This window comes from Glycomyces artemisiae, assembly GCF_003002955.1.
GTDB classification, from domain to species: Bacteria; Actinomycetota; Actinomycetes; order Mycobacteriales; family Micromonosporaceae; genus Glycomyces; species Glycomyces artemisiae.
The window spans coordinates 675,959-788,531 of the sequence record NZ_PVTJ01000001.1 but is presented as its reverse complement, the minus strand read 5'-3'; the positions used below and the strand labels follow the sequence as shown (position 1 = coordinate 788,531).

The following is a 112,573-nucleotide window of genomic DNA, read 5'->3' as shown; positions in this document are numbered from 1 at the left end:
ATGACGCGGCCGTCGTGGACGGCGACGAAGGGGAGGCTCCAGCGGTCGGGGTCGAGGCCGGCGAGGAGGCGGAGGTTCCACAGGAGGGCGGTGCGGGCGCGCTCGCGGGGTTCGGCTTCGGTCCAGGCGTTCTCGAAGGGCTGGAAGGAGGGTCGTGGACGCCTTCGGCGGCGCGGTCGGCGAGGTCGGCGAGGTCGTCGAGGTCGGGCAGGCGCAGTTCGAGGCGTTCTGTGCGCAGGCGGATGTTGAAGACGGGCAGGTGGTCGGCGAGCATGCCTGTGATTGTGCCCCGCGGGTGCGACGGCGCGGGGCCTTACACTTTCGGGGAGGCGTCGGAGGATGGGAGCACGCTATGAACATGGGCCAGTCGGGGATGCTGTTCGTCTTCGGGATGTCCCTGCTCGTGACGGCGATCATCATCACGGGGATCGCGTTCGCGGCGTCTGCGGCGAAGTCGCGGGCGGCGGAGGAGCGGGCGGACCAGTACCGGGACCTCGCGGAGAAGGCGAGCGTGGACGCGACGGAGGTCCGGGCGGCGCTGATCGAGGTGAAGGGGCGGCTGGCGGCGGTGGAGCGGCTGCTGAAGGACCGGGACCGGGCCGAGCGCGAATTATTCTTGCGAATCGCGGTCAGTGCGCGCGTTATGGGGCACGCTCTGACGCATGGACACCGCGAAGACCGACCGTTCCAGCGCGCCGCTTTCCGAAGAGGAGCTGGCGCTCGTCGACGCCTACTGGCGGGCCGCGAACTATCTGACGGTGGGGCAGATCTACCTGCTCGACAATCCGCTGCTGCGCGAGCCGCTCAAGCCTGAGCACGTCAAGCCGCGGCTGCTGGGCCACTGGGGCACGAGCCCGGGGCTGAGCCTGATCTACGCGCATCTGAACCGGTGCATCAAGGCGCGGGGCCTGGACATGATCTACGTGTGCGGGCCGGGGCACGGGGGTCCGGCGATGGTGGCGAACACGTGGCTGGAGGGGACGTACCCGGAGCTGTACCCGTCGGTGAACCACTCCGAGGAGGGGATGCGGCGGCTGTTCCGGCAGTTCTCGTTCCCGGGCGGGATCCCGTCGCATGTGGCGGCGGAGGTGCCGGGCTCGATCCACGAGGGCGGGGAGCTGGGGTACGCGCTGTCGCACGCGTACGGGGCGGCGTTCGACAACCCGGGGCTGACGGTGGCGTGCGTGGTGGGCGACGGCGAGGCGGAGACGGGGCCGCTGGCGGGGTCGTGGTTCTCGAACGTGTTCCTGAATCCGGTGTCGGACGGAACGGTGCTGCCGATCCTGCATCTGAACGGGTACAAGATCGCGAACCAGACGGTGTTCGCGCGGATCTCCGACGAGGACCGTGCGAGCTTCTTCCGGGGCGCGGGGTACGAGCCGTTCCTGGTGGACGGGGACGATCCGGCGGACGTGCACCAGCAGTTGGCGGGGACGCTCGACGCGTGCTTCGACCGGATCGCGGAGATCCGCGCGGACGCGAGGTCACAGGCGAACGGCACGCCGGTGCGACCGCGGTGGCCGATGATCGTACTGCGCACACCGAAGGGCTGGACGGGTCCGTCCGAGGTGGACGGCGTGCCGGTCGAGGGGACGTGGCGGGCGCACCAGGTGCCGCTGTCGGCGGTGCGCACGAATGCGGATCACCTTGCGATGCTTGAGGAGTGGATGCGCTCGTACCGGCCGGAGGACCTGTTCGACGCGACGGGCGCGCCGGTGCCGGAGCTGCTGGGGCTGCCGCCGGAGGGCGAGGCGCGGATGAGCGCGAACCCGCACGCGAACGGGGGCCTGGTGCTGCGGGACCTGGTGCTGCCGGACTACCGGGACTACGGGGTCGCGATCGAGGGGCACGGGCGCACCGTCGCGGAGGCGACGCGGGTGCTGGGGGCGTGGCTGCGCGACGTCATGTCGGGGAATCCGGACCGGTTCCGGCTGTTCGGGCCCGACGAGGTCGAGTCGAACCGGCTCGGCGCGGTGTTCGAGACGACGGACCGGCAGTGGCAGGCGGAGATCCTGCCGACCGACGAGCACCAGGCGCCGCACGGGCGGGTCATGGAGGCGCTGTCGGAGCACCTGTGCGAGGGCTGGCTGGAGGGGTACCTCCTCACGGGTCGGCACGGCCTGTTCACGAGCTACGAGGCGTTCATCCACATCGTCGACTCGATGTTCAACCAGCATGCGAAATGGCTGGACTCCTCCGGGGACATCCCGTGGCGGCGGCCGATCGCGTCGCTGAACTACCTCTTGTCGAGCCACGTGTGGCGCCAGGACCACAACGGGTTCTCGCACCAGGACCCGGGGTTCATCGACCACGTGATGAACAAGAAGGCCGACATCGTGCGGGTGTACTTGCCGCCGGACGCGAACACACTGCTGTCCACGATGGACCACTGCCTCCGCAGCCGACAGTACGTGAACGTGGTGGTCGCCGGGAAGCAGCCCGCGCTCCAGTACACGAGCATGGAGGAGGCGGTGCGCCACTGCGAACGGGGCCTCGGCATCTGGGAGTGGGCGTCGACCGATGCGGGGCGCGAGCCCGACGTGGTCCTCGCATGCGCCGGGGACGTGCCGACCCTGGAGGTGCTGGCCGCCGCCGACCTGCTCCGAGTCCACCTGCCGGACTTGAAGGTCCGGGTGGTGAACGTGGTCGACCTGATGCGGCTCCAGCCGGACACGGAGCACCCGCACGGCCTGGGCGACCGCCAGTTCGACACGATCTTCACCGCCGACCGGCCGGTGCTGTTCGCGTTCCACGGCTACCCGATGCTCATCCACCGGCTCACGTACCGGCGCACCAACCACGACAACATCCACGTGCGCGGGTACAAGGAGGAGGGCACGACGACCACGCCGTTCGACATGGTCATGCTCAACGACCTCGACCGGTTCCGGCTCGTCATGGACGTGATCGACCGGGTCCCGGGCCTGGGCCCGAACGCGGCGGGCCTGCGGCAGCGGATGGTCGACGCGCGGCACGCCGCCCGCGAGTACACGCGCGAGCACGGCGAGGACCTTCCCGAGGTCGCACAGTGGAGCTGGCCTGGATAGCTTGGCGCGCAACGCGAGTGACGCGAGTCGCGGATGCGACCGCTTGACGCGTCGCGAACACGCTTCGTTAACCTGTTAGGGGAGGCTAACTACCGCTCACCCCTTGGAGGTCCTCACGTGGCGAAGGTCAGGCCCGGACGCGTCGTGGTCGACTACGGCGAGGACCTCGTGGTCTTCACCGGCGGCATGCGGATCAACCGCCTGTGGAAGGTCGGCCGGTGGCTGCCGGTCCTCATCGCGCTCCGGAAGATCCTGCGGGAGCTGGCGTCCGACCCCGAGCTGGGGCTCCTCGACTCGCGGTTCGCGCTCAGCGGCCGGGTCGTCATGGTCGTCCAGTACTGGCGCAGCGGCGACCACCTGGAGGAGTACGCGCACTCGCAGGAGCGCCTGCACCGCGGCTTCTGGAAGTGGTTCAACCGCAACGTGAAGGACAACGGCGACGTCGGCCTGTGGCACGAGCTGTACCAGGTCCCCGCGGGGGCCTACGAGACCTCCTACTTCAACATGCCGCCGTTCGGGCTAGCGCGCGCTACCAAGGAGAAGGCGGCGGCGCGCACCGACCCGGACGACCACGACCACGACCACTAGAGGCCGAACGCGGTGAAGTCCTTCTCCAGGGTCTCAGTGGCCCACTTCTTCTGGTTCGCCTCCTGCTCGGCGTCGAACCCGCGGACTTTGCACTCGGCGACCAGGATGAGCATGATGTACGTGCGGTAGAGCGCGAGCCGCCGCTCCTCCCCCGCGGTCATCGGGCGGCCCAGGAAGCCCTCGACGGCCGAGGGGAACTCCTCCTCCGGGACCATCTGGAGCGACACGAGCTCGGCGACCGGGTCGCCGTAGAACGCGCGCTCGCCGTCGATGAACGCCTCGAACTCCCAGTCGTCCCCGCCCCGGCGCACGAAGATGTTGCCGTCCCACAGGTCGAAGTGGACGAGCGCGGGCCGGGTCACCTCGTCGAGGAGTCCGCGCTCGCCTTCGAGGAACGCGCGGATGGCGGCGACGGGGCGCGGGAGCGCCGTGCCCTGCTCCTCGATGTCGTCGAGGACGTCGTTCACCATCGCGAGGAAGGACTCCGACCAGGTGCTGCTCATGGTGCGCCCGCTCGCGCGGGGGTAGCCGAAGTGCTCGCCGGTGACGCTGGCGAAGCGGGCGGCCTGGGCGCCGATCTCCTTGCGCAGGGCCAAGAGTCGATCGGTGGGGATGTCGCCGCGGACCTTGTAGAGCGGTACGCCGTCGAGGCGGTCGATGACGAGGATTCCGGCGTCGGGGTCGGCGTGCCACAGGCGCGGCATGGGCGCGCCCGCGGCCAGGCCGCGCTCGAAGCACTCGATCTCGGTCGCCATGAGGTCGACCTCGTAGCGCAGCAGCTTCAGGCCCTTGTCGGGCGCGACCTTGACCACGAGGCGGCGGCCGTCGGCCAGGTCGAGGGCGTGGGCGGCGTTGAAGAAGCCGTCCTTGAACTCCTCGTGCGCGGTGAACGCCAAGTCGGCGCCGAGCGCGCCGCGGACGAGGGCTTCGGCGTCGGCGCGGTCGAGGCGGGGGCGGATGGCGACTTCAGACATGGCGCCATTCTCGCCGCGCCGCCGCGCCTGCGCAACACCGTTCCCACGGCGCCGAACGGCCCCGGAGCACCGCGCTCCGGGGCCGTCGGGCCGTCTGCGGTCAGCCCGCTTTGAGGGCCGCGAGGCGCGCTTCGATGTCGGCGTCGTCGCTCACGCTGTCGAGGGCCTCGAACTGGCTGTCGAGCGAGGACATCGCGAGCTCCTGGTGGCCGCGGACCTTGGCCTCCTCCCGGCGGACCTTGTCCTCGAAGCGGCTCACCTCGCTGAGCGGGTCCATGACGTCGATGCTGCCGATGGCCTCGTTGACCTTCTGCTGCGCCTCGGCGGTCTTGGCGCGGGCCGAGAGGCTGGTCCGCTTGGCCTGGAGCTCGTTGAGTTTGTCCTTCATCTGGCCCAGGCCGGTCTTGAGCTTGTCCACGACCTCCTGCTGGCTCTTGATGATCGGCGCCTCTTCGGACATCTCCTTCTCGACGGCGATCTGCTTGCCGAGGGCGACCTTCGCGAGGTTGTCGAACTTGTCGGCCTCGGCCGCGTTCCCGTCCGCGCGCAGCTGGTCGGCCTTCTGGCTGGCGTTCTTGGCCTTCGCGCCCCACTCGTCGGCGGCCTTCTGGTCGGCCGCGTAGTCGTCCTCCATCAAGCGCAGGTTCCCGATGGTCTCGGCGATGGCGTTCTCGGCGTCCACGATGCTGTTCTTGTAGTCGCGCTCGATCTGGGCGAGCATCTTGGCGGGGTCCTCGGCGTTGTCGATGGCGTCGTTGATGTTCGCCTTGACGAGCTGCGAGATCCTCCCGAAGATCGACTGCTTCTTCGACATGTCCACTCCTTGTTCACAGTGCTTGCGGAAGACGGGCCAGCGGCCCGGAAGTCAGAACCGGCCGCCACCCCCTCGCCTCCCGCGGGTGCCCGACCCGCCGAACGACCCGGGCCCGCGGCGGTGGCCGCCGCCTCCCCCGCCGAAACCGCCCCCGCTGAAGCCGCCTCCGCCGAAGCCGCCGCCGCGCCCGCCGCCACCGCCGAGGATCTGGCCCAGGAGGATGCCGCCGAGCATCGCGCCCGCGTTGCCTCCCATCGGGTTCGACCCCTTGTTCGGGTTCGACGGCGCCAGGTAGCCCTCGACGTCCTGCCGTGCGAGCTGCGCGGCGGCGTTCGCGAGCTGGTCGGCGCGCTGCGCCAGCGCGAGGGCCTGCACCGGGTCGGTGTCGGCGAGCGCGCGGGCCTGGGCGAGCTGCTGCTTCGCCTCGTTGAGGCGGGTGCGGGCCTCGGGGCCGACGGCGCCGCGGTTGGTCGTCACGTAGTCCTCGACGGCCGCGGCGGTGCTCTGCGCGCTCAGGAGCATCTGCTGGAGCTGCGCGCGGGCCTTCTGCGCGTTCTGCACGGCCCCTTGGAGGGCGCGGACCTCGTTCTCCAGGTCGAGGGAGGCCTGCTCGACGCGGCCGGTGGCGGCGAGCGGGTCGACCGGGCCGGTCTGGGCCTTGACCTCGGCGATGACGGCCTTGAGGTTCGCGGCCTTCGCGGCGACGGCTTGGCCCCCTTCGGTGCCGGCGAGGCGCTCGGCGTCGGCGGCGTCCTGCTCGGCTTCGGCGAGGACGCCGGGGAGCTGGGACGCGGCGGTGTCGAGCTCGGTGCCGCGGCGGACCACGGCCTGGGCCATCTGCTCGGCCTGGCCCACGGCCTCCTCTGCGGCGCGGACGAGGACGGCGGCCTTCCCGCCGTCGTCGGCGGCGACCGCGGCTTCGGCGTCGGCGAGCTGCTCCTGCGCGAAGCGGAGCCGGTCGGCGGCGTTGTCGGGGAACTCGCGGACGGTGGCGGCGGCGGTCGCGGGGTACGCGGTCCCCATGGCGGCCAGCGCGGTCCGGGCCGCGTCGAGGTCGATGCGCGCGGCGCGCTCCTTGAGGGCGGCGATGGCTTCGGGGGCGCGGCGGCCGAGGTCGCGGAGGGCGTCGAAGTCCCCGGCGACGGCGTCGAGGTCGCCGTTGGCCTTGGTGAGGCGGTCGATGATGTCGGCGAGCATGCGGCGGCGCTCGTCCTCGGTCTCGGGCTTGTCGTCGTCGAGGAGCTGGCGGATGCGGAACGACTCGGAGAGCTGCTCCTTGGCGCCGGCGAGGGTCTGGGTGAAGCCGCCGGTGGCCTCGTCGCCGAATTCGGCGACGGCGAAGCCGAGCTCCTGCTCGCTGGTGCGGATGGCGTCGTCGGTCTCGACGAGGAGCCGGTTGGCCTCGCTGTTGAGGTCTTCGGTGGTGCGCTGGTCGACGGGCTTGCCGCCCTTGGAGGCGGCGGGTGCGCCTTTGCGGCGGCGGCGCGTCCAGACGACGGCGGCGATGACGATCGCGGCGACGACGAGGAGGCACAGGACGATGCCGAGGACGTTGGCGCCGGAAGCGGAGCCGGCGCTGGAGACGTCGTCGCCGTCAGCGGCGGCCTGGTATCCGGCGGCGGCGTCGACGGCGGCCCGGGCCCAGTCCTCGTCCTGGAGGGCGGGGGCGATGAGGCTGGAGGCGACCTCGTTGAGCTGTGCATCGGAGAGGGGGAACGCCGAGTCGACGGACCAGGTGTAGCGGCGGTCGCCGGTGGCGACGGCGAGGAGGATGTCGTCGGAGCCGAGCCCGGAGTCGACGGCGGTGGTGTCGGCCCAGGTCTGCGGGGAGTACGAGTCGAAGCTGTCGATGTAGGCGACGTACATGCCGATGCCGGTGGAGGACTTCAGGCCGTCGATGGCGTCCTCGACGTCGGCGGTGCGGTCGCCGAGGGCGTCGACCTGGTCGGTGATCGCGCCGGAGAGGACGATCGGCGGGGTGGCCTGCGCGGCGGCGGCGGGTCCGAGGAGTGCGGCGGCGGCCAGCGCCGCCGCGGTCAGGGCCGCGGCGGCGCGGCTTCCCGTGCCGGTTCGAGTCATCGCGGACCGCACCCCCGTTCGGTCGGAAACGACGTCAGTCTAGGAGCGCGTCGTCGCAGGTCGGGCGCTTTTTGAAGAACTCCTCGGGTCCAGGAGGGACGCCGCGGGTCCCGTGACGCCGGTCACGGCTGAAATATTCGGCGGGGCGCGGGCGTCGTATAGACCGTTAGCACTCAACACCCGAGAGTGCTAATGACGAGACCTGAGGAGACCACCATGATCGTTCGCTACCAGCACCCTTACGCGGCGTTCCGTCAGTTCGACCGCGAGTTCGAGCGCCTCGTGCGCCTCGGCTTCGGCCGCGGCGCCGTGCAGTACTCCCTGCGCGCCGACGTCTACACCGAGGGCGAGGACCTGGTCGTCCGCGCCGCGGTCCCGGGCGTCAGCGCCGAGGACGTCACGGTCGAGCTCGAAGGCCGCCGCCTGTCGATCACGGCCGAGCGCAAGGCCCGCGAGTCCGCCGAGGGCGACCGGTACCTGGTGCGCGGCCTGTCGGCCGGCTCGTTCCGCCGCGAGTTCACGCTCCCGGAGGGCACCACGGCCGAGCAGCTGACCGCCGGCGTCGCCGACGGCATCCTGACGGTGCGCGTCGCCGGTGCGGTCAAGCCCGCCCCGACGGCTCAGCGCATCCCCGTCGCGGGCGCGCCGGTCGAGATCGAGGCCGAGGCGACGGACGCCGAGACCGAGACCGAGTAAATACAGCGAGACCGCGGAAGGCCCCGGAGCGATCCGGGGCCTTCCGCGTGCCCGGGTCAGCGCAGGCGGTGCCCGATGAGGGCGAGGTTCTGGATGGTCGCCAGGCCGCACTGGGCGGCGTCGTTGGTGGAGAGCGTGCGCGCCTCGTCCACTGGGGCGAGGACCTCCGGCGGGAGGATCCGCACGGTGCGGAACGCGTCCTCCCCCATGAACTCGCCGCCCGCGAAGTAGGCGCGCCAGGCCCGGTCGGCGAGCTCGTCGTCGCCGAGCCGGTGCGCCGCGTACGCGGTGAGGCGCGAGTGGGCCTGCTCCAGGTGGACGCCCGCGGGGGCGGTGCCGAGCTCGGCGCGCTGGGCCTCGGGGTCGGCGAGGTAGAGGCGGCAGTACTGGAGCCAGGCGTCCTTGAACCCGGGGGCGTCGACCAGCCCGGCGTCGATGAGGGACACCAGTTCGCTGCACACCTCGACCAGGCCGAACACGGCGGAGAGGTGCGAGAGGGCGACGCGGTCGCGCGCGGTGTCGAAGCGGCCCTTGTCGAGGTCGTACAGGGCCTCGCCGGTGAAGAAGCCCTTCGGGAGCGATCCGATGTCGCGCATCGTGCCGACGAGGCGGTCGCGGGACCGCTCGTTCCCGGTGATCTCCCAGTCCGCCAGCCAGGTCGCCGCGAGCGCGCTCCAGTCGGTGCCGAGGCCGACCGCGAGCGCGCCGCGCTCGGGCCGGTAGGTCGCGGCGTCGGCGCGCACTTTGCGGGTCGGGTCGAGGGCGAGGAACGTCGCGTCGGAGTCGCGCTGCTCCAGCATGCGGTCGCGGGTGTGCTCGTCGCCGGTGAGCAGGTAGTGGACGCGGCGGTACGCGGGCGTCGAGATGCGGACCTGCTTGGCGCTGCACCCCCAGTGCTGCACGTTGTGCCGCGTCCCGAGGCCCCGCCAGGGGCCGGCGTGGTAGACGTCGACGTCGCCGGTGTGGCGGGTCATGCGCTCGGCGAGGCGGAAGACGTCGGCGCGGCCGGTGCGCAGGAACGAGGTCCACAGCCACAGGTCCGGGGAGAGCTCGGAGTTGTCCCAGGCGTAGCCGCCGACGTCGTAGCGCCAGGTGTGGCGGTCGGCGTCGTAGGCGTGCATGACGTCGCCGAAGTTCCAGAACCCGTACCAGGACCGCTGATCGACCTGTCCGATGTAGAAGTCCAGGAGGAAGTCGAGCCGGTCTTCGAGGGCGGCGCGCTTCGGGTCGGCGCGGTCGGGCAGGTCCCAGTCGCCGAGGAACCCTTGGAGGGCTTCGGGCGCGGCCGCGAGCTGGGGGCGCAGGGCTGTGCCGCGGGCGAGGCGGGCGAGTTCGGCGACGGGCGGCGTGGCGGCGTACGGGGTCACGGTGAGCTCGTGGGTGCGGGCGATGCCGTGGGCGGTGCCGAAGCCGGGCTCGTAGTCCTCGTAGGTGATCTCAAGCGCGTCGAGCTGGTCGGCGTAGGTGTCCTGGCCGAGGCCGTCGTGGTAGAAGCGCAGGTCCATGGGCTCGGCGTCGGGCGACCAGAGCCAGAGGGTCAGCGTCGCGGCGTCCGTGTCCGCGGCGCGGACGTCGAGGCCGGTGGGGTGGGACTGCCAGAACCCGGTGAGGCCCAGGGCGAGTCCGCCCGCGGTGTCGCCGACGTAGGCGAGCCCGTCGGCGCGGGTGCCCTGGGCGGCGTCGATCCAGGGCCGGTCGGCGGCGGTGCGCTTGCGGATCGTGTAGCCGTTCGCGTTCGGCTGGCGCAGCGTGTAGTCGGCCCAGGCGGGGATCCAGCGCGACAGGGGTTCCACGTCGCGGTCCCAGGAGGACGGGTCCGGGACGGGGCGGCCGTCGAGCTGGGCGGCGCGGACCTCGGCGCCGGGGTCGCGGCGCAGGCCGGTGAGGCCGCGCACGGCCTCGCGCAGGAAGCCGCCGCCGGCGCCCGCGAGGCGCACGTGGCGGTCGTGGAGGTCCGCGCGCAGCGGCACGGTGAACCGCAGGCCGAGCGAGGAGAGGAAGTCCCGCTCGGGGTCGCCGTCCCAGGTGAAGGAGTGGACGATCCGGAACGTCGCGGCCCCGGCGGCGAACACGAGCCGCACGGTGAACGGGAGCCATGCGCGGCCCGAGTCCTCGCGATGGACGCCGGTGACGCGGACGACGGCGCGCAGCGGCCCGTCCTGCTCCACTTCGCAGGCGGTGACGTGCCCGGTGGCGTGCGCGCGGCCGGGGACGTCGGGTTCGGGGCGGTCCTGGCGGCTGGAGACGAGGCGGCCCGAGGCGGCGACCTCGGCGTCGCCGATGCGGATCGAGCGGACCAGGTCGGTGCCGGTGCGGGACAAGGTGATGCGGGCGGCGCCCGTGTCGACCGCGACGGCGTCGGCGGTCTCCGCGACGTGGACCCGCACGGCCGGTGCGGGGCCGGGGCCGCGCACGACCCGGTAGCCGTCCGCGGGCTCGCCCGCGCCGAGCGCGATCCCGGCCCATTTGACGCTGCCGTCGGGCCAGGCGGCGAGCCGCCACGTCTGGGCGGGCACCGGGGTCCCGGTGTCGTCCACTACGGACAGTTCAGCGGGGTCGGCGACGGCGCCGGGGGCGAGCGGGACGCCGCAGGTGACGCCCGCGAGCGCGAGGTCGGGCGCGGCGTCGTCGAGCCAGCGCAGGGGCACATCCACAGTGGTCACAGGGCGGTCACCTCAAGGTCGCGGTAGTGGGAGACGAGCGGGGCCATCTGGCGGAAGCCGATGCGGCCCGCGCCGAGCGGTTCGGGGTCGCGGAACGTGAAGAGCGTCAGGCCGTCGATCGCGAAGGTCACCTCCGGGCCGCGCTTGGCGACGCGGACGCGGTAGTGGCCGTCGGCGTCCTCGGGGCCGGGCAGCGGGTCGGCGCCTTGGGCGACGAGGCGGAAGCCGGGGCTCTTGCGGAGGTTGCAGGTGCGGAAGCGGCGCTCGGCCGGCCACTTGCGGCGCAGGTAGGACACGTGCAGGGCGGAGACGTCGCCCGAGTGGTACTGCGGGTAGTAGCCGGTGCGCGGCGCGAGCGCCGGATCGAACAGGTCGCGGCCGCCGGTGCCGGCCGCGGCGAAGAACAGCATCGCGAGTCCTTCGCCCGCAAGGGGTCTGAAGTCCCATTCGATCGCGATGTCGGCGGGGAAGACCTCGGGGCACCAGAGCGTGAAGTGGGCGTGGTCGCCGCGCCCGGCCGCGGCCAGGGCCGCCTCGTCGGCGGTGCTGGAGAGGACCAGGCCGCCGTCGGCGTGCGCGGTCCCGGCGGGGCCCTCGGCGGTCCAGCCGTCGAGGTCGGCCGCCTCGGCGAGCGGGTTGCGGTAGGTCACGGCCGGACCAGCCACTTCCCCAGCGGCTCCTGGTCGTCGCCGACGCCGTCGAGGGCGTGCAGGTGCTCGGCGACGAAGCGGGCGACCGCGGCGGCTCCGGCGGTCGTGTAGTGGGTGTTGTCGCCCCGGAGCTGCTCGTCGACTTCGACGCGCAGGTCGGCGGCCGCGCCGTGGACGAACAGCGCGGCCGACTCGTCCTCGCCGAGCCAGGTGTAGAGCCAGCGCGTGAACGCCGTCAGGTCGACGACCGGCACGTCGAGCTCCTTGCCGAGGGCGCGCACCGCGGCGGGGTACGGGCCGTGCGAGTGGCGCAGGGCCCCTTCGTGGAACATGCGGCGCTCGACGCTGGTGGCGAGGACCGGGCGGGCCCCGGCGGCGCGGGTCTCGGCGACGAAGGCGGCGAGGCGGTCGCGGTAGCCGCCGTCGGCGGCCAGGGTCTCGGGCTCCTTCTGGTCGTTGTGCCCGAACTGGATCACGACGGTGTCGCCGGGTTCGAGTGCGGCGGCGAGCGCGTCCCAGCGCCCCTCCTCGCGGAAGGACTCGGTGGTCGCGCCGCCTTTGGCGTGGTTCTGCACCGGTTCGGCGGTGAACCGCTGGAGCTCGTCGCCCCAGCCCAGGAGCGGCAGGTCGGGGCGCCCGGAGGCGGCGCCGCCGTCGGTGGGGGCGACGGTGGAGTCGCCGGCGAGGTGGATCGTCATCAGCCCTTCACACTTCCTATGAGCATGCCTTTGGCGAAGTGCTTCTGGAGGAACGGGTACGCCAGGAGCACCGGGATGGTCGCGATGATCACCACCGCGAACTTGATCCCCTGGGCGGGGGGCGGCACGTCGGTCGCCATCTCGTCGGCCGAGAGCGAGGCCGCGGCGGTGACCTGCCGCAGGATCATCTGGAGCGTCCACTTGCTCGTGTCGCTCAGGTACAGCAGGGGCGAGAGGTAGTCGTTCCAGATGCCGACGGCGTAGAACAGCGCGAACGTCGCCAGGACCGGCTTCGACAGCGGGAGGATCACGTGCCACAGCACCTGGAGCTCGTTGGCGCCGTCGATCTTCGCGGACTCTTCGAGCTCGCGCGGGAGCTGCTGGAAGAAGTTCTTGATGATGATGAGGCTGAACGGGTTGATCGCCAGCGGCAGGATGAGCGCCCAGTAGGTGTCGAGCAGGCCGAGGTCCTTGACGACCAGGAACGTCGGGATCATCCCGGCGCTGAAGACCATCGTGAACACGACCAGGGCGAGGACGGTGCGGCGCCCGGGGAGGTCGGGCTTGGCGAGCGGGTACGCCATGAGCGCGGTCAGGCCGAGCTGGACGAGCGTGCCGACGAAGGTGACGGCCACGGTGGTCGCGAAGGCGCGCACGAACACGTCGGAGGACAGGATCGACGCGTACGAGGCGGTCGTGAACTCGTTCGGCCACAGGAAGAACGGCCGGGTGGTGATCTCCAGCTCGGTGGCGAGCGACCCGGCGAGCACGTACAGGAACGGCAGGATCGCGAGCAGGCCGACGCCGGTGAGCATCGCGACGTTGAGGACGTCGAAGGCGCGGCCGGCCCGGGTGTTGAACCGCTTGTGCGTCGTGGACATCAGAAGATCCCCTGCTGGTTGAAGCGCTTGGCGAGCCAGTTGGTGCCGAAGATGAGCACCAGCCCGACGATGGCCTTGAACAGGCCCACGGCCGTGGAGTAGCTGTAGGCGCCCTGCTCGATGCCCGCGAAGTAGACGTACGTGTCGAACACGTCGGCCACGGTCCGGTTGAGCGAGTTCGACATCAGGTAGATCTGCTCGAAGCCGGTGTTGAGGATCTGGCCGGTGTGCAGGATCAGCAGGACCGTGATCGTGGGGAGGATCGAGGGGATCGTGATGTGGCGGACGCGCTGCCAGCGGCCCGCGCCGTCGATGATCGCGGCCTCGTACTGCTCCTGGTCGACGCCCGCGAGCGCGGCGAGGAAGATGATCGTGCCCCAGCCGGTGTCCTTCCAGACCATCTGCATGAGCACGAGCGGCCGGAACCAGTCGGGGTCGGCGAGCATGTTCGCGTCGGTCCCGAACAGGCCCGCGAAGAACGTCCACAGGGGTCCGGTGTCGATCGCGAACAGCAGCGCGGTGATCGACACGACGACGGTCCACGACAGGAAGTGCGGGATGTAGACGAGGGTCTGCACGGTGCGCTTGAGGATCTGGAGCCGCAGCTCGTTGAGCAGCAGCGCCAGCACGATCGTGAGCGGGAACGCGATGAGCAGGCTGAGCGCGGCGATGACGAGGGTGTTGACGAGCAGCCGCGGGAAGTCGGGGTTCGACAGGAACGCCTGGAAGTGGGCGAAGCCGACCCATTCGCTGCCGTCGATGCCGAGGAACGGGATGTAGTTCTTGAACGCGATCCGCGCCCCGTACATGGGCCAGAACCGGAACAGGGCGAAGTACACGAGTCCGGGGAGCATGAGCAGGAACAGCCAGCGGTAGCGCACGGCGTCCCGGCGCAGGCGCCGCAGGCGGCCGGGCCCGCGCGCGAGGGGTGGTTCGCGGTCGGCCGCGAGGGCGGTCGTCATCGCAGTCTCCTTGGGGGTTCGGTGCGCGGGGCCGGGCGGGCCCGGCCCCGCGCGGGCGGTCAGTTCAGGTCGGCGTACAGGTCGTTGATCTCCTGCACGACGTCGTCGCCGCCGCTGGAGCGCCAGGTGTCGAGGGCCGCCTGGAGTCCGGCGTCGTCGATCTGGCCCGCGATGTACTGGATGCGGGCGTCGGCGATGATCGTGTCGAGCTGGGCGCCGCTGGTGGTGTAGGTCGGCGAGACGAACCCGGCGGCCGGGTTGAACACGGCGTTCGCGAGGTCCTCGGCCTGGAGGTCGAGCCGCTGCTGGTACAGGGCCTTGTCGTACTCGGTCTCCTCCTGGATCGGGTAGGCGTTGTAGCCCGCGACGTTCATGCCGAGCTGCGCCCACGCCCCGGTGACCTGGTCGGTGAAGTCCTGCTTCGCGGGGTCGAACACGGCCTCGCCGTCGACGACGGTGTAGTTGTCCCCCTCGATGCCGTGGTTCATGAGGTTCTGCGCCTCGGTGGTGTTGAGCTCGTTGAGGGCCGTCAGGACCTGCTTGAGCTGGTCCTCGGTCTGGACGCCCGCGCGGGGGACGGCGAGGAAGCCGGAGTACCCGGAGGTGGGCAGCGCGTAGGTCCCGTTGGGCCCGTCGAGCTGGCCGACGAGCGCGACGTACTGGTCGTAGTGCTCGGGGTCCTGCTCCTTGAACAGGCCGGCGAGCTGGGTGGCGCGGGACTGGACGTCGATGATGATGCCGCCCTCGCCGTTCAGGAACGGCTCGTTCCAGGTGGCGGGGTCCATCGTGGCGTAGTCCGCGTTGACGTAGCCGTTCGCGACGAGGTCGCGCTCGTACTGGAGGGCCTGGAGCCACTCGTCGGTGGTGAAGGCGGGGACGAGCTCGCCGCCCTCCTCGCGCCACAGGTTGCCCGAGCCGTACCAGGTCTCGATGGCGTCGTAGGGGCTGCCGTTGCCGATGCCGCCCCAGGCGGGGTTGATGATCCCGTAGGTGTCATCCTCGCCGTCGCCGTCCGGGTCGTCCTCGGTGAAGGCGCGGGCGACCTCGTAGAGGTCGGCGGTGGTCTGCGGCTGGGCGAGCCCGAGGTTGTCGAGCCAGTCCTGGCGGAGGATGACGCTGGTGCGGATGACGTCGCGGGCGCGGTAGACGCCGTAGACCTTCCCGTTGACGCTCGCGGCCTCCTGCACCTGCGGGTTCTCGGTGACGAGGTTGGGGTAGTCGCCGGAGGCGAGGTACTCGGTGAGGTCCCAGAACCCGCCGGCCTCGGCGGTCTGGACGAAGGACTGGTCCTTGCCCTGGATGACCATGACGTCGGGGATGTCGTCGCCCGCGAGGACGGTGTTGGTCTTGCTGCCGTAGTCGGTGTTGGGCACCCACTGGACGCTCAGGTCGAGGCCGGCGAGGTCGCTGAGCGCCTTGTCGACCGGGTCGTCCTCCTCGGGCGGGACCGCGGAGAAGAACGGCGCCATGATGTCGAGCGACTCCAGCGGTTCAGCGTTGTCGCCGCCGTCCGAGCACGCGCCGAGCGCGAGGCTCCCGACGGCGAGCAGCGCCACCGGTATGCGCTTTCTTTTCAACATGGGGGTTGTCCTTTCGGAAAGGGGATTCTCGATTGCCGTCCCGCCGGCGGCGGGCGGATCGTCAGGCCGCGCCCGGCAGGCTCCGGTCGTTCGCGGCGAAGAAGGAGAGGCACAGCGCGGTGCACAGGTGGATCCACACGCCGACCGACAGCACCGGCCCGAGCCCGGGGACCAGTGCGGTGACCGCGCCGACGAGCGCGGTCGTGGCGGCGAGGAGGAGCGGCGCGCCGGGGAAGCGGAGCAGGAACTCCCAGGCCAGGCGCAGGCACCGGCCGCGGCGCAGCTCGTAGTGGGCGTCCATCGCGATCGCGAGGAGCAGGTGCGCGACGGCAAGGGCGAGGGCGGCGACGAGCGCGGCCCGCAGCCAGGGGGACTCGGCGGCGGCGAGGTTCCAGCCGAGGGCGGCGAGCACGAGCGCCGACGGGGCCGCGAGGAGGTTCGCGTGGACGAACCGGCGCCGCCACCGGGAGGCGAAGGCGCGCAACAGGTGCTGGGAGTCGCCGCGCAGGCGGGTGCGGCTGCACGCGGCCGCCGCGGCGAGCGCGGGGGCCCAGCCGAGGACGATGCCGCCCGCCAGGGTGAAGGCGATCACCAGGAGGTTCAGGGCGCCGACGTAGGCGATCGCGTCGAGCCGCCCGTACCAGCGCTCGGTCCGCGACCCGCCGGCCGCCGCCGGACCGCGAGGGGTGTCCAGTGTCGTCATGCGCGTACTCCACATCTCCGTCGATGCGTCCGGGCGAGGGGCCCGGCGAGGGGTGCCGCGCCAGGGAGGCGCGGCCGTCACACGTTATTGAAAGGATTCAAACGTGATTGACACAATAGTTAACGATCAACTCCACGTCAACACTGCGCCGGTACCGCCATCAAAGCCCTGAAACGGACCACTGTGGAGGCGTCCCGCCGCGTCGTCCTTGAATCGGTTCAACCGCGGGCCGCAGAGGGTATGCGGGCGCGGGCGGGAGGCATGGCCTCCCGCCCGCGTTCGGGTCCGGTCAAGGTCGGGTGAACCGCTTCGTGACGTCGTCGACGGCCGGGCGGACGACGAGCCACAGGCCGGCGGCGAATGCCCAGCCGACGAGAAGGAGCACCGCCTCGGAGCCGGCGACGACGACGGCCGCCGCGACGACGAGGAGCGCGAGGATGCCGAGCGAGGACTTCCAGGACAGGAAGAACTCGGCGGCGGCCACGCGCAGCACGTCGCGGAAGCGGAACGAGAAGAACGACGTCACCGTCAGCAGGTGGCCCGACCACACCGCGAGCGCGACGAGCAGGACCGCGCCGACCGGGCGCAGGACCGCCCCGCCGGGCACGGTCCCCGCGAAGAGGACGTTCACGGCGAGCACGGTCGCCGCCGCGAGCACCGGGACCCACCACGCGAGGGTGTCGCGCAGGTTGAGCCGCAGGCCCCGCAGGAGCGGCCGGGCCGGGGTCAGGTCCGGTTCCGCGGCCCAGGCCCGCTGCGCGTACAGGGCCGCCGAGAGGGCGGGCGCGGCGGGCAGGAGCGCGGCGGCGAACAGGACCGCGTTCCCGGCCTCGGGCGCGAGAAGCGTCCACAGCGCCACGGTGGGAAGCCCCGCGACCGCGAGGAACACGGCGAGGACGAGGTAGCGGTAGACCGCGGCGGTGGCCCGGGAGAGGGTCCCGGGGCCGACCTCGTCGGCGTCAGTGCGGATCATTCAGCGTTCACTCCTTTTTGGGGAGAGGCGAGCGCAGCGAGCCGGTGGGCGGGGCGACGGGTGCGGGCCATCACCCCTTCACCGACCCCAGCATGACGCCCGTGACGAAGAACCGCTGCACGAACGGGTAGATGCACAGGATCGGGATGACGGTGAGGATCATCGTCACCGCCTGGATGTTGGAGGACACCAGGGCGGTCGTGGTCCCGGCGGCCGCGGCCCCCTCGGACGCGGTCGTGGAGGCGCCCGCGATGAGGTTGCGCAGGAACAGGGTCACGGGGAACAGCTCGGTCTTGTCGAGGTACAGGAACGCGGCGAACCAGTCGTTCCAGAACGCGACCGAGTAGAACAGGATCATCGTGGCGATGACGGCCTTCGACAGCGGCAGCACGATGCGCCCGAAGATCCCGTACCAGCCGAGGCCGTCGATCTGCGCGGCCTCTTCGAGCTCCTTGGGGAGGCTCTCGAAGAAGGACTTCATGACCAGCAGGTTGAAGACCGAGATCGCGCCCGGCAGGACGATGGCCCACATGGTGTTCTTCATGCCCAGCGAGGAGATGAGCACGTAGTTGGGGACCAGGCCGCCGTTGAAGAACATCGTGAACACGGCGATGCCGATGAGGACCTTGCGGCCCTTCAGGTGCGGCTTCGAGAGCACGAACGCGTAGGTCGTGGTGAGGACCATCGCGATCGCGGTGCCGGTGACGGTGTACAGCACGGTGTTGCCGTAGTTGCGCCAGAACGTCTCGTTCTGCATGACGGCGGCGTACGTGTCGGTGTTGAAGCCGACGGGCCAGAACGACACCTGGCCGGCGTTGATCGCGCCGGGCGAGGAGAACGACTGGGCGAGCACGGTGATGAACGGGTAGAGCATCAGCGCGCACAGCAGGATCAGGAACACGGTGTTGAAGGCGCCGAAGACGCGCGTCCCGCGGGTCTCGCGGCCGCGGCTGGGCCCCCGGAGGACCCGCTCGGGGTCGATTCTCGTCGTCACCACAGGCTCGTCCCCACCATCCGCCGCGAGATCAGGTTCGCGGAGAGCACCATCACGAGGCCGATCAGGGCCTGGAACAGGCCGATCGCCGCCGCATAACTGAGATTGTTCGACACCAGGCCGACCCGGTACAGGTACGTCGAGATGACGTCGGCCGTCTGGTAGGTCAGCGGGTTGTACAGGAGCAGGACCTTCTCGAAGCCGACGTTGAGGAACGTGCCGATGTTGAGGATCAGCAGCGTGATCATCGTCGGGCGGATGCCCGGGAGGGTCACGTGCCAGGTCTGGCGCCACCGGCCCGCGCCGTCGATGCGCGCGGCCTCGTACAGCGAGTCGTCGACGGAGGTGAGGGCCGCGAGGTAGAGGATCGTGCCCCAGCCGACGGTCTGCCACACCTCCGACCCGACGTAGACGGCGCGGAACCACTCGGGCCGCTGGAGGAACGGGATGCCCTCGCCGCCGAACGCGCCGATGATCTGGTTGACGGTGCCCTGGAGCGACAGCAGCTGCATGAGCATGCCGACGACGATGACCACCGACAGGAAGTGCGGCAGGTAGGAGATCGACTGGACGATCTTCTTGAAGTGCCGCTTCCGGACCTCGTTGAGCAGCAGCGCCAGGATGATCGGCAGCGGGAAGCAGACCACCAGGGTCAGGCCGCCGAGGATCGCGGTGTTCGTGAAGACGTGCCAGAACGAGGGGTCGTTGATGAACATCTCGATGTAGCGGAACCCGACCCACTCGTCGCCGAAGATGCTGCCGCCGGGGCGGAACCTCCGGAACGCGATGACGTTGCCGACCATGGGGCCGTACTTGAAGATCGCGAAGAAGATCAGGGGCAGGAGCGCGAGGCTGTAGAGCTGCCAGTCGCGGCGGAAGGCCTCGCGCCAGGTCTGGCGGCGCTTGCGGCGCCGCGGCGGCGGGGGCGCGGCGGGCGCTGCGGCCGGCCGCTCGGTGCTGGTGAGGGTCATGCGTGCACCTCCGATCGGCGCCGGGGCCAGGGGCCCCGGCGGGCGGATCAGGAGTTCTCCTCCTCGAAGCGGGTCCGGGCCCCGTTGACGAGGTCGACGTACTGCTGGAGGCCCTGCGCTTCGAGCTCGGCGACGTAGTCGTCCCATTCGGCGATGTCGCGCTCGCCCATGATGAAGCGCAGCGTGTTGGTGTCCACGGTGTCCTTCAGCGGGGTGGCGAGGAGCGAGGCCTGCTCCAGCTCCATCTCGTCGAGGGGCGCGGGCGGGTTGGGGTCGCGCGGGGTGCGCGTGGAGAGCACGGAGTCGATGTACTCGACGAACGTGGGCGTGTTGTAGGACTCCTTGAGGGAGCGGGCCTCGGTCGAGTCGGCGAACACCGAGTTCGACCAGCCGAGGTCCGCCTGGATGTCCGTGGGCGCGCCCGGGTTGATGTTGTACGCGTCGAGGGAGAACTCCGGCTTGAGGGTGATCTTGCCGTCGGCGTCCTTCGTGTAGGTCTCGTCGAGGACGCCCCAGCGGATGAGCTCGCGCGCCTCGGGGTTGTAGTAGAGCCAGTCGAGGAACTGGAGGGTCGCGAGGAAGTACTCGGACTCCGCGGCCTCGGCGTTGAGCATGAAGCCGTTCCAGAAGTTCCGCGGCTCGACGACCTGCCCGGCGGGGCCGCCGGGCGGGGCGATCTGGAGGACCTCGTAGTTGCCCTCGCCGACCGTCTCGTTCAGGGCCTGCGCGAACTCGATCGCGGTGCCGCTCGAACCCGACGCGGCGAACACGAGCTCGTTGGCGAACTTCTCGGCGACGCTGCCGCCGCCGGAGCCGTCGTTCGCGGCGGTGAGCGAGTCGGTGTCGAGCAGGCCGTCGGCGACGAGGCCGCGGAAGTACTCGACCATCTGCTTGTAGCCCTCGGAGACCGCCGTGTACTGGAGGCCGCCGTTGCCGTCGTCCATCATGCCGTCGCCGAAGCCCCAGCCGGCCTGCGCGCCGAAGGCGTGCGCGGCGTAGTTGAGCATCGACGCGGCCTCGAAGCCGTCGGCGAGCGGGTACGAGTCGGGGTAGGCGGCCTTGATCTTGACGAGCGCCTCGCGCATCTCGTCCCAGGTCTCGGGGATGCCCCCGGCGACGGACTCGAAGACGTCCTTGCGGATCACGAGCGTGAACACCGGGACCGAGACCTCCTGGAGGCCCGGCAGCATGTAGTACTTGCCGTCGGCCTGCTTGAGGTTGTCGATCATGCCGCCGAGGTCCCACTCCTCCACGTACTTCTGGAAGTTCGGCATGTGCTCGACGTAGTCGCTCATCGGCACGATCGCACCGGAGGACACGAACGAGTCCTCCTCGCCGGTGTACACGAGCGGGATGATCGAAGGGGCGTCGCCCGCACTGAGCAGCAGGCTGCGCTTCTCGACCGCGTCGCTGAAGGGGATGGTGGTCAGCTCGAACTTGACGTTGGTGCGCTTCTCGATCTCGTCGAAGAAGGTCCAGGTATCGGTCACCGGCAGGTCCGGCCACTCGGTCCACAGCAGCGACAGGGTGAACGGCTCGGTCGCTTTGAACTGCGTGTCCGCCTTGAAGTCGTCCATCGCGCCCTTGGACTGGGCGTCGAGGTCCACTTCGGCGTCGCCGTCGTCGCTGCACGCCGCGAGCGCCATCGCACCCGTGGCGGCCACCGAGAACCCGATGAGTCCGCGGCGGGTCGCCTTGAAGGGCGTTCGCCCGTACACGTCCGACATGTGTCTCCTCCTTGAGAACGGCCCGGTTTCCGACCGAATGCGCACGATCACACGACCGCCTCGACCGAAACTTTCGGAGCCTTTACCGATAATTTCCAGAGCTTAATTCCGACGGGCAGTGATGTCAATAAATCTCCGCGCCCGGCCGCAAGCGCGTGCCCGGGCAACGGCCCCAAAACGGGCTTCCAGAGGACGAAAGAGAATGGGGGTATGCGGAATTGATGCAGAAGCGGGAGGGTAAGGAAAAAGCCCGGTCGCCCGGGCTTCGTTCCTCGATGTTCATTCGATGGAGGTGGGTACGGGATTCGAACCCGTGTGCACGGCTTTGCAGGCCGTTACCTAACCGCTCGGACAACCCACCCTGGTGTGGAAAAGACCCAGGCCTTGCGAACCTGGGCCTTTCACTTCGGTGGACGATACTGGGATTGAACCAGTGACCTCTCCCGTGTCAGGGGAGTGCTCTCCCGCTGAGCTAATCGTCCGGGACAGCGCTCTTTCGAGCTCCGAGCGGACGACCGGGATCGAACCGGCGACCTACACCTTGGCAAGGTGTCGCGCTACCAACTGCGCTACGTCCGCATGTCTTCCAGGAGTTTGTTTCCGTTCCCCCGGCGACGGGATAGAACTTTACCCAACCCGTCCGGAAGCGTCCACCGGGGGGTCGGGGCTTGCGGCTCTCCCCGGTGTTGTCGCAGCGCTCTGGCAGAATCCTCCCGTGGCTCAAGCTATCGATCAACGCATCGCCGAAGAACTCTCGGTCGGCGCCCACCAAGTCCGCTCGGCCGTCGCGCTCCTCGACGACGGCTCCACCGTCCCGTTCATCGCCCGGTACCGCAAGGAGGCCACCGGGGGCCTCTCCGACGAGCAGCTCCGCTCCCTCGAAGAGCGCCTGGGGTACCTGCGGGAGCTGGAGGCCCGGCGCAAAGCGGTGCTCGAATCGATCGGCGAGCAGGGCAAGCTCACCGAGGCGCTGGCCGCGCAGATCGACGTCGCCGACACGAAGGCGCGGCTCGAAGACCTCTACGCGCCCTTCAAGGTCAAGCGCCGCACCAAGGCCCAGATCGCCCGCGAGGCCGGGCTGGAGCCGCTCGCCGACCTCCTGCTGAGTGATCCCTCACAGGACCCCGAGGCCGCCGCCGCGGCGTTCCTCAACCCGGAGAAGGAGGTCGCCGACGCGGCCGCCGCGCTCGCCGGGGCCCGCGCGATCCTCACCGAGCGGTTCTCCGAGGACGCCGACCTCATCGGCGACCTGCGTGAACGCATGTGGCGCAAGGGACGCGTGGTCGCGAAGGTCCGCGACGGGGCCGAGGAGAAGGGCGCGAAGTTCTCCGACTACTTCGACTTCGCCGAGACGTTCACCACGCTCCCCTCGCACCGGGTGCTCGCGCTGTTCCGCGGCGAGAAGGAGGAGGCGCTCTCGCTCGCGCTGGAGCCGGGCGAGGCCGAGGCCGACGGGGCCGACTGCGAGGCCGTGATCGCCGCGAAGTTCGGGATCAGGGACGAAGGGCGGCCCGCGGACGCGTGGCTCGCCAAGACCGTCTCGTGGGCCTGGCGCACCCGCATCCTCGTCAAGCTCGGCGTGGACCTGCGGATGCGGCTGTGGCAGCAGGCCGAGGACGAGGCCGTGAAGGTCTTCGCCGCGAACCTCAAGGACCTGCTCCTCGCCGCCCCGGCCGGGCCGAAGGCCGTCATGGGCCTGGACCCGGGCTACCGCACCGGCGTCAAGGTCGCCGTGGTCGACGCCACCGGGAAGGTCCTCGACACCACCGCGATCTACCCGCACCAGCCGCAGAACCGCTGGGACGACTCCCTGGCCGTGCTCGGCGCGCTCGTCAAGAAGCACGGCGTGCAGCTCATCGCCATCGGCAACGGCACCGCCTCCCGCGAGACCGACCGGCTCGCCGCCGACCTCGTGAAGGCGTTCGCGGGGACCGCGGACATCGCGAAGATCGTCGTCTCCGAGGCGGGCGCGTCGATCTACTCGGCGTCCGCGTACGCCACCAAGGAGCTCCCGGGCATGGACGTGTCGCTGCGCGGCGCCGTCTCGATCGCCCGCCGGCTCCAGGACCCGCTCGCCGAGCTCGTCAAGATCGAGCCCAAGCACATCGGCGTCGGCCAGTACCAGCACGACCTCACCGAGTCGAAGCTCACGCGCTCGCTCGAAGCGGTCGTCGAGGACGCCGTGAACGCCGTCGGCGTGGACCTGAATACCGCGTCGGTGCCGCTGCTGTCGCAGGTGTCGGGGCTGAGCGAGTCCGTGGCCGCGAACATCGTGGCCTACCGCGACGAGCACGGCCGCTTCGCCGACCGCAAGGGCCTGCTGAACGTGCCCCGCTTGGGCCCCAAGGCGTTCGAGCAGGCCGCCGGGTTCCTGCGGGTGCCGGGCGGGGACAACCCGCTCGACGTGTCCGCGGTCCACCCCGAGGCGTACCCGGTCGTGGAGCGGATCATCGCGGCCACCGGGGTCTCGGTCGCCGGGATCGTCGGCGACGCGAAGACGCTCCGCAAGCTCAAGCCCGGGGACTTCGCCGACGACCGCTTCGGCGTGCCCACGGTGACCGACATCCTCGCGGAGCTGGAGAAGCCCGGCCGCGACCCGCGGCCCGAGTTCAAGGCCGCCGCGTTCAAGGAGGGCGTCGAGAAGGTCGCCGACCTCAAGCCGGGGATGCTCCTCGAAGGGGCCGTCACGAACGTCGCCGCGTTCGGCGCGTTCGTCGACATCGGCGTCCACCAGGACGGCCTCGTGCACATCTCGGCGCTCGCGAACCGCTACGTCGAGGACCCGCGCGAGATCGTCAAGCCCGGCGACGTCGTCAAGGTCAAGGTCCTGTCCGTGGACCTCCAGCGCCAGCGCATCTCGCTGACGATGCGCCTGGAGGACGAGCCCGAGGCGGGCGGCGGCCAGGACCGGCGGCGTCAGGGCGGGGACAGGAACGCCAAGGGCGGCAAGGGCGGCGGACGCCAGCAGCCGCGCCAGGGCGGGGGCCGCCAGGCCGCGCCCGAGAGCGCGATGGCCGAGGCGCTGCGCCGCGCGGGGCTGGCGAAGTGACGCGCGGGAGCGCCCGGCCCGGGCCGGGCGCTCCCCTACAGTTGTTGTTGTGAAACGACCTGCGACCCTGTTCCGGCCCGGCGACCTCGTTGCGGGGGCCGTGAACGCGGTCGTGGTCCTGACCTGGTCGTTCGTGCAGTGGGAGCTGCGCATCACCGACACGCAGGGCCTGAACGAGGGCCTGGCGTGGGCGATGATGGGCGTCTCGATCGTGGCGCTGTTCTTCCGGACCCCGTACCCGCTCGCGGTCACGCTCGTCACGTGGGCGGCGACGCTGGTCTACTACCCGGCGTCCTCGACGGACGGGCCGATGCTCTCGGCGTTCGTGGTCGCGCTGTACACGCTCGCGGCCCTCGGCAGGCTCGTTGCGGCGTCGGTGATCGCGGCGAGCACGTTCGTGATCGTCGTGGTCTCGGAGGTCCTCGCGGACTTCGCGCACATGACCGCCAGCGAGACGTTCATGCTCTCGGGCTGGATCATCGCGGTCCCCGCGATCGGCGCGGTCGTGGCGCACCACCGCCGGTACCGGGCCGAGACGCTCGTAGCGCTGGAGGAGACGCAGCGCCGTTCCGTCGCCGAGGAGCGCATCAGGATCGCGCGGGACCTGCACGACGCCGTCGGGCACCACCTGTCGCTCATCAACGTGCAGACCACCGCGGCGCTGCGGAAACTGCGCAAGGACCCCTCGTACGCGACCGGGGAGGTCCTGGAGGTCGTGGCCGAGACCAGCCGGATGTCGCTGCGGGAGCTGCGGGCCATGGTCGGGGTGCTGCGGGAGGCCGGGGAGGCCGCGCCGACCGGGCCCGGCCCGAGCATCGCGCAGCTGCCGGCGCTCGCGGAGGCGGCGCGGGCGTCCGGCCTGGAGGTGGACCTGCGCGTCGACGGGGGCAAGGAGGTGCCGGTGGCCGTGGACGCCGCCGCGTACCGGGTGGTGCAGGAGTCGCTGACGAACGTGCTGCGGCACGCGCGCGCGACCCGCGTGCAGGTGAACGTGGTGATCGGGACGTCGACGCTGGCGCTCGCGGTCGTCGACGACGGCGTCGGGGATGCCAAGGGCGCGAACAAGGCCGGGAACGGTCTGGCGGGGATGCGCGAGCGCGCGGAGGGCCTCGGCGGTACCTTCGACGCGGGGCCGCGCGAGGACGGCGGCTTCGCCGTGGAGGCCGCGTGGCCGTTGGAGGTGCCGAAGTGATCCGGGTGATGCTCGTCGACGACCAGCGGCTGGTGCGCGCCGGGTTCGCGTCGATCCTCGGCGACGAGGAGGACGTGGAGCTGGTCGGCGAGGCCGGCGACGGCGCGGAGGCCCTGGAGCTGGTGCGCTCCAAGCGTCCCGACGTGGTGCTCATGGACATCCGGATGCCGCGCATGGACGGCCTGGAGGCGACCGAGCGGATCGGGCGGGACCCGAAGCTCGACGGCGTCAAGGTCGTGATCCTGACGACGTTCGACGAGGACGACTACGTGTACCGGGCGCTGCGCGCGGGCGCGAGCGGGTTCCTCGTCAAGGACACCGATCCGGATGAGCTGATCCACGCGATCCGGGTGGTCGCGGCGGGCGAGGCGCTCATCTCCCCGAAGGTGACGCGGCGGCTCATCGCCGAGTTCGCGGGCCGCGTCGCGCGGCCCGAGCCGAGCTCGAAGCTCGGCGCGCTCACCGAGCGGGAGACCGAGGTGCTCAAGCTGGTGGCGACGGGCATGAGCAACGACGAGATCGCCAGGACCCTGTTCCTGTCCCCCGCGACGGCGAAGACGCACGTCAGCCGCATCATGTCGAAGCTGTCGGCGCGCGACCGGGCGCAGCTGGTGGTGACCGCGTACGAGGCCGGGCTCGTCCGTCCCACGTGGACCGACGGGCAGTGATGCTACCGGGGTGGTACGGGCCCGGGAGGGCCTGATCCCGCGGAGGTAGCGCGAATGCCGCTGCCGGGACGATGCGACCGGGCCCCTGCGGCGGCGATAGTCGCGGCATGGAACAAGACCTCGCCCGCCCGCGCTCGCGCATGGCCCGCCTGTCCGACTGGACGCAGCGCCGGCCGCTCACCGCACTCCTCGTCTGGGTCCTCGTGTTCGCCGCGTCGATCGGCGCCGCCGCCGTCGTCGGATCGGCGTTCGACGACGACTTCTCGATGCCCGGCACCGAGTCCCAGGAGCTCTCGGACCTGCTCGCCGACCGCGCCCCCGACGCGGACCCGGTGACCGTGCAGGTCGTGTTCGCCGCCGATGCCGTTGCGGCCGAGCAGGACCGCGTGGACGCGCTGCTCGCCGACCTCGCCGCGATGCCCGGCGTCGGGGCGGTCACCGACCCGTACACCGAGCCCGGCGCGATCAGCGCCGACGGGACCGTCGGGTACGCGACCGCCGCGTTCGACGGGACTACCGAGGAGGCCGCGGCGCTGCTGCCGGTGGCCGAGGACGCCGCCGGGGACGGCCTCGACGTCGCGCTCGGCGGCGACCCGATCCGCGAGGCCGAGGAGGGCGGCGGCGGGGCCGCCGAAGGCATCGGCATCCTCGCGGCCCTGGTGATCCTCGTGCTCATGTTCGGGTCGTTCCTGGCCGCGAGCCTGCCGCTCATCACCGCCGTGTTCGCCGTGGGCACCACGTTCTGCCTGGCGCAGCTCGTGTCCCACGTGACGACGCTGCCGACGTACCTGACGCCCATCCTGTTCCTGGTCGGGCTCGGCGTCGGCATCGACTACGCGCTCCTGATCTTCGCCCGGTTCCGCTCCGAACTCCTCGGCGGCGCGGCCAGGCGCGACGCCGCCGCCACCGCCCTCGACACCGCGGGCCGGTCCGTGCTGTTCGCCGGGTCGGTCGTGATCGTGGCCCTCATCGGCCTGTACGCGCTGGGACTCGGTGCGCTCCAGTCGGTCTCGATCGCCGTCGCGCTCGTGGTGCTGGTGACCATGCTCGCGTCGGTGACGCTGCTGCCCGCGCTGCTCGCCATGTTCGGCAAGCGGATCGAGAAGCGGGTGAGGAAGCACGCGGCGAAGGCCAAGGGCGTGCCCGGGCGGCGCTGGAACGCGTGGTCGCGGCTCGTCGAGAAGCAGGCGTGGCTCGCGATCGTCCTCGTCACCGTCGGCCTCGTCGCGCTGTCCGCGCCCCTCGCGGGCATCCGGCTGGGCTTCGCCGACGCGGGCACCGAGTCCGAGGAGCTCCAGAGCCGCCGGGCGTACGACATGCTCGCCGACGGGTTCGGGAAGGGCTTCAACGGGCCGCTCCTGGTCGTCACCGACGGGACCGAGGCCGAAGCGGCCGCGGCCTACGACGCGGTCGGCGCGCTGGACGGCGTGGAGTACGCGACCCCGGCGTTCCCCATCGGCGAGGACCTGTGGATGTCCACGGTGTTCGGCACCGGCGGGCCCAGCGACGAGGCCACCGTGGACCTCGTCCACGAGCTGCGCGACGACCTCGACGGCGTCGCGGGCGACCAGTACGTCGGCGGCGCCACCGCCGCGGCGATCGACTTCAGCGACATCATCGAGCAGCGGGCGCCGCTGTTCCTGATCCTCGTCGTCGGCCTGTCGATGCTCCTGCTCATGGTCGTGTTCCGGTCGGTCCTCATCCCGATCAAGGCCGCGATCCTCAACCTGCTCACCATCGGCGCGAGCCTCGGGCTCGTCACCTGGATGTTCCAGGGCGGGGCCCTCGGCGCCGAGCCGGGCCCGATCGAGGCGTTCGTGCCCGTCATGTCCTTTGCGATTATTTTCGGGCTCTCGATGGACTACGAGGTGTTCCTCATGTCCCGCATGCGCGAGGAATGGGTCCGCGGCGGCGACGCCCGCGAGGCGGTCCGCAAGGGCCTCGCCTCCACCGGCGGCGTCGTGACCGCGGCGGCCGCGATCATGATCGCCGTGTTCGGGGCGTTCGTGTTCAGCGAGTCGCGGCTGCTCCAGCAGTTCGGCGTCGGCATGGCCGCGGCGATCTTCCTCGACGCGTTCGTCATCCGCGTGCTCCTCGTGCCCGCGATCATGAAGGTCCTCGGCCGGTCCGCGTGGTGGATGCCGAAGTGGCTCGACCGGGCCCTGCCGCACGTCACCGTCGAACCCGAGCGCGAGCCCGCGAAGGAGCCCGCCCGAGCGTAGGAACAGGGAACCCAGGGCCCCGGCGCGCTGCGCCGGGGCCCGTTTTCATGCCGTTTCCACACGTTCGGGCCCCGCCGGGGCTAGCGTGGCAGGTACAAGCGTTACCGCAGGTGGAACGGGGTGGACACGATGCTCGAACTGCTCGCCAAGAACTGGGCGTGGGTCCTGGTGCGCGGCATCTTCACGATCGTGTTCGGCGCGCTCGCGGTCTTCTGGCCCGGCATCACGCTCCTCGCGCTCGTGATCCTGTTCGGCGCGTACGCCGTGGTCGACGGCATCACCGCGATCGTCATGGGCCTGCGGCGGCACACCGGCCGCGGCTTCCTCATCTTCATGGGCGTCCTCGGCGTCGTCGCCGGCGTCATCGCCCTCGTGTGGCCGGGCATCTCCGCGCTCGCGCTGCTGTACGTGATCGCGTTCTGGGCCATCGTCACCGGCATCGGCTCGCTCGTCAACGGCTTCGGCCTCGGCCGCGACGCGGGCGGGCGCTGGCTGTTCATCCTCTCCGGCCTCGCCGGGATCGTCCTGGGCATCCTGCTGCTCGCCAAGCCCGGCGAAGGCGCCATCGCGCTCGTGGTGACGATCGGGTTCTTCGCGATCGTCTGGGGCCTGCTCACCGTCATCACCAGCGTCAGGCTGCGGCGGCTCTCCAAGGAGATCTGACCGGAACGGAAAGCGGCCCGCGCCGAGGCGCGGGCCGCTTCGTGGTCTCCGGTCCTACTCGGCCCAGGCGCGCCAGGACGCGATCTGGTCGCGGACCTGCGCGAGCTGGTCGGCGACGGCCTTCGGGCCGGTCGAGCCGGGCGTGGTGCGGCCCGCGAGGGCGCCGTCCACGTCGAGCACGGCCTTCACCGACGGGTCGAGGTGCGCGGAGATGGACGCGAAGTCCTCGTCCGCGATCTCGTGCAGCTCGATGCCGCGGGCCTCGCAGTGGGCCACGCAGGCGCCCGCGATCTCGTGCGCCGAGCGGAACGGGATGCCCTTGCGCACCAGCCAGTCCGCGATCTCGGTGGCGAGGCTGAACCCCTTCGGCGCCGAGGCGCGCGGGACCTCGACGTTGAACGTCATGGTCTCGACCATGCCGGTCACCGCGGGCAGCAGGAGCGCCAGGTTGTCCAGGGAGTCGAAGACCGGCTCCTTGTCCTCCTGAAGGTCCTTGTTGTACGTGAACGGCAGGCCCTTGAGCGTCACGAGCAGCGCGGTCAGGTTGCCGACGAGGCGCCCCGACTTGCCGCGGGCCAGCTCGGCCACGTCCGGGTTCTTCTTCTGCGGCATGATCGACGACCCCGTGGAGAACGCGTCGTCGAGCGTCACCCAGCCGAACTCCTGGCTCGACCAGAGGATGACCTCCTCCCCCAGGCGGGAGAGGTGGACGCCGATCATCGAGCAGACGAACAGCAGCTCGGCCGCGAAGTCGCGGTCGGACACGCCGTCCATGGAATTCGCGACGGGCGCGTCGAAGCCGAGCTCCTCGGCCACGGCCACCGGGTCGAGCGGCAGCGAGGAGCCCGAGAGCGCGCCCGCGCCCAGCGGGGACACCGCGGCCCGCTTGTCCCAGTCCCGCAGGCGGTCCAGGTCCCGCAGGAGGCCCTGCGCGTGCGCGAGGAGCTGGTGCCCGAGGGTCACCGGCTGCGCGTGCTGGAGGTGCGTCATGCCCGGCGCGGGCGCGTCCACGAGGGCCGCGGCCTGCCCGGCCAGCGCGTCCACCAGCGCCGTGACGTCCGCGGCCAACCCCCGGGCGTGGTCGCGGCAGTACAGGCGCAGGTCGGTGGCGATCTGGTCGTTGCGGCTGCGTCCGGCGCGGAGCTTGCCGCCGAGGTCGCCGAGGCGCTCCACGAGGCCGCGTTCGAGCGCGGTGTGGACGTCCTCGTCGGCGATGGTCCCGGTGAAGGTCCCGTTCGCGACGTCCTCGCCGAGTGAGTCCAGTGCGGACAGCATCTGCGTCAGCTCGTCGGCGGTGAGGAGCCCGGCGCGGTTGAGCACGCGCGCATGGGCTTTGGAGGCTTTGAGGTCGTACGGTGCGAGCCGCCAGTCGAAGCCGATCGAGGCGTTGAGCGCTTCGAGGGCCGCGGCGGGGCCGCCGGTGAAGCGGCCTCCCCACAGTTTCGCCATTACTCGGCCTCGGCCTTGATCCGCTCGTTCCGGGCGGCGGCGAGCTTGGCCGGGAGGCTCCACAGCTCGACGAAGCCGCGCGCGTTGGACTGGTCGAAGGCGTCGCCCTCGTCGTAGGTGGCGAGGTCGAAGTCGTAGAGGCTGGTCTCGGAGCGGCGGCCGGTGACGGTGGCCTTGCCGGCGTGGAGGGTCAGCCGGACCTCGCCGGTGACGTAGGTCTGCACGTCGTTGACGAAGGTCTCCAGGCTCTGCTTGAGCGGGGAGAACCAGAGGCCGTCGTAGACGAGCTCGCCCCAGCGCTGGTCGACGGTCCGCTTGAACCGGGCCTGCTCGCGCTCGATGGTGACGTTTTCGAGCTCCATGTGGGCGGCGATCAGGGTGATGCCGGCCGGGGACTCGTAGACCTCGCGGGACTTGATGCCGACGAGCCGGTCCTCGACCATGTCGATCCGGCCGATGCCCTGCGCGCCGGCGCGCTGGTTGAGCTCGCTGATGAGCTCGAACGCGGACTTCTCGACGCCGTCGAGGGCGACGGGCTTGCCGGCGACGAAGGTGATGACGACCTCGTCGGGCTCGCGCTCCTCGGCGGGGTTCTGGGTGTAGTCGTAGATGTCCTCGATGGGGCCGTTCCAGATGTCCTCCAGGAAGCCGGTCTCGACGGCGCGGCCCCACAGGTTCTGGTCGATCGAGTACGGGGACTTCTTGGTCACGTCGATGGGGAGGTGCTTCTCCTCGGCGAACGCGATGGCCTTGTCCCGGGTCCAGGCGAAGTCGCGGGCGGGCGCGACGACCTTGAGGTGCGGGGCGAGGGCGGCGAGGCCGGCCTCGAAGCGGACCTGGTCGTTGCCCTTGCCGGTGCAGCCGTGGGAGACGATCGTGGCGCCGTGCTTCTCGGCGGCGGCCACGAGGTGCTTCACGATGAGCGGCCGGGAGAGCGCGGAGACGAGCGGGTAGCGGTCCATGTAGAGGGCGTTGGCGGCCACGGCGGGGAAGCAGTAGTCGGCGGCGAACTCCTCGCGCGCGTCGACGATCTCGGCGGCGATGGCGCCGCAGCCGAGGGCCCGCTGCTTGATGACCTCCATGTCCTCGCCGTTCTGGCCGACGTCGATGGCCACGGCGATCACTTCGGCGTCGAGCTGCTCGGCCAGGTACGGGATCGCGACGGACGTGTCGAGGCCGCCGGAGTAGGCGAGCACTACCTTCTCGGTCATTTCTGGTTCTCCTTTATTTCCTCAGTGGTGGCGTGGTAGGGGTCTGGCGCTTTGCCGGCCCAGGTAAGAAACTGGTCCGCGATCTGGGTCCCGAGGACCCCGTCGCGGGCGATGACGGCGATCGTGTCGTCTCCGGCGATGGTGCCGATGACGTCGGCGAGGCCGGAGCGGTCGATCGCGGAGGCGAGGTACTGGGCGGCGCCGGGCGGGACGCGCAGGACGGCCATGTTCGCGGAGTGGTCGGCGCCGACGAGCAGTTCGCGCAGGAGGCGCTGGAGCCGGTCGGGGGCCGCCTCGGCGTCGCGGAGGGGCCGTTCGCCTTCCGCGAAGATCGAGTAGACCGCGGACCCGCCGTCGGTGCCGCGGACCTTGACGGCGCCGAGTTCTTCGAGGTCGCGCGAGAGCGTGGCCTGGGTGGCGTCGATCCCGTCGGCGGCGAGGAGCGCGGCGAGTTCGGTCTGGGAGCGGACGGCGCCGTTCGAGATGTGCTCGACGATGCGGGCCTGGCGTGCGGCCTTGGTGGTCGGTTGATTCATCAGCGTTCACTCCGGTTCGGGGAAGCGAGCGAAGCGAGCGGAGGGCGGGGCGACGGGTGCGGGCTCACGAGGACTCCTTGAGAATCCAGGCGAGCAGGGCCTTCTGGGCGTGGAGCCGGTTCTCGGCCTGGTCGAACACGCGCGAGTGGGGGCCGTCGATCACGTCGTCGGTGATCTCCTGGCCGCGGTGGGCCGGGAGGCAGTGGAGGACGATCGCGTCGGCGGCGGCGTGGGCGAGGAGGTCGGCGTTGAGCTGGTAGTGGTTGAGGTCGGCGAAGCGCTTCGCGCTGTCGTCCATGCCCATGGAGATCCACGCGTCGGTGGAGACGACGTCGGCGCCGGAGACGGCTTCGACGGGGTCGGCGGTGACGGTGACCGATCCGCCGGTGGTCGCGTTGATCTGCGCGGCGCGCTCCAGGACCTCGTCGGCGGGCTGGTAGCCCGCGGGGGCGCCGATGCGCACGTGCATGCCCGCCATGGAGGAGGCGATGACGGTGGAGTTGCCCATGTTGAACGCGGCGTCGCCGACGTAGGCGATGCTCGTGCCCTTGAGGGGCTTGTGCTCGGCGATGGTCTGGAGGTCGGCGAGGAGCTGGCAGGGGTGCCAGCCGTCGGTGAGCGCGTTGACGACGGGCACCGTGGCGTGCTCGGCGAGCTCGGCGATCCGGTCGTCGCCGAAGGTGCGGATGACGATCGCGGAGACGTACCGGGAGAGGACCCGGGCGGTGTCGGCGATGGTCTCGCCGCGGCCGAGCTGGGTGGACTGGGCGTCGAGGACCACGGAGTGGCCGCCGAGTTCGGCGATGCCGACGTCGAAGGACAGCCGGGTCCGGGTGGAGGGCTTCTCGAAGACGACCGCGACGGACTTGGGGCCCTTGAGGGCCGGGTAGGCGTAGCGGTCGGCCTTGAGCTTCGCGGCCAGGTCGAGGACCTCGGCCTGCTGGGCGGGGGTCAGGTCGTCGTCTTTGAGGAAGTGCTTGAGGGTCACGGTCGTCCTCCGGGTGCGGGACAGACGGCGTCGAGGGCCGCGATGAGCTTGTCGCAGAACAGGTCGATCTCGTTCTGGGAGATCGTCAGCGGGGGCGCGATCCGGATCGTGTCGGGCCGGGGCGCGTTGGCGAGGACGCCGAGGCCGATGAGGTGCTTCACGACGTCGGCGGCGACGGGCTCGGCGAGGGCGATGCCGCGCCACAGGGCCTGGCCGCGGACCTCGGTGACCCGGGGGTCGGCGAGGAGCCGCGCTTCGAGGTGCGCGCCGAGGGCGAGCACGTTGTCGAAGAGGTGGTCGCGCTCGATCGTGTCGATGACGGCGAGGGACGCCGCGCACGCGATCGGGTTGCCGCCGAACGTGGAGCCGTGCGTCCCGGGGGTCAGGAGCGCCGCGGTGGCCTCGGTCGCGAGGACCGCGCCGATCGGCACGCCGCCGCCGAGGCCCTTCGCGAGGGTCACGACATCGGGGACGATCCCTTCGGCGTGGTGGGCGAACCAGGCGCCGGTGCGCCCGAACCCGGACTGGATCTCGTCGAGCACGAGGAGCGCGTTGTTCGCAGCGGTGAGTTCCCGTGCGGCCTTGAGGTATCCGGCCGGGGCGGGGACCACGCCGGTCTCGCCCTGGGTGGGTTCGAGGAACACGGCGGCGACGGTGTCGTCGAGGGCGGCCTTGAGCGCGTCGGCGTCGCCGTAGGGCACGAACACGACCTCGCGCGGGAACGGCCCGAACGGCTCGCGGATCGCGGCCTTCCCGGTGATCGAGAGCGCGCCGAGGCTGCGGCCGTGGAAGCCGTGCTCGGTGGCGACGATCTTGGCCTTCCCGGTGGCGTTGCCGTGGAGGATCGCGAGCTTGAGCGCGGCCTCGTTGGCCTCGGTCCCGGAGTTGCACAGGAACACCCGGCCGGGGTTGCCCCACAGTTCGAGGAGCTTCTCGGCGAGCTCGACCTCCTTCTCGTGCAGGAAGAGGTTCGAGGTGTGCGCGAGCCGCGCGGCCTGGCCGCCGATCGCCTCGACGAGCGCGGGGTGGTTGTGCCCCAGGCTGGAGACGGCGATGCCGCCGATCATGTCGAGGTAGGCGTTGCCGTCCACGTCGATCACGGTGGAGCCTGAGCCCTCGCGGATCGCGACGGGCGGCAGGCCGTAGTTGCCCATGAGCGCCTTGGCGTACCGGGCCTTGATCTGCTCCGAATAGGTCATGCCGTCTCCTGGACCATGGTGCCGACGCCGTCGGTCGTGAAGATCTCCAGCAGGGTCGAGTGCGGGACCCGGCCGTCGATCACGTGCGCCTGCGGGACGCCGCCCTTGACGGCGCGCAGGCACGCCTCCATCTTCGGGACCATGCCCGCCTGGAGCGAGGGGAGGATGTCCGCGAGATGGTCGGTGGAGATCTGCCGCAGCAGCGAGTCCTTGTCCGGCCAGTTCTCGTAGAGCCCCTCGACGTCGGTGAGGACGATGAGCTTCTGCGCGCCGAGCGCCTCCGCGAGCGCCGCGGCGGCGGTGTCGGCGTTCAGGTTGTAGAGGATGCCGTCGTGGTCGAGCGCCACCGTGGAGACCACGGGGATGCGCCCGGCGGCGATGAGGTCGTCGATCGCGGCGGTGTTGACCGACGCGACGTCGCCGACCCGGCCGACGTCGACCCGCTCGCCCTCGACCTCGGCCCAGCGGCGCTTCGCGGTGAACAGCTGCGCGTCCTCGCCGGACATGCCGACCGCGAACGGCCCGTGGTTGTTGATGAGGCCCACCAGTTCCCGGCCGACCTGGCCGACCAGGACCATCCGGACCACGTCGGCGGCCTCGGGGGTGGTGACCCGCAGGCCGCCCTTGAACTCGGAGGCGATGTCGAGTTTCTTCAGCATCGCGGAGATCTGCGGGCCGCCGCCGTGGACGACGACCGGCTTGATGCCGACGTAGTGGAGGAACACCATGTCCGCGGCGAACGCGGCCTGGAGCTCCGGGTTGATCATGGCGTTGCCGCCGTACTTGACGACCACGATCGAGCCGGTGAACCGCTGGAGCCACGGTAGCGCCTCAATGAGGGTCTCCGCTTTGCCAAGGGCCGCTTGCAGATGCGGTGCGAGGTCACTGATATCGGTCATGTGCTGTACGCCGAGTTCTCGTGGACGTAGTCGTGGGACAGGTCGTTGGTCCAGATCGTGGCCGAGGCGGCGCCGTGGTGGAGGTCGATGTCGATCTTCACGTCGCGGCCCTTGAGGTCCACGAGGTCGCGCGGCTCCCCGGCGGCGCCGGCCTTGCAGATCCACACGCCGTTGACGGCCACGTCGACCGCGTCGGCGTCGAACGGCGCCTTCGCGGTGCCGACGGCGGCGAGGATGCGGCCCCAGTTCGGGTCCGAGCCGAACAGCGCGGTCTTGACGAGGCTGTCGCGGGCCACGATCCGGGCCACCTCGACCGCGTCGTCCTCGGTCGCCGCGCCCGAGACGGTGATCGCGACGTCCTTCGTGGAGCCCTCGGCGTCCGAGAGCAGCTGGTGCGCGAGGTCCTTGCACAGCTCGGTGAGCGCCGAGATGAACTCGTCGGCGGCGGCCTCGACGCCGGAGGCGCCCGAGGCGAGCAGGAGCACGGTGTCGTTGGTGGACATCGACCCGTCGGAGTCGAGCCGGTCGAACGAGTACCGGCAGGCGGTGCCGAGCGCGGCGTCCGCGAGCGGGTGGTCCACGACGGCGTCGGTGGTGAGCACGACGAGCATCGTCGCCAGGCCCGGCGCGAGCATCCCCGCACCCTTGGCGATCCCGCCGAGGCTCCAGCCCGCGGGGCTCGCGACGACGGCGTTCTTCGCGACGGTGTCGGTGGTCATGATCGCCGTCGCGGCCGCGGGACCGCCGTCGGCGGCGAGGGCCTTCGCGGCGGCCTCGACGCCCGGCAGGAGCTTGTCCATGGGGAGCCGCTCGCCGATGAGCCCGGTCGAGCACACCGCCACTTCGACTGCGCCGCAGCCGAGGACCTCGGCGGTCTTCTCGGCGGTGGCGTGCGTGTCCTGGAAGCCCTCGGGGCCGGTGCAGGCGTTCGCGCCGCCGGAGTTGAGGATCACGGCCTTGAGCGCGCCGGTGGTGAGCACCTGCTGCGACCACTTGACCGGGGCGGCCTTGACGCGGTTCCCGGTGAACCGGCCCGCGGCGACCTGGAGCGGGCCCTCGTTGACGACCAGCGCCATGTCGGGCTTCCCGGAGGGCTTGAGGCCCGCCGTGACGCCGGACGCCTTGAAGCCCTTGGGAGTCGTGATGGTCACGGCGCCACTCCGTTCACGGTGAGCCCGGCGGCCTCGTCGAGGCCGAGCATGAGGTTCGCGCACTGCACGACCTGCGCGGCCGCGCCCTTGCCGAGGTTGTCGATCGCGGCGGTCACGATGATCCGCCCGGAGTCCTTGTCGGTGCCGCCCTGGAGCAGGACCGCGTTGGTGCCGTAGACGGCCGCCGTCGACGGCCACTGGCCCTCGCGCAGGACCCGCACGAAGTGCTCCCCCGCGTAGGCCTTGTTCAGGGCGTCCCGCACGTCCGCCGCCGAGACCTCGGCGAGGGGCTTGGCGGTGACGGTGGAGAGGATGCCGCGGGGCATCGGGGCGAGCAGCGGGGTCATCGAGACCGACGCCGCGCCGGTGGCCTGCTTGATCTCGGGCACGTGCTGGTGCGCGCCGACCTTGTAGGGGCTGATCGAGCCCATGACCTCGGAGGCGAGGAGGTTCTTCTTCGGGGCGTTCCCGGCGCCGGAGGTGCCGGAGGCGGCCACGACCACGACGTCCTCGGGCGAGGCGATCCCGGCGTCCAGGAGCGGCCGGAGCGCGAGCACCGTGGCGACGGCGTAGCAGCCGGTCGCGGCGACCCGGTCGGCGGCGGCGATCTGCTCGCGCTGGCCGGGCAGCTCGGGGAGGCCGTAGGTCCAGGCCCCGGCGTGGGGGCCGGAGTAGTAGGCGTCCCAGGCCGCGGCGTCTTCGAGCCGGTGGTCGGCGCCGAGGTCGACGATCTTCTGGGAGGCGGGCAGCTGCGCGGCGAGCGCGGCGGACTGGCCGTGCGGGAGGGTCATGACGACGAGGTCCGCGTCGGCGAAGGCCTCCGGGGTCGTCGGGGTGAAGCGTCGGTCGCCGTACGCGGACAGGTGGGGGTGGACTGCGGTGATGTACTCACCGGCGTTGCTGTGCGCGCCCGCGGCGGCGACGTCGAGCTGCGGGTGGTCGGCCAGCAGCCGGAGCACCTCGCCTCCCGCGTAGCCGCTGGCTCCCGCCACGGCGACCTTGAACGTCACTGGAAACCTCCGTCTTGAATGACTATGCAGAGAACTGTATCAGCATTCAGACGAGGCGCGAAAGGGATATTCCGCTGAGTGGGATGTGACTATCGCCCCTGTTCGCGGGCAAAGATCGCGGCTTGGACGCGGTTGGTCAGACCCAGTTTGGCGAGCACGCGCGTGACGTGCGACTTCACCGTCGCCTCGGCCATGCCCAGCTCCGCGGCGATCTCCGCGTTCGACATGCCCTCGCCGATGAGGCCCAGGACCTCGGTCTCGCGGCGCGTCAGCGCGTCCAGGCCCGCCGCGTCGGCCTCGATCGGAGCGTACGCGGGCCTGGAGCGCGCGAACTCGGCGATAAGGCCGCGGGTGACGGCGGGCGAGATGAGCCCGTCCCCGCGCGCGATCGTGCGCACGGCCTCCACGAGCGTCGCCGCGTCGGCGTCCTTGAGCAGGAACCCGCTCGCGCCCGCCCGGAGCGCGTCGAAGACGTTCGCGTCGTCGCCGTAGGAGGTGAGGACCAGGACGTCGGCGGTGCCGCGCAGCTCCGCGGCCGCCGCGATCCCGTCCTTGCGGGGCATCCGGATGTCCATGACCACCACGTCGGGCCGCAGCTCCTTCGCCAGCGCGACCGCCTCGACCCCGTCGGCGGCCTCGCCGACCACCTCGATGCCCTCGTCGCCGTCGCCGCCCGCGCTCTCCAGGAGCATCCGCAGCCCGGCGCGCACGGCCGCGTGGTCGTCGGCCAGCAGGACCCTAGTCATGTTCCGTCACTCCTGTCGGGATCTCGGCGCGGACGGCCCAGCGGTCGCCGTCCGGCCCGGCATGGACTTTCCCGCCCAGGAGGCGGACGCGCTCGGTCATGCCGACCAGGCCCGATCCGGCTCCGGGCACCGCCTCCTCGTTGCCGCCCAAGGCGTTCACGACGGTGACGACGAGCGTCCCGGGCGTGTACTCGATCGCGGCGACGGCGTCGCGGCCGTGTTTGAGGGCGTTGGTGAGGGACTCCTGGACGACCCGGTACGCGGTCAGCTCGACCTCGCCGGGCAGATCCCGCGGCTCGCCCTCGGTGCGGAAGTCGACCTTGAGGCCGACGGCGCGCATGCGCTCGGCGAGTTCGGGGATCTGGTCGATCCGGTAGGCGGCCAGCTCCTCGCCTTCGTCCCCGGCACGGAGGATGCCGATGATGCGGCGCAGCTCGGCGAGGCCGTCGACGCTGGAGGCGCGGATCGCGGCGATGGAGGTGCGCACGGCGTCGGAGTCGAGGTCGCGGCGGGCCTGGAGGGCGGTGGACTGGAGGGCGATCGCGGAGAGGTAGTTCGCGACGGTGTCGTGGAGCTCGCGGGCCATGACGGTGCGTTCGCGCAGCACGGCCTCGCGGCGGCGCACGTCGGCGAGGCGGGCCATCTGCTCGGCGCGCTCGCGTTCGAGGAGGGCGCGGTCGTGGGCCTGGCGGACGATGATGCCGGTCGCGATCGGGGACAGCAGGACCACGGCGAGGATCGCGAGCGTGGTGAGGACCCCGGTGGTGCCGCCGCCTTCGAGGAGGACGAGCCCGCCGAGGCCGAGGACCCCGACGACGACGGCCGGGGTGAGGACGCGGACGCCGCGGCGCGGCCCGTAGCGCGCGTAGGCGTAGAGGTTGTCGGTGTAGACGCAGATCGTGGCGAAGGTGACGCCGATGGCGATCTCGGTGCCGAAGCCGACGGTGCCGAGGGCGAGGCACAGGCCCGGCGAGGCGCGGCGCACGACGACGCCGAGGCAGGTGAGGCCGAAGGGGATGAAGCGCACCCACAGCGGCAGGTCGACCATGTACGGCTCGAAGACGCCGAGTCCGATGAAGAGCGATCCGAGGACGAAGATGACCCCGGCGGCGATGAGGTCGCCTCTGCGGATGCGCCGGAGGAGGCCGGGCGGACTGGTCATGCCCCCATCCCATCACGTCCCGGGGCGCGCGGCCTCGGTCCGGGAGGGGAGGCGGGCTCCGACTTTGGTCGCACCCAACGCACCCCATCTGTCCCGGAGGGTCCATCATGTTCGGGTGACCCAGGTGAATCCTCCCCAGTTCCGCCCCGAGTGGGAACGGTACAGCGGGGTGCTCCGCACCCTCGTGATGGCCAACGCGTTCGTCGCCCTCGTGCTCGAACTGGCCCTGTTCGTCTTCGTCGCCTGGTGGGCGCTCGACCTCGACCACGCGCTGTGGACGCGGCTGCTCATCGCGGTCGCGGCGGTCGGCGCGCTCGTGGCCCTGTGGGGTGCGTTCGCGGCGCCGAAGGCGCGCGTGCCGCTGCCGGTGGCCGGGACCGTGGCCGTGAAGGCGGTGGCGTTCGGCGCGGGGGCGTGGGCCCTGTGGGGGCTCGGGCTGCCCGCGGCGGCGATCGCGTTCGCGGTGCTCGCCGCCGCGAACACCGCGGCCGTGACGTATTTCAGGCGACCCCGAGGAGCGTGAGGACCACGCTGTAGTCGTCCCAGCTGGGGTCGCTGGTCGGCAGCTCGTCGAGCTCGCTGAAGAGCGCCCCGAACGTGGTGACCCAGAAGACCACGTAGAGGATCCAGAACACGATCGAGGCGACGCCGATCCAGCCGAGGACGATCCCGGTGGTGGCGAAGCCCTCGCCGCTCTCGCCGCGCTCGGCGATCTGGCGCTTGGCGATGGTGCCGAAGATGAGTCCGAGGATGCCGATGGGGTTGCAGACCCCGACGATGCCGACGACGAGCGCGGCGATCGCCATGCCGTTCATGGGCGGCTGCGGGGCCGGGTACCCGTAGGGCGGCGGGTATCCGTACGGGGGGTAGGGCGGCGGCGGGTAGGGCTGGCCGGGCGGCGGCTGCTGCGGTTGCTGGGCCTGCGGGTCGTACATGGGGTCGGGCGTGGACATCAGGGCACCTCTGCTATCGCGTGTTTCCCGTTTCCCACCGAGCGTAAGGCACCGGATCCATCGGCGTCGGTCCCGACGGGCGCGTCGAGGGCCTCGCGCTGGGCGCGTTCGCGGTCGAGCAGGGGCGTGAGGGCGAACCACGCGAGGGCGGTGACAGACCAGCCGAGGGCGGCGCCCGCGATGGTGTCGGTGAGCCAGTGGGCGTGCTGCCAGGTGCGGGCGCCCATCATGAGGACCGTCAGGAACACGGCGACCGGCCACCAGGTCCGGAGGTGGCGGGCGGGGATCCAGACGACGGCGACGATGACGACGAAGGCGGCCATGCGCGCGGCGTGCCCGGAGGGGAAGGCCCAGGAGCCGGTGTCGATCATGACGTCGAGGGGCCGGGGCCGGTCGCCGACGCGTTTGACGAGGTCGACCGCAATGGCGGACGCGGCGACGGCGGCGCACGCGAACACGGCCGAGCGCCAGCGCTTCGTGAGGAGCAGGGCGACGACGGCGATGGCGAGGAGCGCGAGGCCCGGTGCGGCGCCGAGGCGGTTGAGGAGCTGCGCGAGCTGCCAGCGGACGCCGTCGGCGGGGCCGCCGACGAGGGCGTTCCAGTGGTCGTCGAGGCCCTGCCACGGCGGTGTTCCGGCGAGGCGGATCCATATCGCGTCGCCGAGGACTCCGAGCGGGACGAGGACGGCCAGGGCGAGCGCGAGGCGCGACTTCGGGAAGCCGTTGGGAGTCATGGGCTGCATGGTAGCCGAGGCCTTGTGGAGCGTCCGGGGCGTCCGCTCAGCAGAAGGGCCAGCTGTTGCACTCGCTGGTGGTCTCCTCGGGTTCGTCCGAAGTGGTCGGTTCGGGCTCGGGTTCGGAGGAGGTGGTGGGGTCGGGCTCGGGCTCCTCGCTGGTCTCCTCGGCCTCGCTGGAGGACTCGGCCTCGCTGGGGCTCTGGGAAGCGGCGCATCCGGCGTCGTCGGGGTGGGCCTGGCAGTACTCGCCGTCCGGGTCCATGGATCCGTCGTCCTCGATGCCGTCGGTGAGGTCCTCGCCCTCGCCGGAGGCGCCGGGGAGCCGCTCGGCCTCGTAGCCCCTGGTCTCGATGGCGGTGTCGATGACGTTGCGCCACAATGGCAGTCCGCCGTCGGCGGCCGCTGATCCGTTGGCCCAGGCGGCGACGCTGAGCTGGGGTATGGCGCCGACGAACCAGGACTGGGTGGTGGTGCCGTGGAAGTCGGCGCCGATGCCGAAGAAGTCGCGGTCCTCCATGGCGTCGGCCTCGCCGAGGCCGATGAACTGGAGGTCCTGGGCGGTGGTCTCGGCGATCGCCTGGTTGGTGCGGATGTCCTGGTCGGCGCGGATCTCGCCGTCGCCGGAGTCGAGGACGGCGTCCACGAGGTGGGTCTCGGCGTACTTGCCGCCCGCGGCGATGGTCGCGTAGACGCCGGCCATGTCGACCACGGGCACGGGGTAGGAGCCGAGCCCGGCGGGGTCGAGGCCGTCGTAGTCGCCGGAGGCGAGGTCGCGGAGGGTCCCGTCGGCGTCGGCGATCGCGGTGAGGCCCATGCCGTTCGCGGTCTCCAGGACCTTCGCGGCGCCGTACTCGCCAGCCATGGTGTCCATGGCGCCGTCGCGCTGCTCCTGCACGGCTTCGGCGAGGGTGACGTCCACGTCGTCGTCGCTCCACCAGGACTCGATGGACGCGCCGGATTCGAGCGCGGTTGCGGCGGTGATCATGTCGAACACGGAGGAGGAGGGGTGCGGGGCGGCGGAGCCGACGAGGTCGGCGCCGTTCTCCGCTTCGGCGCCGTAGTAGCAGAGCACGGCGCCGGTGCCGGGTTCGACGGCGACGACGCCCGCTTCGCCGGGGGTCTCCTCGGCGGCGTCCTGGAGGGCCTTGTCGAGGGTGAGGACGACGCGGTAGCCGTCGGGGTTGGCGTCCTCGTCGTAGAGCCGGTCGGCGGTGATGCCGTAGCGCGCTTCGAGTTCGGTGTGGATGCGCTCCACGAGGGACGGGTGCGAGTCGGCGAAGTCGGCGGGGAGGGCGCGGCCGTCGTTGTACAGGAGCGCGGCGTCCTCGGCGGTCTCGCCCGCGCCGCCGCCGGGGAGGTTGCCGAGGACGATCGAGGCGCCGACGGCGACGACGAGCGCGGCGGCGCCGCCGACGGCGAGGTGCAGTTTCGTGAACTGCATGTCGCGCAACCGGTCCGGGAGGGGGAGGGACCAGGCGGCGCGGCGCGCCCCGCTGTACGCGAGGCCCGCCCGGTGGCTCCCCGGGGGTCCGCCTTCAGAGCCGGACCGCCTCAGGCGCCTGCCGATGCGAGAGGGGTTCCCGTTATTCACACCACGTACCTTAAAAGGCGCGGACCATGCGACATGCCGCGGCTCCGGCCTTACTCCGAAATCCCGCCGTACCGGGACACGCAGTAAGGGCCCGGTGCCACCGAGGTGACACCGGGCCCTGAGACCGATCGGCGCTACTCGCGCAGCCCGGCGCCGAAGCGTTCCGCGGCGACCGCGACGGCGGCGTCGCGCACGGCCACGCCCTCCTCGTTCGTGAGGGTCCGGTCGTTCGCGCGCAGCTCCAGCTTGAACGCGAGGGACTTGCGGCCCTCGCCGAGCTTCGCGTCCCGGTACACGTCGAACAGGCGCAGCGAGTCGAGCAGCTCCCCCGCGCCTTCGCGCAGCGCGGACTCGACCTGCCCGGCGGGCACCGACTCGGCCACGACCACGGCGACGTCGATGAGCGTCGCCGGGAAGTGCGAGACCACCGGCGCGGGCGCGAGGCCCGGCAGCGGCAGCGCGGTCAGGTCCAGCTCCATCGCGGCGGTGCGGCGCGGCAGCCCGAGGCGCTCGCACACCTCCGGGTGCAGCTCCCCCGCGTGGCCGACGACGGCGCCGTCCACGCGCAGCTCGGCGCAGCGGCCCGGGTGCCACGGCGCGGCCTGCCCTTGGGCCGCTTCGAGTTTCACGCCCGCGGCGGCGGCCACCAGCTCGGCGGCCTCGACCGCGTCGGCCCAGTCCACGGCCCGGCCCGGCGCGTCCACTCCGGCGGGCACGGCCTGCCCGCACATGACGGCGGCGACGTGGCGCGGCTGCACCGGCAGGCGCCGGATCGCGGCCGCGATGGCCTCGTCGTCGGGGCGCTTGGAGACGGGCAGGACGACCGGGTCGAGCTCGGTCCAGCCCTCGGCGGGCTGGAAGACCAGGCCCTCCTCGAAGACCGCGAGGTCCTTCGCGCCGCGCGCCAGGTTGACGCGCACGGCGTTCACGAGGCTCGCGAGGACGGTGGTGCGCAGCAGCGGCGCGGCGTCGTCGAGCGGGTTGAGCACGGCGACGGCCTGGCGCTGCGGGTCCTTCTCGTCCAGGCCCAGCTCGTCGGCGCGGTCGCGTGAGACGAACGGGAACGTGTAGGTCTCGACGAACCCGCCGTCGGCCAGCGCGCGGGCCACGCGGCGGCGGCGCCGCTGCGCGGCCGTCAGGCCGGTCCCGGCGATGGCGCGGGGCGTCGCCGACGGCACGTGCGCGTAGCCGTGCAGCCGCACGACCTCCTCGACCAGGTCGACGGGGTCGGTGATGTCGGTGCGCCACGGCGCGGGCACGACGCTGAGCACGTCGCCCTCGCCGTCCACAGTGCATCCAGCGGCTTCGAGCATCGCGACCACGGTGGCGCGGTCGTAGTCGACGCCGACGGTCTTCGACGGCAGGGCCACGGGAAGCTCGATCGCGGGGATCGGCGTCCGGCGGTCGATGTCGGCGACCTCCTCCACGTGGGTCCCGCCGCCGTACTCGACGAGCAGGTCCGCGGCGCGCTGCGCGGCGATCATGCTCAGGGCCGCGTCGGCGCCGCGCTCGTACCGCTTCGACGCCTCGGAGGTGAGCTTGTGCCGCCGCGAGGTGCGGGCGATCGACACCGGGTCCCAGTGCGCCGCTTCGATGAGCACGTTCCGGGTGCCGGGGACGACCTCGGAGGTGAGGCCGCCCATGACGCCGGCCAGCGAGAGCGGGCCGGTCGCGTCGCAGATGACCATGTCCTCGGGGTCGAGCCTGCGCTCGACGTCGTCGAGGGTCTTCAGCGTCTCGCCGGGCTGGGCGCGGCGCACGACCAGGACGTCTTCGAGCGCGTCGCGGTCGAAGGCGTGCAGCGGGTGCCCGAGTTCGAGCATGAGGTAGTTCGTGACGTCGACGGCGAGGCCGAGCGGGCGCATGCCCGCCTGGGTCAGGCGCCGGGCCATCCACTCGGGGGACTCGGCGTTCGCGTCCACGTCGCGCACCTCGCGCAGCGTGAACCGCGTGCAGCCGTCGGTCTCCACGCGCACCGGGTACGGCGGGTGCTCGGTGGCCTTGGGCTCCACGGCCTTCGACGCTGGATCGGTGAAGGCGACGCCGAGGCGGTGCGCGACCTCGCGGGCGATGCCGCGCACCGAGAAGCAGTACCCCATGTCCGGGGTGATCGCCAGCTCGAAGACGACGTCGTCGAGGCCCACGACCGGGCGGGCGTCCTCGCCCACCGCGGTCTGCTCAAGCGTGCTTTCAGGGAGGACGATGATGCCCTCGTGGTCGTCGGAGACGCCGAGTTCGCGCGCGGAGCAGATCATGCCGTCCGAGAGGCGGCCGTAGGTCTTGCGGGAGGCGATCTTGAAGCCGCCGGGCAGCTCGGCGCCGGGCAGCGCCACGACGACGAGGTCGCCTTCGGCGAAGTTCCTCGCACCGCAGATGATCGAGCGCGGCTCGGCCTCGCCGACCTCCACCTGGCAGTGGCGGATCGGCTTCTTGAACTCGGTGAGCTCCTCGATCGAGGCGACGCGGCCGACCACGAGCGGGCCGGTGACGCGCCCGCGCAGGTCGTCCACCTCCTCGACTTCGAGGCCGGACTCGACCAGCGCGGCGTCGAGCGCCTCGGTGGACAGGTCCGCGGGCAGGGCGGCGTACTCGGCGAGCCAGGAAACGGGAATCCTCATCGTCTACTCCTCCACTCGCAGGCCGGCCGGGAACCGGACGTCGCCGTCGATGATGTCGCGCAGGTCGGTGATGCCGTGGCGCAGCATGAGCGCCCGCTCGACCCCCATGCCGAACGCGAAGCCCGAGTACACGTCGGGGTCGATGCCGCAGGCGCGCAGCACGCGCGGGTTGACCATGCCGCAGCCGCCCCACTCGATCCAGCGGGCGCCGTCCTTGTGGGCGGCGAACCAGACATCGACTTCGGCGCTGGGCTCGGTGAACGGGAAGTACGAGGGCCGCAGGCGGGTCTTCGCGTCGGGTCCGAACACGGACTTCGCGAAGTGGTCGAGGGTGCCCTTGAGGTCGGCCATGGTGATGCCCTTGTCGACCACGAGGCCCTCGGTCTGGTGGAACACCGGCGAGTGCGTCGCGTCCACTTCGTCGGTGCGGTACACGCGGCCGGGCGCGACCGTGTAGATCGGCGGCTCCTGCGTGAGCATCGTGTGGATCTGCACGGTGGAGGTGTGCGTGCGCAGCACCATGTTCGACCCGTACCCGCCGTCGCCGTCGGCGATGTGGAACGTGTCCATCATGGTGCGGGCCGGGTGGTCGGGGTGGATGTTCAGCGCGTCGAAGTTGAACCACTCCAGTTCGACCTCGGGGCCTTCGCCGATCGCGTACCCCATGGCGGCGAACAGGTCCGCGATCCGGTCCATCTGGACGTTGATCGGGTGGCGGGCGCCCTGGCGGCGCCGCGGCGTGCGGGCCGTGACGTCCACGGTCTCCTCGCTGAGGATCCGGGCCGCCTCGGCGGCCTTCAGGATCTCCTCGCGGGCCTCGTAGACGGCGGTGATCTCGGTGCGGGCGGCGTTGACGTTCCGGCCGGCCTCGCCGCGCTCGGGGCCGGGGATCGAACCGATCGCCCTGCGGGCCAGCGACACCGGGGCCTTGTCGCCGAGGACGGCGGACTTGGCGGCGGCGAGCGCCTCAAGGTTTCCGGCCGCTTCGATCGCGGCGGCGGCGTCTTTCACGGCCCTCGCGAGGGCCTCGGGCTGGAGCAGGCCAGCCTCGTTCTCAGTGCTCATTCGTCTCTCTCCTGGCGGGACCATCAGCAGTCTAGAAAAGACGCGCGGCGCGGCCGCAGCCCGCTGGGGAGGAGTGGTCGGCTAGCCGCCCAGCCCGCACCCGGCGGGCTGGATAAATTCGCGGCGACCGTAAGACATGAGTCCATGCTACTTCCTGCGCTGGGCGGCCGCACTCGCGTACAGGCACACCCCTGCGGCGACGGCGAGGTTGAGGCTCTCGGCCCTCCCCCAGATGGGGACGCCGACGCGGCGGTGGGCCAGCGCGGCGGTGCCGTCGTCGAGGCCGTGGGCCTCGGAGCCGAACAGCCACACGGTGGGCGCGTCCAGGTCCCCGGCCGCGTCGAGCGCGTACAGGTCGTCCCCGTCGGCGGCGGCCGCGAGGATCTGGGCGTGGACGAACACGTCGAGGAGGTCGGCGGTGTCGGCGGCGCGCACCACGGGCAGGTGGAAGAGGCTCCCGGCGGAGGAGCGCACGCACTTGCCGTTGTACGGGTCGACGGAGTCGGTGCCGAAGACGACGCAGTCGGCCCCGGCGGCGTCGGCCGCGCGGAGCACGGTCCCGGCGTTCCCGGGGTCGGTGATGCCGTGGAGGACCGCGATGAGCTTCGGGTCTTCGGGAAGCCGCTGGTCCAAGAACCGGCACACGGCCACGAGGCCCTGCGGTGTGACGGTCTCGGCGAGGGCGGCGAGGCCCTCGTCGGTGCAGGGGTGGACGTGCGCGCCCGCGGCGACCGCGGCATCGATCAGGTCCGTGTGGCGGGTGTCGGCGTCGAGGTCGTAGAACAGGTCGGTGACGACGCCCGCGTCGACGGCCTCGCGCACGGCCTGGGGGCCTTCGGCGAGGAACCGCTCGGCCTTGTCGCGGCCGCGGCGGCGCTGGAGCTTGCGGGCGTTGACGACCCGGGACGAGCGCGCGGTGAGCACGCCCGTCCCGGGTTCATCTGCGCTCATTTGAACGACGCCGGCATTTACGCTTCGACCGGGGCGTTGACGTCCTCGGGGAGGGCGGCCTTGGCGACCTCGACCAGGGCGGTGAACGCCGCCGGGTCGGAGACGGCCAGCTCGGCGAGGATCTTGCGGTCCACCTCGACCTCGGCGAGGGACAGGCCCTGCATGAAGCGGTTGTAGGTGATGCCGTTCGCGCGGGCCGCGGCGTTGATGCGGGTGATCCACAGCTTGCGGAACTCGCGCTTGCGGGCCTTGCGGTCGCGGTACGAGTAGGTGTACGAGTGGAGCAGCTGCTCCTTGGCCTTGCGGTACAGGCGCGAGCGCTGCCCGCGGTAGCCCTTGGCCTCTTCGAGTACGACGCGGCGCTTCTTCTTGGCGTTCACCGAACGCTTGACGCGTGCCACAGTAGGTCTCCTTGCGGTTAAAAGCGGTTGGAAGGCAATCGGGAGGGGCTACATGCCCAGCAGCTTCTTGACCTGCTTGGTGTCGGCCGGGGAGACCGACTGGTCGCCCGAAGCCTTGCGCTTGAAGCGGCCGCTCTTGGCCAGCATCAGGTGGTTCTTGCCGGCGCTGCGGCGCATCAGCTTGCCCGACCCGGTCACCTTGAACCGCTTCTTGGCACCGCTGTGGGACTTCATCTTCGGCATCTGCTTCTCCTTAGTTCAACCGGAGCGGGTCGGGCGCGTCGCCGCGCCCGGCTCCTCCGTTCGCCCGGGTCTAGGACTCGGGCGTCTCGTCGGGCTTCGGGGCCTCGGCCGGGGCGTCGGCCTGGGCCGGCTCGGCCTGCTCCGCGGGGGCCTGCTCGGCCTCGCCGCGGTCGCGGCCCTTGCGTCCGCCGCCCTTGATCTCGCCCTTCGGGCGGATCGGGGCGACGACCATGATCATGTTGCGGCCGTCCTGCTTCGCGGCGGACTCGATGACCGCGAGGTCGGAGATCTCCTCCGCCAGCTTGTCCAGCAGGCGGCGTCCCAGCTCCGGTCGCGACTGCTCGCGGCCGCGGAACATGATGGTGATCTTGACCTTGTCCCCGGCCGTGAGGAAGCGCACGATGTGACCCTTTTTGGTCTCGTAGTCGTGCTTGTCGATCTTCGGCCGGAGCTTCATCTCCTTGATGACCGTCTGCTGCTGGTTGCGGCGCGAGGCACGGGCCTTCTGAGCGGACTCGTACTTGTACTTGCCGTAGTCCATGAGCTTGCAGACCGGCGGACGGGCGGTGGGTGCGACTTCGACCAGGTCCAGGTCGACGTCCGCGGCCAGTTGCAGGGCCTTGTCGATCGACACGATGCCGACCTGCTCACCCTGCGGGCCGACCAGACGCACTTCCTTGGTCCGGATCTGGTCGTTCACGCGCAAATCGCTGATGGGGCCTCCTTGGTTGCGATTCTCGCCGACGCGTTCGCGCCGGCGCCCCTGTGGCTTTCGGGTCGTCACCGGTGCGGGTGCACCGGCGGCTCGTCGCGCAAGCGTGACCCAGCGGCCTCGGGCATGAGGTCCCAACAAAGAAAGACCCCAGCGTATGCCGGGGTCCACTCCAAAGCACGGCGAACTCGATCGCCGTCTTGTGACCCGGTCGCCAGTCGGCCCCGAAGGGCCCGGCTGCGGGTGGGAGCTGGACTCCGCTTGCTAGCACTGCACGCGGCCCGACAGGGCAGCGCAGTGCGATCGACAAGCCATCGTAGCACCTAGCTGCGGGACTGCTCCAAGAGCGCTCGCAGGTGTTTGATCGCCGCCACAGCCCGCTCCTTGTCGGTGACCTGGACGGCCATGATCGACATCTCGTCGTCGTCGGCGAGTTCCACGGTCGCCCAGGTCATCTTGTCGCTGAAGTTGATGGCCGTGACGACCTGCCAGGGGAAGTAGCGCTTCTGGGCGACGTTGGTCACCTCGATGCCCTTCTCGTCGGCGCGCACGCGCAGCCGCAGGAAGCTCAGGGCGATCCCGGCGCCGATGACGCCGAGGCCGATCATCGCGGCCTGGTCGGCGACCGTGACGGTGCCGCCCTCGACGGTGGTCGTCCCGAGGGAGAAGGAGAGGGCGGTGAAGCCGAAGCAGGCCACGGCCGCGCCGATCCAAGCCCCGATGCGGGACTTGCGCGGTCGGTATTCGAGCGGGCCGGTGGTGGTCATTGGCTGCTCCTGTACGGCGGTCACGCTGCTCCTCTATTGTCCCTCGCCCGGCCCCTCAGGGGAGCTGGTCGATCTCCAGGCTCGCATCGAATGCAAGCAGGGTCTTCGGCTCCCCGGTGACGATGGGCCACCCGGGGCGGTTCAGGCCACACCAGGCGACGTGCCCGGCGGCGATGTTCCCGTGCTGGCGCGAGCGCGAGAGCATGAGCCCCACGTCGCGGGCGGACTTCTGGTCCAGGTCCATGACCACGGTGACGGGCAGGCCGAGCAGGACCAGGAGGGCGTCGCGGTCGCGGCGGCGGGCCTGCGACCAGGCCTCGGCGAGCGCGCCGGAGGGGATCGCGAGGACGACGTTCTGCTCCAGGGCGGTGAAGACCACGGCCTGCGGGTAGGGCATGGAGGTGGCGAATCCGACGATGGCCGAGACGTCCAGGATGCGGCCGCCGATCATGGGCGCGCCTCCCCGTCGTCCTTCTCCTCGACCCCGAGGACCTCGCGGGCCCAGGCGAGGTGCTCGGCGCTGGGGCCCTGGCCCTTGCGCTCGAAGAGGTCTTGGAGTTCGGAGAGGGAGCGGTCGCGTTCGAGGCGCTCGGCGACGGCCGCGCCGACGTACTCGTCGACCGACTCCGCCCGGCCGACCGCGACGAGGCGGCGGATCTGCTCCAGCTGGCCCTCGGGGAGGGTGACGCTCGGTCGCGACGGCGCCCCCTTGCCGGAAGGTGGGTTGAGCGACGAATTGGCGCGATCGGTCACGATTCTCAGGGTAGCGGTGCCAGTGCGGAGGGCACGAGCGGCCGGGACCGTCATGGGGCGCTCACGAACGCGGTACCGTCATCCCCAAGCGCCCCTAGTCGCGCGACAAGTGTCGATGGAAAGGAACGGCGATGGCCGAGACGAAGTCCGGGGAGCGACCCCACGACCCGAAGTTCCCCGAGAAGTTCCTGGAGTTCATGCGCTCCGGGTGGGGGCCGCTGGACCTGGACGCCGCCCCGCTGCCGCAGGCGGCGTACACGGCGCGGCGCCGCGAGGCGCTCTCGGCGGCCTTCCCCGGCGAGGTGCTGATCGTGCCCACCGGCGAGGAGCAGCGGCGCTCGAACGACACGTTCTACCCGTTCCGCGCGGGCTCGGACTTCGTGTGGCTCACCGGCGACCAGGACCCCGAGGGCGTGCTCGTGCTGCACCCGAGCGGCGGCGGCCACGAGGCGGTCCTGTACCGGCGGCCCCGCAAGGGCACCGACTCCGACGAGTTCTTCCGCTCCGCGAAGTACGGCGAGCTGTGGATCGGCCGCAAGCACTCCCTTGAGGAGACCGAGACGCGGCTCGGCCTGCCGTGCAAGGACGTCGAGGGCCTCGACGAGGCGCTCAAGGGCGCGGAGCGCTCGCGCGTGCGCGTGCTGCGCGGCTTCGACGCCGCGCTGGACGCCCGGTTCCCGGCCGAGGAGGCCGAGGGCCTGACCCGCGACGGCGAGCTGGCCGCGGTCCTGTCGGAGCTGCGGCTGCGCAAGGACTCCTGGGAGCTGGAGCAGCTCCAGGACGCCGTCGACATCACCGTGCGCGGCTTCGAGGACGTCGCCCGGATCATCCCGGCGACCGGCTCGGTCTCCGAGCGGCTCATCGAGGGCGTGTTCCGCTCGCGGGCCCGCCTGGAGGGCAACGGGCTCGGCTACGACTCGATCGTCGGCGCCGGGTCGCACGCCACGACGCTCCACTGGATCACCAACGACGGCGCCACGAAGACCGGCGAGCTGCTCCTGATGGACATGGGTGTGGAGAACCACCACCTCTACACCGCCGACGTCACCCGCACGATCCCCGTCGACGGGCGGTTCACGCCGCTCCAGAAGCAGGTCTACGACATCGTGCACGCCTCGCAGCAGGCCGGCATGGACGTCATCAAGCCGGGCACCGAGTTCCAGGAGATCCACCAGACGTGCATGCGGGTCCTCGCCGAGGGCCTGAGCGACCTGGGCATCCTGCCGGGCACCGTCGACGAGGCGCTCGACAAGGACTCCCTCATCTACCGGCGCTGGACGCTCCACGGCTTCGGGCACATGCTCGGCCTCGACGTGCACGACTGCGCGGCCTCGCGGCCCGAGCACTACTACAAGGGCGCGGTCCAGGAGGACTTCGTGCTCACCGTCGAGCCGGGGCTGTACTTCCAGGCCAACGACGAGCTGGTCCCCGAGGAGCTGCGCGGCGTGGGCATCCGCATCGAGGACGACGTGCGGGTCACCGCCGACGGCTGCGAGAACCTCTCGGCCGGGCTCCCGCGGACCTCCGACGAGGTCGAGACGTGGCTCGCCGAGCAGCGCGAGGCCGGGCCGCGGATCGCGGGCGCGCACTGATAGAACCGCTGGTCGCTCCGGGCACCGCAGGGCCGGTGACGGCCCCGGAGGCCCGGAGCGTATAGTCCGATTTCAGGCTTATATCCACCGCACCGGGCCGGCGGCGGGGGCATCACCGCACACAACCGCTCCCGCCGTCGGCCTTCACCGTTCCCGTTTGCGGCCCCCCTCTTGGCGATCCATGCCACTCGATGCGTCTTAGGCCCGGCTGAGCACCGCCCGGCCGCACGCGGGTGCTACAGTTGGAACCGTTAAATAAGACGGACGTACTGTTTAAGAGTCGGCGGTCTGACCGACCGCGGTCCCCGACCTCCCGGGTTGCGGCAGACTGAGACCGACCTTCAGTTCAGACTCGACGAGGAGCTCTCATGGTGAGTACGGACTCCTTCGGCGCCCGCGACACGCTGCGGGTCGGCGAACACGACTACGACATCTACCGCATCGACAAGGTGGAGGGGCACCAGCGGCTCCCGTACAGCCTCAAGGTCCTCCTTGAGAACCTGCTGCGCAACGAGGACGGCGCGGACATCACCGCCGACCACATCCGCGCCCTCGGCTCCTGGGACCCGAACGCCAAGCCCAGCACCGAGATCCAGTTCACGCCCGCGCGCGTCATCATGCAGGACTTCACCGGCGTCCCCTGCGTCGTCGACCTCGCCACCATGCGCGAGGCCGTGCGCGACCTCGGCGGCGACCCGGCCAAGATCAACCCGCTCGCGCCCGCCGAGATGGTCATCGACCACTCCGTGATCGTCGACTTCTTCGGCCACCCGGACTCCTTCCAGCGCAACGTCGAGCGCGAGTACGAGCGCAACCGCGAGCGCTACCAGTTCCTGCGCTGGGGCCAGACCGCCTTCGACGAGTTCAAGGTCGTCCCGCCCGGCACCGGCATCGTCCACCAGGTCAACATCGAGCACCTCGCGCGCGTCGTCATGACCCGCGACGGCCTCGCGTACCCCGACACCTGCGTCGGCACCGACTCCCACACCACCATGGAGAACGGCATCGGCGTCCTCGGCTGGGGCGTCGGCGGCATCGAGGCGGAGGCCGCGATGCTCGGCCAGCCGATCTCCATGCTCATCCCCCGCGTCGTCGGCTTCAAGCTCTCCGGCGACCTCCCGCCCGGGACCACCGCCACGGACCTCGTCCTCACCATCACCGAGATGCTCCGCGACCACGGCGTCGTCGGCAAGTTCGTCGAGTTCTACGGCGAAGGGGTCGCCTCGGTGCCCGTCGCCGACCGCTCCACGCTCGGCAACATGGCCCCCGAGTTCGGGTCCACCTGCGGCATCTTCCCGATCGACGAGCGCACCGTCGACTACCTGCGCCTGACCGGCCGCTCCGAGGAGCAGATCGCCCTCGTCGAGGCGTACGCCAAGGCCCAGGGCATGTGGCACGACCCGAAGCAGGAGGCCGAGTACTCCGAGTACCTCGAACTCGACCTCTCCACCGTGGTCCCCTCCATCGCCGGGCCCAAGCGCCCGCAGGACCGCATCCCGCTCGACAACGCCGGGCACCAGTGGCGCCGCGACGTCGCCAACTACGTGGCCGACGAGCCGGGCATCGAGTCCTTCCCGGGCTCCGACGCGCCCGCGCAGGCCCCCAACGGCTCGCGCCCGCACAACCCGCAGACCGTCAAGACCGAGGCCGGCGAGTTCCAGCTCGACCACGGCGCCGTCGTGATCGCCGCGATCACCTCGTGCACCAACACCTCGAACCCGTACGTCATGGTCGGCGCGGGCCTGCTCGCCAAGAACGCCGTCGAGGCCGGGCTCCTGTCCAAGCCGTGGGTGAAGACCTCGCTCGCGCCCGGGTCCCAGGTCGTCACCAGGTACCTCCAGCGCGCCGGGCTCTCCCCGTACCTCGACAAGCTCGGGTTCAACCTGGTCGGCTACGGCTGCACCACCTGCATCGGCAACTCCGGCCCGCTCCCCGAGGAGACCTCGGCCGCGGTCCAGGCCGGTGACCTCGCCGTCGCCGCCGTCCTCTCGGGCAACCGCAACTTCGAGGGCCGGATCAACCCGGACGTCAAGATGAACTACCTCGCCAGTCCGCCGCTGGTCGTGGCGTACGCGCTCGCCGGGACGATGGACATCAACCTGACCTCCGACCCGATCGGCAAGGGCAAGGACGGGCAGGACGTGTACCTGCGCGACATCTGGCCCGCCCCCGAGGACGTGCGCGAGGTCGTCGACGGCCACATCGGCCGCGACATGTTCCTCACCGAGTACGCGTCCGTGTTCGACGGCGACGAGACCTGGCAGTCCCTGCCGATCCCGACCGGCAACACGTTCGAGTGGGACGAGGCGTCGACGTACGTGCGCAAGGCCCCGTACTTCGAGAACATGCCCGCCACGCCGGAGGCCGTCGAGGACATCCACGGCGCCCGCATCATGGCGAAGCTCGGGGACTCGGTCACCACCGACCACATCTCCCCCGCCGGGTCCATCAAGGCCGACTCGCCCGCGGGCGAGTACCTCAAGTCTCAGGGCGTGGGCCCCAAGGACTTCAACTCCTACGGCTCGCGCCGCGGGAACCACGAGGTCATGGTCCGCGGCACGTTCGCGAACATCCGCCTGCGCAACCAGCTCGCCCCGGGCACCGAGGGCGGCTGGACCCGCGACTTCACGCAGGCCGGCGGCCCCGTCGCCACGATCTACGACGCGTGCCAGAACTACGCCGCCGAGGGCACCCCGCTGGTCGTCCTCGCCGGCAAGGAGTACGGCACCGGCTCCAGCCGCGACTGGGCCGCGAAGGGCACCCGCCTCCTCGGCGTCAAGGCCGTCATCGCCGAGTCCTACGAGCGCATCCACCGCTCGAACCTCATCGGCATGGGCGTCCTGCCGCTCCAGTACCCGGAGGGCGAGTCCCACCAGAGCCTCGGCCTCACCGGCGAGGAGACGATCGCGATCACCGGCGTCACCGCCGTCAACACGGGCATCCCGGACACGGTCACCGTGACCGCCACCAGCCCCGACGGCGCCGTCAAGACCTTCGAGGCCGTCGTCCGCCTCGACACCCCCGGCGAAGCCGAGTACTACCGCAACGGAGGCATCCTCCAGTACGTCCTCCGCGGCCTGCTCGCGAAGTAGCACAACCGAAGCAAAGGGGGCGGGCCCGACCGGGCCCGCCCCTTCTCCGTGTCGAAACCCAGTCGACTGGGGTGCGACCGGGATTCCCCGGCGGGCGTTGACGGCGGGGGTTCGGCGCTGGCAGGCTCATTGCATGAGTGCGGCTTATGAACTGGCGCAGGTGAACATCGGGCGGATGCGCGCGCCTTTGGACTCGCCGGTGATGAAGGACTTCATGGACGGTCTGGCCGAGGTGAACGCGGCGGCCGACGCGCACGAGGGGTTCGTGTGGCGGCTGGCCGACGGGGAGGGCGAGGGGGCGACCGCGTTCCGGTTCTGGGGCGACGAGTGGCTCATCGTGAACATGTCGGTGTGGGAGGACCCCGAGACGTTCCGCGCGTACGTGTACGGCGCGGTCCACCGCCCGTACCTCCAGCGGCGCCGCGAGTGGTTCGAGCACCTCAAGGAGGCGATCACCGCGCTGTGGTGGGTGCCGGCGGGCGAACGGCCCACCGTCCAGGACGCCGAGAAGCGGCTCACGATGCTCCGCGAGAAGGGACCGACCGCCGATGCGTTCACGATGAAAGCACTGTTCCCGAAGCCGGAGGCGTAGGGGACCGGAAGCACCGTCCCGCGCCGCAGTGAGCGCCCTCACCGGGCGGAATCCCGCGCCTCGCTGAGGCGTTTTGGCTGGTGTGATGCGGGAAGTGGACGTCGTCGTGATCGGGGCCGGGCAGGCCGGATTGTCGGCCGCGTACTTTCTGCGGCGGCACTTCGAGCCCGGGACCGGGTTCGCGGTGCTCGACCATGCGCCGCACGCGGGCGGGGCGTGGCAGTTCCGGTGGCCGACGCTCACGTTCAAGACCGTGAACGGGGTGTACCAGCTCCCGGGCATGCCGGTGCCCGAGCCCGACGAGTCGACGCCCGTGGCCGGGGTCATCTCCGAGTACTTCGCCGCGTACGAGCGCGAGTTCGACCTGCGCGTCGAGCGGCCCGTGTCGGTCCGGTCGGTGCGCTCGCTCCCCGACAAGCGCCTGGAAGTCGCCACCGACCGCGGCGCGTGGATCGCGAAGGCGCTCATCAACGCCACGGGGACGTGGGAGCGGCCGTTCTGGCCGCGCTACACCGGCCAGGAGACCTTCCAAGGGAGACAGCTCCACACGGCGCAGTACCGCGGCCCGGAGGAGTTCGCGGGCGAGCGGGTCGTGGTCGTCGGCGGCGGGATCTCCGCGATGCAGCACCTGATGGAGATCCACCCGGTCGCGGCCGCCACCACGTGGGTGACGCGGCGCGAGCCGCAGTGGCGCAGCGGCGACTTCAACCCCGACCGGGGCCGCGAGGCCGTGGCGATGGTCGACGAACGGGTGCGCAAAGGGCTGCGGCCGCAGTCGGTCATCAGCGTCACCGGCGTGCCGCTCACGCCCGAGATCAGGGCCGCTCGCGAAGCCGGGATCCTCGAAAGGAATCCGATGTTCGACCGGATCGAGCCCGGCGGCGTCGCATGGGACGACGGGCGCTTCGTGCCCGCCGACGTCATCCTGTGGGCCACCGGCTTCCGGGCCGCGCTCGACCATCTCGCGCCGCTGAAGCTGCGCGGGCCGGGCGGCGGGATCGTCATGGACGGCACCAGGGTCGCGGCCGATCCGCGCATCCACCTCGCGGGCTACGGCCCGTCGGCGAGCACGATCGGCGCGAACCGCGCCGGGCGCTCGGCCGTGCGGGAGATCCGCGAGTACCTCGACCGCAGCACCTAAAACCAGCATAAGCGGCCGATCGTGAACACCGCCTGAACCGGCCAGTGGTCGGAGGGGGCGAGCCCGTCCCCGGTCCGGGTGTTGACGCCCGCTCTGCGGACGGTCAGCTCCTGCCGCTTCGGACCGGATTTGACCATGATCCAGTCGATGCGGCGGCCGTTCTCGGCGGGCGTGGTGCGCCAGCTGTTGAACGTGCCCCAGTCCGGCGTGAGCCGCGTCGCGGCGGTGTCCCAGGCGTCGGCCAGATCGCGGGCCAGGACCGCGTGGGCCTCGGAGTCGGGGCGGCAGTTGAAGTCCCCGGCGAGGACCGCCGGGCCCTGGAAGCCGCGCAGGAGGTCGCGGCACATCGCGGCGCCCTTGCGGCGGGCCCGCTCGGAGCGGTGGTCGAGGTGGACGTTCGCGACGTGGAAGTCCTTGCCGGTGGCCTTGTCCTCGAAGCGGACCCAGGTGAGCATGCGGATCGCGCCGGTCCCCCACGCGCGCGAGCCGATCCGGTCGGGGTGGCGCGAGAGCCACAGGTGGTCGTACGCGACGGGCACGACCCGCGATGCGTCCCAGAGGATCGCGGTGGACCCGGACCGGGAGCCCCCGGCGCACCCGAGGTGGACCCAGTCGTAGCCGTCGAGGTCCTCGCGCAGCTCGCGGAGCTGGTAGAACTGGCCCTCCTGCGTGCACAGCACGGTGGGCCGCTCGTCGCGGACCACCTGCGCCACGAACGGGCGGCGCTTCCACCACGAGTGCGGGGCGCGGCCCGAGGCGGTCTTCAGGTTGTAGGTCATCACCTGGAGCTCGGGGGCCGCGACCGGGCCGACGAGCGGGACGCCGGCGAGCGCGGGCGGCTGGTCCGGCGGGGCGGCGTTCCGAACGGTGTCCATGGTCGCGACCATAGCGCCGGACCCGCCGCCCCGCTGGAGCTTCACGGTTACGGGAGTTCCACGAGCGCCTGGGCGGGCCAGTGGTCGGACGGGGTGAGGCCGTCCTTCGCGTAGGTGTTCACCGCGGCCTTGAGGATGCGGACGCCGGGGGTGGCGAGGATCCAGTCGATGCGGCGCTCGGTCTCGCTGGGGACGGGGTTCCACCCGTTCCAGGTGCCCCACACCGGCGTGACCTGCTCCTCGGCGGCGAGCATGGTGTCGACCAGGCCGCCGTCGGTGAGGATCGTGTAGGTCGGGGTGTCGGGGACCTGGTTGAAGTCGCCCGCGGCGACCACGGGGAAGCCCTGCTCGACCCACGGCGCGATGACGTCGAGGTTCATCTGGGCGCCCTTCTGGCGGGCGTCCTCGGACTGGTGGTCGAAGTGGTTGTTGACCACGTAGAACTCCTTGCCCGTGCGCAGGTCCAGGAACCGGACCCACGTGAGCATGCGGACCACGTTGTTGCCCCATCCTTTGGAGCCGATGAGCAGCGGGGTGTCGGAGAGCCACTGGTGGTCGTACTCGACGACCTTGAGCCGCTTGGTGTTCCAGTACACCGCGGTGGCCTCCGACCGGGAGCCGCCGAGGCGGCCGAGGTGGATCCAGTCGTAGTGGCCGCCGAGGTCCTCGCGCACGTCCTGGAGCTGGGGGTAGATCCCCTCCTGCGTGAACAGGACCGAGGGCTGCTCTCGCTTGAGGACGGTCTTCACGAGGGGGCGGCGCTCGTCCCACGTGTGGGGCGAGGCGTCGCCGCCCTCGTAGCGGAGGTTGAAGGTGAGCAGGTGGAGCTGGTCGCGGCGCGGCTCGCCGATGACGGGGCCGCCGGAGGCCTCTTCCGCTTGCGCGGAACTGGAGAAGGCTCCGGTGGCGACCGCCGTCGCACCGAGGGCGAGGCCCGCGCCGAGCACGCCGCGTCGACTGAGGACGTTTGTCATTGAACCTCTATATCTCAGGATGAATCAGGGTGGAATGCAAGTTCACGACAAATGCCACTTGAGTGCAACCCCAACGGGGTGAACGCGCGTTGAACTCGTGTCGGACGGCCCCCGAAGACCACAAGAGACGGCGGCGGACTCGCGTCCGCCGCCGTCCTGGTTTCCTCGGTTACAGCTTCCCGGCGTGCGCCTCCAGGTACGCCGCGATGGCCGCGGGGTCGTCGGCCCCGGCCCAGCCGATGTAGCCGTCAGGGCGGACGACGCGGGCCGTGCCGTCGGGCTCGGCGGTGGCGCGGGCGACGGCGCTGTCTTCAAGCGCACTGTCGAGGACGACGAACCGCCTGGCGCGCAGCGCCTCGTAGAGCCGCGTGCCGTCGGCGAGGTCGACGTCCCGGGCGCGGTCGCCGGTGAGGCGGTGCTCGCCGTGGGCGTGCGGGTAGTGGACGTCGATGCCGCTGATGAGGCCGGTGACCTTGTGCTGCACCGGGTCCAGCTTGAGGGCGGTGCCGAGGACGGCGCCGCGCACGGCCCCGACGACGCGGGACTTGTTGGCGGCCACGCGGATGATGCGGCCGCTGGCGCGCAGCACGGCCTCGCCGACGGGGTGGCGCTCGGCCGCGTACGTGTCGAGCAGCGCCGGGTCGGCGCCGCGCAGGACCGCGGCGAGCTTCCACGACAGGTTCGCGGCGTCCTGGATGCCGGTGTTCATGCCCATGCCCCCGGCGGGCGAGTGGCAGTGGGCGGCGTCGCCCGCGAGGAACACGTTCCCGGCGCGGTAGGCGGTGGCCTGGCGTTCGTCGGAGTGGAACCGCGAGGACCAGTTCGGCTCGTGCATGCCGAAGTCGGTGCCGAACGCGAGCCTGAGCGCGGTGCGGATCTCGTCGGAGGACACGGGCGCGTCGTCGTCCTGCTGGTCGGCGGCGTTCCAGCCGATGACGCGCCACAGGCCGTCGCCGAAGTCGGCGATGAAGCAGAACGCGCCGTTCGCGCCGCTGACGGCGGGGCTCTCGGCGGGCGGCTCGTCGAGTTCGACGTCGGCGAGCATCATCGAGCGGAGCACGGCCTCGCCGGGGTAGTCGATGCCGACGGCCTGCCGGACCGCGGAGCGGACGCCGTCGGTGCCGACGACGTACGTCGCGGTGAAGTCGCCCTTGTCGGTGCGGACGGTGGCGCTCCCGTCGGCCTGGTCGATGCCGATGACCTTGTGGTCGAAGCGGAAGTCGACGCCCGCCGCGGCGGCGCGCTCGCGCAGGACGCGCTCCACGTTGTACTGCGAGGTCATGAGCACGTACGGGAAGCGGGAGTCGAGGCCGCTGAGCTTGACCTTGGCGCGGCCGAAGAGGAACAGCTCGCCGAGGCGGCGGCCGCCGAGCGCGAAGAGGTCGTCGGCGAGGCCGCGGGAGTCGAGGACTTCGAGCGTGCGGGCGTGGACGGCGAAGGCGCGGGACAGGTTCGAGATCTCGGCGCCGCGCTTTTCGAGGACGGTGACCTTGACGCCCGCTTCGGCGAGGTCGCCCGCGAGGAGGAGCCCGGTGGGGCCCGCACCGACGACGATGACTTCGGCCTGCTGCTGCTGCTCGTTCATGGCGGTCTCCTAGGGGTGAGCCGTGTTCGGAAATTCATCACTTGATGAATTCAATGTATGTTGAATTCTGCCGGAAGGGAAGGCCCTGAGCCGCAATGTGACGCAGGAGATGGTCCGGTGCAACGGATTCAGAGCCCGGAGACGCAGTTAGGGCCGCGAGAGGTGAGAGACTCGCGGCCCTAGTTCGAACTGCCAAGGATAGGTTAGCATAACCTAACTATCCCCTCAAGGGGTCGTCACCAGCGCAGGATCGCCCCGACGCCTCCGGCCTCTTTCCCCAGGTCGACGCCTTCGCCGAGGATCGACACGCGGGCGTCGGACGCCAGCGCCATCTCGATCATCGCCTCGCCGAGCTGCGCTTCGGCGACAGCCGTGGCGACCTCCGGTTCCCCGGGCGCGACGGCGTCGGCGAGGACGGCGCCTTCGGGGATGCGGCGGGCGCTCCAGACGGAGTCGCGCTCGATGAGCAGCCGGTCGACGCGGCCGCCTTGCAGCGCGTCGAGCACTTCCTCTGATCCGATGGCGGCCTTGGGGACCGCTTCGGCGAAGGCGGCGGCGAGCCGCAGGTCCCGGGCGTGCCGGGCGGCGGCGATCTCGGGCGCGACGGCCTGCTGGATCATCGCGGGCGACTTCTGGCTCAGGATGAGCTTGGACGGCACGACCTCGGCTTTGACGCCGTTGCGGAGGTGCTTCGAGGCGGCCTCGACGAGTTCGGGCTCGCCTGCGAGGACCAGGAGCTCCCAGCCGAACTCGGTCACGTGCTCCTCCAGTGTGGAGTGCGCGGCGGCGAGGAACTTCTGGAGGTGCTCGGCGACGCGGTAGTCGAAGAGGTCCTGCTGGTTGGAGGAGACGAAGCCGTCGCGGCCGCCGTAGGCGCTCTGGACGGCGGCGGGCCCCTTCATGACGCGCCATTCGTCGGTGTCGAGCTCGAAGGCGAGGCCGGAGACCTCCTCGCACTGGCCGAAGCGGCTGTCGAGGATGCGCATGCCCTTGCCGTCCACGACGACGACGCCGACGGGGGCGCCTTCGGCCCAGGCGCCGAACATGGGCGCGATGTGGGAGCGGGGCGCGAGGGCGACGCGGTCGGTCAGGGGCGTCTGCATGGCGACGCTGTAGGTCTCGCCGGTGCCGAGCGCGACGAAGAGCGCCCGCCCGATCCCGGGGGAGCCGGGGCGGACGAGCGCTTCGATGTCGATCTTGAGGTCCTCGACGCGGCGGCCCAGGAGCGGGGCCGTGCCGTTGCCGACGGCCTCGCGGAGCTGCTTGAGGCCCTGGTCGAGCCGGGTCTTCCAGGGCGGGGTCGAGCCTTCCTGCCGGGGGTCGGCGTTGACGTAGAGCGAGAGCACGCCGGCGTCGTCCCGCAGGTTCACCAGCTTGAGCTGCGTCTCGCGATCCATGGGCATGGCTACCGCCTCCTCGTAGTCGGAATTCGCCTCAGGATATGCCCGGGCGCGCCGAATCGTGAAGGTTTCGCCAGTTAGGTCCCGTTAGTTCGCGGGCTGCCGCTCGTCCCAGGCCTTTTCGAGGATCTCGGCGAAGAGGGCGGTCGGCTGCGCGCCGGAGACGCCGTACTTCTCGTCGATCACGAAGAACGGGACGCCGGTGGCGCCGAGCGCGGCGGCCTCGGCCTCGTCGGCGCGCACGGCCTCGCGGTAGCGCTCGGGGTCGTCGAGGACGGCGACGACGTCGGCCTCGTCGAGCCCGGCGGCGACGGCCACTTCGATGACCCTGTCGCGCTGGAAGATCGAGGCCTCGTCGGCGAAGTTCGCGGTGTAGAAGGCCTTCCAGACCTCGGCCTCAAGCCCCTTCTCGGAGGCGAGGTGGAGGAGGCGGTGGAGGTCGAAGGTGTTGCCGTGGTCGCGGCCTTCGGTGCGGTACTCCAGGCCCTCCAGGTTCGCCAGGTCGCCGAGCTTGTACTCGTTCGCCTGGGCCTGGGCGGGGCTGATGCCGTATTTCTTCGCGATCATCGGGACGACCGCGTCGACCTCGCCGGGCTCGCGGTTCGGGTCGAGCTCGAAGGAGCGGTGGCGCACCTCGACGGCGACCTTCCCTTCGAGGCCCGCCACGGCCTTGTCGAACCGGGCCTTGCCGACGTAGCACCAGGGGCAGGCGATGTCGGACCAGATGTCTACACGTACTGTTTCCACCCTGGCAGCAACACTTGAAGCTTCCACTGAATTCCGCCTGTGCGGCACCTCTCCCCGCGACCGCGCTTCGACCCGCACTCGCGCCCAAGCCCCCGTTCAGGTACCCTTTCTCAGGCTCGGCGCGCCCCCATCGCGCCCCAGGGTGCTTAGCTCAGCGGTAGAGCACCTCCCTTACAAGGAGGTGGTCACAGGTTCGATCCCTGTAGCACCCACAAACGGACATATGGAACAAGAAGGACTTTCACGTTGAAGGTCCTTCTTTTCTTGTCCTGATTGGCAGGAGGGGCGCATCCTGACACGGTGGGCCTCAAAGGTGACGTACGGCTAAACCTTCGTCCGACTCCGGGGATCGAACGGGTGGGGCAGTGATGACTCGCATACTCCTTGGGGCCGTGGCGATCAGGGAGCCAGGACGATACGCAGCTGGTCGCGAATCTCTTGGAGGAGGTCCTCGATGCTCCGGTCGGCGTTGATGGTGGGGGCCATGGCGATGAACATGATCGCGGAGATGATGTGCGCGAGTGCGGCGGCGGTGGTGGGGTCGGTGGCCTGGTCGCGCCCGAGGACGGCGGCGATGGCGGCTTCGGTCTCGACGGTGAGGTCGAGGGCGTCGCGGTGGTGGGGTTCGGCGGGGTCGCCGAAGACCATCTCGCGCAGGTAGGTGCGGCCGTTGTCGACTTGTTTGCGGTTGCAGACCACGACCGGGCGGATGATCGCCATGACCGCGTCGAGGATCTCGGGGGTGTCCTCGGCGGCGTTCCTGCCTTCGATGAGGGCTTCGGCGTAGGTGGAGTTCTGCACGAGCAGGAGCAGTTCGCCCTTGTTCTTGGCGTAGAGGAACAGGGTGCCGGTCCCGATGTCGGCCGCTTCGGCGATCTGCTGGGTGGTGACCTCGTCGACGCCGTGCTCGGCGAAGAGTTCGCGGGCGGCGGCGGTGATGCGGTCGAGCTTCTCCTGCTTGTTCCGCTCACGTCGCCCGACCTTGTGGGGGGCGGCTGGCATATCGCATCCTCCGGGAATAGAATCTGACTTCAATCAATTATGACTATGGTCAATGTTGCGTGGGCTCGGTTGCGTCGTGGTTCATTCTTCCACGCGGCCGCGGCCCGCTCGGTGCCGTCGCTTCGGGGGCGGTGCCGCGTTGACCGCCTGCGCCGGCCGGTGCGGGTTTCCGACTGTTGAAGGAGCCAGACCATGACCGCACTTGATGGTGCCGTCGTTCTCGTCACCGGGGCGAACGGCGGGATCGGCACCCACTTCGTCCGCGCCGCGCTCGAGCGCGGCGCCGCCAAGGTGTACGCCACCGCCCGCCACCCCAGGGCGTGGGAGGACGAGCGGATCGTGCCGCTCGCGCTCGATGTCACCGACCCCGAGTCCATCCGGGCGGCCGCCGCGGCCGCGGGTGATGTGTCGGTGCTGATCAACAACGCCGCCGTCTCGGTCTCCAGCGCAGGCATCCTCACCCACACCGACGAGGAGATCCGGGCGAACGTGGAGACGAACTTCCTGGGCCCGCTGTTCCTGGCCCGCGCGTTCGCGCCGGTCCTGGAGGCGAAGGAGCAGGCGGCGATCATCGACCTCCATTCGGCGTTGAGCTGGTATGCCGTCGGTGGTATCTACAGCGCCACCAAGGCGGCGCTGTGGTCGGCGACGAACTCGCTGCGCCTGGAACTGGCGCCCCGCGGCGTCCACGTCGTCGGGGTGCACGTGGGGTATGTCGACACGGCGATGGCCGCGCACGTCACCGAGGCGAAGACCGATCCGGCGGACCTGGTCCGCACCGTCTACGACGCCTTGGAAGCGGGCGAGTACGAGGTGCTTGCCGATGCGACGTCGGTGGAGCTCAAGGCCGGGCTCAGCGCCCCGCTCGAAGAGGTCTACCCCGAGCTGCCCATCCAGGGCCGCTGACCGGCGCGGGGCGGTGGCAGGCGAACCGGGTTCGCTGCTGCCGCCCCGATCGGACCGGGGGCCACGGCCGAGGCGGCCGGTCACTCCTCGAATCGGGGCAGGGCGGTGCCGTCCTTGACGAACGTGAGCGCCTGCTCCACTTCGTAGGCGTGGACCGCCGAGGCGAACGCGGGAAGCCGGGAGGACACCTCCCCGACGGCGGCTCCGGCGAAGAACCCGCGCATCGTGTCGTCATCGGCGAAGCCGACCAGGAGCGAGGCGTGGAACTGCCGGTCTGCCGGGTTGTCGTGGGCGACGTTCGGCGTGTTCCACAGGCCGCGTCTCCAGGGCATGAACACCTGCGTCCGCAGCTCGGTCAACCCACTGTTCTCCGCGAGGGCGGGGACGAGCCGGTCGTGGAGGACCTTGCGGAAGGCGCCGGTGCCGACGCCTTCGCGCTTCCTGACGTAGACCAGGGCCCGGGCCCCCGTCCGCTCGCCGGCCCCGAGGTCGTACCAGTGCGTCGAGTACGGCGGCCCCGCGTAGAGGATGGTGCGGCGGAACAGGTTGACCTCGTCGAGGTAGGCGAGCTTGGTCTGCTTGCGGCCCCGCAGTGGTGAGAGCACCGTCTGCATGGTGACCTCGGCGATCCCGTCGATCCTGCGGTCTGCGGGGATGGCGGTCTCGACGCCCTCGACGGCCGGCCACAGGCCGGGGTTGGTCTCGGCCAGGTGGATCTGGCGGTATTCCTCGAATCCCGGTGTGGCGGAGATGATCTGGGAGTGCGGGCCCTTCCATCGGTCCATGCCCTGCCGTCTGGGCTGGTCCTCGCGCACCCACAGCAGAATCGAGGAGGTGAACGGTTTCCTGGTGAAGGCCAGTGGCGTGGACATCGCCGACTCCTTTCGGCCGCCTCGTGCGGCGCTCATCGGTTCAGGAACGCGGCGGCGACCGGCGCGAACTGCTCGTGGTACTGGAAGACCCCGCCGTGCCCGGAGTCGGGGTAGATGATCAGCTCGGAGCCGGGAATGCGGCGGTGCAGGTCCTCGGACAGGACCGAGGGGACCATGCGGTCGTGGTCGCCGTTGGCGATCAAGGTCGGCTGCGTGAGCCGCGACAGGTCGTGGGGCGTGCCGCGGCCCCACTTCTTGATGGCCCCCAGCTGCGTCTGGAAGCCCTTCACCTTCATCGGCGCGTCCTGAACTTCGGTGTGCGCGCCGGTCGTGCGCGCGACGTACGCCTTTGCCGCGCGTTTGCCTGCCGCGTTGCGGTTGAAGAACAGGAACTCCCGCGGGTCCGAGCGCGTCACGGTTGCCTTGAGGATGTCGAGGTAGGTCAGGCCGGCGACCTTGTCGATGTCCTTGCCGCCCTTCGGCCCCGTCCCGGTGAGGACGAGCCTGCGGACCAGGTCCGGGTGCGCGGCGATGAGCGCCTGGGCGACGAACCCGCCCAGGGAGAAGGAGAAGACGTCGACCTGGTCGAAGCCGAGCGCTTTGATGAATGCGTAGGCGTCCTCGGCCATCGCCTCGACCGAGTCGGGCACCTCGCCGGTGGTGGCGCCGACGCCCCGCTGGTCGAAGGCGATGACGTGGCGGTCGGCAGCGATCGCGTCGACGATCCGCGGGTCCCAGTAGTCGAGGGTCGCGGCGAGGTGGACGAAGAAGACCACCGGGATGCCGCCCTTGGGCCCCAGCTCGCGGTAGGCGAAGGTGACCCCGTTCGCGGTGACGGTGCGCGTCGGCGCTTCCAGGTACGACGTGACTGGTTTGTCTTGCGTGTTCATGATGACTCCCTGTATGTGAATGATCGTAGTGATGGTCGAATGGCGCGGTCAGGCTTTGACGGCGACGGCCTTGCCCCGGATACCGCCCTGCTCGAGTGCCCCGAGGGCCTCGGGGATCTGGTCGAACGGGACGGTCTTGCCGACGATCGGGCGCAGCGCGCCCGAGTCGATGAGCGCGCCGATCTCGCGGAGCTGGTCGCCGCTGGCGCGCATGAACAGGAACTCGTAGGTCACGCCGAGCTTGCGGGCCTGGCGGCGGACACCGGCACTCAGCGCGGTCGTCGCCAACCGCAGCGCCGTCCCAGCGCCGATCTCGCGGGCGAAAGCCGCATCCGGGGGCCCGGCGATCCCGATCGCCTTCCCGCCGGGGCGCAGTACGCGCAGGGACTTCTCGAGGTTCTCCCCGCCCAGGCTGTCCACCACCAGGTCGACCCCGCCGAGGAGCTGCTCGAAGTCCTGGGTGCGGTAGTCGATGACGGTGTCGGCGCCGAGCTCGCGCACGAAGTCGGCGTTCGAGCCGCTCGCCGTGGTGGCGACCGTCGCGCCGAGGTGCTTGGCGAGCTGGATCGCGATCGACCCGACCCCGCCGGCCCCGGCGTGGATGAGGACCCGCTGCCCGGCCTGGAGGTTGCCTCTCTCGACCAGCGCCTGCCAGGCCGTCAGCGCGACCAGCGGCAGCGAGGCGGCTTCAGCCATGCTGATCGACGCGGGCTTGAGCGCCAGGTCGGCCTCGGCGACGGCGATCCGCTCGGCGAAGGTGCCGATGCGGTGATCCGCGGGCCGGGCGAACACCTCGTCACCGATCTTGAACCCGCGCACGCCCGCTCCGGCCGCAACGACGGTCCCGGCGAGGTCGTGGCCGAGGACGAACGGCGGCCGGTACGGCAGGATCTGCCGGAACTGGCCCCTGCGGACCTTCTCGTCCAGCAGGTTCAGGCCAGCGGCCTCCACCTGCACGAGCACGTCCCGCTCACCCACAACCGGCTCGGCCACCTCCGCGAGCTCCAGCGGCTCCTTGTACTTGCCGACCACGAACGCCTTCATGACGAACTACTCCTTCCCCGGGCCTCGCCCACATCCTCAATCTGAGTTAGCTCAATAATGACTCTACTCAGTAATTTTGTCAAGCGCGGTCGCGCTGAACCCGCGAAGCTCACAGGCAATGAGCCCGTTTCAACTTGATCGGTGTTCGTAGCCTCCCCGCGAGCCGGCGGACACGGCTGCTCCAGAACGGCGGGATGGGCGGCAACTCGTCCGAAATGCAATCATTTCGATGTATAATATTTCGACAATGTGATAGGGGAGGAAGCCATGTCTAGCGGCAATGCACGCACCGACGCGACTGAAAGCCCGGACGAGGAGCCCAACGGCGACAGGCTGACAGAAGAGGTGCTCAGGTCTGGCAGGAATGCACGCACCGACAAGACCGCAAACCCGTCAAAACCGGACCCTCTCGAGAACCTGTTCCCATACTTTGCCGAAGAGCCCGACATGAACTATTACGGCCGGGGAGACTAACGCTTGCCAGGCCGGGTTTTTCGAAGGCGATAACCTCGTCGACGAGCTCCTCGCCGAACGCGACACCGCCCTCGCCCAGCTCGACTCCGAGGAGATCCACCAGGGCCGCAAGACCGCCTTCGTGAGGCACAGAAGAGCCTCACGAAGGCGGTCTGGGCCAACGCACAACGCCGCGGCCGCCGACCCCAAGGCGCTCAAGCACCAGCGGAACCTCAGCCTTGTGTGACCCTCGAAAGCAGAAGCCCGCGGACACCGTGGAAAGAGGTTGTTGCATCCTGGTCGTGATCGGTTGGAGCGCAACGCGTTCGGACTACAGGCGGAATGACGACGTGAAGAAGCTCTTGGTAGAACGGCGAATGCTACTTCTGCCTGAACGACCACCAGGAGCTCCGGTTGCTGTTCAACCCGCCGCCCTGCCGCTGTCCACCGCGACCCTTAACCAAGTTGCCCAACTCATCCGCACCCACCGCAAGACCATCGGCTCCAGGTGGCGAGCCCTCGACCCCGGCACCCAAGCCCTGCTCACCCTCGCCTACCTGCGTAAAGGCGAAGCCCTGCGCGACCTCGCGGCTGGCTTCGGCATCTCGGCCGCCACCGCATGGCGTCGAACCCGCGAGACCATCAGCCTGCTCGCCGCCCGCGCCCCGGGCATCCGCGACGCCCTGCAACACGCGAAGCGCACCGGTGCGGCCTTCGTGATCCTCGACGGCGCCCTGATCCACATCGACCGCAACCAGATCGACCAGCCCTACTACTCCGGCAAGCACAAACGGCACGGCATGAACATCCAGGCCATCGGTGACGCACGAGGGAACCTGCTGTGGATCTCCGGCGCGATCCGCGGCTCCATCCACGACACCAAGGCCGCCCGGATCTGGCAGATCCCCCGCCTGCTGGCCGAACATGGCCTGTTGGCCCTGGGCGACAAAGGCTACGACGGGCTCGACCACAACCTGGTGGTCACCCCGTTCAAGGGGAAAGGCAAGCCTGAGTGGCAGAAGGAGTACAACCGCCTCCACGCCCGGCTCCGCGGACCCGGCGAGCGCATGTTCGCCCAGCTCAAAACCTGGGCGATCTTCGACCAGGTGCGCTGTGATCCGGACCAGATCACGCAGGTTGCGAAAGCCGTCCAAGTCCTCAACGACTACGAACACCGGTCAAGTTGAAACAGGCTCAATTGGCCCGCGACCGGACAGGATCGCCTGGTGAGCAGTCTTCGATGGGAAGAGGTCGCAGACTTCTTCGACCCCGATCTGATGGGGATGCTTCCGGATGTGGTCGTACCCAACACCTCTGTCTACGACTGGCAAGCAGTGCTCGATCTTGTCGCCGAGCGGGGCTGGCCGCATCAGTATTCCGAGGGAGGAAGGGTGCTGGCGACTCCCAGCGCTGCGACGATCCTGACCCGTCCCTTGGATGCTGAGTGTCCCGAGTTGCGGGTCTGGCCGGCTACCGAGCTCCTGGCGATCTTCCGGTTCCACATACAGGAGGCGATCGACTTCGATGTCGACCTGCGTGAGCTCCAAGGGCAGCAGCGCCTCGACCTGTTCTGCGAATTCTTGACCGCGATCGGCCGAAAGGTCAACAAGCCGGTCTTGATGGACGCCGAAGGAGGGGACGGCAGCCATCCCGTGCTCGGGTACGAAGTGGAAAGGAACCAAGTGGTCGTGTTCGCACACCCTGTCTTCCAGCCCAATGCCCCAGTTCAGAACAACATTGAAAAGCCAGACCACGACAACCACAAATAACAGACTGTCCGATCTCGCACTCATCGGCCACACTCAGATGGTGACCAACGAACAGACTGTTGAACCGCCGGACGAGGGCGACTCAACGCCATCAGAACCGCAAATCGGACCTGGCGGGCCCGAATGGCCTCACGGATTCACCGCTCCCGACGGTACAACGCACTCAGTCAGGCGCCTGCAACTTCCAAACGGAGAGCAGTTCACCGCTGACCTCATCGCGCAGGCGCGGCCAATGAACTTCGACAAGTGCCCGATCTGCCTCTCCCCCAACCCGAGCAAGCGGGAGCACATCCCACCAGAATCGATCGGCGGCACGGTCCTCACTCGGACCTGCGAACGCTGCAACAGCCTGGTCGGCAGCAGACTCGAGGCCGACTTTGCCGACTGGGTGCACGACCTCCTCCCTACCCGCTTCACCCACCCCGCGATTCAGGGCCAACGCCGAGGACCGAAAATTCAGATCCTCGAGACCCACGAATCCCTTCCGGTGCTGTTCTTCGAAGGCAACCAGTGTGACCCGGCGATCCCCGAAATGCTCGAACTGGGCGGCGAGGTCGCCATCCAGTTCACTGCCCCCGACCAGAACCGGTGCCTCCTGGCCGCCATCAAGAGCGCCTATCTCACCGCGTGTCTGATCTTCCGAGCCATCCCGGACACACCTGAGGCGGAAGCGATCAGGCAAGTTCTCCTCGCCGCAATCGAAACGCCCCTCAACGAGCCCGTTCCCATGGGCGGCCTCCGGGACGGCCTGTGGCTCGCACGAATCCCCGGCCCAGGAGTTCCCGGGGAAGCCGCCCTCGTCCACGTCACCATTGAAGGCGATCCCGAACCGAAATTCGCCATCTCACTCGCGCGGAAGGTACTCGTCGACTGGCCCATCGGTGGCAGTCTCGTCGGACTCGACGCCGAGGACAACGTCACCTTTGCACTCCCGATGTGACGCCAGACCCCCTAGAACGATGCGGAGCGTGTTCTCCGAGACGTAGTTTTGGTTGCGCGTCGGTTTCACCGCGGCGTTGAGGCTTGGTGCTTGCTGTGCAACTCGATGCTCGGTTCTGATTGGCAACGCGATTGGTGAGGCGCTCGCGGTGGTGTTTCCGTTGCCGCGACTATGAGGTCGGCGAGGGCGTGCCGGTCGATCAGAGGCCGGCGTGCGCCCTCTACATGGAGTCCCGAGGTGTCCATCGGCTGGTATGGGGCTCGATCCGCGGCGTCGATGACGAGTTTGTCGAAGCACAGTGTCGTGAGCGTCTTGCGCAGCTCCCCGGAGAGCTGAGCGAATAGTTGGTGCGGCCGGGTCAGACGGCCGAGGAGATCGCCGATGCGCTCGTGCAGTGTCTGGTCGGTGGGGCAGTCCTTTACGGCGGCGAGTTGCCGGTTCACGTTGTCGCGTTCAATTTCCAGTCGTTGCAGGCGCTCGGTGAGTTTCTCGGTGGGCCATCCGGGGCTGCCCAGCAGTTCAAGGTATTGGTCTTCGAGCCGATCGAGCCTGGCCAGTTCGGATCCGAGCTGTTTGCGAAGCACGTCAAGGACCCTGCGGCGGTCGGCGAGCGCTCCGGCGATCAGGTACGCGGTCTCGGTGCATTCGCCCGGGCCGATCCTGACGGCTGCGAAATGAAGCTCAACAGCGGCCTCGACTGCGGCGACTGGGATGCGGGGCAGGTCGCAACCATGGCGGTGCATGCCAGCGCAGCGGAAATAGAAGTAGAGGCGCCCGCTGTGGCTGCGAGCGCCCTCGAGGATCATCCGCCGAGAGCAGCGGCGGCACCACAAGAGTCCTTTGAGATAGTGGTCCCACTTGCACTCGCGGGTGCCTCTGCCTCGATCAGCGAGCACCCGCTGCACCCGGTCGAACAGCTCCGCATCGACCAGCGCCGGGTGCCTGCCCGGGTACTCCTTACCGCACCATTGGACATAGCCGAGATAGGTGCGATCGCGCAGCACCGTTGCCAGGTGCGAGATCGAGATCGCCGTCCCTGCCGGATGCGACCTCGTCGGGCGGGTTCGCAGCCCGGCAATGGTGAGTGCGCGCTGCAAACGGTTGATCGAGAACTGTCCGGTCGCGAAGAGCCGGAACGCGGTATCGATGAACGGCGCCCGTTCGGAGTCGATCTCGATCGTTGCCATGATGCGGCCGTCAACCCGCATGCGGACGTTGCGGTAGCCAAGTTTCGCCCAGCCCGGGGTTCCCCCGCGGGCGGCCTTGGCGGCCATCTTGAACGAGACGTCTGCACCGAGTTTGAGGGACTGGTACTCGTTGACACCGTCGAGGATCAACGTGACCAGGTCGCCCTCCGGGCCCACCTCTGAGGGTTCCTGGGTCGAGAGCAGCTCGACGCCGAGCTTGCGGAACTCTTCACGGGTGACCATGGCTTCATAAGCATTCCGGAAGGCACGCGAGCGCGCGTAGACCACCACAGCTTCCACGTCACGACGATGCAATACCCGCTCCAGCAACTCCCGGAATTTCGGCCTGCGATCGATCGCGGTACATGAGGCACCGGGCTCGGGATACTCGGCGACGAGTTCGAGGCCGTGCTCGGCCGCATACCGGTGGCAAGCGGCCTGCTGCGTCGCGATCGAATCGCCGTACTTTTCAGCACCGGTACCGGTCTGGGCCTGCCGAGTAGTGGAGACGCGATAATAAGCGACCGCGCGGCGCAGACCGCTCTCAGCCATCGCAGGAGTCCCTCCAGATCTGGGCCGGCGGCGACCATCATCTTCCAGTCAGACCTATGACGGTCGCCGCCGAAGAGCACCGCACGCACCCCACTGGACGGGATGCACATATCGATAACGACGCTCTTGAACTCTCAGGACTCCCGTCTGATCAGCAACCACCCGAAAGCATGGCCGGAGGCTAATTCGTCGGAAGCCGGTAGACCGTTCGCAGGCTCACCCCATACTGCTTCGCGAGCTCGCGTTTCGAGACACCAGCGCGGACCGCGCCGAGGAGGCGCTCATACTCGTCCGGTTCGAGGCGGTCGCGGATCGCCCTGGGTTGACCGTTGCGGCAGCCGGTCGCAAGCCCGGACAATTGGGGTACCGGTTCGTGCCAGTTTTGGGTGCCGATCGCCGCAATCAGCCGCCGCAGCCGCGCCAACAGGACCTTGACCTGGGGCTTAGAGTGGTAATAAGCGAGGGTAAGGTCCACAGCATATTGATTACCGTGAACATGGTCGATGTCTGGCGATCAAGCTCTGACCTGCGCGGTAACCGGCGCATCGCCGGTAATCGCGACAGTGACCGACTCCCCTATGTTCTTATCGGGGCGATCGACGTCGCGCCGGCCGTGCCGGTCCACAGGCCGGACCATCTCCGCGCACCCAGCCGTTCGTTCGGCGGGGGCCCGGGAGCGCGGTGCGCTCCCGGGGGTTCGGCATGGTTGTCAGCCTTGGGCTTCGAGCCATTCGGCGAATGTGGGGCCCGCGAGCTTCGCGTGCGGACCTGGTAGGAAGGCGCCCGCGGCGGCCAGGTCGGCGTCGGGCATGTCCGGGTTGTCGATGCCGACTACCTTGACGCCGCGTCGCTCGCCGAGGAGGGCGCCCGCTTCGGCCATGATCTCGCGGCGCGGCCCGGCGATCTCGGGGATCGGCGCCTCCTGGACGGGTCCGGCCTCCGGTTCGACGGCGAGGCGCACGAGCTCCTCGGCGACGGTCCTGGCGGCGACGAGCTGGGTCGGCAGGTTCGGCAGGTACGCGGTGTCCCCGGGCTGCCAGTCCAGGAGCTGCCCGACGAACTCGTGGAACTGCGCGGCCCGCAGGAGCCGCACCGGCACCGGCCCGGCGAGGTGCGCCGCCTCGTGGACCTGCTGGGAGACTATGAATCCGGAGGTGGCCTTGTCGGCGCCGATGATGGAGACGGCGACGATGCGGCGCACGCCGGCCCGCTGCCCGGCCTCGTGCAGGCTGCGGGCGGCGACGCGGAAGAACTCGGTGGCGGCGGCCTCGTCGGAGGCGTGCCACGAGGCGACGTCGATGACGGCGTCGACCCCGGTGAGGGCCGCGTCGAGGCCTTCGCCGGTGACGATGTCGACGCCGGTGGCCCGCGACATCGGGACCGCTTGGCGGCCCTGCTCGGTGAGGACGTCGACGACGTGGCGGCCCAGGCGGCCGGTCGCTCCGGCGACGGCGATCGTGTCGATGCTCATGATTGCTGCCTTCCCTATTCGCTGTAGTTCTGCCCGGGCGGCATGCCGGGGATGGGTTTGGCGATGAGCGCGGCGGGGGTGAAGAACCCGATGTGCGCGAGCACCATGACGAGGTCCCACAGTCCCTTGTCGCCGTAGTGCGCGGCGGCTCTGGCGTGCAGTTCGTCGGGGACCCGCTCGCCGGCCGGGTTCGCGGTGAGCACCGCTTCGACGAGTTCCAGCGCGACCCGTTCGGCTTCGGTGAAGCAGGCGGCGGTGCGCCAGGTGGCGACGGCGGTGATGCGGTCCTCGCTCTCACCGGCGGCGCGGAGGTTCGCGGTGTCGCGGACCGCGAAATAGGTGCTGCCCAGGAGCTGCCCGGCGCGCAGCTCCATCAAACGGATGGTCGGCTGCGGGACGGTGCTCGCCTCGATCATGGCGTGCAGGCCCTTCGCCAGGTCGGCCATCCCGGGAAGGTGCGGGAGCGGGTTCGGCATGCGCGATCGCGCTGCGGCGGGTGTTCCCATCGGTGGTGTTCCTTTCTCGGTTCCTTTCGGCGTCTTGCGATCACAGGACGTCGGTGACACGGGTCCTGTGACAATCCGGGGCTGTGACGAGGCACGCCTTCAGGGGCTGTCACAAACCGGTGGCCGCCGGCGTCCCGTGCGTGTGACAGTGCGAAGGACGAGCGGGCGGGAGGCCGGAATGAGCGCGGAAACCGACACCGGAACGGCGGTGTTCGTGCGGCACCGGAACCTGCTGTTCACCGTGGCTTACGAGATGCTGGGATCCGCCGCGGACGCCGAGGACGTCCTGCAGGAGACGTGGCTGCGGTGGATGGCCGTCGACCACGCCGCCGTGGCCGGGCAGCGCGCCTACCTGGTGCGGATCACGACGCGGCTGGCACTGGACCGGCTGCGGCACCTGGGCCGCCGCAAGGAGACCTATGTGGGCCCGTGGCTGCCCGAGCCGCTGCTGACCGCTCCCGACGTCGCCGACGACGTGGAGCTGGCCGAGAGCGTCTCGATGGCGATGCTGCTGGTGCTGGAGACCCTGGGGCCGGTCGAGCGCGCCGTCTTCGTGCTGCGCGAGGTGTTCGACCTCGGCTACGGCGAGATCGCCGAAGCGGTCGGCAAGTCCCCGGCCGCGGTGCGGCAGATCGCGCACCGGGCCCGGTCGCACGTCGCCGCGAGGCGCCCGCGCGCGGGCGCCTCGCCTGCCGACACGCGGGCCGCCCTCGACGCTTTCCAGCGAGCCGTCGAGACCGGTGAGCTGCAACAACTGCTCGACATCCTCGCACCCGACGTGGTGGCGCTGACCGACGGCGGCGGCCAGCGCCACGCGCTCCCGCACCCGGTCGTCGGGGCCGACAAGGTGGCGCGGCTCCTGGCCGTCGGCTGGTGGCGGCGCGACGCGGAGCGCACCGTCGAACCGGTCCAGGTCAACGGCGAACCAGGCCTCCTCGTGCGCCTCGACGGCAGGGTCGACGGCGTCGTGGCGTTGCGGATCGAAGACGGCCGCGTCACCGGTGCCTACCACGTGCGCAACCCGGAGAAGCTGTCCCGCATGGAAACCGAGATCAGCATGAGCCGTTGAAGCAAGCCCCCGCCGCAGACAGGCCTGCCGACGTAGTCGGCCTCGACCAGGCTGGCGAAGCCGCCCGGCGTCGAGCCGGTCCGGTTCCGCGGCGGGCGCGGCGGTCTCGTGGAGCAGCCCAAGGAGTTCGCGGAGATGCTGCGGGCCCTGCCGACCGAGGGCCGGACCCGGTTGAGCCCTGGGGCGGATCGCCCCGGGGGTTTCTGCAGTCAGTTGCGGCCGCAGAGGGCGTGTTCGATCAGGTCGTTCGTGGCGAGGTTCTGGGCGACGCCCGATTCGAGGGAGTCGCGGAGTTCGGTGGAGCTGAAGACGGTGGCGGAGTGCGCGCCGTCCCCGGTGGCGGCAGCGCGGGTCATGGCGCCGGTGATGTCGCCTCCGGCGACCCACAGGCCCTCGCCGCAGTCGTCGAAGCCGAGGCGGAACACGCCCAGGCCGTACGAGGCGCCGCCGGGCCAGATGAGATCGTAGCCCTCGCCGGTCACCGGGACGGTCCGCTGCATCTCCTCCATTTGAGCGGGTTCGAGCAGGTCGCCGCCGATGAGGGCGCGCATGAAGCGGTCGACGTCCTCGGTGGTGGAGACCAGGCCGCCGGAGGCGTCGTGGTCGATGTACTCGGTGACGTTCACGAGGTCGCCGCCCGGCTCGAACCGCTGGTAGAGCTCAGCGCGGGGCTCGGGGGTCTTCGCGGTGAACCCGGCCCAGAAGGTGTCCTCCAGGCCGAGGGGCCGCGCGATCCGGTCGTGCACGGCCTTGGCCCAGTGGTGGCCGGTGGCCTCCTCGATGATCATGCCCAGCACGATGTAGCCGGGGTTGGAGTACGACCACTGCTCCCCCGGTTCGCCGACGGGCCCGGCCGCCAGCGCGGCCGCGAGGACCTCTTCGGGGTCGGCGATGTCGTAGCGGGTGCGCTGGAAGTGGGCCTCGGTGCCCCAGTCGGGCTCGTCGGCGTAGTCGGGCAGGCCGCCGGTGTGCTGGAGGAGCTGGCGGATCGTGATCTCGCCGCCGTCGATGCCCTCGGCCTGGACGACGCCGGGGAGCCAGTCCTCGGCGGTGTCGTCGAGCGAGAGCGCGCCCTCGCCCGCGAGTTGGAGCACGACGGTGGCGACGAAGGTCTTGGTGACGCTGGCGATCCGCATCAGCCCCTCGTCGTCGACGGCCTCGCCGGTCTCGATGTCGGCGACGCCGCTGACGACGGCGCGGGTGTCGCCGTCGCCGTCGGTGACGCGGGCCTGGACGCCGGTGACGCCGACGTCCACGATGGCGTCGGCGTCCCGCTGGAGCCGGTCCGGGGAGGGGCGCTCTTCGGCGGAGGCCTGCCAGTAGGAGGCGGCGGAGACGGCGGCCGCGACTGCCGCCGCCGTGAACGCGGCCAGGGCGATTCGTTTGCGGTGCATGGTGTTCCCGTTCGAGGTGGTGTGCTCCGGCATCATCGCGATGCCGCGGTCGCCACCATCCTCACGGGAGGGGACGGCCTCCCGCCTCGGTCGCGAGGCGGGACGCCGCGCCGCTGAGTCCGCCGAACGGCCGACTCAGGCGCCGGGTCAGCTCGCGGCGGGCCGGGCCGACCACTGGGCGCGCAGGGCCGCGAACATGGGCTTGCGGGACGGCGACTCGGTGAGGCCGCCGTGGAGCATCGCGGTGATCGCGGCCGTGGCTGCGGCGTTGTCGGCGGCGCTGACGCCCTCGGCGACCATCGAGAGGACCTCGTCGGCCGCGGCGGCCACGAGATCGGCGTCGCCCTTGCGGGCGGCGCGGGAGAACTCCACGGCGAGGTCCTTGTCCCCGTTGATGTTGCGCGCGGCGCACGTGTGCAGCCGCTGGCCGTAGCCGACGCCTTCGATCCAGCATTCGGCGAGGTAGACGAGCGTGCGGGCCGGAGGGTCCCACCGCAGGTCGCTGCCGATCAGCTCCGACAGGGCCGGGAGCTGGCGCGCCTGGGGGTAGGTCGATTCGAGGAGCGCGTCGGCGTCGGCGTCGGTGAGGTATCGATAGGTCATGGATCAACGGTAGCCCTCCCGGAGGCCGCCGCCGCGTTCCGCCAGGGGTAATCCGCCTCGCCCCGGCGTGCAACGCCGCCGAGATCACGTTCCGGGGCGGCGGGCGGCCGGGCGGCGCGCCCGCGGGCGTTTTCCGATCGAATGACCGGGATACGATGAGCCGGTTTCGTGAACGAGAGGGGAGCGCCCATGGCCGAGGCAGACGACAAGGCGCGGCGACTGGCGGAGGCGCGGGCCGAGCTCGCGCGCGCGGCCGCCGCGCCCGAGGAGGGCCGGGCCGAGCCGGTGACCGTGGAGGCCGCGAAGGGCCGCATCCGGGTGACGCTCGGCGCCGACGGGCGGGTCGCGGAGATCTTCGCGGACCCCAAGGCGTTCAAGGAGGGCACCGACTACATCGCCGAGCACGTGCTCATCGCGGTGAACGAGGCGCTCGGCAAGCGGGCGGCGATGGTCACCGCCGCGGACGCCGTCCCGGACCTGGACGCCATCAACGAGTCCCTGGCCGCCGTGCAGGACGCGGGGGTGCGGCAGTTGCAGGCGTTCAGCGCCTCGATCAGCCAGGTCATGGCGAAGCTCGGCAGGAACGGCTAGGAGGACGCATGTTCGGAGAAGACCAGATCGCGGAGCAGCTCTCGGCGGCGCGCGACACCCTCGCGCAGGGGCCCGGCACCGCGGGCGCGCAGACGGAGCCGATCCTGACCGAGGCCGCCGACGGCCGCATCAAGGTCACGCTGGGGACCGACGGCCGGTTCGAGCAGATCAAGATGACCCTCAGCGCCCTCAAGGACGGGCCCGAAGCGCTCCTGGAGCAGCTCACCCTCGCCCTGAACACCGCGATCGACCTGCGCGGCGAGCAGACCGCCGTGCCCGTGCCGACCGCCGACCTCGGCGAGATGAACGAGCGGGTCGCCCAGATGCAGGACGCCTCGATCCAGCAGTTCAAGGACATGGACGCGTCGGTCCGCGAGCTCATGGCCCGGCTCTACGGGGGCCGCTGAGCGCCGGACGCCAAAGAGGGGCCGAGCCGGGCAACCGGGCTGCCGCACGCGCGCGTATTGAGGGGGTCATGTTCCGGCTCCCATCGAAAGAGCAGCAGTTATGCAGCGCAGTACCACCGCGGGCCTGGTCGGCATCGCGGTCGCCCTGGCGGCCGCGGCCGCGGCCGCGTGCAGCGGCGACGGCACGGACGGCTCCGGCGGCGACGAGGGCGGCGGGACCGCTGCCGGGTCGTTCGACGAGGCCCGCCTCGTCGAGATGGTCAACGAGACCGACCGCCTCACCGCCGAGCTCGACGCCGTCGAGCTGCGGCTCATGCAGCGGTGCCTGGAGGACCGGGGCTTCACCGTCCACGACCAGCTCTACTTCGCGCCCGAGCCCGAGCCCGCCGAGACCGAGACCCTCTTCGACTACTACCCCTACGACGGCTGGCTCCTGGAGAAGGAGGAGGCCGAGCGGTTCGGCTTCGGCTCCTGGAGCTGGACCGACGAGGGCCGCGAGTCGGACCTGGCCGCCGAGTACGACGAGTACCGCGGCATCGACGCCGCGGACGACGCGCTCGCCGAAGGGAGCCCCGAGGCCGGAGGCGCGCGCTTCGAGAACGACGCGTTCGAGGCGCTCTCCCCGCAGGACCGGTACGACTGGTACGTCGCCTTCTACGGCGAGGCCATCGCCGCCGACGAGAACGGCCACCTCGTCGGCGAGGACCGGGCCCCGGCCGAAGAGGCCGACGAGGGCGAGATCGACATGGACGAGCAGCCCGACTACGTCGAGCCCGAGCCCGGCGGCTGCAAGCGCGAGATGATCGACGCGCTCTACGAGGGCCTCGAACTCGTCGTCGAAGGCGGCGAGGGCGAGGAGTACTCGGCCGCGTACTGGCACTACCGGCCCGCCACCCCCACCGAGGACTTCGCCGCGATGGCCGAGGTGAAGACGCGGTACCGCGAGCGGATCGCGGGCGCCGAAGGCGACCTCGTCGACTGCCTCGCCGAGCGCGGGCGCCCCGGGTGGGCCTTCGACGAGGAGGGCTCGCTGCCGGTCAGCGACTACCTCTACGAGCTGTACACCGGCGAGGCCGACGTCCACGACCACCCCGACCTGCCCGACGACGCGCCCGCCGACTACGAGGGCAAGCTCGCGTTCGAGATCGCGCTCGCCGTCGACGTCGCCGAATGCGGCGACGAGACCGGGTTCCGCGAGACCGCCCGCCAGGCCCACGAGGACACCCAGGCCGACTACTACCTGTCCATCGAGACCGAGACCTACGCCTGGCAGGACCAGATCCGCGGCATCCTCACGCACGCGCAGGAACTCCTCGAAGCCTGACCGGCCGCCCCCGGGCCCGCCCCGGGGGCGGCCGCCGCAAATCGGATGCGGCCGGGCCGCCCCGCATGGCACGATCACGGCTCCCCCACCGCAACGGAGACCGCATGACCGAGCCGACCGCGGACCTCGCCCGCGCCCTCGTCGCCGAGCAGTTCCCCCACTGGTCCCACCTGCCGGTCGAACCGGTCGCGCGGCAGGGCTGGGACAACCGGACCTTCCGCCTCGGCGACGAGCTCACCGTGCGCCTGCCCACCGGCCCGACGTACGCGCTCGCCGTCGCCAAGGAGGACCGGGTCCTGCCGCTCCTCGCCGCGCACCTGCCGCTGCCCGTCCCCGCGCCCGTCGCCACCGGCGCCCCGAGCGCCGACTACCCGCACCCGTGGTCGGTGCGGCGCTGGCTCACCGGGAATACCTTGCAGGACAGCGATATCGACAGGACCGAGTGTGCGCGCGACCTCGGCGCGGCGCTGACCGCGCTGCGCGCCGTGCCCGCCGCCGACGGCCCGGCCGCCGGGCGCCACTCGTTCTACCGCGGCTGCCACCCAAGCGCCTACGCCGACGAGGTGCAGCTCGCCCTGCACCGCCTCGACGGCGAGATCGACACGGCCGCATGCGAAGCGGTCTGGGACGCCGGGATGCGCACGGTCTGGCAGGGGCCGCCCGTCTGGTTCCACGGCGACGTCTCGCCCGGGAACCTCCTCGCCGAGCACGGCCGCCTCTCGGCGCTCATCGACTTCGGCACGTGCGGCACCGGCGACCCCGCGAGCGACCTCCAGATCGCCTGGGGCTACTTCGACTTCGAGGAGCGCCGCGTCTTCCGCGCGGCAGCGGGCCTCGACGCGGGCACCTGGGCGCGGGCCCGCGCCTGGACGCTGTGGAAGGCGCTCATCATGATCGCCGAGGTCTCCGGCTCGGACCCCGACGGCGTCCAGCGCCGCATCCTCAAGGCGGTCCTGGACGACCCGCTAGACTCGGACTGAACCGCAAGCGACGGAAGGGAGGTGGAAACGGTGTCGAATCCGAACGAACCGGTGTCCCCCTCCCGCGGCGTGCGCTGACGCGGCGGCTCCACGGGCGGGGCGGCACCCGCGAACCTGGAGTATCCGTATGAAACGCCAACAGGTGCAACCGCAACCGATCGACGAACGCACCGCTCTGAACGAGCGGCTGCGCTGGCAGCGCCAGACCGTCCGCAAGAAGGCCGAAGGGCTCGCCGAGGCCGAAGCCCACCGTCCCTACCTTCCCTCACCGCTCATGACCGTGGCGGGACTCGTCTCCCACCTGCGGTGGAACGAGCACGCGTGGTTCGAGGTCTGCCTCCTCGGCGAGCCCGACCGCGGCCCGTGGAGCGACGACGACCCCGACGCGGAGATGCGCGTCGACGGCGTGCCGCTCGCGCGATTGCTCGACGAGTACGACGAGCAGTGCGCCCGCTCGGTCGCCATCGCCGACGCGCTGCCGCTCGACGCGCTCGAACGGAACGCGCCGCCCGAGGGCGAGCCGTGCTCGCTGCGGTGGATCCTGCTGCACATGATCGAGGAGACCGCCCGCCACAACGGGCACATCGACATCATGCGGGAGTTCGCCGACGGCGTGACCGGGGAGTAGTCGGCAAGGGCGGCACGCCTTCCGGCGTGCCGCCCGCTCGGCTACTCGGCGGCCTTGCGGCGGCGGTTCAGCAGGACCGCGATGCCGATCGCGACGGCCAGCAGCACCAGGAGCGCCCCGGCGATGACCGCGGCGCTGTTGCCGGAGTCCTCTTCGGCGGCGGCGGCTTCGGAGGTGGACTCGGTCTCGGCGGGGGCGGATGCCGCGGTGGTCTCGGCGGCGGAGCTCGTCTCGGTCTCGACCGGGTTGAGCGACAGCTCGTTCGGGATCTCGGCGACGGTGAAGCTGACGGCACCGTCGATGCGGTGGCCGTCCTCGGAGATGACCCGGTACGCGACCGTGTACTCCCCCGGCTCGGCGTACAGCATCGGCTGCGTGAACGTGTCGCCCTCGAAGACCGGGTCCCCGGCGTCGATGACGGCGCCGTCGGGGCCGGTCACGGCGATCTCGGTGGAGGGCCCGTCGAGGTTCTCGGAGAACGTGGCGCTCACCGAGGCGGGCGCGGTGTCGAGGACGGCGCCGTCCTCGGGGTCGGTGCCGACCAGGCCCGCGTGGGCGGAGGCCGGGGCGGCGAAGGCCAGCGCGAGGGCGAGCCCGGACGCGGCGGTGAGCATGGTGCGCAAGGTGTTGCGGCGGATGGCGGTCATGGTGGTGTGCCTCAAGGGTCTCGGAGCGTCCACCCGCCGGGGCGGCGGGTGCGGTCGGCGGAGTCGCGGGCGGCCGGGGGCCTATCCCGCGAGCGCTCCGAGCGGGGGTCCGCGCAGCGGGGCGACCGCGGCGAAGCGGCGGGCCTTGGGACGCGGGGCGGCGTGCGCGGGCGCGGTGCGCGCGGGCGCGACCGGGGCCGCGGCGAGCAGGAGGGCGAGCGCCGGGGCGGCGAAGAGGGTGAGGAGGTCGGCGAGCGCGGCGAGGGCGGCGTCGCCGCGGGCGAGCCACAGGGCGGTGGCGGCCGCGGCGAGGAGGTGGACGCCGGTCATCGTGAGGCCGGGGTCGAGGTGGGCGAGGTGCCCGGAGGCGAGGGTGAACCACACGTGCAGGACCGCTTGGGCCGCGATGCAGGCGGCGAGGAGGCCGAGGGGTCCGCGCTGGCGCTTCCCGAGCGGGACGGCGGCGGCGGTGACGGCCGCGACGGCGGCGGCGAGGTGGAGCGGGTCGAAGCGGTGGCCGCCCGCGGCGAAGTGGAGCGCGGCGGTGACGCCGGTGCAGGCGACGGCGAAGACGAGGGCGCGGAACCCCCGGATCAACGGCCTGCCGACATGCACCGAGCGATTCTCGCACAACTCCTCGGTCGTGACACGGTGCGACCGCCTCCTGTGAACGGGTCCGCCGGCCGGCTGCAGCGCCCCTCCTCGGGGCGCTCCCTCCCCAGCCGGTCCGGCGGTGTCCCGTCAGGAAGCGGTCGGCGCGCCGACCTTTGCCGCCGTCACCACGGGCGGGTCGAGCGCGGGTTCGGCGCTGTGGCTCTCCCGCCACCAGCGCACCAGGTTGCGGATGTAGATGACTTGGAGTCCGATGACGAGCGGGGCGAGGCCCCAGACGTCCCAGACCACGATGAAGGCGATCCACGGGATGCCGCCGAGCACGCCGAGGAGCCAGCCGAGGTTGTTCTTGTTTCCGGCGAGCCAGTAGGCGATGAGCTGGTTCGCGCTGAGCAGGATGGCGACCGCTTGTCTCACGAAGTCGCCGTCGAAATCGAGTGCCACGTCTAGACCTCCTGGGTCCAGCAGGTCATGCCACCGGCGGGTGCCGCGGCGGTGGAGGGCGCCGGCGGTCCGGCGAGGGTCCGACCGGGTGTACCGGCGGAGGTGTTGGTGTCGGCCGGTCGGTGGACCGGCTCCGGCGGGGGAAGGTTGGCGGGGACCATGATCGAATCCTATGGAGGATTCCGGAAAGTGAGTGTCGCGTTACTCACTACGGGTGATGTCGGATCATGGACGCAATGCGTTCCGGGCATTTCGGGAGGGGCTTCGCTCCTGCCGCACGGGGCCGCTCGGGCCGCTGCCGTGACGTGCAGTCCTCCAACATGTGTTGTCGGAATGCGCAAGCAATGTGGATCAGCGTAGTCCCCCGGGCCCGGAAAAGCGAGACCGCGGGGCGGTTTATTCGGGCCCGCGCGGCGGTTGTTCCGGGCCGGCGCGGAAGAGGCGTTCGACGAGGTCCTGCCAGGCGTCGGCGAGGCGCATCGCGCCGCCGTCGCGGGCGTCGGTGAGGGCCTGCGGGGAGGCCATGTAGAGCAGGAGCGGGCCTTCGAGGGCCGCGGAGAGCTGGAGGGCGAGGCCCTCGACGTCGCGCACGCCGAGGTCGGCCTGGCCCAGGAGCATCCGGATGTGGAGGCGGGTCATGTCGACCTCGACGGCGGGTGCGGCGACGTCGCGGTCCATGGCGGCGCGGGCGACGGCGAGGTTGTCGGTGAGGAAGCCGATGCGCACGCGGCCGTAGGCGATGAGGCGCTCGGCGGGGCCGGCGCCGGGGCCGAGCGGCGGGGGGCCGGAGAGCACGAGCTCCTGGAAGCGGCGGGCCTCCTCTTCGAGGAGGGCCTTGAAGATCCCGGCTCGGGAGCCGAAGCGGCGGAAGACCGTGCCCTTGCCGAGTCCGGCGCGCTCGGCGAGTGCGTCCATCGTCACATGCTCGGCGCCGCACTCTTCAAGCATCTCGCGCACGACGGCCAAGAGCCGCAAGCGGTTGCGCTTGGCGTCGGCGCGCTCGGTGCGCGGCCTGCCCAGAGGTACGACGGGTCGGTCCACGGGATCACTCTACCGGCCGGAAATATAAACGGGGTAAAGTCCGTTTAGTTGGCGAGGGGCCCGACGGCGTGCCCCTCCCGAACCGACCGCGCCGCCCGTGACGGCGCCGCTGCAAGGAGCCATCCGCATGAACCTGTTCCGCCTCGACGCCAGCATCCTGCCCGGGACGTCCACCAGCGCCGAGATCGCCGACCTCGCCGAGGCCGAGTGGACCGCCGCCCACCCCGGCGGCACCGTCGTCCGCCGCCACCTCGGCACCGACCCGCTGCCCGCCGACGCGTGGGCGAACGCCACCATCGGCTCGCACACGCCCGAGGAGCACCGCGAGGCCGCGCACGTCGAGGCTCTGGGCCTCGCCGCGCAGCTCGCCGAGGAGCTCCAGTCCGCGGACGCGGCGATCCTCGCCGTGCCGCTGTACAACTACGGCGTCTCGCAGCACTTCAAGACCTGGACCGACCTGGTCATCTCCGGCGCCGGGCCGACCACGCCGGTGCTCAAGGGCACGCCCACGGTCCTCGTCACCTCGCTCGGCGGCGGCTACGGCCCCGGCGCGCCCCGCGAGGGCTGGGACCACTCCACGCCGTACCTCCAGCGCGTCCTCGGCGACATCTGGGGCGCGGACCTGACGATCGTCAAGCGCGAGCTCACCCTCGCCGCGACGACCCCGGGCATGGAGGCGCTCCGCGACCTCGCCGCGGAGCAGCACCGGCAGGCCCTGGACGCCGGCCGCGAGGCCGGGCGCGCGCTCGCCGGGATCTGAACGCGGCACCGATGCGAGGGCCCGGCGGTGATCGTCCCGCCGGGCCCTTCCGCGTCCCCAACCGCCGCAACGGGATTGCGATATCAAATCAGTCCACTGTGGCCTCTCGGAGCATGAACTGCCACAAGGGATCTGCGGCGCTTCGCGTGGCATCTGCGGTTTATCCTCTTAGCAGCCCCCTCGCGATGCCTGACAGGGACGGAGACCCCCCTTGACTGACACCGGACCCCCGCCGCCGACATACACCAGCGCCGACGGCGGCGTCACCGTCGTCGACGGCAACGGCGCCCCCGTCGTCCGCCTGACGGTCGAGGCCCTGCGCCTGCCCGCCCGCGAGCTCGCCGAACTCGTCACCTGGACCGCCCGCGAAGCGGCCGACGCCGTCAGGGCCGCCGAGGCCCACGAGTCCCGCTCCGCCGCCGACGCCCTCGCCGAGCTCAAGAACCTCCGCGACGGGCTGCGCCAGGAGGGCCTCCAGGCCGTCATCGACCGCAAGCGGGCCGAGTACGGCGCCGACGATGAGGAGCTGCCGCCCGACGACCCGAGGTCCATGGCCCGCATGGGACTCGCCGACCAGATCCCCACCGCGGGCCTCGACGCCGCGATCCGGATCCTGGAGCGGTTCCAGCCCCGCCCCGGCACCCCCGCCGAGCTCGTGCCGGTCACCGGGCGCGCCACCGGCCCCGACGAGACCGTCACCGTCGAGTCCACCGGCGAGTACCCGATCGCGGGCGTCCTCCTCGGCATCCACGCCCGCGAGCTGGGGCCCGAGGCGCTCGGCAAGGAGATCACCGAGACCGCCGCGAAGGCCATCGCGGACCTGAAGGAGCGCCAGCGCGCCCAGGTCGACGGCCTCGGCCTGCCGCTGACGATGGAGCAGGTCGACGGCCTGCCCGGGGAGATGGACGCGTACGGGGACAAGGTGCGCGGCCAGTACGAGTACCTGCGGCGCCAGCACGACGAGATCATCCGCCGACTGCACGGGAAATGAGGACGCCATGACGAAGATCGACCCCGCCGCGCTGCGGCAGCTGGGCGCCGACATCCAGGCGAACGTGACGCCGACACTGGAGGAGGCCAACGAGATCCTCCCGAACCTGCGGAGCATCGACCAGACGCTGTACACCTCGGTCGCGCCGTCGCTCGCAATGGTCTACACGACCGCGGTGAGCTACATGAACGAGATGGTCCAGGGCGCGGCCGAGTGCTTCCAGGCCATGAACGAGAACCTCGACGGCTGCGCGACCTCCTGGGAGGACGCCGATCAGGCCTGCGCCTCCGACTTCAACTGACTCCCGAACCGCAAAGGAACGCGCAATGTCAATCGGCGCACCAGATCCCAAGAGCTTCCAGGGCATGATAGACCTGTTCGCGGTCGTGGCGCCGGCAGCGGCCGTCGAGATCGTGCTGCCCGCCTTCACGTTCGGTCCCTCGTGCACGCAGATCGCCCGCATCGTCTACATGAACCAGTGCAACCCCGGCCAGCTCATGATGGTCGGCGCGTACTGGTTCCAGCTGGCCGAGAAGTACATCACCGCGGGCAAGGGCCTCGATGAAGAGGTGTCCGCAATGGACTCCGAGGCGTGGCAGGGCGACGACTGCGACGCCTTCCACGAGCAGTCGGGGAAGGTGAGCACGCAGCTGTTCACGATCGCGGCGTTCGCGATCGAGGTCGGCGTGGGCCTGTTCACCATCGCGGCGCTGCTCGCCGTCATGGTCACCGCGTACGCGGCGCTCGCGACCTGCCTCATGGCGATGGCCGTGGTGTACTGGCCGCTCCAGGCCGTCCCGTTCACCGCCCCGGCCGCCGCGGCGGTGCGGACGGCGGCGATGTCGATCGCCGCGATGGGGCTGGGGGTGCTCCAGTCGCTCGACGGGGCGCTGAAAGTGGTGGGCAACTCGATCGCCGCGGCCATCGGCGGGGGCATGACCGTGTCGTGGACCGCCCTCGCCTCGCAGGGGAACGTCGTCAACCCCCTGGAGATGGTGGGCCCCACCGCGTTCAACATGATCCAGGGCCTCGCCCAGCTGGGCCTGCGCAACGCCGCCGCGCCGTCGGGCGGGCGCCATGTCGCGGGCGGTCTCGGGCACCTGTTCGTGGGCGGCCAGGGCGCGTACAACCTCGGGTTGAACGCCAACGACATCGCCGGGGACGGCGACGTCGACGGCGCCGAGGACCCGCGCTCGAAGTACGGGCTCGACCCGGGCAACCTCGACTTCATCCCCGCGATCGACCCGCCCGAGTGGGCCGACGACGACGCGCCCGACTGGGGCGGGAAGTAGCCGTGGCCTTCGCACTGGCCGCCGCGGCACTGCTCCTGGCCTGGCCGGTGCTCCCGGGGCTGCGGCGCCTCGGCCCGTTCAAGGTGTTCCCGCCGTTCCGCGCCTGGGCGGTGCGGCCGCATCCCGACGCGGCCGTGGAGGTCCGGACCGGGCGGCGGCTCGATGCGCGCACGAGCGCGACCGACGCGATCGTGGTGGTGCGCACCGCCTGGCGCAACCAGGACTCGCGCGAGGCCCGGCCCTCGCTGCGCGCTTCCCGGCCGCTCGCGCCGGTGGTCAGCGTCGACGGCGTTCCAGCCTCGTGGGGCTGGGGCGCAACGGAGCTGACGCTCACGCCGGGGACGCACCTCGTCGCCGTCGCGGGCGGGCACTCGCGCTGCTACCGGCAGGTGGCGCTCGCGGCGGGCGAGCGGCTCGAACTCGACTACGCGGGCGTCCTCGGCGACACCGCCGACCGGTTCGCCCTCCCCGGCGAACTGCGGGACCCCGTGTCGTTCATGGAACGCCGCCGTCCCGGATCGGTGGCGCTGTACTACCTCCTGCTGCTCGGCGGCGTCGCCGCCGCGGCCGCGCTCACCTGGACCGCCCTCGCGAACCCCGGCATCCTCGCCGCGGCCCCGGCCGCCGCGATCACGGTCGGGCTCGGCATCGGGGCCGCCGCGATCATTGCGGCGCTGCGGAAGCAGGCCCGGCTGCGCCGCGTCGCGGTCGCCGCTCCCCCGGCCGCCGACGACGAGCCGGTGGTCCTCGACGCCGACGAACCCGCCCGTATGGCCCCCGCCCCCGGCTGGGCCGGACTCGGCCTGCACCTGCGCTACACCCTGGACCGCTACCCGCCCGAGGCCGTCGCGGCCCTCGCGGGCGGGAAGCCGAACCCGTTGCAGCGCTGGCGGACCGTGCGCATCGGCGAACCCGCGGCCCCCGAATGCCGCCCCTGGGTCCCCGCCCCCGAAGTCCTCCTCGACGGCGAGCCCGTCGCCGCAGGCTGGACCCGCACCTGGACCCAGCTCGCCCCAGGCGACCACGACCTCGTCGTGCGAATCCCGCAGCACCCCACCCAGACCCGCCCGGCCACCACTGTCGACCTGACACGCGCCGAACACCGCACCCGCTTCCACGCCGCCCCCGGCGAGACCACCGCGATCGCCCTGCACGCCACGGTCACCGCGATCCCCTCGCCGAAGGGCCCGCACCTCGCGTCGTATTCGGCCGCACTGCACTAGCCCCGTCCCGATTCGCACACGTGTGCTTGAATACCGCAGTGCATGGAGAGAAACTCGGAGGGACCATCGGGTCCATCGGCGGCCTGGTCTTCGTCCTCGTGAACGCGGGCGGGCTGCCCGGGGTGCTGCCGCTGGTCGTCAGGATCGCCGGGGTCGCCGCGTTCGCGGCGGCGATGTGGGTCGTGATGCGGCGCCCGACCCCCGCGGGCGAGCCGCCGACGCGGCAGTCGCTGCGGACCTACTGGATCGCCGTGGCCGCCGAAGTCGTCGCGATCCTCCTGGGCGCCAACATCATCAACCGCGTGTTCGAGCGGCCGGAGCTGACCGTGTGCTGGGTGGTCCTCGTGGTGGGCGTGCACTTCCTGCCGTTCGCGAAGGCGTTCGACGCGCCCGTGTTCACGCCGCTCGCGTGGAGCCTCATCGGCCTCGCCGTCGCAGGCGGGGCGCTCGCGCTCGCGACGACGGCGACCGCCGCCGCGGCGACCGCGGTCATCGCCGGGTTCGTGCTGCTCGGGTTCTCCTCGCTCGGGTCGCTCCGCAAGGCCGAAGCCGGGGCCTAGAGCGCGGGCAGGACCCTGGTGGTCACCAGGCCGACGTCCCTCATGAAGCGCTCCAACGCGATCGCGGCGATCCCCTCCATGCCGTGCCTGCCCACCAGCTCGATCTCCAGGTCCTCCGCGGCGGACCCGGGGGCGTCGGCGCGGATGCGGCCCCAGACGATCGGCATCACCCGCTCGCGGCAGGCCGGGAAGTCCGGCCAGCCGGTCAGCGCGATGACCTCGGGGTTGAGGACCGCGACGAGGTCGGTGAGCGCCGCGCCGAGGTAGTGGGCGGTGCGGTCGAGCGCCGCGACCGCGACCGGGTCGCCCGCCTCGGCCGCATCCGTGAACGCGTGCAGGAACACGTACCCGTCGGGCCCGTCGAGGAGCGGATGGCCCGGATCGAGCTCGGCGACGGTCTGCCGCATCCCCAGGGCCCCGATGTACGCCTCGACGCATCCCTTTCTGCCGCACTGGCACAGGCGGCCGTCGAAGACCAGGAGGCTGTGCCCCCACTCGCCCGCCGAGTCGGTGGCCCCGCGCACGACCGCGCCGTCCTGGACGATCCCCGCGCCCACCCCGTATCCGAGGCTCACGGTCACGATGTTCCCGGACCGGCGCCCGGCCCCCAGCCACAGCTCCGCGGTCGCGATCGCCTTGAGCGGGTTGTCGACCACCACGGGCAGGCCGAGGCGGTCGCGCAGCCGGTCGAGGTGCAGCCAGATCCCGCCGGGCGTCGGCGCGGACTTGACGGGGCGCTGCATCCCGCCGGGGAGGAGCACGCCGACGCCGAGGAGGTCCCCGCGTTCGGCGCCCGCCCGGTCGAGCGCGGTGTCGAGGATGCGCACGATCCAGTCGATGACGTCGTCGGCCTCCTCGACCGGCGTCTCGGCGCTGGCGTTCACCGTGGCGAGGCGGCCCAGGGCCGCGTCGAACACGGTCGCCTCCAGGTACTTGTCCTCGACGTAGACCCCGGCGACGCGGCCCCTGTCGGCGTTGAACCGCAGGCCCGTCGTGGGCCGCCCGATGCCGTTGCCGATGAGGCCGGTCTCGGCGGCGATGCCGTACTTGAGGAGGTCGCCGACGACGGTGGAGACCGTGGCGGGGCTGAGGCCGGTGGCCTCGGCGAGCTCGTTGCGGGTGGTCTCGCCCGCGGCGAGGAGCGCGCGCACGACGATGAGGCGCGACTCGCTGCGGATGTCGCGGGACGTCCGCCTGGCGACGGCCATGGGCACTCCGGGGACTCGGTTCGCGGTGACGGGGAATCCTAGCAAGCCGGTCGGGCGCCCGGGGGCGCTCGTCGACTCGGACGGGGGACGCCACTTGGGGGCGGACCGGGCGGACGCGGTACAAATAGGGGGAGCGGATCAACCGTCAGGTGGGGGGAAGCGAGCACACCAATGCACGGCATCGGCGATTTCAGAGACCTCTTCGGCGACGACCGGTACCGGACCCCGGTGCGCCCCACGTACGCCACGCCCGTCCTCGGCGACGGTGAGGCCGGACGCGAAGCGCCCCTTGGGGACCCGCAGACGCGGGCGCGGCGCATCGCCGCCGCGGCGGCGGCCGTGTGGAACCACGAGGGGGTGCAGCTGGGCGGCTCGGACTACGCGCACCCGGTGGACCGGTCGTGGGCCATCGAGGCCACCGGGCCGGTGGTCGCGGACCTGCTCGCCGTCCTCAAGGAGCACGGCTGCGACGTGGACGACGAGCGGATCCAGGACGCCGCGGGCGCGATCGCGATCCTCGCGGCCCGCAGCTCCGACGCCTAGGACGGGCCCTAGCCCTCGATCGCCCGCTTGAGGATCGCGACGCCGCGGTCGATCTCCTCGGGCTCGATCACGAGCGGCGGCGCGATGCGCACGGTCTTCTCGTGGGTCTCCTTGCACAGCAGGCCGAGCCGCGCGGCCCGCTCGCACACCTCGCGGGCGCTGGGACCGCCGTCGGCGAGGTCGACGCCCGCCCACAGCCCGCACACCCGCACCGCGTCCACCGCGGACGGGTCGAGGGTCGCGAGCGCGTCTTCGAGGTGCTTGCCGAGGTCGCGGGCGCGGGCCTGCCACTCGCCGGTGGCGAGCATGGCGACGACCTCCGCGCCGACCGCGGCGGCCACCGGGTTGCCGCCGAACGTGGAGCCGTGGGTGCCGGGGGTGAACACGTCCATCACCTCGCGGTCGGCCGCGACCGCGGAGACCGGGACGACCCCGCCGCCGAGGGCCTTCCCGAGCAGGTAGACGTCGGGCACGACGTCCTCCCTGTCGCAGGCGAAGGTGTGGCCCGTGCGGGCCAGGCCCGACTGGATCTCGTCGGCGATCATCAGGACGTTGCTCTGGTCGCAGGCCGCGCGCACGGCGCGCAGGTAGCCCGCGGGCGGGACGATGACGCCCGCTTCGCCTTGCACCGGTTCGATGAGCACCGCGGCCGTGTCGGAACCGATCGCCGCGTGCAGGGCGTCGATGTCCCCGTAGGGGATCGAGTCGAACCCGGGCGTGAACGGCCCGAAGCCCTCGCGGGAGCCGGGGTCGGAGGAGAAGCCGACGATCGTGGTGGTGCGGCCGTGGAAGTTCCCGTCGAAGACCACGATCCGGGCCCTGTCCGCGGGGACGCCCTTCTTCGTGTAGCCCCATTTGCGGGCGGCCTTGATCGCGGTCTCGACCGCCTCGGCGCCGGTGTTCATCGGCAGGACCGCGTCCTTGCCGCACAGCTCCGCGAGGCCCGCGAGGAACGGCCCCAGCGCGTCGGTGCGGAACGCACGCGAGGCGAGGGTGAGCCGGTCGAGCTGGGCCTTCGCCGCGGCGATGAGCCGCGGGTGCCGGTGCCCGAAGTTGACCGCCGAATACGCCGCGAGCCAGTCGAGGTACCGGTTCCCGTCGGTGTCGGTCACCCACGCCCCCTCGCCTTCGGCGAGGACCACCGGCAGCGGGTGGTAGTTGTGCGCGCCGTAGCGGTCTTCGAGTGCGGTCGGGTCGGTCGCTTCCATGTGCTCCCCTTCAGTCGTCACGCCGGGTCCAGCCTATTGCCGTCAGGTCGCGAGGAGGCGCTCCAGCGCCGCGTCGCCCGCGGGCAGCCACGTCGGCTTGCCCCAGTGCCTGCCCTCGACGCCCGCGCGCCCGATGTGCTGGAGCCCGACGGCGCGGCGCAGGGCCCAGCCGCGGGAGCGGCGGACCGTCGCCTCGTCGGTCTCGTAGTGGTCGAAGAACGCGACGGGGTCCGGGAGGAGCAGCCAGGCCGCGCACAGGTCGGTGGCCGGGTCGCCGGTGCAGATGTCGCCGAAGTCGATGACGCCGGTGAGTGCGCCGCCCGCGGTGACGACGTTCGCGGGGTGCAGGTCCGCGTGGAGCCACACGGGCGGGCCGTCCCACTCGGGGGCCGCGAGGGCGTCGTCCCAGACCGCTTGCAGCGCAGGGTCGTCGAACTCCATCGTGAACGTCTTGAGCGGCACGCCGCGGTCCGTGGCGACCGCGGCCTCCTCCGGGGCGGGCCGGTGGAGCGCGGTGAGGAACGCCCCGAGGACGGCGGCCGAGGCGGCGTCGGTGACGGGCGCGACGTCGGCGGGGGTGCCCTCGACCCAGGTGGTGACGATCCAGTTCTTCGGGAACGCCTCGGTCGGCGTGCCGAGGTACTCGGGGACCGGCACGGGCAGCGGCAGGAGCGGCGCGAGGCCCGGGAGCCAGCGGTGCTCGCGCTCGATGAGCCCGGGGGCGTCCTCGGTGCGCGGCAGGCGCAGCGCGAGGTCCGCGCCGAGGCGCCACATGCGGCAGCCCCAGCCGCACTCGACGAGCCGCAGCTCCAGGCTGGCGAGGTCGGGGCGCTGGTCGTGCAGCAGCGAGCGGACGATGGTCTCGTCGGTCGTCAAGTCGTCCAAGGCGATCCCTTTCTGCGGAGTCCCGCCGAGCCTACTTGCGTAGGCTGGGGGCCATGGAAGAGCAGCACGAGCCGACCAAGGGCACGGAGCATTCGACCGCGGGCGCGTACGTCACCGGCGGCGAGTTCAAGCGCGATACGAACTACATCGAGGACCGGATCGTCGCCGACGTCGACGCGGCGCTGGCCGCGCCCGTGGAGGCGGCCTCGCCGATCGGGGACCCGCGGATCGCCGGGCTCACCGAGGGCGCCGCGGCGTGGCCGGTCGAGCCGGGCCGGTACCGGCTCGTGGCGGCGCGGGCGTGCCCGTGGGCGCACCGGTCGATCATCGTGCGCCGGCTCCTGGGCCTGGAGGACGCGATCTCGCTCGCCACGCCGGGCCCGGTCCACGACGTGCGGTCGTGGACGTTCGACCTGAATCCGGACGGCCGGGACCCGGTGCTGGGCACCGAGCGGCTCCAGGAGCACTACTTCAAGCGCTTCCCCGACTACCCGCGCGGCATCACCGTGCCCGCGATCGTCGACGTCCCCTCGGGGCAGGTCGTCACCAACAACTACCCGCAGATCACGTTCGACCTGTCGACCCAGTGGCGCGCGTTCCACCGCGAGGGCGCCCCGGACCTGGTGCCCGCGGGGCTCGTCGCGGACATGCTGCCGGTGGTCAAGCGGGTCTTCACGGAGGTCAACAACGGCGTGTACCGGGCCGGGTTCGCCGGTTCGCAGCGCGCGTACGAGCTGGCGTACCAGCGGCTGTTCGCGGCGCTCGACTGGCTGGAGGACCGGCTCGCGGCGAGCCGGTACCTCATGGGCGCGCACATCACGGAGGCCGACGTGCGGCTGTTCACGACGCTCGTGCGGTTCGACCCGGTGTACCACGGCCATTTCAAGTGCAACCGGAACAAGCTCACCGAGATGCCGAACCTGTGGGCGTACGCGCGGGACCTGTTCCAGACGCCCGGGTTCGGCGACACCGTGGACTTCGACCAGATCAAGCGGCACTACTACGTCGTGCACGAGGACGTCAACCCGACGCAGGTGGTCCCGGCCGGGCCGGACCTCGCGAACTGGCTCTCGGAGCACGGCCGCGAGCGCCTGGGCGGCTCGCCGTTCGGCGAGGGCACCGCGCCGGGGCCGGTGTCGGCCGCCGAGCGGCCGCCGGGCGCGAACCCGCTCTACAGCGCCCCCTAAGACAGCGACGCGAGGTAGGCCTGGAGCTCCGCGGCGTACTTCGCGGGGTCCTCGTTCCAGGTCGCGGTGTGGCCGGAAGCGGACTCGACGAGCGTCGAGTCCCCCAGCATGCCCGCGAAGTCGAGGGTCGCGGTGTGCTCCACGGTCCGGTCGGCGGTGTCGACGAACAGGAGCACCGGCATGGCGAACTCGTCGGCGAAGTTCCGCTGGTCGAGGTCGTGCAGGCTGATGTCGGCGCGGAACTCCACGACCCGCTTGGCGGCCCACGTGATCGGGTCGATGACGTTCCGGTCGGCGGCCTGCATGTCGAGCGTGGAGTTCCAGTCGACGCACGGGGAGTCGAGGACGAGGCCCTTGATCACGGACGGGTCCTCGATCTTGCGCGCGGCCGTGGCGACGGTCGAGCCGCCCATGGAGACGCCGTGGAGGACGACGTCCTTCGCGCCGTTGGCGAGCGCGTAGTCGATCGCGGCGATCACGTCGTCGGCCTCGTACTCGCCGAGGCTCATGAGCCCGTTCTCGGCGGCGGGCGCGCCCTCGTCGTTGCGGTACGTCACGTCGAGCACGGGGTAGCCGAGGCCGTGGTAGACCTCGGTGGAGCGCAGCAGCTCCTCGCGGGTGGCGTTGCGGCCGTGGACGCCGATGACCCAGGTGTCGCCGTCGGCCGGGACGAGCCAGGCGGGGGCGTCGCCGAGGCCGGTCGGGATCTGGACCTCCTCGAACGCGAGGCCGAGCGCGGTCTGCGGGTCGCCGCGGTAGCCGTACATGTCCATGCGGACCTTGAGGCCCTCGGCGAGGTCGCCGGAGAGGACGTTCTGGAGGGTGCGGGTGACGGTGCCGTCGTCCTCGGACACGATGTCGCCGACGACCGCGTGCCCGCCGTCCCAGGCCAGGCCCCACACGCCGCCCTTCTCGGAGGCCTCGTCGCGGGTGATCGTCACCGTGGTCTCGTCGAAGGCCTCGACGGTGAGCGAGTACTCCGAGGGCGAGTGGTCGGGCACGAGGACCTCGTTCGAGAAGTACCACCCGGCGCCGCCGAGCCCTGCGACCGCGAGCACGAGCACCACCCCCAAGGCGATGAACGTACCGCGCAGCCACTTGCGGCGCTTCCGGACCGGGGTTTCGGGAGTGTCGGTGTCGGTGGCGGTCACGTCGGGTCCTCGGGGCTCGAAGGGCGGTGGTCGCTCGATCCTAATGCGCCCCCGCCCGCTCAGGCCGCCTCGGCCTCCTCGGCGGCGGTGAGGCGGTGCTGCTCGACGACGCCGTAGACGACCAGGCCCGTGAGGGCCAGCGCGGTGACGACGGCCGCGCCCTGGATCGTGATCGCCGGGGCGAGCAGGGCCGCGCCGATCGCGACGGCGGCGGCCGCGAACTTGGCGGCGGTGTGGCCCGCGGCCATGCCGTGCTCGCTGACGGTCTCGATGAGGAGCGTGACGAGCAGCAGGATCGCCACCGCGACCGCGGGGACGAGGGCGACGGCGCGGTCGCCGAGGTGCACGTGCTCCGGGTCGGTGATGCGGACGACCGCGAGGGCGATCCCGGCGCCGAGCGCGGCGACGGACGCGAACACGAGGTAGTGGGCGTACGCCCACACGTAGACGGTGCGCGGGCCGCGGTCGAAGGCGTGGCCGCCGCTGAAGTCGAAGTAGATCCACCACAGGGCGAACACGGTGACCAGGCCCGCGGCGGCGAGCGTGAGGAGCGGCGCGGTGTCGAAGTCGAGGCCGGAGTCGACGGCGCCGGAGACGGCGATCGTCGCCGCCGAGACGGCCTCCCCGAGGACGATGATCGTGAACAGCCCGTAGCGTTCGCGGATGTGGCCCCAGTGGCCGCCGAGGCGCGGGTCCCAGCGCGCGATGACGGGGACGGCGAGGTCGAGCGCGAACCACACGAGCCATGCCTCGACGCGCAGGTCCATGGGCACCAGGAGGAACGCGACCCAGCCGAGCTGCACGAAACTGGTCCACACCATCATCTTCAGCGCGAGCGGGCGCATCGCCGGGTCGCCGGTGCGGTAGACGCGGCCCCACTGCGCGACGTACGCGAGGCGCATGACCACGTAGGACACGACGAAGATGCGGAAGTCGAGGTGCGCGGCCTGCGGCACGCCCGCGGCGAGGCCGAGGGACCCGGCGATCATGACCATCATGAGCAGCCGGTAGGGCACGTCGTCGGTGTCGAAGAAGTTCGCGAACCACGTGAACGAAACCCAGATCCACCAGATCGCGGCGAACGCGAACGCGTACCCGAGCAGCCCCTCCCCGACGTGCCCTTCGGCGGCGGCGTGCTCGAACTGGAGCGCCGCCTGCGCGACCGCGACGACGAACGCGAGGTCGAAGAACAGCTCCAGCCAGGTCGCCTGCCGGTGCCCCTCGGTGTGGTCGCGGGTCGCGATCGGCACCCGCCAGCGCTTGGCCTCCACCATGGCCCGTCCTCCCTCTCGCCTCACGCGGTCAGCGCACAGTATCGCCCGCGCGCCCCGGGCTCCTCCCCCCGGCGGCCGAAATCGGGGCGGCGCTCCGGCGCCGGAAGGGGCCCGGGCGTGGGATGATGAGGTCGGCCCTCCCCTCAACCCCTTGAGGACTCCGCATGCCCGGCTCCGAGGTAGAGCAAGTCACCGACCGTCCCCACTGGCGCGACGCGGTGCGCACCGCCGCGGGCGCGGCGCTCGCGTCCGGGGCCGTGGCCGCCGCGGCCGGGAGCACGAGCAACAGCTGGCCGCTCGCGCTCATCGCCGCGGCCGGGTTCCTGGCCTGGCCTCTGACGCGCCTGCGGAACCTCGCCAAGCGCCAGCCGGTGGCCGAGTTCGACCGGCAGGGCGTGCGGCTCTACCCGCAGACCTCCCAGCGCAACCGCTCCCTGAGCCCCATCGTGGAGCTGCCGTGGTCGGAGGTCAAGGGGATCCACTTGTGGCGCAAGCGGACCGGCCTGTACTGGACCACGATGGTCGGGGTTGAGACGGTCCGCGCCGACCACGCGCCGGGCGACACCGACCGGCGCGGCGTTCCGCCGCACGTGACCAGTGCGCTCGCGCGTCGCTCGGTCCCGTTCAGCGCCTCGGGCCGCGGCCGCCTCCAGGCCGCCGCGTCGCGGTTCTTCCGGGCCCGGATCACCGACGCCAGGAGCGCGCCCGCGACGGGGCGGCGCCGGAAGGTCTACTGAGGCTTGAGCTCCAGGACCCAGTCCTGCCCGGTGAGGTCGTGGCCGAAGCGGTGGAACGGCTCCTCCTTGTCGAGCGTGAACCCCTGGGCCTGGTAGATGCGGCGGGCCGAGGCGAGCACGTCGACGGTCCACAGGACCACCCGCTCGTACCCGGCCGCGCGCGCGAAGCCGACGCACTCCCCCACCAGGCGCGCGCCGAGGCCGAGGCCGCGGGCGGCGGGGTCGACGTAGAGGATGCGGAGGCGGGCCGTGCCCGGGGCGCCGTCGGCCACGAGGGCCACGCTCCCGGCGCGCTCGCCGTCGACGTCGGCGATCCAGGCGGCCTCGCGCTCGGGGTCGAGGTCGGCGAAACCGGACACGATCTTCGCGACCATGGCCTCGTACCCGTTCGACCAGCCGAGGGCCTCGGCGTAGTACTCGCCCTGGGACTTGACGATCCAGCCCAGGTCGCCGGGGCGGTCGGCCGGGCGCAGTTCGGTGTGGGCCATGGCGGGGTCCTCCAGACTCGCGATCGAGTGAAACACTCGTTTCAGTGGCTTTATGCTAGACCCGTGACCCTGGACCGCACCAGCCCCTCCGCCCGCCGGACCGAACTGCTCGAAGCCGCATACGCGTACGTGCTCGCGAACGGCCTCTCCGACATGTCGCTGCGCCCGCTCGCCGCGGCGGTCGGCTCCAGCCCGCGCGTGCTGCTGTTCCTGTTCGGCAGCAAGGACGGCCTCATCCGCGAGCTGCTGGCCCGCGCCCGCGCCGAGGAGCTGGCGCTCCTGGACCGCCTCGGGGAGCCCGTGGGTCTCGCGGCCGCCGCAGAGCGGTTGTGGGAGTGGGCCTCCGACCCGGGGCACCGCCCGCTGCTGCGGCTGTGGACCGAGGCGTACGCGCGCTCGCTCGTGGAGCCGGACGGCGCCTGGGCGGGCTTCGCGAAGGCCACCGTGGACGACTGGCTCGCGGTCCTCGCCGCATGCGAGCCGGGTGCGGACGAGGCGGACCTGACGCTCACGCTCGCGGTCCTGCGCGGGGCGATCCTCGACCTCGTCGCCACCGGCGACGAGGAGCGGACCGGGGCGGCGGTGCGGCTGCACCTCGACCGGCTCGCCCGGATGTGAGATACACGAGTATTCCTATCGTTTAAGTTGACATTCCTTGAGGGTGGCGATAGCGTTCGTGACGTGCCATAGTGCACATCCCCCCATACCATCCGAAAGGCCCTCCAATGCCTGAGACCGAGGCGCCGACCCGCGGCGCTTTGACGACGTCCTTCGCCGCGGTCGCGGCCGCCCTCACCCTGGCGGTCGCGGGCTGCGGCGGCGGCAGCGAGGCGGACGCGACCGGCGTCGGCTTCGAGGACTGCATCACCGAGCCGACCACCTGCAACTCCGGGGAGCGCGCCGACGGCGGCGACCTCGTGTGGGCCGTCGACGGCAAGTGGGAGGCGTGGGGCCAGGCCGACATCTACGGCTCCAGCCTCGCGACCTCGATCATCAACCAGCCCCTGCGGCCCACGGTGTTCTCGTTCGACCAGGACGGCGTGATCCACTACAACGACGGCATCTACGCCGAGGCCCCCGAGCTCCTCGCCGAAGCGCCCCTCACCGTCGCCTACCACATCAAGCCCGAGGCGACCTGGGGCGACGGCGTCCCGATCGGCATCGACGACTTCGTCTGGCACTGGCGCGCCACCTCCGGCGACGAGGCGCAGTGCCAGGGCTGCACGCCCGCGAGCAGTTACGGCTCGACCGTCGCCTCCATCGAGGAGGCCGAGGACAACACCGTCGTCGTGACCTACGTGGACGGCTACCTCGACTCCGAGTGGTACTCCGCGGGCGTCATCACCCACCCCGCGCACATCGCCGAGGCCCGCGGCCACGCCGAGTGGCGCACCGACCCGGCCGTCATGGCCGCGTCCGTCGCCGACTTCTCCGAGAACCCGCCGCTCGACTACAGCGCCGGGCCCTTCAAGATGACCGAAGGGGTGCTCGGCGAGTACGCGAAGTACGTGCCGAACCCGGAGTGGACCGGCTCGCAGCAGTCCACGCTCGACTCGTTGACGCTCAAGTACATCGGCAGCGCCGACGCGATGGCGACCGAGCTGCGCCAGGGCACGATCGACGGCGCCGCGCCCTCCAGCTTCGACCCCGAGGTCCTCGACCAGCTCGCCTCCGAGGAGAGCGTCAAGTACAGCGTCGCGCCGCAGTCCGGGTGGTCCCACATCGACGCGAACCTGAAGAACCCGTTCCTGTCCGACAAGGCCCTGCGCGAGGCGATCTTCACCGCGATCGACGCCGACGACGTCAACCAGCGGGCCTACGGCGCCGCGTACGCCGACATCGAGACCATGCAGAACGTGCTCTTCCGGCCCGACTCGGAGTACTGGACCGACCAGCTCGAAGGCTCCACCCTGGGCTCGGGCGACATCGACGCCGCGCGCGGCATCCTCGAAGCCGCCGGGTACACCTGGCAGGACGAGCAGCTCCTCACGCCCGCAGGCGAACCCGTGACATTGCGGTACCGCGCCGGCATCGAGGGCAACGCGTTCACCCCGATCATCCAGGACCTCGTCATCACCTACCTGGCCGAGATCGGCATCGAGCTCCAGGTGGACCCGATCCCGAACGGCGAGCTCAGCTCCGTGCTCGACGAGGGCGACTGGGACCTCATCCAGTTCTCGTGGATCGAGACTCCGCTGTTCGCGGCCTCCGCGGCCGACTACTGGGGCGAGGGCAACCACACCGGGTTCCAGGACGACCGGGTCGACGCGATCGTCGACGAGCTCGCGACCACCATGGACCGCGACCGCGCCGCCGAGCTGAACAACGAGGCCGCGCAGATCTCCCTCGACGAGGCCGTGCAGCTCCCGCTCGCGTGGACGCCCGCGCTCGTCATGGTGGACAAGGACGTCGTGAACGTCCGCGACAACTGGGCGACGACCATGCGCGTGTTCTCCAACGTCGGCGAGTGGGGCTTCATCGACGAGGACGCCTAGCGGAACGTCCCCGGCGGGCCCGATCCGGGCCCGCCGGGGGCGTTCCCTCGCATAGGCTTCCGGAGTGAGCGATGCGAGCGCAGTGAAGTCCGAGAGCGTCCTGACCGTCCTCGTGGCGGGCCTGATGAACCTCGCCATCGCCGTCGCGAAGCTCGTCGCCGGCATCCTCTCGGGCTCGGCGGCGATGGTCTCGGAGGCCGCGCACTCCGCGGCCGACACGGTCACCGAGATCATGCTGTACATCGCGCTGCGCAACAGCGCCAAGCGGCCCGACGAGGCGCACCCGTTCGGCTACGGGTCGACCGCGTACATGTGGGCGGCGCTCGCGGCGGCGTTCACGTTCGTCGCGGGCGGCCTGTTCTCGATCACCCACGGCTTCCACTCGATGGACTCGGGCGGCGAGGCCGACTTCCTGGTGTCCTACATCGTCCTGGCGATCTCGTTCGCGCTGGAGGCGGTCTCGTTCGGGCGCACCATCGTGCAGCTGCGCAGCGAGTCGGCCGAATGGGACGTGCGACCGCGCCGGTTCCTGAAGTACACGCCCGACACGTCGCTGAAGGCGGTGTTCCTGGAGGACGCCGCGGCGCTCGTCGGCCTCCTGCTGGCAGCGGGCGGCCTGGCGCTCACCGAGATCACGGGCGACCCGCGCTACGACGGCGGCGCGTCGGTCCTCATCGGACTGCTGCTGCTCGTGGTCGCGGTGCTCCTGGGCCACGCGAACCTCTCGCTCCTCATCGGCCGCAGCCTGCCGCCGCGGTTCCGCGAGGCCGTGCGCCGGGAGCTGGAGTCGGGCGAGGAGATCACGGCCGTGCAGGAGCTGCTGACGCTCCAGCTCGGCCCGACCTCGGTTCTCGTCGCGGCCCGCATCGACTACCGCGACGGCGCCGACGGCGCCCACATCGAGGCGACGAGCCGCGCCGTGGAGGCGCGGCTGCGCGAGAAGTACCCGATGGTCACGTACGTGTTCCTGAGCCCGTGGGGCGACGCGCCGGTGGACCGCTGACGGGCGCACCGGGACCGGTGCGCCCGCGCATCGGCTAGCCCTGGAGGTCGGCGAGGGCCTTCTGCCACAGGGACTGGTCGCGGGCCTCGCCGGGCATGTTCATCTCGGCGAAGCGGACGACGCCGTCCTTGTCGATGACGAACGTGCCGCGGTTGGCCATGCCCTTCTCGTCGTTGAAGACGCCGTAGGCCTGGGCGACGGCGCCGTGGGGCCAGAAGTCGCTCAGGAGCGGGAACTCGAAGCCCTCGCGCTGCGCCCACACCTTGTGCGCGAACGGGGAGTCGACGGAGACGGAGAGGACCTGCACGTCGTCGGACTGGTAGGCGTCGAGGTTGTCGCGGATGCCGCACAGCTCGCCCTCGCACACGCCGGTGAACGCGAACGGGTAGAAGACGAGGAGGACGTGCTTCCGGCCGTGGAAGTCCGCGAGCGAGACCTCCTGGTTGTTCTGGTCCTTCAGGGTGAAGGCGGGGGCCGCGGTTCCGGGTTCGATGGGCATGCGCGCTCCTTGCGACGGGCCCTCGCGAGGGAGGGCCTGCGGGTGTTGTCGCGCTGAACGTTAGCGGCGGGCGACGACCATGCGCGACGCGACCCAGTCGGGGGAGGCGTTGAGCGTCTTGGTGGACTTCAGGCCCGCGAGCGCCGCGGACTCCTCGATGTCGGCGGGGTCGATGTGCCCGGGACGCCCGGCCTTGGGGGTCAGCAGCCACACCACGCCGTCGTCGGCGAGGGGGTCGCGGGCGTCGAGGAGGAGGTCGACGAGGTCGCCGTCCTCGACGCGGCACCACAGGAGGACGGCGCCGACGATCTCGTCGGAGTCCTCGTCGAGGAGTTCGCCGACGGCCTCGATCACGGCCGTCCGCAGCGCGGCGTCGACGTCGGTGTCGAAGCCGATCTCCATGACCGCCTCGACGCCGTCGAGCCCCAGCCGCTGCACCACGCTCGACACGTCCACCGGGCTGCTCGAAGCGTTCACCTTGTCCCCTCCAGAGGTCGGTTGCCAGAGCGCTCGCTCTGTGAACCACAGCATATGGAGTAGAGCATATTCGGTGGGGCATATGGCCGACTCGCGCGCCCGTTCGCGAACCTTCCTCGGCAAACGGTCGCACGTCCGGGGCCTGCGCGTGCGCAGAGTGTGGGCACCGTCGCATCAACCCGGGTGGGCGGCCGAGCGTCGCGGTAGATTCGGGGGAAGATGGTAGCGAACGACGACACTCTGCTGCCTGAAGAAACCCTGCAAAGCCGCAGTCTTAGAACGAGGGATCGCCCGTGACCACGGAACAGAACCGGCCGCCCATCAGTGACGGATTGCCGACCCAAGTACCGGACACTGACCCCGGGGAGACCAGCGAGTGGCTGGAATCCCTCGACGGCCTCCTCGACGCCGGCGGGCGCACCCGTGCCCGCTACGTCATGCAGCGGCTGCTCGAACACGCCCGCAAGCGCCAGATCGGCGTCCCGGCGTCGACGAGCACCGACTATGTGAACACCATCCCCGTCGAGGCCGAGCCGCACTACCCCGGCGACGAGGCCGTCGAGCACCGCATCCGCGCGTTCGTGCGCTGGAACGCGGCGATGACCGTCCACCGCGCGCAGCGTCCCGGCATCGGCGTCGGCGGCCACATCTCGACGTACGCCTCCGCCGCGAACCTGTACGAGGTCGGCTACAACCACTTCTTCCGCGGCCGCGGCCACGCGGGCGGCGGCGACCAGATCTTCTTCCAGGGACACGCCTCCCCCGGCATGTACGCCCGGTCCTTCGTGGAGGGACGCCTGACCGAGGACGACCTCGACGGCTTCCGCCAGGAGGTGTCGCGCCCGCAGGGCGGCCTGCCCTCCTACCCGCACCCCCGCCTCATGCCCGACTACTGGCAGTTCCCGACCGTGTCGATGGGCCTGGGCCCGATCAACGCGATCTACCAGGCGCTGTTCAACCGCTACATGGACGACCGCGGCATCAAGGACACCAAGCAGCAGCAGGTGTGGGCGTTCCTCGGCGACGGCGAGATGGACGAGGTCGAGTCCCGCGGCGCGCTCCAGTTCGCGGCGGGCGCCGAGCTCGACAACCTCACGTTCGTCGTCAACTGCAACCTCCAGCGCCTCGACGGGCCGGTGCGCGGCAACGGCAAGATCGTGCAGGAGCTGGAGTCGTACTTCCGCGGCGCCGGCTGGAACGTCATCAAGGTGATGTGGGGCCGCGAGTGGGACCCGCTGCTGGCGGCCGACCACGACGGCGCGCTGGTGAACCTCATGAACACCACGCCCGACGGCGACTTCCAGACGTTCAAGGCCGAGTCCGGCGCGTTCATCCGCGAGCACTTCTTCGGGCGCGACACGCGCACGAAGGCGATGGCGCAGCCGATGACCGACGACGAGATCTGGGACCTGCGCCGCGGCGGCCACGACGACCGGAAGATCTACGCCGCGTACAAGGCCGCGATGGAGCACGAGGGCCAGCCGACGGTGATCCTCGCGCACACCGTCAAGGGCTACAAGCTCGGCTCGACCTTCGAGGGCCGCAACGCGACCCACCAGATGAAGAAGCTCTCGCTCGACGACCTCAAGGGCTTCCGCGACGCCCTGGAGATGCCGGTCACCGACGAGCAGCTCGAAGCGAGCCCGTACCTGCCGCCGTACATCAAGCCCGAGGAGGGCTCGGCCGAGCACGAGTACCTCCAGGAGCGCCGCCGCGCGCTCGGCGGGTCGATCCCCTCGCGCCGCAACACGGTCATCCCGCTCTCGCTCCCGGGCGAGGACGCGTACAAGTCCGCGAAGCGCGGCTCGGGCAAGCAGAAGGCCGCCACGACGATGGCGCTGGTGCGCCTGCTCAAGGACCTCATGCGGGACAAGGAGACCGGCAAGCGCTGGGTCCCGATCATCCCCGACGAGGCCCGCACGTTCGGCATGGACGCGATGTTCCCGACGGCGAAGATCTACTCGCCGCACGGGCAGCAGTACCTGTCGGTGGACCGGGACCTGTTCCTGTCCTACAAGGAGTCCGAGCAGGGTCAGCTCCTGCACGTGGGCATCAACGAGGCCGGGTCGGTCGCGGCGTTCACCGCGGCGGGCACCTCCGGGGACACCCTCGGCGAGCCGATGATCCCGTTCTACATCTTCTACTCGATGTTCGGGTTCCAGCGGACCGCCGACGCGATCTGGGCCGCCTCGGACCAGCTCGCGAACGGGTTCCTCATCGGCGCCACGGCCGGGCGGACCACGCTCAACGGCGAGGGCCTCCAGCACGAGGACGGGCACTCGCTGCTCATCGCCCACACGAACCCCGCGGTCGTCTCGTACGACCCGTCGTACGGGTACGAGATCGGGCACATCATGCAGGACGGCCTGAAGCGCATGTACGCCGACGGCGAGCACGTCTTCTACTACCTGACGGTGTACAACGAGCCGATCGTGCAGCCCGCCGAGCCCGAGGACGTGGACGTTGAGGGCATCCTCCGCGGCATCCACAAGGTCGCGTCCTCGGACGTGCAGGGGCCGCGGGTGCAGCTGCTGACCTCCGGTTCGGCGATGTCGTGGGCCCGCAAGGCCGCCGACCTCCTCGCCGAGGACTGGGGCGTGGCCGCCGACGTGTGGTCGGTGACCTCCTGGTCGGAGCTCAACCGCGACGCGATCGAGGCCGAGCGGCACAACCTGCGCCACCCGGAGGCCGACAAGAAGGTCCCGTACGTGACGGCGAAGCTCTCGGGCTCCGACGGCCCGTTCGTGGCCGTCAGCGACTACCAGCGGGCGGTCCCGGACCTCATCAGCCGGTGGGTGCCGGGCGACTACACCTCGCTGGGCACGGACGGCTTCGGCCACTCCGACACCCGCGGGGCGCTGCGCCGCCACTTCAACGTGGACGCCGAGTCCGTGGCCGTCGCGGCCCTCCAGCAGCTCGCCGCCCGCGGCGAGGTCAAGCCGGAGCTCGCGGCGCAGGCGGCGGCGAAGTACCAGATCACCGACCCGACGGCCGCCGAGGCCGGCGAGGCGGGCGGCGACTCCTAAGCCGCAGTGACATCGGAAGGGCCGCAGGCGGATCGCCTGCGGCCCTTCGTCATGCGTCGGCTAGGCGTCCACCACGAGCCTGCCGCGGGCGCGGCCGACGCAGGGGTAGAACAGGACCGCCCCGTCGGGTGCCAGCGCGCCGGGGACGCGCCCGGGGTGCTCGGGGCTGCCCTCGACGACGCGGAGGCGGCAGGTGCCGCACACGCCGTTCTCGCAGCTGGAGGGGACCTCGACGCCGGCGCCGACGAGCGCGGCGAGCGCGGTCCGGTCCGACCCGACGGTGATCTCGACGCCGCTGCGCTTGGCGAACAGGGGGAACGGGGCGGGCCCGGCGGGGGCGGCGAACTTCTCGGTGTGCAGCTCCAGCTGCGGGGCGACGCGGCGGACGGTGTCGGCGAGGGCGTCCATCAGCGGGACCGGCCCGCACGCGTACACGCCGGTGGTGGCGGGGAGCCCGGCGAGTTCGGCGACGTAGTCGGGGCGCCCGTACTTGGTGGTCGGGTAGAGGACGACGTTGCCGGGCCAGGTGGTGGCGAGCTGGTCGGCGAAGGCCATCGTGGAGCGGTCGCGGCCGGTGTAGACCAGGCGCCACGGGAGCCGCGAGCGCTCGACCTGGAGGATCATCGGCATGATCGGGGTGATGCCGATGCCTCCGGCGATGAACAGGTACCCGGAGTGGAGGCCGAGCGGGAACTGGTTGCGGGGCGGGGAGATCCGGATGCGGTCGCCTTCGCGGAGGCGGTGGGCCTCGCGGGAGCCGCCGCGCCCGGCGTCCTCGCGCAGGACCGCGATCCGGTAGAGGAGGCGGTCTCCGGCGTAGGAGCACAGGGAGTAGTGGCGGACGGTCCCGGAGGGGAGTTCGACCTCCAGGTGGGCGCCGGGCTCGAACGGCGGGAGGAGGCGGCCGGTGAGGCCGACGAGCTCGATGGCGTGGACCTTCGCGGCGACGGGGACGACGCGGCGCACCCGGACCTCGATGCGGCCGTCCGCGACGGGCCGTTCGGCGCGCAGCCGCCCGATGCGGCCCCAGGGGCGCAGGTAGGAGACGGCGACGGCGAAGCCCAGACTGATCGTGCCGAGGGCGGTTCCGGCGGTCAGGGCCGCCTGATCGGCGCCGGTCCCGGCCCCGGCGGCGAGCGCGGTGAGGCTGGGCCGCAGGACCGCGAGGCCCCCGGCGATGACACCGACGGCGGCGGCGAGTTTCGCGGCGGTCCACCAGTGGCGCAGGAGCCCGCCGGAGGCGGCGAGGACGAGGCCGGTGCCGAGGACGGCGAAGCTGATCGCGCCGGTGCCGAGGCCGTTGAACATTCCGGCGACGGCCCAGGCCGCGTCGGCGGTGCCGGGCTCTGGGGAGACGAGGACCCAGACGCAGAGGGCGAGCACGAACGCCATGTAGGCGAGCCAGACGACCGAGAGGACGACGTGGCTCGCGGTGAGGGCCCGGCGCGCCGCGGCGCCGAGCAGGGGGCGGGTATCGGGGGTGGTGTCGGCCGGCACTGCGTGCCTCCTCGGGAGGTGACCCTGCTGCTGTCCCCAACCGAAGCTCAACGTAGCACGCAAAATGGACGGACAAAAGAGGGCGAGCGCGTCCGAAACGCGCTCGCCCTCAATCGGTCTCCGGGATTAGGCCTCCTCGGCCTCCTCCTTCTCGATCTCGGCGCGGACGGCGTCCATGTCGAGCTCCTTGACCTTGCCGATGATCTCCTCCAGCGCGGCCGGCGGCAGCGCGCCCGGCTGGCTGTAGAGGAGGATGCCGTCGCGGAACGCCATGAGGGTGGGGATCGACTGGATCCCGGCCTCGGCGGACAGCTGCTGCTGGTCCTCGGTGTCGATCTTCCCGAAGACGACGTCGGGGTGCTGCTCGCTGGACGCCTCGAAGGTCGGAGCGAACATCTTGCACGGCCCGCACCAGTCGGCCCACCAGTCGACCAGCACGATGCCGTTGCCGGTGACGGTCTCCTCGAAGTTGTCCTTGGTCAGTTCAACGGTGGCCATAGGACCGCCTCTCTGTCTCGGGTGATTTCGTCCTCTCCCGGGCAACAGTAGTGGCGCCGGTGGTATTCCGTCCGACGTCGGTGCGCGGCGCGCGCCACGTCTGGCAGGCTATAGGGCATGGACCTGGCCACGACCATTCAGAACATCGAACGCTCCTCGTCGGCGCTGACGACCCAGTCGCTCACCCGGATGGACGAACGCCTCCCCTGGTTCCGCGACCTCCCCGCCGAGCAGCGCTCGATGGTGACCCTGGTGGCCCAGGCCGGCGTCCGTCAGTTCCTGGAGTGGCTGCGCTCCTCCGGCGACGACCTCGGCACCTCCGACATGGTGTTCGAGGCCGCGCCGCTCGAACTCGCGCGCGCCATCTCCCTCCAGCACACCGTCGCCCTCATCCAGGTCGTCATCGACGTCGTCGAAGAGCAGGTCCCCCAGCTCGCCGCCGACGGCGAGGACGACCAGCTGCGCGAGTCGGTGCTGCGCTTCAGCCGCGAGATCGCGTTCGCGGCCGCCCGCGTGTACGCCCGCGCCGCCGAGACCCGCGGCGCGTGGGACGCCCGCCTCCAGGCGATGCTCGTCGACGCGCTCCTGCGCGGCGACAACCCCGACGAGCTCATCAGCCGCGCCGCCGCGCTCGGCTGGTCCGAGACCCAGACGATCACCGTCGTCTGCGGTGCCACCCCCGGCGGCGAGGCCACGCTCGTGCTCCACTCGGTGCAGCGGGCCGCCCGGCGGCTCGGGCTCGACATCCTCGCGGGCGTCCACGGGGCCCGCCTCGTGCTCCTCCTCGGCGGCGTCGCCGAACCCGTCGAGATCGTCGAGAAGCTCACCGGGCAGTTCGGCGAGGGCCCGATCGTCGTGGGCCCCACCGTGACCGGCCTCGCCGACGCGTCCGCGTCGGCGCTCGCGGCCGTCGCCGGGCACCGCGCCGCCCCCGCCTGGCCCGACGCGCCCCGCCCCGTCACCGCGACCCAGCTGCTCCCCGAGCGGGCCATCGCCGGGGACGAGGCCGCCCGCCGCGGCCTGCGCGAAGGCGTGTTCATGACGCTGCGCCGCGCCGGCGGCGAGCTGCTGGAGACCATGGACGCGTTCATCTCCTCCGGCGGCGTCCTCGAAGGCACCGCGCGCGAGCTGTACGTGCACCCGAACACCGTCCGGTACCGCCTCCGCCGCATCCAGGAGGTGACCGGTTTCTCCCCCACCGATCCGCATGAGGCGTTCGTGCTCCGTGTGGGGTTGACCATAGGCCGCCTGGAGAACTCCCCGGCGACCCGGCGTCCTCGCAGTTGACAACGAGTGTTGTAGATTCCCTACAAGAACCGACCGGGCTTTCAGTCCTCTGAGTGCTCCCGGATCCCATGCCGCCGATGCGAAAGTTCTAGTGTGCTTGCCATTCTCGCCCCTGGGCAGGGCTCCCAGAAGCCCGGGTTCCTGACACCGTGGATCGAGGCCGACCCCGCCGCCGCGGCGAAGCTCCGCGACTGGTCGGACCTCATCGGCCTCGACCTCGTGCGCCTCGGCACCGAGGCCGACCAGGCCGAGATCACCGACACCGCCAACACGCAGCCGCTGCTGGTCGCCGCCGGACTGATCGCCGCCGAATCCCTCCCGCTCGACGCGTTCGACGCCGTCGCCGGGCACTCCGTCGGCGAGCTCACCGCGCTCGCCATCGCCGGGGTCCTCACCCCCGAGGCCGCCGTCCGCCTCGCCGCCGTCCGCGGCCGCGAGATGGCCGCCGCGTGCAGCATCGAGCCGACCACCATGGCCGCCGTCCTCGGCGGCGTCGAGGAGGAAGTCCTCGACCGCATCGAGGCCGCCGGCGCCTGGCCCGCGAACCGCAACGGCGCCGGGCAGATCGTCGCCGCCGGGCCCGTCGCCGCCATCGAGAAGCTCACCGCGAGCCCGCCCGAGAAGGCCCGGGTCATCGCCCTCAAGGTCGCCGGGGCGTTCCACACCCCGCACATGGCGCCCGCGCAGGAGGCCCTCGAAGCGCTCGCCGCCGAGATCCCCACCGCCGACCCGGTCCGCACCCTCCTGTCGAACCGCGACGGCAGGCCCGTGACCTCCGGCGCCGCCGCCTTGCAGCAACTGGTGGCCCAGGTCACCTCACCCGTCCGATGGGACGCCTGCATGAGTACGCTTGGAGAACTGGGCGTCACGGCGGTCGTGGAACTGCCGCCGGCGGGCACGCTCACCGGGCTGGCCAAGCGGGCGCTCACGGGCGTGGAACGACTCAACGTCAACACCCCCGCAGACCTCGCGGCGGCCGCCGCCCTCGCAGGGAACGAAGGAGCCGAGTGAGCGTCAACGGAACACGCGTCGTCAGCGTCGGGCACTACCAGCCCGAGAAGATCCTCACCAACGAGGACCTCGCCAAGATCGTCGACACCAACGACGAGTGGATCGTCTCGCGCGTCGGCATCAAGGAGCGCCGCATCGCCGCCGACGACGAGAAGGTCGCCGACATGGCGATCCACGCCGCCCGGCAGGCCCTGGAGAACGCCGGCCTCACCGCCGCCGACATCGACATGGTCATCGTCGCCACGGTCTCCGCCAAGGACGTCTGCCCCAACACCGCCTGCCGCGTCTCCGACGCGCTCGGCATCGGCGCGCCCGCGGCGATCGACGTCAACACCGCCTGCTCCGGCTTCGAGTACGCGCTCGCCCAGGCCGACATGGCGATCCGCGCCGGCAGCGCCACCCGCGCCATCGTCATCGGCGCCGAGAAGCTCACCGCGGTCACCGACTGGGAGGACCGCACCTCGTGCGTCCTGTTCGGCGACGGCGCGGGCGCGGTCGTGGTCGAGGGCACCGACGACCCGGCGCTGGCGATCAGCCCGGTCGTGTGGGGCTCGGAGCCGTCGATGAGCGACGTCATCCGCATCGAGGAGGACGTCCCGTTCATCAAGCAGGCCGGTCAGACCGTCTTCCGCTGGGCCACCACCCAGCTCGCGCCGCTCATCGAGAAGGTCGCCGAGCGGGCCGACGTGAAGATCTCCGAACTCGCGGCCTTCGTGCCGCACCAGGCGAACCTGCGGATCATCCAGGGCATCGCCAAGCGGCTGGACTTCAGCGACGACTGCGTCGTCGCCGAGGACATCGTCTACTCCGGCAACACCTCCGCGGCGTCGGTGCCGCTGGCGCTGTCGAAGTTGGTACAAAGTGGCAAGGTGGCCTCCGGCGCCCCGATCCTCCTGTTCGGATTCGGCGGCGGGCTCACCTACGCCGGGCAGGTCATCCGCTGCCCGTAACTATCGAGAGGAAATTAACTCATGGCTCTGTCTCGTGACGAGATCCGCGAAGGCCTGTCGGACATTCTCGAAGAGGTCGCGGGCGTCAACCCCGACGATGTCGCCGACGGCAAGTCCTTCACCGACGACCTTGACGTCGACTCGCTCGCCATGGTCGAGGTCGTCGTGGCCGCTGAAGAGAAGTTCGGCGTGAAGATCCCCGACGACGAGGTCGCCAACCTGAAGACCGTCGGCGACGCCGTCTCCTACATCGAGAAGGGTTAATGTGACTGAGGTAGTCGTGACCGGGCTCGGCGCGACCACTCCCCTCGGCGGGGACGTGGCGTCGACCTGGGAGGCACTCGTCGCCGGTCGCTCCGGCGTGCACCTGCTCCAGCACGAGTGGGCGCAGGAACTCCCGTGCCGGATCGCCGCCGAGCTGGCGGTGGAGCCTTCCGAGGTCCTGCCTCGGGTCAGGCTGCGCCGGCTCGACCGCTCCGAGCAGATCGCGCTCGTCGCGGCTCAGCAGGCGTGGGACGACGCGGGGCTGACCGACGACCTCGACAAGGAACGGCTCGGGGTCGTCTTCGGCTCCGGGATCGGCGGCGCGCTCACCCTCCTCGCCCAGGACGACATCCTGGAGGAGAGCGGCGCGCGGAAGGTCTCCCCGTTCACCGTGCCCATGCTCATGCCCAACGGGCCCGCCGCGGTCGTCGGCCTGGAGTTCGGCGCCAAGGCAGGCGTGCACGCCCCCACCAGCGCGTGCGCCACCTCCGCCGAGGCGATCTCCTGGGCCGCCGACATGATCCGCGCCGGCCGCGCCGACGCGGTCGTCGCGGGCGGCGCCGAAGCGGTCATCGGCGGCCTGCCGATGGCCGGGTTCTCCTCGATGAAGGCCATGTCGACTCGCAACGACGACCCCGAGCGCGCCTCCCGGCCCTGGGACCGCGACCGCGACGGGTTCGTCATGGGCGAGGGCGCGGGCGCGCTGGTCCTGGAGCGCCGCGACCACGCCGAGGCCCGCGGGGCGAAGATCTACGCGGTCGTCGCGGGCTCCGGCCTGACCTCCGACGGCTACGACATCGTCCAGCCCGACCCGGAGTGCCGGGGCGGGGGCCGGGCGATGCGCGCGGCGATCAAGCAGGCCGGTATCGACCCGAAGGAGATCGGCCACGTCAACGCGCACGCCACGTCGACGCCCGTCGGCGACATGGCGGAGGTCAAGGGCATCAAGCGCGAGGTCGGCGACCACGTGGTCCTCACCGCGACCAAGTCGATGACCGGGCACCTGCTCGGCGGCGCGGGCGCGGTCGAGTCCATCGCGGCCATCCTGGCGATCACCGAGGGCGTCATCCCCCCGACGATCAACCTGGAGAACCCCGACCCGGCCCTGGACCTCGACGTCGCCGCGAACGAGGCCCGCAAGGTGGAGCTGAAGGCCGCGCTCAACACGGCATTCGGCTTCGGCGGCCACAACGCCGCGCTTTTGTTCACGAAGCCGTAGCGTCACTGCTTGCAGGAAGGCCCCGTCGCGTAAGCGGCGGGGCCTTTTTGCGTCCTGGGACTTTGGCTGGCGGGTGGTCTTGGGTTGGGGTTAGAGCGGGCAGCGACGAAGAGGTCGACCTGTTGCCGAGGTCGGTTGGCGGCCATGGGGTCTGAGGGTGACATGGGGTGAGGTGCAGGTGGTGCGGGCGGGGCGGGGTGAGACTTCCTCACCAAAGATCACCCTTCTGGGTGTTGGCACCCTATCGCACACAGCGTCACAATTGAAACACACCAGCGAACACGCAGGGCACAACACAACAAGGAGGTGATCCCGATGGCAGCCACTACGATCCACAGCCGGACCAGCAGCAGTGACCAGGCCCAGACCATCCGGACCCTCCTCGACACCGCCGCCTCGGTGGTCAACACCCAGTACGCCCAGGTCCTCTCCGCGGTCATCGACGCCAAGCAGGCGAACCTCCACCGCACCGCCTTCGGCTTCTCCGCCCTGCGCGACTGGCTCATCTCCACCTTCGACTTCACCCACCGCACCGCCGCCGACATCGCCGCCATCGCCCGCCTCTCCACCAAGTTCCGGGCACTCGTGGAGGCGGCCGTCTCGGGTTCGGCGAGGATCGACCAGGTCGCCTACGCCGTCCGCCAACTCGACCGCACCCCGGCGGTGCGCCTGTTCGCACTCACCCCCTTCCGCACCCCCGTGGCCTCCCCCTTCGATGCCGACACCCTCTGCGCGACACCCGAACACCTGATCGCCCAGTACTGCCAGCACGCCCCCTTCAAAGACCTCCAGAGGCACCTTGACGAACTCGCCGCCCACCTCGCCGAGGAGTCCGAACTCCTCGACTCCCTCGGCCAGCAGTCCCTCCAATGGATCGAACTGGCCGAGCAGGACAACGGCATGTGGGCCCTCTCCGGCGAGTTGTCGGGCGACACCGGCAGACTCCTGGACAAGTACCTCAAGACCGCCTGCCCGCCCCCGCGCCAGGACGAACAAGACCTCGACGGGGTGCTCCCGGCGCAGCCGAACCGGCACGCCGAAGCCCTCCACCAGCTCCTCGCCGGATACGGCACCAGCCCCGACGCAGCCCGGCGCCACGGCCACACCGCCACCCTCGACCTCACCGTCGACATCGACACCTTGCAGGGCAAGGACACCGGCCGCACCCCGCTCCTGGAAGGCCAGCCCATCTCGGTCGCCAAAGCCCGCCACCTCGCCTGCGAAGCCGGGATCATCCCCGGCGTCTTCAACTACGCCACCGGCGAAGCGATCGAACTCGGCCGCGCCGCCCGCCTCCCGAACCAGGCGCTGCGCCGCAAGCTCGAACTGGAGCAGCAGGGCGGGTGCGCCTGGTCGGGCTGCTCGCGCCCGGTCGCCTGGACCGAAGCCCACCACATCACCCACTGGGCCGACGGCGGCGACACCAACGCCGACAACCTGATCCTCCTCTGCCGCTTCCACCACGGCCGCATCCACACCACCGGCTGGTCGGTCGAGAAGACCGGCCCCGGCCAAGCCCTCGCCTCGATACGGGCAGCCAGAGCCAAATGCCGAACACGCTTCACACCCCACGC

109 protein-coding genes, 4 tRNA genes and 1 pseudogene (2 of these 114 cut by a window edge) are annotated in these 112,573 nt (G+C 71.0%); 45 read left to right on the top strand and 69 right to left on the bottom strand.

From position 1 onward, the window contains the following. On the bottom strand, nt 1–2 hold a 2-nt sliver of the coding sequence (locus tag B0I28_RS27775; RefSeq protein WP_245888876.1) for a GNAT family N-acetyltransferase. Its footprint begins 373 nt before the window's first position; a 2-nt sliver of its 375-nt coding sequence is all that appears in the window; only part of the start codon is in view: it crosses the left edge, with 2 bases visible at nt 1–2; its stop codon lies off the left edge, out of view. A 152-nt stretch (nt 3–154) separates the two neighbouring features. Between B0I28_RS27775 and B0I28_RS27770 the strand changes: the two genes are divergently transcribed. The 3 genes from B0I28_RS27770 to B0I28_RS03725 all read left to right on the top strand — a co-directional run bounded on the left by B0I28_RS27770 (nt 155) and on the right by B0I28_RS03725 (nt 3,635). Beyond that, complete coding sequence (locus B0I28_RS27770; RefSeq protein ID WP_245888864.1) at nt 155–814, top strand: hypothetical protein; 660 nt, start codon at nt 155–157, stop codon at nt 812–814. After that, nucleotides 714–3,047 (top strand): phosphoketolase family protein, encoded by a 2,334-nt coding sequence (locus B0I28_RS03730; RefSeq protein WP_245888875.1) that lies wholly within the window; start codon nt 714–716, stop codon nt 3,045–3,047. The genes B0I28_RS27770 and B0I28_RS03730 overlap by 101 nt, the downstream gene beginning before the upstream one ends. Nucleotides 3,048–3,164: 117 nt before the next feature. Beyond that, nucleotides 3,165–3,635 carry a DUF4188 domain-containing protein gene (locus B0I28_RS03725; protein WP_219926527.1) on the top strand — a complete coding sequence of 157 codons (471 nt, stop codon included), beginning with the start codon at nt 3,165–3,167 and terminating at the stop codon, nt 3,633–3,635. Here the strand turns inward: B0I28_RS03725 and B0I28_RS03720 are convergent. The 3 genes from B0I28_RS03720 to B0I28_RS03710 form a co-directional block, all read right to left on the bottom strand. Beyond that, the gene (locus B0I28_RS03720; protein WP_106362432.1) at nt 3,632–4,609 is read right to left on the bottom strand and encodes a phosphotransferase family protein; all 978 of its coding nucleotides are present in this window, start codon (nt 4,607–4,609) and stop codon (nt 3,632–3,634) included. The two genes, B0I28_RS03725 and B0I28_RS03720, sit on opposite strands and share 4 nt — an antisense overlap. Before the next feature lie 100 nt (nt 4,610–4,709). Next, the gene (locus B0I28_RS03715; RefSeq protein ID WP_106362431.1) at nt 4,710–5,423 is read right to left on the bottom strand and encodes a PspA/IM30 family protein; all 714 of its coding nucleotides are present in this window, start codon (nt 5,421–5,423) and stop codon (nt 4,710–4,712) included. Nucleotides 5,424–5,474: 51 nt separating this feature from the next. Next, entirely contained in the window at nt 5,475–7,502 is a 2,028-nt protein-coding gene (locus tag B0I28_RS03710) for a TPM domain-containing protein (RefSeq protein ID WP_106362630.1), read from the bottom strand. Between the two features lie 216 nt (nt 7,503–7,718). Here B0I28_RS03710 and B0I28_RS03705 point away from each other — a divergent pair, with 216 nt between their 5' ends. Beyond that, a complete protein-coding gene (locus B0I28_RS03705; protein WP_181245624.1) occupies nt 7,719–8,198 on the top strand; it encodes an Hsp20/alpha crystallin family protein in 480 nt (159 codons plus the stop codon). A gap of 56 nt (nt 8,199–8,254) precedes the next feature. Here B0I28_RS03705 and B0I28_RS03700 read toward each other — a convergent pair whose 3' ends face one another. The 14 genes from B0I28_RS03700 to B0I28_RS03635 all read right to left on the bottom strand — a co-directional run bounded on the left by B0I28_RS03700 (nt 8,255) and on the right by B0I28_RS03635 (nt 21,579). After that, complete coding sequence (locus tag B0I28_RS03700) at nt 8,255–10,861, bottom strand: exo-rhamnogalacturonan lyase family protein (RefSeq protein WP_219926526.1); 2,607 nt, start codon at nt 10,859–10,861, stop codon at nt 8,255–8,257. After that, nucleotides 10,858–11,526 (bottom strand): DUF1961 family protein, encoded by a 669-nt coding sequence (locus B0I28_RS03695; protein ID WP_219926525.1) that lies wholly within the window; start codon nt 11,524–11,526, stop codon nt 10,858–10,860. Before B0I28_RS03695 ends, B0I28_RS03700 begins: the two co-directional genes overlap by 4 nt. Continuing rightward, complete coding sequence (locus B0I28_RS03690) at nt 11,508–12,209, bottom strand: rhamnogalacturonan acetylesterase (RefSeq protein WP_106362428.1); 702 nt, start codon at nt 12,207–12,209, stop codon at nt 11,508–11,510. The genes B0I28_RS03695 and B0I28_RS03690 overlap by 19 nt, the downstream gene beginning before the upstream one ends. Beyond that, a complete protein-coding gene (locus B0I28_RS03685) occupies nt 12,209–13,090 on the bottom strand; it encodes a carbohydrate ABC transporter permease (RefSeq protein ID WP_106362427.1) in 882 nt (293 codons plus the stop codon). The genes B0I28_RS03690 and B0I28_RS03685 overlap by 1 nt, the downstream gene beginning before the upstream one ends. Next, on the bottom strand, nt 13,090–14,052 hold the full coding sequence (locus B0I28_RS03680; protein WP_106362426.1) for an ABC transporter permease: 963 nt from the start codon (nt 14,050–14,052) through the stop codon (nt 13,090–13,092). Before B0I28_RS03680 ends, B0I28_RS03685 begins: the two co-directional genes overlap by 1 nt. Before the next feature lie 59 nt (nt 14,053–14,111). Continuing rightward, on the bottom strand, nt 14,112–15,632 hold the full coding sequence (locus B0I28_RS03675) for an extracellular solute-binding protein (RefSeq protein WP_106362425.1): 1,521 nt from the start codon (nt 15,630–15,632) through the stop codon (nt 14,112–14,114). Between the two features lie 61 nt (nt 15,633–15,693). Next, on the bottom strand, nt 15,694–16,335 hold the full coding sequence (locus tag B0I28_RS03670; protein WP_181245623.1) for a DUF624 domain-containing protein: 642 nt from the start codon (nt 16,333–16,335) through the stop codon (nt 15,694–15,696). 289 nt (nt 16,336–16,624) lie between these two features. Further along, entirely contained in the window at nt 16,625–17,308 is a 684-nt protein-coding gene (locus B0I28_RS03665; protein WP_106362423.1) for a glycosyltransferase, read from the bottom strand. 70 nt (nt 17,309–17,378) lie between these two features. Continuing rightward, nucleotides 17,379–18,290 (bottom strand): carbohydrate ABC transporter permease, encoded by a 912-nt coding sequence (locus B0I28_RS03660; RefSeq protein ID WP_425433424.1) that lies wholly within the window; start codon nt 18,288–18,290, stop codon nt 17,379–17,381. 8 nt (nt 18,291–18,298) lie between these two features. Then, entirely contained in the window at nt 18,299–19,273 is a 975-nt protein-coding gene (locus tag B0I28_RS03655) for an ABC transporter permease (protein ID WP_106362422.1), read from the bottom strand. A 47-nt stretch (nt 19,274–19,320) separates the two neighbouring features. Further along, the gene (locus B0I28_RS03650; RefSeq protein WP_106362421.1) at nt 19,321–21,000 is read right to left on the bottom strand and encodes an ABC transporter substrate-binding protein; all 1,680 of its coding nucleotides are present in this window, start codon (nt 20,998–21,000) and stop codon (nt 19,321–19,323) included. 287 nt (nt 21,001–21,287) lie between these two features. Then, nucleotides 21,288–21,361 (bottom strand) — tRNA-Cys (locus B0I28_RS03645). Between the two features lie 49 nt (nt 21,362–21,410). Further along, nucleotides 21,411–21,482, bottom strand: a tRNA-Val gene (locus B0I28_RS03640). A 24-nt stretch (nt 21,483–21,506) separates the two neighbouring features. Beyond that, nucleotides 21,507–21,579 (bottom strand) — tRNA-Gly (locus B0I28_RS03635). Nucleotides 21,580–21,715: 136 nt separating this feature from the next. On the opposite strand from B0I28_RS03635, the gene B0I28_RS03630 reads away from it, so the two are divergent. The 5 genes from B0I28_RS03630 to B0I28_RS03610 all read left to right on the top strand — a co-directional run bounded on the left by B0I28_RS03630 (nt 21,716) and on the right by B0I28_RS03610 (nt 28,794). Further along, nucleotides 21,716–24,049 carry a Tex family protein gene (locus B0I28_RS03630; RefSeq protein ID WP_106362420.1) on the top strand — a complete coding sequence of 778 codons (2,334 nt, stop codon included), beginning with the start codon at nt 21,716–21,718 and terminating at the stop codon, nt 24,047–24,049. A gap of 49 nt (nt 24,050–24,098) precedes the next feature. Further along, nucleotides 24,099–25,241, top strand: a complete 1,143-nt coding sequence (locus B0I28_RS03625; protein WP_146147957.1) for a sensor histidine kinase — start codon at nt 24,099–24,101, stop codon at nt 25,239–25,241. Then, nucleotides 25,238–25,909, top strand: coding sequence for a response regulator (locus B0I28_RS03620; protein ID WP_106362418.1), 672 nt, complete (start codon nt 25,238–25,240; stop codon nt 25,907–25,909). The genes B0I28_RS03625 and B0I28_RS03620 overlap by 4 nt, the downstream gene beginning before the upstream one ends. 107 nt (nt 25,910–26,016) lie before the next feature. After that, the gene (locus tag B0I28_RS03615; RefSeq protein ID WP_106362417.1) at nt 26,017–28,131 is read left to right on the top strand and encodes an MMPL family transporter; all 2,115 of its coding nucleotides are present in this window, start codon (nt 26,017–26,019) and stop codon (nt 28,129–28,131) included. Between the two features lie 129 nt (nt 28,132–28,260). After that, a complete protein-coding gene (locus B0I28_RS03610) occupies nt 28,261–28,794 on the top strand; it encodes an HdeD family acid-resistance protein (protein WP_245888874.1) in 534 nt (177 codons plus the stop codon). A gap of 54 nt (nt 28,795–28,848) precedes the next feature. Here B0I28_RS03610 and argH read toward each other — a convergent pair whose 3' ends face one another. The 10 genes from argH to B0I28_RS03560 form a co-directional block, all read right to left on the bottom strand. Further along, nucleotides 28,849–30,243: an argininosuccinate lyase gene (argH, locus tag B0I28_RS03605; RefSeq protein ID WP_106362415.1), complete on the bottom strand. Its 1,395-nt coding sequence runs from the start codon at nt 30,241–30,243 to the stop codon at nt 28,849–28,851. Next, nucleotides 30,243–31,454 (bottom strand): argininosuccinate synthase, encoded by a 1,212-nt coding sequence (locus B0I28_RS03600; RefSeq protein WP_106362414.1) that lies wholly within the window; start codon nt 31,452–31,454, stop codon nt 30,243–30,245. The genes argH and B0I28_RS03600 overlap by 1 nt, the downstream gene beginning before the upstream one ends. After that, nucleotides 31,451–31,990 carry an arginine repressor gene (locus B0I28_RS03595; RefSeq protein WP_106362413.1) on the bottom strand — a complete coding sequence of 180 codons (540 nt, stop codon included), beginning with the start codon at nt 31,988–31,990 and terminating at the stop codon, nt 31,451–31,453. Before B0I28_RS03595 ends, B0I28_RS03600 begins: the two co-directional genes overlap by 4 nt. Nucleotides 31,991–32,054: 64 nt before the next feature. Then, nucleotides 32,055–32,978 carry an ornithine carbamoyltransferase gene (gene argF / locus B0I28_RS03590; RefSeq protein ID WP_106362412.1) on the bottom strand — a complete coding sequence of 308 codons (924 nt, stop codon included), beginning with the start codon at nt 32,976–32,978 and terminating at the stop codon, nt 32,055–32,057. Next, nucleotides 32,975–34,177: an acetylornithine transaminase gene (locus B0I28_RS03585; RefSeq protein ID WP_106362411.1), complete on the bottom strand. Its 1,203-nt coding sequence runs from the start codon at nt 34,175–34,177 to the stop codon at nt 32,975–32,977. Before B0I28_RS03585 ends, argF begins: the two co-directional genes overlap by 4 nt. Continuing rightward, nucleotides 34,174–35,076: an acetylglutamate kinase gene (argB, locus tag B0I28_RS03580; protein ID WP_106362410.1), complete on the bottom strand. Its 903-nt coding sequence runs from the start codon at nt 35,074–35,076 to the stop codon at nt 34,174–34,176. The genes B0I28_RS03585 and argB overlap by 4 nt, the downstream gene beginning before the upstream one ends. Further along, on the bottom strand, nt 35,073–36,227 hold the full coding sequence (argJ, locus tag B0I28_RS03575; RefSeq protein WP_106362409.1) for a bifunctional glutamate N-acetyltransferase/amino-acid acetyltransferase ArgJ: 1,155 nt from the start codon (nt 36,225–36,227) through the stop codon (nt 35,073–35,075). The genes argB and argJ overlap by 4 nt, the downstream gene beginning before the upstream one ends. Beyond that, nucleotides 36,224–37,237 (bottom strand): N-acetyl-gamma-glutamyl-phosphate reductase, encoded by a 1,014-nt coding sequence (gene argC / locus B0I28_RS03570; RefSeq protein ID WP_106362408.1) that lies wholly within the window; start codon nt 37,235–37,237, stop codon nt 36,224–36,226. The genes argJ and argC overlap by 4 nt, the downstream gene beginning before the upstream one ends. Nucleotides 37,238–37,326: 89 nt before the next feature. Then, on the bottom strand, nt 37,327–37,983 hold the full coding sequence (locus B0I28_RS03565; RefSeq protein ID WP_106362407.1) for a response regulator: 657 nt from the start codon (nt 37,981–37,983) through the stop codon (nt 37,327–37,329). Then, nucleotides 37,976–39,145 carry a sensor histidine kinase gene (locus B0I28_RS03560; protein WP_106362406.1) on the bottom strand — a complete coding sequence of 390 codons (1,170 nt, stop codon included), beginning with the start codon at nt 39,143–39,145 and terminating at the stop codon, nt 37,976–37,978. The genes B0I28_RS03565 and B0I28_RS03560 overlap by 8 nt, the downstream gene beginning before the upstream one ends. A 115-nt stretch (nt 39,146–39,260) precedes the next feature. Between B0I28_RS03560 and B0I28_RS27065 the strand changes: the two genes are divergently transcribed. After that, the gene (locus B0I28_RS27065; protein WP_181245622.1) at nt 39,261–39,668 is read left to right on the top strand and encodes a YrdB family protein; all 408 of its coding nucleotides are present in this window, start codon (nt 39,261–39,263) and stop codon (nt 39,666–39,668) included. Here the strand turns inward: B0I28_RS27065 and B0I28_RS03550 are convergent. The 12 genes from B0I28_RS03550 to B0I28_RS03495 form a co-directional block, all read right to left on the bottom strand. Next, nucleotides 39,646–40,098: a DUF4190 domain-containing protein gene (locus B0I28_RS03550; protein WP_106362404.1), complete on the bottom strand. Its 453-nt coding sequence runs from the start codon at nt 40,096–40,098 to the stop codon at nt 39,646–39,648. The genes B0I28_RS27065 and B0I28_RS03550 overlap by 23 nt on opposite strands. Next, nucleotides 40,098–40,832: a phosphatase PAP2 family protein gene (locus B0I28_RS03545; RefSeq protein ID WP_181245621.1), complete on the bottom strand. Its 735-nt coding sequence runs from the start codon at nt 40,830–40,832 to the stop codon at nt 40,098–40,100. The genes B0I28_RS03550 and B0I28_RS03545 overlap by 1 nt, the downstream gene beginning before the upstream one ends. Before the next feature lie 46 nt (nt 40,833–40,878). Further along, nucleotides 40,879–42,276, bottom strand: a complete 1,398-nt coding sequence (locus B0I28_RS26790) for a penicillin-binding transpeptidase domain-containing protein (RefSeq protein WP_146147956.1) — start codon at nt 42,274–42,276, stop codon at nt 40,879–40,881. A 284-nt stretch (nt 42,277–42,560) separates the two neighbouring features. Next, nucleotides 42,561–45,044, bottom strand: a complete 2,484-nt coding sequence (gene pheT / locus B0I28_RS03535) for a phenylalanine--tRNA ligase subunit beta (protein ID WP_106362402.1) — start codon at nt 45,042–45,044, stop codon at nt 42,561–42,563. A gap of 3 nt (nt 45,045–45,047) precedes the next feature. After that, the gene (gene pheS / locus B0I28_RS03530) at nt 45,048–46,109 is read right to left on the bottom strand and encodes a phenylalanine--tRNA ligase subunit alpha (RefSeq protein ID WP_106362401.1); all 1,062 of its coding nucleotides are present in this window, start codon (nt 46,107–46,109) and stop codon (nt 45,048–45,050) included. Between the two features lie 147 nt (nt 46,110–46,256). Continuing rightward, complete coding sequence (locus B0I28_RS03525; RefSeq protein ID WP_106362400.1) at nt 46,257–47,060, bottom strand: TrmH family RNA methyltransferase; 804 nt, start codon at nt 47,058–47,060, stop codon at nt 46,257–46,259. 17 nt (nt 47,061–47,077) lie between these two features. After that, nucleotides 47,078–47,461, bottom strand: coding sequence for a 50S ribosomal protein L20 (rplT, locus tag B0I28_RS03520; RefSeq protein ID WP_106362399.1), 384 nt, complete (start codon nt 47,459–47,461; stop codon nt 47,078–47,080). A 48-nt stretch (nt 47,462–47,509) separates the two neighbouring features. Then, nucleotides 47,510–47,704, bottom strand: coding sequence for a 50S ribosomal protein L35 (rpmI, locus tag B0I28_RS03515; RefSeq protein WP_106362398.1), 195 nt, complete (start codon nt 47,702–47,704; stop codon nt 47,510–47,512). Nucleotides 47,705–47,774: 70 nt separating this feature from the next. Continuing rightward, nucleotides 47,775–48,404, bottom strand: a complete 630-nt coding sequence (gene infC, locus B0I28_RS03510; RefSeq protein ID WP_106362397.1) for a translation initiation factor IF-3 — start codon at nt 48,402–48,404, stop codon at nt 47,775–47,777. Between the two features lie 335 nt (nt 48,405–48,739). After that, nucleotides 48,740–49,207, bottom strand: coding sequence for a PH domain-containing protein (locus B0I28_RS03505; protein ID WP_146147955.1), 468 nt, complete (start codon nt 49,205–49,207; stop codon nt 48,740–48,742). Between the two features lie 31 nt (nt 49,208–49,238). After that, entirely contained in the window at nt 49,239–49,634 is a 396-nt protein-coding gene (locus B0I28_RS03500) for a hypothetical protein (protein WP_091043173.1), read from the bottom strand. Continuing rightward, the gene (locus B0I28_RS03495) at nt 49,631–49,936 is read right to left on the bottom strand and encodes a ribbon-helix-helix domain-containing protein (protein WP_106362395.1); all 306 of its coding nucleotides are present in this window, start codon (nt 49,934–49,936) and stop codon (nt 49,631–49,633) included. The genes B0I28_RS03500 and B0I28_RS03495 overlap by 4 nt, the downstream gene beginning before the upstream one ends. Nucleotides 49,937–50,067: 131 nt before the next feature. Between B0I28_RS03495 and B0I28_RS03490 the strand changes: the two genes are divergently transcribed. The 4 genes from B0I28_RS03490 to B0I28_RS03475 all read left to right on the top strand — a co-directional run bounded on the left by B0I28_RS03490 (nt 50,068) and on the right by B0I28_RS03475 (nt 56,353). Next, the gene (locus B0I28_RS03490) at nt 50,068–51,528 is read left to right on the top strand and encodes an aminopeptidase P family protein (RefSeq protein WP_106362394.1); all 1,461 of its coding nucleotides are present in this window, start codon (nt 50,068–50,070) and stop codon (nt 51,526–51,528) included. A gap of 371 nt (nt 51,529–51,899) precedes the next feature. Further along, nucleotides 51,900–54,620, top strand: a complete 2,721-nt coding sequence (acnA, locus tag B0I28_RS03485) for an aconitate hydratase AcnA (protein ID WP_106362627.1) — start codon at nt 51,900–51,902, stop codon at nt 54,618–54,620. 133 nt (nt 54,621–54,753) lie between these two features. Beyond that, the gene (locus B0I28_RS03480; RefSeq protein WP_106362393.1) at nt 54,754–55,212 is read left to right on the top strand and encodes a DUF3291 domain-containing protein; all 459 of its coding nucleotides are present in this window, start codon (nt 54,754–54,756) and stop codon (nt 55,210–55,212) included. A gap of 85 nt (nt 55,213–55,297) precedes the next feature. After that, the gene (locus B0I28_RS03475; RefSeq protein WP_106362392.1) at nt 55,298–56,353 is read left to right on the top strand and encodes an NAD(P)-binding domain-containing protein; all 1,056 of its coding nucleotides are present in this window, start codon (nt 55,298–55,300) and stop codon (nt 56,351–56,353) included. Here the strand turns inward: B0I28_RS03475 and B0I28_RS03470 are convergent. The 5 genes from B0I28_RS03470 to B0I28_RS03450 all read right to left on the bottom strand — a co-directional run bounded on the left by B0I28_RS03470 (nt 56,350) and on the right by B0I28_RS03450 (nt 61,934). Continuing rightward, a complete protein-coding gene (locus B0I28_RS03470; RefSeq protein ID WP_181245619.1) occupies nt 56,350–57,228 on the bottom strand; it encodes an endonuclease/exonuclease/phosphatase family protein in 879 nt (292 codons plus the stop codon). The two genes, B0I28_RS03475 and B0I28_RS03470, sit on opposite strands and share 4 nt — an antisense overlap. A gap of 47 nt (nt 57,229–57,275) precedes the next feature. After that, nucleotides 57,276–58,202 carry an endonuclease/exonuclease/phosphatase family protein gene (locus B0I28_RS03465; RefSeq protein WP_106362390.1) on the bottom strand — a complete coding sequence of 309 codons (927 nt, stop codon included), beginning with the start codon at nt 58,200–58,202 and terminating at the stop codon, nt 57,276–57,278. A 169-nt stretch (nt 58,203–58,371) separates the two neighbouring features. Beyond that, on the bottom strand, nt 58,372–59,787 hold the full coding sequence (locus B0I28_RS03460; protein WP_106362389.1) for an FAD-dependent monooxygenase: 1,416 nt from the start codon (nt 59,785–59,787) through the stop codon (nt 58,372–58,374). Between the two features lie 236 nt (nt 59,788–60,023). Next, nucleotides 60,024–61,190, bottom strand: a complete 1,167-nt coding sequence (locus B0I28_RS03455) for a VLRF1 family aeRF1-type release factor (protein WP_106362388.1) — start codon at nt 61,188–61,190, stop codon at nt 60,024–60,026. Nucleotides 61,191–61,274: 84 nt separating this feature from the next. Next, the gene (locus B0I28_RS03450) at nt 61,275–61,934 is read right to left on the bottom strand and encodes a DsbA family oxidoreductase (RefSeq protein WP_106362387.1); all 660 of its coding nucleotides are present in this window, start codon (nt 61,932–61,934) and stop codon (nt 61,275–61,277) included. Nucleotides 61,935–62,074: 140 nt separating this feature from the next. Here B0I28_RS03450 and B0I28_RS03445 point away from each other — a divergent pair. Then, nucleotides 62,075–62,146: transfer RNA gene (locus tag B0I28_RS03445), tRNA-Val, on the top strand. 187 nt (nt 62,147–62,333) lie between these two features. On the opposite strand, the gene B0I28_RS03440 is transcribed toward B0I28_RS03445, so the two are convergent. After that, on the bottom strand, nt 62,334–62,936 hold the full coding sequence (locus tag B0I28_RS03440) for a TetR/AcrR family transcriptional regulator (RefSeq protein ID WP_106362386.1): 603 nt from the start codon (nt 62,934–62,936) through the stop codon (nt 62,334–62,336). Between the two features lie 192 nt (nt 62,937–63,128). On the opposite strand from B0I28_RS03440, the gene B0I28_RS03435 reads away from it, so the two are divergent. Further along, entirely contained in the window at nt 63,129–63,842 is a 714-nt protein-coding gene (locus B0I28_RS03435) for an SDR family oxidoreductase (protein ID WP_106362385.1), read from the top strand. 80 nt (nt 63,843–63,922) lie between these two features. Here the strand turns inward: B0I28_RS03435 and B0I28_RS03430 are convergent, their stop codons facing one another. From B0I28_RS03430 to B0I28_RS03420, 3 genes are read right to left on the bottom strand one after another with little or no spacing between them, the layout of a single operon-like run. Beyond that, on the bottom strand, nt 63,923–64,714 hold the full coding sequence (locus tag B0I28_RS03430; protein WP_106362384.1) for a strictosidine synthase: 792 nt from the start codon (nt 64,712–64,714) through the stop codon (nt 63,923–63,925). A gap of 32 nt (nt 64,715–64,746) precedes the next feature. Then, nucleotides 64,747–65,604, bottom strand: a complete 858-nt coding sequence (locus B0I28_RS03425; RefSeq protein ID WP_106362383.1) for an alpha/beta fold hydrolase — start codon at nt 65,602–65,604, stop codon at nt 64,747–64,749. Between the two features lie 48 nt (nt 65,605–65,652). Then, on the bottom strand, nt 65,653–66,648 hold the full coding sequence (locus tag B0I28_RS03420) for an NADP-dependent oxidoreductase (protein WP_106362382.1): 996 nt from the start codon (nt 66,646–66,648) through the stop codon (nt 65,653–65,655). Nucleotides 66,649–66,915: 267 nt separating this feature from the next. On the opposite strand from B0I28_RS03420, the gene B0I28_RS26785 reads away from it, so the two are divergent. The 4 genes from B0I28_RS26785 to B0I28_RS03405 all read left to right on the top strand — a co-directional run bounded on the left by B0I28_RS26785 (nt 66,916) and on the right by B0I28_RS03405 (nt 69,810). Further along, on the top strand, nt 66,916–67,122 hold the full coding sequence (locus B0I28_RS26785) for a hypothetical protein (protein WP_146147954.1): 207 nt from the start codon (nt 66,916–66,918) through the stop codon (nt 67,120–67,122). Between the two features lie 356 nt (nt 67,123–67,478). After that, a complete protein-coding gene (locus B0I28_RS03415) occupies nt 67,479–68,288 on the top strand; it encodes a transposase family protein (RefSeq protein WP_106362381.1) in 810 nt (269 codons plus the stop codon). A gap of 39 nt (nt 68,289–68,327) precedes the next feature. After that, complete coding sequence (locus B0I28_RS03410) at nt 68,328–68,870, top strand: hypothetical protein (RefSeq protein WP_106362380.1); 543 nt, start codon at nt 68,328–68,330, stop codon at nt 68,868–68,870. 232 nt (nt 68,871–69,102) lie between these two features. Beyond that, the gene (locus tag B0I28_RS03405; RefSeq protein ID WP_181245618.1) at nt 69,103–69,810 is read left to right on the top strand and encodes an HNH endonuclease; all 708 of its coding nucleotides are present in this window, start codon (nt 69,103–69,105) and stop codon (nt 69,808–69,810) included. Between the two features lie 65 nt (nt 69,811–69,875). Here the strand turns inward: B0I28_RS03405 and B0I28_RS03400 are convergent, their stop codons facing one another. The 4 genes from B0I28_RS03400 to B0I28_RS03385 all read right to left on the bottom strand — a co-directional run bounded on the left by B0I28_RS03400 (nt 69,876) and on the right by B0I28_RS03385 (nt 73,526). Then, nucleotides 69,876–71,549: a recombinase family protein gene (locus B0I28_RS03400; RefSeq protein ID WP_106362378.1), complete on the bottom strand. Its 1,674-nt coding sequence runs from the start codon at nt 71,547–71,549 to the stop codon at nt 69,876–69,878. Between the two features lie 181 nt (nt 71,550–71,730). Further along, nucleotides 71,731–72,024, bottom strand: a complete 294-nt coding sequence (locus tag B0I28_RS03395) for a helix-turn-helix domain-containing protein (RefSeq protein WP_106362377.1) — start codon at nt 72,022–72,024, stop codon at nt 71,731–71,733. 234 nt (nt 72,025–72,258) lie between these two features. Next, nucleotides 72,259–73,020: an SDR family oxidoreductase gene (locus B0I28_RS03390; RefSeq protein WP_106362376.1), complete on the bottom strand. Its 762-nt coding sequence runs from the start codon at nt 73,018–73,020 to the stop codon at nt 72,259–72,261. Between the two features lie 14 nt (nt 73,021–73,034). After that, nucleotides 73,035–73,526: a carboxymuconolactone decarboxylase family protein gene (locus tag B0I28_RS03385; protein ID WP_181245617.1), complete on the bottom strand. Its 492-nt coding sequence runs from the start codon at nt 73,524–73,526 to the stop codon at nt 73,035–73,037. A 178-nt stretch (nt 73,527–73,704) separates the two neighbouring features. Here B0I28_RS03385 and B0I28_RS03380 point away from each other — a divergent pair, with 178 nt between their 5' ends. Further along, on the top strand, nt 73,705–74,595 hold the full coding sequence (locus B0I28_RS03380) for an RNA polymerase sigma-70 factor (protein ID WP_106362374.1): 891 nt from the start codon (nt 73,705–73,707) through the stop codon (nt 74,593–74,595). A 209-nt stretch (nt 74,596–74,804) separates the two neighbouring features. Here the strand turns inward: B0I28_RS03380 and B0I28_RS03375 are convergent, their stop codons facing one another. Both B0I28_RS03375 and B0I28_RS03370 read right to left on the bottom strand, forming a co-directional pair. Continuing rightward, nucleotides 74,805–75,989, bottom strand: coding sequence for a serine hydrolase domain-containing protein (locus tag B0I28_RS03375; RefSeq protein ID WP_181245616.1), 1,185 nt, complete (start codon nt 75,987–75,989; stop codon nt 74,805–74,807). Nucleotides 75,990–76,136: 147 nt separating this feature from the next. Continuing rightward, nucleotides 76,137–76,592, bottom strand: a complete 456-nt coding sequence (locus B0I28_RS03370) for a hypothetical protein (RefSeq protein ID WP_106362372.1) — start codon at nt 76,590–76,592, stop codon at nt 76,137–76,139. 189 nt (nt 76,593–76,781) lie between these two features. Here B0I28_RS03370 and B0I28_RS03365 point away from each other — a divergent pair, with 189 nt between their 5' ends. The 5 genes from B0I28_RS03365 to B0I28_RS03345 all read left to right on the top strand — a co-directional run bounded on the left by B0I28_RS03365 (nt 76,782) and on the right by B0I28_RS03345 (nt 80,522). Next, a complete protein-coding gene (locus B0I28_RS03365; RefSeq protein WP_106362371.1) occupies nt 76,782–77,183 on the top strand; it encodes a YbaB/EbfC family nucleoid-associated protein in 402 nt (133 codons plus the stop codon). A gap of 8 nt (nt 77,184–77,191) precedes the next feature. Then, on the top strand, nt 77,192–77,590 hold the full coding sequence (locus tag B0I28_RS03360; protein ID WP_106362370.1) for a hypothetical protein: 399 nt from the start codon (nt 77,192–77,194) through the stop codon (nt 77,588–77,590). Between the two features lie 100 nt (nt 77,591–77,690). Beyond that, nucleotides 77,691–78,914: a hypothetical protein gene (locus tag B0I28_RS27060; RefSeq protein WP_181245615.1), complete on the top strand. Its 1,224-nt coding sequence runs from the start codon at nt 77,691–77,693 to the stop codon at nt 78,912–78,914. Nucleotides 78,915–79,018: 104 nt separating this feature from the next. Continuing rightward, nucleotides 79,019–79,894, top strand: a complete 876-nt coding sequence (locus tag B0I28_RS03350; protein WP_106362369.1) for an aminoglycoside phosphotransferase family protein — start codon at nt 79,019–79,021, stop codon at nt 79,892–79,894. 127 nt (nt 79,895–80,021) lie between these two features. Next, nucleotides 80,022–80,522, top strand: coding sequence for a DinB family protein (locus B0I28_RS03345; RefSeq protein ID WP_106362368.1), 501 nt, complete (start codon nt 80,022–80,024; stop codon nt 80,520–80,522). Nucleotides 80,523–80,563: 41 nt separating this feature from the next. Here B0I28_RS03345 and B0I28_RS03340 read toward each other — a convergent pair whose 3' ends face one another. The 4 genes from B0I28_RS03340 to B0I28_RS03325 all read right to left on the bottom strand — a co-directional run bounded on the left by B0I28_RS03340 (nt 80,564) and on the right by B0I28_RS03325 (nt 83,266). Then, nucleotides 80,564–81,169 carry a copper resistance CopC family protein gene (locus tag B0I28_RS03340; RefSeq protein WP_106362367.1) on the bottom strand — a complete coding sequence of 202 codons (606 nt, stop codon included), beginning with the start codon at nt 81,167–81,169 and terminating at the stop codon, nt 80,564–80,566. A gap of 81 nt (nt 81,170–81,250) precedes the next feature. Continuing rightward, nucleotides 81,251–81,784, bottom strand: a complete 534-nt coding sequence (locus B0I28_RS03335) for a hypothetical protein (protein ID WP_146147953.1) — start codon at nt 81,782–81,784, stop codon at nt 81,251–81,253. A gap of 126 nt (nt 81,785–81,910) precedes the next feature. Further along, nucleotides 81,911–82,225, bottom strand: a complete 315-nt coding sequence (locus B0I28_RS03330) for a hypothetical protein (RefSeq protein ID WP_106362365.1) — start codon at nt 82,223–82,225, stop codon at nt 81,911–81,913. A 396-nt stretch (nt 82,226–82,621) separates the two neighbouring features. Continuing rightward, nucleotides 82,622–83,266, bottom strand: coding sequence for a TetR/AcrR family transcriptional regulator (locus tag B0I28_RS03325; protein WP_106362364.1), 645 nt, complete (start codon nt 83,264–83,266; stop codon nt 82,622–82,624). A 127-nt stretch (nt 83,267–83,393) separates the two neighbouring features. On the opposite strand from B0I28_RS03325, the gene B0I28_RS03320 reads away from it, so the two are divergent. The 6 genes from B0I28_RS03320 to B0I28_RS03295 all read left to right on the top strand — a co-directional run bounded on the left by B0I28_RS03320 (nt 83,394) and on the right by B0I28_RS03295 (nt 88,092). After that, the gene (locus B0I28_RS03320; RefSeq protein WP_106362363.1) at nt 83,394–84,026 is read left to right on the top strand and encodes an FMN-dependent NADH-azoreductase; all 633 of its coding nucleotides are present in this window, start codon (nt 83,394–83,396) and stop codon (nt 84,024–84,026) included. A 211-nt stretch (nt 84,027–84,237) separates the two neighbouring features. Further along, entirely contained in the window at nt 84,238–85,017 is a 780-nt protein-coding gene (locus B0I28_RS03315) for a hypothetical protein (RefSeq protein WP_106362362.1), read from the top strand. A 7-nt stretch (nt 85,018–85,024) separates the two neighbouring features. After that, nucleotides 85,025–85,318, top strand: a complete 294-nt coding sequence (locus B0I28_RS03310; protein WP_106362361.1) for a hypothetical protein — start codon at nt 85,025–85,027, stop codon at nt 85,316–85,318. Nucleotides 85,319–85,343: 25 nt separating this feature from the next. Continuing rightward, nucleotides 85,344–86,309, top strand: coding sequence for a hypothetical protein (locus tag B0I28_RS03305; protein ID WP_106362360.1), 966 nt, complete (start codon nt 85,344–85,346; stop codon nt 86,307–86,309). A 2-nt stretch (nt 86,310–86,311) separates the two neighbouring features. Next, nucleotides 86,312–87,532, top strand: a complete 1,221-nt coding sequence (locus tag B0I28_RS03300) for a hypothetical protein (protein ID WP_106362359.1) — start codon at nt 86,312–86,314, stop codon at nt 87,530–87,532. Nucleotides 87,533–87,570: 38 nt separating this feature from the next. Then, nucleotides 87,571–88,092: a hypothetical protein gene (locus B0I28_RS03295; RefSeq protein WP_106362358.1), complete on the top strand. Its 522-nt coding sequence runs from the start codon at nt 87,571–87,573 to the stop codon at nt 88,090–88,092. Here B0I28_RS03295 and B0I28_RS03290 read toward each other — a convergent pair. Next, the gene (locus tag B0I28_RS03290; RefSeq protein ID WP_106362357.1) at nt 88,089–89,300 is read right to left on the bottom strand and encodes an ROK family transcriptional regulator; all 1,212 of its coding nucleotides are present in this window, start codon (nt 89,298–89,300) and stop codon (nt 88,089–88,091) included. The genes B0I28_RS03295 and B0I28_RS03290 overlap by 4 nt on opposite strands. A 171-nt stretch (nt 89,301–89,471) precedes the next feature. Between B0I28_RS03290 and B0I28_RS03285 the strand changes: the two genes are divergently transcribed. After that, entirely contained in the window at nt 89,472–89,843 is a 372-nt protein-coding gene (locus tag B0I28_RS03285) for a hypothetical protein (protein ID WP_106362356.1), read from the top strand. Between the two features lie 8 nt (nt 89,844–89,851). Here the strand turns inward: B0I28_RS03285 and rocD are convergent, their stop codons facing one another. Next, a complete protein-coding gene (gene rocD, locus B0I28_RS03280; RefSeq protein ID WP_106362355.1) occupies nt 89,852–91,051 on the bottom strand; it encodes an ornithine--oxo-acid transaminase in 1,200 nt (399 codons plus the stop codon). A 42-nt stretch (nt 91,052–91,093) separates the two neighbouring features. Further along, nucleotides 91,094–91,942 (bottom strand): phosphotransferase, encoded by an 849-nt coding sequence (locus B0I28_RS03275; RefSeq protein WP_425433423.1) that lies wholly within the window; start codon nt 91,940–91,942, stop codon nt 91,094–91,096. Between the two features lie 47 nt (nt 91,943–91,989). Here B0I28_RS03275 and B0I28_RS03270 point away from each other — a divergent pair, with 47 nt between their 5' ends. After that, nucleotides 91,990–93,123 carry a glutathione S-transferase family protein gene (locus B0I28_RS03270; RefSeq protein WP_106362354.1) on the top strand — a complete coding sequence of 378 codons (1,134 nt, stop codon included), beginning with the start codon at nt 91,990–91,992 and terminating at the stop codon, nt 93,121–93,123. On the opposite strand, the gene B0I28_RS03265 is transcribed toward B0I28_RS03270, so the two are convergent. Together B0I28_RS03265 and B0I28_RS03260 are read right to left on the bottom strand one after the other, a co-directional pair. Next, complete coding sequence (locus B0I28_RS03265) at nt 93,120–94,274, bottom strand: alpha/beta hydrolase family protein (RefSeq protein WP_106362353.1); 1,155 nt, start codon at nt 94,272–94,274, stop codon at nt 93,120–93,122. The two genes, B0I28_RS03270 and B0I28_RS03265, sit on opposite strands and share 4 nt — an antisense overlap. A gap of 59 nt (nt 94,275–94,333) precedes the next feature. Beyond that, the gene (locus B0I28_RS03260) at nt 94,334–95,548 is read right to left on the bottom strand and encodes a low temperature requirement protein A (RefSeq protein ID WP_106362352.1); all 1,215 of its coding nucleotides are present in this window, start codon (nt 95,546–95,548) and stop codon (nt 94,334–94,336) included. 164 nt (nt 95,549–95,712) lie between these two features. Here B0I28_RS03260 and B0I28_RS03255 point away from each other — a divergent pair, with 164 nt between their 5' ends. Further along, nucleotides 95,713–96,285, top strand: a complete 573-nt coding sequence (locus tag B0I28_RS03255; RefSeq protein WP_106362351.1) for a hypothetical protein — start codon at nt 95,713–95,715, stop codon at nt 96,283–96,285. Here B0I28_RS03255 and B0I28_RS03250 read toward each other — a convergent pair. After that, entirely contained in the window at nt 96,279–96,773 is a 495-nt protein-coding gene (locus B0I28_RS03250) for a GNAT family N-acetyltransferase (protein WP_106362350.1), read from the bottom strand. The genes B0I28_RS03255 and B0I28_RS03250 overlap by 7 nt on opposite strands. 63 nt (nt 96,774–96,836) lie before the next feature. Between B0I28_RS03250 and B0I28_RS03245 the strand changes: the two genes are divergently transcribed. From B0I28_RS03245 to B0I28_RS03235, 3 genes are all read left to right on the top strand, one after another. Beyond that, a complete protein-coding gene (locus tag B0I28_RS03245) occupies nt 96,837–97,391 on the top strand; it encodes a TetR/AcrR family transcriptional regulator (protein ID WP_106362349.1) in 555 nt (184 codons plus the stop codon). Nucleotides 97,392–97,498: 107 nt separating this feature from the next. Next, complete coding sequence (locus B0I28_RS03240; protein WP_106362348.1) at nt 97,499–99,268, top strand: ABC transporter substrate-binding protein; 1,770 nt, start codon at nt 97,499–97,501, stop codon at nt 99,266–99,268. Nucleotides 99,269–99,332: 64 nt separating this feature from the next. Next, nucleotides 99,333–100,271, top strand: coding sequence for a cation diffusion facilitator family transporter (locus B0I28_RS03235; protein ID WP_245888863.1), 939 nt, complete (start codon nt 99,333–99,335; stop codon nt 100,269–100,271). A gap of 34 nt (nt 100,272–100,305) precedes the next feature. Here the strand turns inward: B0I28_RS03235 and B0I28_RS03230 are convergent, their stop codons facing one another. Then, entirely contained in the window at nt 100,306–100,770 is a 465-nt protein-coding gene (locus tag B0I28_RS03230; RefSeq protein WP_106362347.1) for a peroxiredoxin, read from the bottom strand. A 60-nt stretch (nt 100,771–100,830) separates the two neighbouring features. Next, nucleotides 100,831–101,247, bottom strand: a complete 417-nt coding sequence (locus B0I28_RS03225; protein ID WP_245888862.1) for a DUF3052 family protein — start codon at nt 101,245–101,247, stop codon at nt 100,831–100,833. 293 nt (nt 101,248–101,540) lie between these two features. On the opposite strand from B0I28_RS03225, the gene aceE reads away from it, so the two are divergent. Further along, complete coding sequence (aceE, locus tag B0I28_RS03220; protein WP_106362345.1) at nt 101,541–104,273, top strand: pyruvate dehydrogenase (acetyl-transferring), homodimeric type; 2,733 nt, start codon at nt 101,541–101,543, stop codon at nt 104,271–104,273. Between the two features lie 60 nt (nt 104,274–104,333). Here the strand turns inward: aceE and B0I28_RS03215 are convergent, their stop codons facing one another. After that, on the bottom strand, nt 104,334–105,770 hold the full coding sequence (locus B0I28_RS03215) for a PDR/VanB family oxidoreductase (RefSeq protein WP_106362344.1): 1,437 nt from the start codon (nt 105,768–105,770) through the stop codon (nt 104,334–104,336). Nucleotides 105,771–105,896: 126 nt separating this feature from the next. Then, a complete protein-coding gene (trxA, locus tag B0I28_RS03210; protein ID WP_106362343.1) occupies nt 105,897–106,268 on the bottom strand; it encodes a thioredoxin in 372 nt (123 codons plus the stop codon). A gap of 117 nt (nt 106,269–106,385) precedes the next feature. Here trxA and B0I28_RS03205 point away from each other — a divergent pair, with 117 nt between their 5' ends. The 6 genes and pseudogenes from B0I28_RS03205 to B0I28_RS03180 all read left to right on the top strand — a co-directional run. After that, on the top strand, nt 106,386–107,555 hold the full coding sequence (locus tag B0I28_RS03205) for a PucR family transcriptional regulator (protein WP_106362342.1): 1,170 nt from the start codon (nt 106,386–106,388) through the stop codon (nt 107,553–107,555). Between the two features lie 93 nt (nt 107,556–107,648). After that, a pseudogene (locus B0I28_RS03200) lies at nt 107,649–108,542 on the top strand (ACP S-malonyltransferase); the annotation flags it as partial. Between the two features lie 20 nt (nt 108,543–108,562). Beyond that, the gene (locus B0I28_RS03195) at nt 108,563–109,516 is read left to right on the top strand and encodes a beta-ketoacyl-ACP synthase III (RefSeq protein ID WP_106362340.1); all 954 of its coding nucleotides are present in this window, start codon (nt 108,563–108,565) and stop codon (nt 109,514–109,516) included. Between the two features lie 27 nt (nt 109,517–109,543). Continuing rightward, complete coding sequence (locus tag B0I28_RS03190) at nt 109,544–109,780, top strand: acyl carrier protein (protein ID WP_030159099.1); 237 nt, start codon at nt 109,544–109,546, stop codon at nt 109,778–109,780. A 1-nt stretch (nt 109,781) separates the two neighbouring features. After that, on the top strand, nt 109,782–110,999 hold the full coding sequence (fabF, locus tag B0I28_RS03185; RefSeq protein ID WP_106362339.1) for a beta-ketoacyl-ACP synthase II: 1,218 nt from the start codon (nt 109,782–109,784) through the stop codon (nt 110,997–110,999). A 315-nt stretch (nt 111,000–111,314) separates the two neighbouring features. Further along, nucleotides 111,315–112,573: the 5' portion of an HNH endonuclease signature motif containing protein gene (locus B0I28_RS03180; RefSeq protein ID WP_106362338.1), read on the top strand. Its footprint extends 283 nt past the window's final position; 1,259 of the gene's 1,542 nt are visible here — the first part of the coding sequence; its start codon is at nt 111,315–111,317; its stop codon lies off the right edge, out of view.

Bases quoted from the DNA above. Each gene is read 5' to 3' on its own strand.
- B0I28_RS03720 (WP_106362432.1), bottom strand. From the start codon at position 4,609: ATGTCTGAAGTCGCCATCCGCCCCCGCCTCGACCGCGCCGACGCCGAA.
- B0I28_RS03715 (WP_106362431.1), bottom strand. From the start codon at position 5,423: ATGTCGAAGAAGCAGTCGATCTTCGGGAGGATCTCGCAGCTCGTCAAG.
- B0I28_RS03710 (WP_106362630.1), bottom strand. From the start codon at position 7,502: ATGACTCGAACCGGCACGGGAAGCCGCGCCGCCGCGGCCCTGACCGCG.
- B0I28_RS03705 (WP_181245624.1), top strand. From the start codon at position 7,719: ATGATCGTTCGCTACCAGCACCCTTACGCGGCGTTCCGTCAGTTCGAC.
- B0I28_RS03690 (WP_106362428.1), bottom strand. From the start codon at position 12,209: ATGACGATCCACCTCGCCGGCGACTCCACCGTCGCCCCCACCGACGGC.
- B0I28_RS03685 (WP_106362427.1), bottom strand. From the start codon at position 13,090: ATGTCCACGACGCACAAGCGGTTCAACACCCGGGCCGGCCGCGCCTTC.
- B0I28_RS03680 (WP_106362426.1), bottom strand. From the start codon at position 14,052: ATGACGACCGCCCTCGCGGCCGACCGCGAACCACCCCTCGCGCGCGGG.
- B0I28_RS03675 (WP_106362425.1), bottom strand. From the start codon at position 15,632: ATGTTGAAAAGAAAGCGCATACCGGTGGCGCTGCTCGCCGTCGGGAGC.
- B0I28_RS03670 (WP_181245623.1), bottom strand. From the start codon at position 16,335: ATGACGACACTGGACACCCCTCGCGGTCCGGCGGCGGCCGGCGGGTCG.
- B0I28_RS03665 (WP_106362423.1), bottom strand. From the start codon at position 17,308: ATGATCCGCACTGACGCCGACGAGGTCGGCCCCGGGACCCTCTCCCGG.
- B0I28_RS03655 (WP_106362422.1), bottom strand. From the start codon at position 19,273: ATGACCCTCACCAGCACCGAGCGGCCGGCCGCAGCGCCCGCCGCGCCC.
- B0I28_RS03650 (WP_106362421.1), bottom strand. From the start codon at position 21,000: ATGTCGGACGTGTACGGGCGAACGCCCTTCAAGGCGACCCGCCGCGGA.
- B0I28_RS03615 (WP_106362417.1), top strand. From the start codon at position 26,017: ATGGAACAAGACCTCGCCCGCCCGCGCTCGCGCATGGCCCGCCTGTCC.
- B0I28_RS03610 (WP_245888874.1), top strand. From the start codon at position 28,261: ATGCTCGAACTGCTCGCCAAGAACTGGGCGTGGGTCCTGGTGCGCGGC.
- argH (WP_106362415.1), bottom strand. From the start codon at position 30,243: ATGGCGAAACTGTGGGGAGGCCGCTTCACCGGCGGCCCCGCCGCGGCC.
- B0I28_RS03600 (WP_106362414.1), bottom strand. From the start codon at position 31,454: ATGACCGAGAAGGTAGTGCTCGCCTACTCCGGCGGCCTCGACACGTCC.
- B0I28_RS03595 (WP_106362413.1), bottom strand. From the start codon at position 31,990: ATGAATCAACCGACCACCAAGGCCGCACGCCAGGCCCGCATCGTCGAG.
- B0I28_RS03585 (WP_106362411.1), bottom strand. From the start codon at position 34,177: ATGACCTATTCGGAGCAGATCAAGGCCCGGTACGCCAAGGCGCTCATG.
- argB (WP_106362410.1), bottom strand. From the start codon at position 35,076: ATGACCGATATCAGTGACCTCGCACCGCATCTGCAAGCGGCCCTTGGC.
- B0I28_RS03565 (WP_106362407.1), bottom strand. From the start codon at position 37,983: ATGACTAGGGTCCTGCTGGCCGACGACCACGCGGCCGTGCGCGCCGGG.
- B0I28_RS03560 (WP_106362406.1), bottom strand. From the start codon at position 39,145: ATGACCAGTCCGCCCGGCCTCCTCCGGCGCATCCGCAGAGGCGACCTC.
- B0I28_RS03550 (WP_106362404.1), bottom strand. From the start codon at position 40,098: ATGTCCACGCCCGACCCCATGTACGACCCGCAGGCCCAGCAACCGCAG.
- B0I28_RS03545 (WP_181245621.1), bottom strand. From the start codon at position 40,832: ATGACTCCCAACGGCTTCCCGAAGTCGCGCCTCGCGCTCGCCCTGGCC.
- B0I28_RS26790 (WP_146147956.1), bottom strand. From the start codon at position 42,276: ATGCAGTTCACGAAACTGCACCTCGCCGTCGGCGGCGCCGCCGCGCTC.
- pheT (WP_106362402.1), bottom strand. From the start codon at position 45,044: ATGAGGATTCCCGTTTCCTGGCTCGCCGAGTACGCCGCCCTGCCCGCG.
- pheS (WP_106362401.1), bottom strand. From the start codon at position 46,109: ATGAGCACTGAGAACGAGGCTGGCCTGCTCCAGCCCGAGGCCCTCGCG.
- B0I28_RS03525 (WP_106362400.1), bottom strand. From the start codon at position 47,060: ATGAGCGCAGATGAACCCGGGACGGGCGTGCTCACCGCGCGCTCGTCC.
- rpmI (WP_106362398.1), bottom strand. From the start codon at position 47,704: ATGCCGAAGATGAAGTCCCACAGCGGTGCCAAGAAGCGGTTCAAGGTG.
- B0I28_RS03500 (WP_091043173.1), bottom strand. From the start codon at position 49,634: ATGATCGGCGGCCGCATCCTGGACGTCTCGGCCATCGTCGGATTCGCC.
- B0I28_RS03490 (WP_106362394.1), top strand. From the start codon at position 50,068: ATGGCCGAGACGAAGTCCGGGGAGCGACCCCACGACCCGAAGTTCCCC.
- B0I28_RS03480 (WP_106362393.1), top strand. From the start codon at position 54,754: ATGAGTGCGGCTTATGAACTGGCGCAGGTGAACATCGGGCGGATGCGC.
- B0I28_RS03475 (WP_106362392.1), top strand. From the start codon at position 55,298: ATGCGGGAAGTGGACGTCGTCGTGATCGGGGCCGGGCAGGCCGGATTG.
- B0I28_RS03470 (WP_181245619.1), bottom strand. From the start codon at position 57,228: ATGGACACCGTTCGGAACGCCGCCCCGCCGGACCAGCCGCCCGCGCTC.
- B0I28_RS03465 (WP_106362390.1), bottom strand. From the start codon at position 58,202: ATGACAAACGTCCTCAGTCGACGCGGCGTGCTCGGCGCGGGCCTCGCC.
- B0I28_RS03460 (WP_106362389.1), bottom strand. From the start codon at position 59,787: ATGAACGAGCAGCAGCAGCAGGCCGAAGTCATCGTCGTCGGTGCGGGC.
- B0I28_RS03455 (WP_106362388.1), bottom strand. From the start codon at position 61,190: ATGCCCATGGATCGCGAGACGCAGCTCAAGCTGGTGAACCTGCGGGAC.
- B0I28_RS03440 (WP_106362386.1), bottom strand. From the start codon at position 62,936: ATGCCAGCCGCCCCCCACAAGGTCGGGCGACGTGAGCGGAACAAGCAG.
- B0I28_RS03435 (WP_106362385.1), top strand. From the start codon at position 63,129: ATGACCGCACTTGATGGTGCCGTCGTTCTCGTCACCGGGGCGAACGGC.
- B0I28_RS03430 (WP_106362384.1), bottom strand. From the start codon at position 64,714: ATGTCCACGCCACTGGCCTTCACCAGGAAACCGTTCACCTCCTCGATT.
- B0I28_RS03425 (WP_106362383.1), bottom strand. From the start codon at position 65,604: ATGAACACGCAAGACAAACCAGTCACGTCGTACCTGGAAGCGCCGACG.
- B0I28_RS03420 (WP_106362382.1), bottom strand. From the start codon at position 66,648: ATGAAGGCGTTCGTGGTCGGCAAGTACAAGGAGCCGCTGGAGCTCGCG.
- B0I28_RS26785 (WP_146147954.1), top strand. From the start codon at position 66,916: ATGTCTAGCGGCAATGCACGCACCGACGCGACTGAAAGCCCGGACGAG.
- B0I28_RS03415 (WP_106362381.1), top strand. From the start codon at position 67,479: ATGCTACTTCTGCCTGAACGACCACCAGGAGCTCCGGTTGCTGTTCAA.
- B0I28_RS03405 (WP_181245618.1), top strand. From the start codon at position 69,103: ATGAACTTCGACAAGTGCCCGATCTGCCTCTCCCCCAACCCGAGCAAG.
- B0I28_RS03400 (WP_106362378.1), bottom strand. From the start codon at position 71,549: ATGGCTGAGAGCGGTCTGCGCCGCGCGGTCGCTTATTATCGCGTCTCC.
- B0I28_RS03390 (WP_106362376.1), bottom strand. From the start codon at position 73,020: ATGAGCATCGACACGATCGCCGTCGCCGGAGCGACCGGCCGCCTGGGC.
- B0I28_RS03385 (WP_181245617.1), bottom strand. From the start codon at position 73,526: ATGGGAACACCCGCCGCAGCGCGATCGCGCATGCCGAACCCGCTCCCG.
- B0I28_RS03380 (WP_106362374.1), top strand. From the start codon at position 73,705: ATGAGCGCGGAAACCGACACCGGAACGGCGGTGTTCGTGCGGCACCGG.
- B0I28_RS03375 (WP_181245616.1), bottom strand. From the start codon at position 75,989: ATGCACCGCAAACGAATCGCCCTGGCCGCGTTCACGGCGGCGGCAGTC.
- B0I28_RS03370 (WP_106362372.1), bottom strand. From the start codon at position 76,592: ATGACCTATCGATACCTCACCGACGCCGACGCCGACGCGCTCCTCGAA.
- B0I28_RS03365 (WP_106362371.1), top strand. From the start codon at position 76,782: ATGGCCGAGGCAGACGACAAGGCGCGGCGACTGGCGGAGGCGCGGGCC.
- B0I28_RS03360 (WP_106362370.1), top strand. From the start codon at position 77,192: ATGTTCGGAGAAGACCAGATCGCGGAGCAGCTCTCGGCGGCGCGCGAC.
- B0I28_RS27060 (WP_181245615.1), top strand. From the start codon at position 77,691: ATGCAGCGCAGTACCACCGCGGGCCTGGTCGGCATCGCGGTCGCCCTG.
- B0I28_RS03350 (WP_106362369.1), top strand. From the start codon at position 79,019: ATGACCGAGCCGACCGCGGACCTCGCCCGCGCCCTCGTCGCCGAGCAG.
- B0I28_RS03345 (WP_106362368.1), top strand. From the start codon at position 80,022: ATGAAACGCCAACAGGTGCAACCGCAACCGATCGACGAACGCACCGCT.
- B0I28_RS03340 (WP_106362367.1), bottom strand. From the start codon at position 81,169: ATGACCGCCATCCGCCGCAACACCTTGCGCACCATGCTCACCGCCGCG.
- B0I28_RS03320 (WP_106362363.1), top strand. From the start codon at position 83,394: ATGAACCTGTTCCGCCTCGACGCCAGCATCCTGCCCGGGACGTCCACC.
- B0I28_RS03310 (WP_106362361.1), top strand. From the start codon at position 85,025: ATGACGAAGATCGACCCCGCCGCGCTGCGGCAGCTGGGCGCCGACATC.
- B0I28_RS03305 (WP_106362360.1), top strand. From the start codon at position 85,344: ATGTCAATCGGCGCACCAGATCCCAAGAGCTTCCAGGGCATGATAGAC.
- B0I28_RS03290 (WP_106362357.1), bottom strand. From the start codon at position 89,300: ATGGCCGTCGCCAGGCGGACGTCCCGCGACATCCGCAGCGAGTCGCGC.
- B0I28_RS03285 (WP_106362356.1), top strand. From the start codon at position 89,472: ATGCACGGCATCGGCGATTTCAGAGACCTCTTCGGCGACGACCGGTAC.
- rocD (WP_106362355.1), bottom strand. From the start codon at position 91,051: ATGGAAGCGACCGACCCGACCGCACTCGAAGACCGCTACGGCGCGCAC.
- B0I28_RS03270 (WP_106362354.1), top strand. From the start codon at position 91,990: ATGGAAGAGCAGCACGAGCCGACCAAGGGCACGGAGCATTCGACCGCG.
- B0I28_RS03260 (WP_106362352.1), bottom strand. From the start codon at position 95,548: ATGGTGGAGGCCAAGCGCTGGCGGGTGCCGATCGCGACCCGCGACCAC.
- B0I28_RS03255 (WP_106362351.1), top strand. From the start codon at position 95,713: ATGCCCGGCTCCGAGGTAGAGCAAGTCACCGACCGTCCCCACTGGCGC.
- B0I28_RS03250 (WP_106362350.1), bottom strand. From the start codon at position 96,773: ATGGCCCACACCGAACTGCGCCCGGCCGACCGCCCCGGCGACCTGGGC.
- B0I28_RS03240 (WP_106362348.1), top strand. From the start codon at position 97,499: ATGCCTGAGACCGAGGCGCCGACCCGCGGCGCTTTGACGACGTCCTTC.
- B0I28_RS03230 (WP_106362347.1), bottom strand. From the start codon at position 100,770: ATGCCCATCGAACCCGGAACCGCGGCCCCCGCCTTCACCCTGAAGGAC.
- trxA (WP_106362343.1), bottom strand. From the start codon at position 106,268: ATGGCCACCGTTGAACTGACCAAGGACAACTTCGAGGAGACCGTCACC.
- B0I28_RS03205 (WP_106362342.1), top strand. From the start codon at position 106,386: ATGGACCTGGCCACGACCATTCAGAACATCGAACGCTCCTCGTCGGCG.